This window comes from Erwinia sp. 1181_3, assembly GCF_052824965.1.
This window is the reverse complement of record NZ_VTDE01000013.1, coordinates 1-115,343: the sequence shown is the minus strand read 5'-3', so window position 1 is coordinate 115,343 and position 115,343 is coordinate 1. Positions and strand designations below refer to the sequence as shown.

The window sequence follows — 115,343 nt, the reverse complement described above, 5'->3', positions numbered from 1 at the left end:
CTGTTAATTGTTGCCGCTACCGTGGCGCTGGCACTGCTGTCGATTTACTTTTTGTCGCCGTGGCCGGTCTGGCTGGGTACGCTGGCGGCCTGGGTGACGACCGGCTCGTTCTGCCTGCAGGTGCTGCATATCGTGAAAAATAAGGATACCAGCGGCCTGTCACTGGGGATGTGGGCAGCGCTGTTCTTTGGCGTTTCCTGCTGGACGTGGTACGGCCACCGGATGAACGATGTGCCAGTGATGGTCGCCAACGGCATTACCTCCCTGCTGGCGCTGACGGTGATTCTGCTCAAACTGTGGCACGAGCGCCCGCTGCCTAACCCTAACCGCCGCAGGCTGGTACGCATGCCCGGAGTGATCCTTAATCCACGCATCCGCCGTCTTCGTCCGCTGAAAAACGCCCCGGAGCAGGGGAAAAAAGTCAGCTAACCAGGTGGCGTTTATCCAGCTTCTGCAAGCCGAGTGCCAGCAGCAGGCTGCCTGCCAGGGTAATGCCGAATATCAGCGGGATATCGATCAGCGGATGGTCGGTGTTATCCAGGTCGTGGGTGCGCATAAAGTGAATAAACAGCGCATGGAAGCCGTAAATCGGCAGTGAACAGCGGGAAATCAGGGCAAAGAACGGGTTAACGTGGTCGTTAAGGGTGTTTTTAAACAGCACCAACAGGCTGACGGTGGCGAAAAATACCGCAGGGCCGCAGTAAAGATACCAGGTATCGGCAAAAGCCCCATTGATCGCGAACTGCCGTTTGGTGCCAAAGGCAATCATCAGCACACAGGCCACAAACACCCCACCCGCCAGCCAGGAGACGCCGCGTTTTTGCGTTTCCATCATCCCAATCGCCCGGCCAAACAGGGCGTACAGCAGGTAATAAATTGTATCACCGTTGATATACAGATTGATCGGCAGCCAGTGGAAGCGCGCAATAGAGCTGTCGACGGTGTTGGGGTTAGCCAGCAGCGCTATCACCAACGTCACCACGGCCAGATAACCCGCCCGCACCGGCTTCACCTGGATCAACGGTGACAGCAGATAAATAACGATAATCGCGAAGAAGAACCACAGGTGATAGAACACCGGCTTTTGCAGCAGATGCTTCACAGACATCGCTTCATTTATCGGTGTCAGCAGCGTGATGTAGATCAACGCCACCGTGCTGTAGAACAGCAGGCACAGCACGATGCGCAGGAAATGCCGCCCCTGGGCGCTGCGTTCGCCAAAGAACAGATAACCAGAAATCATAAAGAAGATCGGCACGCAGACGCGTGAAGCCGAATTAAGCAGGTTGGAGAGATCCCAGCTGTGCTCACCCACCGACATCCCGGTGGTCACATACCAGGTGGTGGTGTGGATCATAATCACCATCAGGCAGGCAACTGCGCGTAAATTCTCTATCCATCCAATCTTTTGCGACATTTCATCCTCTGTTCCCGGCAAAATCTGCATTAATGCGAGAAAGAGGGTAGCCAGGTCGCTGCGCTTCAACAACCGGAGAGGGGAAAAATAGGACCAGGATGAAGGGATTATGTGGTGGAGGCGACAAAAATTCCTGAATCCCCCCTCACGGCATTTTGGTAATAGGTACGGTCAAAGGGTATACTGACGCCCACTTTTTATCACCACTCGTATCGCGTGCGAATCCAAATGCAAAAGTTTGATACCAAGACCTTTCAGGGGCTGATCCTGACCTTACAGGATTACTGGGCACGCCAGGGCTGCACCATCATCCAACCTCTGGATATGGAAGTGGGCGCTGGTACTTCTCACCCAATGACCTGCCTGCGTGCGCTGGGTCCGGAGCCGACGGCCGTTGCCTATGTGCAGCCTTCACGTCGCCCGACCGATGGCCGCTACGGTGAGAACCCGAACCGACTTCAGCACTATTACCAGTTCCAGGTGATCATCAAACCTTCACCCGACAATATTCAGGAGCTGTACCTCGGCTCCCTGAAAGAGCTGGGCATGGACCCAACCATCCACGACATCCGCTTTGTGGAAGATAACTGGGAAAACCCAACGCTGGGTGCCTGGGGTCTGGGCTGGGAAGTGTGGCTGAACGGTATGGAAGTGACGCAGTTCACCTACTTCCAGCAGGTTGGCGGCCTGGAATGTAAACCGGTTACCGGTGAGATCACCTACGGTCTTGAGCGCCTGGCGATGTACATCCAGGGCGTGGACAGCGTTTACGATCTGGTCTGGAGCGACGGTCCGTTGGGGAAAACCACCTACGGCGATGTGTTCCACCAGAACGAAGTGGAGCAGTCCACCTATAACTTCGAATACGCTGACGTCGACTTCCTGTTTACCTGCTTCGAGCAGTACGAGAAGGAAGCGCAGAGCCTGCTGGCGTTGGAAAAACCCCTGCCGCTGCCTGCCTACGAACGTATTCTGAAAGCCGCACACAGCTTTAACCTGCTGGATGCGCGTAAAGCGATCTCCGTCACCGAGCGTCAGCGCTATATTCTGCGCATCCGCACCCTGACGAAAGCCGTGGCTGAAGCTTACTATGCCTCCCGCGAGGCACTGGGCTTCCCGATGTGCAATAACAAGAAATAAGAGGCAGCCATGACTGAAAAAACCTTCCTGGTGGAGATCGGCACCGAAGAGCTGCCACCAAAAGCACTGCGCAGCCTGGCAGAATCCTTTGCCGCCAATTTTACCGCTGAACTGGATGCCGCTGGCCTGGCCCACGGCGAAGTCAGCTGGTTTGCCGCGCCGCGCCGTCTGGCACTGAAAGTGGCGAATCTGGCCGCTGCGCAGCCCGATCGCGAAGTGGAAAAACGTGGCCCGGCCATTCAGGCCGCTTTTGATGCCAATGGCGTCCCGAGCAAAGCCGCTGAAGGCTGGGCACGTGGCTGCGGCATCACCGTTGATCAGGCCGAGCGTCTGAGCACCGATAAAGGTGAATGGCTGCTGTATCGCGCTCAGGTCACTGGCGAAAGTGCCCAGGCCCTGCTGCCCGCGATGATCGCCACCTCCCTGGCGAAGCTGCCGATCCCGAAACTGATGCGCTGGGGCGCGTCCGAGGTGCAGTTCGTGCGCCCGGTGCATACCGTCACGCTGCTGTTGGGTGATGAGCTGATCCCGGCAAAAATTCTGGGTATCGACTCTGCACGTATCATTCGCGGTCACCGCTTTATGGGCGAGCCTGAGTTCACCATTGATAACGCTGACCAGTATCCGCAGATCCTGCTGGAGCGCGGCAAGGTGCAGGCGGATTACGCCGTGCGTAAAGCCACCATCAAAGCCGATGCTGAAGCCGCTGCGGCAAAAATTGGCGGCATTGCCGATCTGAGCGACAGTCTGCTGGAAGAAGTCACTTCCCTGGTCGAGTGGCCGGTGGTGTTGACGGCGAAGTTTGAAGAGAAGTTCCTCGCGGTACCGGCAGAAGCGCTGGTCTACACCATGAAGGGCGATCAGAAGTACTTCCCGGTGTACGACAACGCGGGCAAGCTGCTGCCGAACTTTATCTTCGTGACCAATATCGAATCGAAAGATCCGCAGCAGATTATCTCCGGTAACGAGAAAGTGGTGCGTCCACGTCTCGCTGACGCCGAGTTCTTCTTTAACAGCGACCGTAAACGTCGCCTGGAAGATAACCTGCCGCGTCTGGAAACCGTGCTGTTCCAGAAAGAGCTGGGATCGCTGCGTGATAAAACCGACCGCATTCAGGCGCTGGCAGGCTGGATTGCTGCGCAGATCGGTGCGGATGTTAATCACGCGACCCGTGCAGGCCTGCTGTCCAAGTGCGACCTGATGACCAATATGGTGTTTGAGTTCACCGACACCCAGGGTGTGATGGGGATGCACTACGCGCGTCATGATGGCGAAGCCGAAGACGTGGCCGTGGCGCTGAACGAGCAGTATCAGCCGCGCTTTGCCGGCGATCAGCTGCCGTCCAACCCGGTTGCCTGTGCGCTGGCTATCGCTGACAAGATGGATACCCTGGCGGGTATCTTCGGTATTGGTCAGCATCCGAAAGGCGATAAAGACCCGTTTGCTCTGCGTCGTGCTGCGCTGGGCGTGCTGCGTATCATCGTTGAGAAGAACCTGCCGCTCGATCTGCAAACCCTGACAGAAGAAGCCGTGCGCCTGTATGGCAGCAAGCTGTCTAACGCTAAAGCAGTGGATGAAGTGATCGACTTTATGCTGGGTCGCTTCCGTACCTGGTACCAGGAAGAAGGCCACAGCGTCGATACCATTCAGGCGGTACTGGCACGTCGTCCAACGCGTCCGGCCGACTTCGATGCGCGTATGAAGGCAGTATCTCACTTCCGTACGCTGGAGCAGGCAGCCAGCCTGGCAGGTGCCAACAAGCGCGTCTCCAACATTCTCGCTAAAGCGACTGAACCGCTGAACGACAGCGTGCAGGCGTCACTGCTGAAAGAGAATGAAGAGATCAAGCTGGCGACCTACGTGTCGGCGCTGAGCAGCAAACTGCAGCCGTTCTTCGCGGAAGGACGCTACCAGGATGCTCTGATTGAGCTGGCACAGCTGCGTGAAGCGGTGGACAACTTCTTTGACAAGGTGATGGTCAATGCCGAAGAGAAAGAAGTGCGTATCAACCGTCTGACGCTGCTGGCGAAACTGCGCGAGCTGTTCCTGCAGGTAGCGGATATCTCTCTGCTGCAGTAATGTGATGCTGTTAAGGGCGGACCGAAACAGGTGTCCGCCCCTACGGGATCCAGGTTGCTCCGAACCGTAGGGGCGACCATTTTTTCCGGTCGCCCCGTGCCGATAGTTTGCACCCGCCGTATTTTTCGCTCGTCGACATCCCGCTTTACAATTCCGCCTTGCCCTCCTCCCCCCATTTCCTTACCCTGTGCGGTTTTCGCCAACCAGGTTGAGACATCATGCAATCCTATGGATTCGCTGCCAAAGCAGCAAACACCCCGCTGGAACCCTTCGAATTTACCCGCCGAGAACTCCAGGCTAACGATATCCACATCGATATCCACTACTGTGGTGTCTGCCATTCCGACCTGCATATGGCGCGTAACGAATGGGGCGTCAGCCAGTTCCCGCTGGTGCCAGGCCACGAAATCGTTGGCCGCGTGGTCAGCACCGGCAGCGCGGTCAGCGCGTTTAAAGCCGGGGATCTGGTCGGCGTTGGCGTGATGGTCGACTCCTGCGGCCACTGCGCCCAGTGCCACGAGGGTGAAGAGCAGTACTGCGAAGAAGGCTTCACCGCGACCTACAACAGCGACGAGAAAGTGATCGGCGGCAAAACCTTTGGGGGTTACTCCGACAGCATCGTGGTCGACAGCAAGTTTGTGGTGGCCGTGCCGGAAAATCTGGAACTCAGCGCCGTGGCCCCCCTGCTGTGCGCGGGCGTCACCACCTGGTCACCGCTCAAGCACTGGAACATTCAGGCAGGCCAGCGCGTCGGCGTCATTGGCCTGGGTGGCCTCGGCCATATGGCGGTGAAACTGGCTGCTGCGCTGGGCGCGGAAGTGGTTCTGTTTACCACCTCCCCTGCCAAAGGGGCCGATGCACTGCGCCTCGGCGCCAGCCAGGTTGTGGTTTCGAAAGATGCGGAGCAAATGGCCGGGGTGAAAAACAGCCTGGATATGATCCTGGACTGCGTTGCCGCCCCGCACGATCTTGACCCGTACCTCAGCGCGCTGAAAACCAATGGTCATCTGGTGCTGGTCGGTATTCCTGACTCACCGCACACGTCGCCGGACGTTACGCCTATCGTTTTCAAACGCCTGAGCATTTCCGGGACCTCTATCGGCAGCATCAAAGAGACGCAGGAGATGCTGGATTTCTGTGGTCAGCACAATATCGTGTCCGATGTGGAAGTGATTCGTCTCGATGAGGTTGAGCAGGCATTTGAACGGATGCTGAAAGGGGATGTGAAGTACCGCTTTGTGATTGATATGAAAGCCGGAAAATAGTCATTACCCTAAAAACAAGAACCCGCCTGATGGCGGGTTTTTTCGGTCAGTCCAGCAGCTGTCTGCTGAGACATGGATTCGAGTGTATCAACTGCATTAATTTTTGCGCACTGCCTGAGGGTTTGGTTTTTTTGGCTTCCCAGTTTTTCACTGAAGAAACACTGACACCTAACGCCTGAGCAAATTCATCAATCTGCATGCCGGTAATTTCCCGAACTCGCTTTGGCTCGGGCTGCGCCACATCACTCTTCAGGGCCGGAATGACATGCATCATAGGGCGGGTCATAACAATCTGCTCCAGACTGGAAAGCAGTTCGGACATGGGATCTTTAGTCTCCATAAGCACTCCTCGAAAACTCACTAAACGTGAACAACCAGAGGGAAAGAACCTTAAATCCAGGTTCTCAATGCTGGCATACATCAGCCACTGGGACGCTTTTTGGGGCAGCACAGGGAAACGCCAGGATCATAAGTATGAGATCATTTTGCGAGATCGGGATCATATTTTTTGTTTATTTTTCGATCTTGCTTTGCAACCTGCCTCACAAATGCCACGCAAAAATAAGTTACACAGACATCGCTATCCATCAAAAGTGATTTCGACTATTCTTTACCCAACATTTGTAGTTTGAATAAAACCGATAAGTATTTGTTAACAGGAGTTAATTTCTTATGATGACAGGATCATCACGCATCTTGACGCGTCTGCTGGTGCCCGTTATGGCGCTGTTTATGGTGTTACAACTCACTGGCTGTGGCGATAACGAAGCCGATCAACGTAAAGCGTTTATCGATTTCCTGCAAAACACCGTTATGCGCAGCGGCGAACATCTGCCCAGCCTGAGTGAAGATCAGAAGCAGAAATTTGGTCCCTTCGTCAGCGATTACGCGATTCTTTATGGTTTTTCTCAGCAGGTAAATCGTGCCGTGGATTCCGGGCTGAAACCGGTGGTTGATGAGCTTTCAGCCATCCACACTCCGCAGGATTACCTGACACGCCGTGATGCCCTGCGCCAGGTGAGCGGTTCTCTTGGGGTACTGACCCAGCAGATTCAGTCCGCGAAAATGCAGGCCGACAGCAGCAAGGCGGCACTGAAACAGCCGGAAGATTTAAAAACCGTGTACGACAATGTGTTTAACAAAGTGGTCACTCAACCTGCTGCAACACTGGCACCGCTGCTGCCCGCGTTACAAACCCTGAGCCAGGATGCGGTACAGACCGGTGACTTCCTGCAACAGCAGGGCGCAAACGTCAGTTTTAACGGTTCTGCGATCCAGTTCCCGACCCAGCCTCAGGCCACGCAGTACAATACGCTGATGAGCAATCTGAGCACCAATGCCCAGGCGTTGACCCAGGCGCAAGCCGCGCTGAAGGGCAATTTCCAGTAAATTCTGCATCAGAGCTGACAATCGTCAGCTCTGATGTTCCTTCCCCTCTCACCTGTCACTTTCTTACATAAGACTCATCTCATGTTTCGACGGGCAGAAGAAGTGTGATCGCACGCATTCAGCCCTCAAATAATTTGTGATCAACATCACAAATCAAAAACAAACAAACAACATACATTTGTGATACACATCACATCACGCGGTTGTTATTGTTTAAATATTCGCCACCGTCCTTTTCATACACTCCTTAAATGTGATCGTTATCACTAAAACAACCCATGCACCCCACCTAACATAGTGATCTACATCACACTTATCCCGACAGCTACGCAGCGTCATATTCGCGTGATAGAGTCCGCCTGCATACAGTGATACTGACGGCTTCCCACTGTCGGGTCTAAAACAAAAATTCAACGCGCTCTCTTATTTGGCGGCGCGTACCAATAAGGGGTGTTTTTTATGTCCTCATCAGATATCAAGATCAAGGTTCAGAACTTTGGTCGCTTTCTGAGCAACATGGTAATGCCAAACATCGGGGCGTTTATCGCCTGGGGTATTATCACCGCACTGTTTATTCCTACCGGATGGCTGCCAAACGAAACACTGGCGAAACTGGTTGGCCCAATGATTACCTACCTGTTGCCACTGCTGATCGGCTTTACAGGGGGTCGTCTGGTCGGCGGCGATCGCGGCGGTGTGGTAGGTGCTATTACCACCATGGGCGTGATTGTGGGTGCGGACATGCCAATGTTCCTCGGTTCAATGATTGCAGGTCCTCTGGGCGGCTGGGCGATTAAAACCTTCGACCGCCAGGTTGACGGTAAAATCAAAAGCGGCTTTGAAATGCTGGTGAACAACTTCTCTGCCGGTATCATCGGCATGCTGTTGGCTATCCTCGCATTCCTGGCAATTGGTCCACTGGTAGAAGGTCTGTCCCATATTCTCGCCGCAGGCGTGAATCTGATGGTGCAGAACAACCTGCTGCCACTGACCTCGATCTTCGTGGAACCGGCAAAAATTCTGTTCCTGAATAACGCCATTAACCACGGTATCTTCTCGCCACTGGGTATCCAGCAGGCCAGCGAAGCCGGTAAGTCGATCTTCTTCCTGATCGAAGCGAACCCGGGCCCAGGTATGGGCGTACTGATGGCCTATATGTTCTTTGGCCGTGGTAATGCCAAGCAGTCTGCCGGTGGCGCTGCCATTATCCACTTCCTCGGTGGTATCCACGAAATCTACTTCCCGTATGTGCTGATGAACCCACGCCTGATTCTGGCGGTGATCCTCGGGGGTATGACCGGTGTATTCACCCTGACTCTGCTGAACGGCGGCCTGGTGTCTCCGGCTTCACCGGGTTCCATCCTGGCGGTGCTGGCAATGACGCCAAAAGGGGCTTACTTCGCGAACATCGCCGCGATCTTTGCCGCCTTTGCTGTCTCCTTCGTGGTTTCTGCCATTCTGCTGAAAACCAGCAAAGTGAAAGAAGATGACGACATCGAAGCCGCATCACGTCGCGTACAGGAAATGAAAGCCCAGTCTAAAGGCCAGTCAACTGCCCCTGCTGGCGGTGCTGATGGCCTGCATAGCGATCTGAGCCACGTCCGTAAAATCATCGTTGCATGCGATGCGGGTATGGGTTCCAGCGCCATGGGTGCCGGTGTGCTGCGTAAGAAAGTGAACGATGCAGGGCTGACCAACATCTCCGTGACCAACACCGCGATTAACAGTCTGCCGGGCGATGTCGACCTGGTGATTACTCACCGCGATCTGACCGAACGAGCGATGCGCCAGGCGCCTCATGCCCAGCACATCTCGCTGACCAACTTCCTCGACAGCGGCCTGTATAACGACCTGACAGCACGCCTGGTGGAAGCCGGGCGCAGCGCGGGTCACCGTGAGAAAGTGAGCACCACGCTGAGCGACAGCTTTGACGAAGGCCAGGATCACCTGTTCAAACTGAGCGCCAGCAATGTGTTCCTGGGTAACCATGCGGACAATAAAGAGCAGGCCATTCGCTTTGCCGGTGAGCAGTTGGTGAAAGGCGGCTACGTTGAGCCGGAATACGTTGCCGCAATGCTGGAACGTGAAAAGCTGACACCGACTTACCTCGGTGAATCCATCGCCGTGCCGCACGGCACCGTGGAAGCAAAAGACCGTGTGCTGAAAACTGGCGTGGTCTTCTGTCAGTACCCGGCAGGGGTTCACTTCGGCGAAGAGCCGGATGATATCGCGCGTCTGGTGATTGGTATCGCAGCACGTAATAACGAGCACATTCAGGTTATTACCAGCCTGACTAATGCGCTGGATGATGACAGCGTGATCGCCCGTCTGGCGACCACGACCAGTGTGCAGGAAGTTCTCGACCTCCTGTCCGGTAAAACCAGCGCGTAAGCGGGTTTCATCATCACACCTCTGTGTAGGGCTGGGCATGCCCGGCCCTTTTTTGGTTTGGGCATGTCCAACCTTTACATCTTTGATACGGGAATAATTATGAAAGCATTACATTTTGGCGCCGGAAATATCGGCCGTGGCTTTATCGGTAAACTGCTGGCTGATGCTGGCATTCAGCTCACTTTCGCAGACGTTAATCAGGTGGTGCTGGATGCCCTGAACGCGCGCGGCGAGTACCCGGTGCATGTGGTGGGTGAGCAGGCGCAGGTTGAGATTGTTAAAGGTGTGAACGCCGTTAACAGTACCAGCGATGATATTATTGCGCTGGTAGCAGAGGTTGATATCGTTACCACGGCGGTTGGTCCACAGATCCTTGAGCGCATTGCCGCCAGCATTGCCAAAGGGTTGGCCAAACGCAGTGATAGCGCTAATACCCGTCCGCTGAACATTATTGCCTGCGAGAATATGGTGCGCGGCACCACACAGTTGAAAGGCCACGTGCTGAAAGCACTGCCTGAGCAGTATCACGCCTGGGTCGAAGCACATGTAGGCTTCGTCGACTCTGCCGTTGACCGCATTGTGCCGCCTTCTGAAGCCGGCAGCAGCGATCCGCTGGAAGTGACGGTAGAAACCTTCAGCGAGTGGATCGTCGACCAGACGCAGTTCAAAGGCGACCTGCCTGCCATCCCCGGCATGGAGTTGACCGATAATCTGATGGCATTCGTCGAGCGCAAGCTGTTCACCCTCAATACCGGCCACGCCATTACCGCCTATCTTGGGCAGCTGGCAGGTCATCAAACCATTCGCGAAGCCATTCTCGATGAAAAAGTGCGTGCTGTCGTGCAGGGCGCAATGGAAGAGAGCGGCGCAGTGCTGATTAAACGTTATGATTTTGACGCGGTAAAACACGCGGCCTACATCCAGAAAATCCTTGGCCGTTTTGAAAACCCGTATCTGAAAGATGACGTTGAGCGTGTGGGCCGCCAGCCGCTGCGTAAATTGAGCGCAGGCGATCGCCTGATCAAACCAACACTGGGCACACTGGAGTACCAGCTACCGCATGACAACCTGGTCACCGGGATTGCCGCCGCACTGCATTACCGCAGCGAGCAAGATCCACAGGCGCAGGAACTGGCTGCCCTGCTGGCAAGCCAGGATGTCGCGACGACGCTGGCACAAATTTCCGGTCTGGATATCGACAGCGATGTGGTCAAGGCGGTAGTGAAGGCCTGGAACGCTATGGCATAATGTCGGCGCAAGCGCTCCTCACGGACGAACAATCAGGGCACAGCACTGCTGCTGTGCCCGCGCAGATGTTATTAGGCCATATGAATGATATGCAGGCACTCATGGAACAACCTCAGGCTTTTGAAAACCGGGTGCTCGAACGCCTTAATGCCGGACGATCGGTAAGAAGCTTTCTTATCGCCACTGTTGAACTGCTGGCAGAAGCGGTGAACATACTGGTGATACAGGTGTTCCGTAAGGATGATTATGCCGTCAAATACGCTGTGGAACCGCTGCTACTGGGCGATGGCCCGCTGGGTGAACTGTCGGTACGCCTGAAGCTGATCTACGGCCTTGGCATGATTAACCGTAGCGAGTACGAAGACTGCGAACTGCTTATGGCATTGCGCGAAGAGTTGAATTATGACGGTAGCGAATATCGTTTCACTGATGACGAAATTCTCGGGCCATTTGGCGAGCTTCACTGCGTTAGTGGCCTGCCGCCATGTCCTGATTTCGCCGGCGATGATGTGGATCTGCGTGCTATGCAGCAGCAACGCTATCAGCAGGTAGTGCGCTCCACGATGGTCCTGTCACTGACCACGCTGATTTCACAAATCAGTCTCAAGCAAGCTTTCAAAAAGTAATCCGCCCTTTTCCCTCTTTGCTCCGCTTTCGTGTATCCTTTGCAGCAATGAATCAATTTAATGGTCAATCGTTATGAAAGAACAAGTACAGTCAGAAATCAAAGATCTCAGCGACAAGCTGGATGCGCTCAATCATAAAGAACCCGTTCTGCTGGCGTCTGGCGACAGCGAGAAACTCGGTGAATTATTGAAAGAAAAAGACAAATTAGAAGCAGAAATCGAGCGTCTGCGCGGTGTGCGTGCCGAAAACCTGAGCAAAGAAGCCCAGGCGTTGCAAAAACTACCGTTTAGCCGCCCCATCACCAAGAAAGAGCAGGCGAATATGGGGGCGCTGAAGAAAAGCGTTCGTGGCATTGTTGTGGTACATCCGACGACCGCACTGGGCCGTGAAATGGGTCTGAAAGAGATGACGGGTTTCGCAAAAACTGCCTTTTAAAAGCCGTGCCATCGATAAAAAAACAGGGTCCTGGCACCCTGTTTTTTTACGCTCCGATATTATTCCAATGATTTTCCCATCCCCGAAAAAAATATCACCCCGATATTAAATGTCGAAAAAAACCCATTAAATTACTCTTGCGATTCATAGGCTCGAATTAAAACATATAACAGAATTAAATATCGCAATAGGAATTTTCAATGAAGTTTGATACCGCTCAGATAATTTATTCAATATAATATACCGCAAGCGTACTATTAAGAATGCACGGAGAGACGTTTGCAAGACGTTGATAAGACGTCTCCGGTTAGGGACAACTTCAGGTATTAATCATGCGAAAGAATCACATCACCATTGTCATCCGTGACCCAAATCGCTTTTATATTAGAGGGTTAACGAATTGTCTTGCTGAAAACTTTTCCCTCCGTAACATTCACACTGATTTTACCGATTGTGCTTTTAACAGCAGGGCGAAAATGATCTTCCTGGCGGAAGAATCACTTTCCATCGCCAATATCCATTATTTAAATCGCCGGATGTCGATACGACCGCTTTGTATATTCATTATCAAAAATAGCGATAGTGCTGACGAGCAGCCCGAGGGGATAGCGCACAACATTAGCCATTACACCCCCCTCTATCGCAACCAGTCCGTTGAGAGCATGTTATCGGTGATCAATGAACAACTGGAGCAGCTCAATAGCGTGCGTAGTGCCTTTGTTCAACCGTGTTCAGTGGTTAGCCGTACGGAGACGAATCTGACAAGACGTGAAACCGAGATTCTCCGCTATCTGGCACGCGGCATCAGTAATGGTGGCGTGGCACGCTTCCTCCATATCAGCGAGAAAACCGTCAGCGCACATAAACGGAATATTATGTGCAAACTCAATATGATTCGCCCTGCTGAACTGAACTACTGGTTAATTCAGGAAGGCTGGTGTGAATCCATTCGTACTGGCGACCAATTTCATTAATCCTGGCAGGATGTGATGCAGCGCAAAAATGCGATATCCCGATACCCTATCGTGATGAATCATCATCCGTAAAGTTATTCAATTAGAGTTATTTTTATGATGGCAATTCGTAATACTTCATTGAAATTTATTATCAATATGTTCGCCGTATTGTTTATTTTCTCTCTTTCTGGCTGCCAGACAACATCGCAGAAAATGCGTGCTGCATCAGCGCAATCCGCACACACTGCAAAATACATTAAACAAAATGAGAATCTGAAAAAGTGCCAGGCTCAGCTTCAGGCGCTGAAAGTCGTCAGCCCATCAGAATACATTAGAATGCAAAATGCATTCGACAACCTGATGAACAGCGCAGCTCAATACACTGGCCTGCGAAAAAGCGTTGATGAGAATACTCAGGAAACTGTGGACTCACTTTATCACTATCGCGCAAATCAGCTTTGTGCTCACATTGCACAAACACTGATGGATAGCCTAACCAGCAAAGGTGAAGCACGTCCATGATCGGTAAATATACTATTCCCTTTGCTTTGTCAGGTGCCGCTGCCCTGGTGGTGGCATGCCTGGGTATAAGTAAATTGTACGCAGCAGAACACGAAGCGCCGGCCGTTTTGAACTTTGCTACCTCCTATCTGCAGGAGCAACAGCAGCCACCGCCCAGAGTACCTGAGCCTCCATCTTTGGCCAGGGAACCAGGAAAAACGGTCAAACCTAAGCAAAAGCCGACTTCGACAGCACCTTCCGTAGATCGCGGCCAAATGGCCGCCTTACGACGAGATATTGAGGATAAAACCCGGCAAATCGCTCAAAAAAATGGAGCAATAAACGCGCTTGAAAAGCAGATTGTTGCCCTTAAAAAAACAGCACCCGCCCCTGATACAGCCAATGAACCCCCTCATTTAATCCCTGCCGATAAGGAAGCGATGCTGGATCTGGTGAAGGATTTACGCCAGGTTTTCAGCCTCCATCCAACGCAAAACTCGCTGGTGACAAAATTAGCGCAAGCAAAAGATCAGCTTAAAGAGGTTCAGCTTGCTGAAGCCGCCCTGCGCAGCCAGCTTAAAGCGATTAACGATGGTAAGGATCGCATCGTCAGCGCGCATGAAGAGGGATTAAAACAGCAAATTGAACAGTACAACGCCAAGATAACCGAGCTGGAAGCACACCTCTCTTCCAGCCGCCAGGATATTGAGAAGATCACCGCTGAGCGCGACGGCATCGCCGCTAAAGAGCAGCAATTAGCAGCTGAAAATACCGCGGATAAACAGGCGTTTGATAAAGAAAAACAGCAGCTTCTGGACCAGATCGCCCAGGGCAGCCCGGCCGAAGCCCAGCTTGCCGCCAGCATAAAAGAGCAGCAGGCACTGCAGCAGCAAATTGAACAGCACAACGCCAAGATAACCGAGCTGGAGGCGCACCTCTCTTCCAGCCGCCAGGATATTGAGAAGATCACCGCTGAGCGCGACGGCATCGCCGCCAAAGAGCAGCAATTAGCGGCTGAAAATACCGCGGATAAACAGGCGTTTGATAAAGAAAAACAGCAACTTCTGGACCAGATTGCCCAGGGCATCCCCGCCGAAGGCCAGCTTGCCGACAGCGTGAAGCAACAGCAGGCGTTGCAGCAGCAGCTTTCCGAGGCACAGCAATTGAAAACGGCGCTGCAAGGCGATAAAGATAAGCTACAAGCACAGTTAACCGAGAGCCAGCTCATAGCGAAATCACTACAATCGAAGATGGACCTGGTGCAGTTACAGCAACCAGATCCTGTTGTCGCCGCTACCGGTACGGCACCCGAAGGAACGTCGCCAAAAGAAGGTCATCAGGACAACGATAAGAAACTCCCGGAACTTCAGGCCAGGTTAGAGGCAGCATTGGCCGAACTGGCTTCAGTAAAAAGCCAGAAAGTAGAGGTGAAAACCACCAGTCAACTGCCGGGTATCACGCCAGAACAGCTGAAGAAAAAAAGTGCTCGTGAAGGCTACGCTATTGGCATGTCTCTTGGCGATGAGATTTTGCAAATGCAGCAAGACAATAATAACTGGGGTACGGCAACAGAGAAAAATCTTGTGCTGGCCGGAATCGTTGATGCCTTTAAGGGGCAGGCAAAATTGTCTACTGATGTACTACGAGATACTTTATTGGAAGTCAGCAACCGGGAGAAAAACGATCAGGAAAAGTTAGTCACTCATTTAGATGAAACCACTAAGAAGTATTTAAATAATTTCACTAAAATGAAAAAAACGAAAAAATCACCGTCCGGATTTTGGTATAACATCAGTTATGCAGGTGATGCACCAATACCAAAGAATGCCACTCTCGATGTCGTCGTGAAGGAAAGCCTGACAAATGGCGTTGTCGTCACCGATATGGATTCTAGCAATACTATGCTAACTCAGCCGATAGCTGACTTCCCACCGATTTTCCGTGAAGCATTACAGAAATTAAAAAATCATGGTTCAATTACCATCGTCGTACCGCCAGAACTGGCATATAAGGATAAAGGTTATCCACCTAAAATCCCGCCAAATGCCACGATAATTTATGACCTAAGAATTGCTGATATGTACCCATGACATGCAGGAGTTCAATCATACGTTGGCGGGGGAAGAAATTGACATCTTGCACGATAATGGGATTAAAAAAAAGTGCATCCACTGAGAGAGTGGATGCACCATAATAAAAAATCACACCTTGAAAGAATCTGTTTTATTCCAGTACAAGCTCTTGCTATTTTCTTTCCTGGTTGAGGTGATTACACCTTCTCTCTCGAGTTTTATTAAAATATGCCTGGCATTATAAATGCTCAATTCAGACCGATCAGCAACATCTCTTGTGCTGGCAAAGACAACGGACGAACTGGTAGAATCTTTCTCTTCAAAGAAATCATGCAGTGCAGTTATTACCTTATCAACTGATGCTCGTCTTTGAATGGTTTTAGCCATTGATTCACTCATGTTTTTGCTCCTTATGATATAACCGGCTCCTGCCGAGTAAATATGTGATAAAACTAGACCCTGTAAATTCACAACGAAGCCATGATAATACGCAACCACATTAAACAAAACTTAATATCAATTATTAAATATAGCCAAAATTAAAAACCACAAAAACGCAAATTTAAAGAATAAAAGACTAGTTTAACCTCTTTTTGGTAAAACCATTAAATCAATCACCTGTAACAATTAATCTTAATATTGTATTAATAATAAAAAGTAAATGTCGGCACTTAGCAGAACACCACCCTGTGCTTACGGGGTAAACATTGACATCCCTGCTTAGGATTAAGATAATCAAAGAGTAAATAATGGAATATACTTAAAAAGTAAAAAATGGACTATTTTATTAATCAGATCATCCATTTTGACTCAATAAATGGATTACTTAAACTTATCGATAATGATAATTCAACCATACAACTTTCCAGGCCTGGTTCAAGACTTTTGACTGAACTCATTACGCATTGTGGTAAAACAATGACACGTGAAGAGTTACTTCGTTTAGTATGGGAAGAACATGGCCTTAGACCTTCAGGGAGTAATTTAAGCAACCATATCAGCCTGCTGAGAAAGACATTTTCACAGCTTGGAATGACTGAAAACATCATTATTACTATACCCAAGAAAGGGTTTCGCCTGGATGCAGAGACGACATTCACCAGGTCTGATCATCATTCTGATAATGACTCCATTACAAAAATGACAAACCCGAATGAGATTTCACCTTCTATTGTGTCTGAGTCTAACAAGTGTGCGTTAAAATCTAAAATTAAGAAAATGCGTTTAGTTTCAGCGATCGTCATCAGTCTTATTTTTATTTCTCTTATCTTAATTCGTTACTCATTCAATTCAGGAAAAGCGGATTTTATCAAAATAGGAACATGTCAGATCCTGGATTTGGCAGGGGATAAAAACAAAAACAGAGTAGAAAAACTAAAGATATTAGAGTTATTGATCAATAAAAATAAGATCGACTGTAAAAAAAGCAAAAGCACCATCTACTTTAGGTTTAACAATTTCTTTCCAAAGAAAGAGTACGAACAGAGCGCTATTTTTCTTGCTCAGTGTCATCAGAACAGAAAAAACAGGCTCACATATTGTGAGAGTTACCTTTCAGCCACTATAAAAAAACCATGAGAAATATTATTTTAACCAGCGGAGCTATCATTGTTTTAATGGTCATTTACTTCATCAGTTTCTCCTGGAAAAAGGCTGATCTAGATAAACCCCAACTGAGTATTTCATGCAAAGGGAACGTGAATTTTGATCTTGTCAGACCCACTTCCACGGTCGCAATGAAGGGGAGTATCAGCCTGACCACGTTGGGTGAAAAGCGGCTGGCCTTGGAGTTTTCGGGCCATTTGCTCACTGAACAAGGCCACTTTACCCTCAGCAGAACGCTGATGATGGACTACCTCTATCATCCGGAAAACCACATTCTGGAGCTGAACTATGCGAGCAGTCATGTCAGAGATATTGATACCGCGCCGGAGGATGTTTTCTTTCATGCCATCCTGCAAAGCCACTTGTCCATTGTGAAACTGTCCCAGTTCAGTGATAACGCACTGCTGATCTCAGATACCAACACCCCGCTGTATGTCTGTATTGCACAGTAAGAAGGCATAAAAAAAGGCTTACCCACTCACGCAGATAAGCCGTTAATTTATTCAACTACGAAGAGAATTACTTCTTCGCGTATTTCGCTTCCAGGGTAGCGAACCACGGTGCAACGAAATCGGTTGATGTGCCCCAGCCTGGGATGATTTTATTCAGGTTAGCCACATTGACCGCTCCGGTCTGGGTAGCCAGCTGTTGCTGAGAGATCGCTGATGCCGTGAACTGATACGTTGCCGGCGTAGTTTCACCGCCAATCTTGTTCGCCACCAGGCGCATATTCGTTGCACCAATCAGCTTGCTGTCGACAGCCACTGTCTGTTTCCATGGGCTGTTCTTCTCATGCATCAGTTGCAGATCCTGGTTCGACACATCGATGCTGTACAGCTTGATCTCGGTACGGCCATTTTCCTGCAAGGCTTTATACGCGCCCTGGGCAAAGGCATCCCACGAGCCCCAAATCGCGTCAATCTTACCCTTAGGGTACTTCGCCAGGATGGCACCAATTTTGTTGGCCGTATCCCCCTGCACATCGGAAGACACCGCACCAATGGACTCCAGCTGATGAATGCCCGGGTTGGCTTTCAGCACTTTCTCATAAACAACCTGACGACGTTCCATTGCCGGGAAGCCTGCGACCCAAAGCTTGACGATGTTAGCTTTCCCGTTGGTATCTTTTACCAGCTGATCGAGGGAGAGCTGTGCCAGAGAAGCATCGTCCTGCGCCGTCACGGTTACGCCATCGATCGGCTGGTTAACTGGGGTATCAAACACAGAGACTTTGATTCCAGCATCGGTGATGCGTTTAACCAGCGCGGTAGAGTAAGGATCTTTGCCGTGAGACAGGATAATCCCGTCATATTTCTGGCTGATAGCCTGATTCACAAAGTCCTGGAAGCGCGCGTCGTCACCGTTGCTGAGGAAGGTGCTGACTTTAAAGCCCAGCTTACGGCCTTCCTGAATGGCACCGGCAACAAACTGGGTGGTGTTATCGTCAGATCCGAGGTTGCGGATCACCGCAATACGCACCGGCCCTTCGTGGTTGGCGATGGCCGCCGGAACGGGGATATCTGCAGCGATGGCAGGCAATGCAGTCAGCAGGCTCAGAGCCAGCAGCGATGTCGTGATTTTTTTCATTATTATTTTACCCTGTCTGAAAAGATTACGCCTGACGGCGCTGTACGTAGGTAATGGCCAGCGCAACCGCCAGCACCAGGCCTTTAATGATGTCCATCGCGTAATAAGGCACGGACAGCATCACCAGACCATTTTGTAATACACCGAGGATCACTGCGCCGAGCAGCGTACCCAGCGCGTTGGGTTTTCCAGCACCCGCCAGCGACAGACCAATCCAGGCCGCTGCCACCGCATCCATCAGATACCCGCCACCGGCGTTCACCTGCGAGGAACCAATACGCGAAGCCAGCAAAATACCGCCAAGCCCCGCCAGCAATGCCGAAATAACATAGGCCAGCACGCGATAGCGCGTGGTACGGATACCCGACAACCTGGCGGCTTCCGGGTTACCGCCAATGGCGTACATACGGCGACCATGTTTAGTCAACGACAGCAGCAGTTGTGCCACCACCGTCACCGCCAGCATCACAATCACAATAATCGGCACCTGGCCCAGCAATGAGAACACTGCCGGGATCGTGCCTTCGGCCATATCGCCGCTTGGCAGCACCATGTTCTCGGTAATCGAACCACCGAAACTGTAGGTCATCGCCACACCCTGCACCACAAACAGGCTGGCAAGCGTGGCCAGCATGTCAGGGATTTTCAGCACCACGATCATAAAAGCATTAAACAGACCGACCAGGGTACAGAGCAGTAGCGTCAGGGCAATCGCCTGCGTCGGGCCGAATCCGTACCAGACAAACAGGGAGATCACCAGCGAGTTCGCCAACGAAGCGGTCGACCCCACGGACAGATCGAAACCGCCGATAGTCAGCGAAATCGATACGCCAATGGCAATCACCGTAACAATAGCAATTGAACGCAGGATATTGATGATATTGGTCGGTTCCAGGAAGCTGTCTGAGGCCAGACCAAAGCCCGCGATCAGCGCCACTACTGTCAGCAACATTCCCCACTTATAGAGAAAATCAAATAGCTGGTGCCGGACGGACGGTGCCGCCTTCAGGGAAATTTCTTTGCTGCTCACGCAGGCGTTCCTCCGGTGGAATAAAGTAAAAGTGTTTCTTCATCGACGTCATTTGCCGCCATTTCCGCCACAATGCGCCCGTCCCACAGTACGCAGATGCGGTCGCACAGGCCAACCAGTTCCGAAAATTCGCCCGAGGCGTAAATCACCCCTTTTCCCTGGCGGGCCAGCCCGTCGATCAGCTCGAACAGGTCGGTTTTGGCCTTAATATCCACGCCTTTGGTCGGTTCATCAAAAATCAGTACATCAGCGTTATTACGCAGCCATTTGCCAATAGCCACCTTTTGCTGATTTCCCCCGGACAAGCGACGCAGCGTCTGCTTTGGCCCGGTGGTGCGGATGCCCAGTTTGCCGATGACGTCTTCTGCCCAGCGCCACGCCTGGCGGTGACCAAACAGGCTCCAGCGTGAAAAGCTATTATCCGCCGTCACACTGAGGTTCATCACTACCGATTCTTCAATAAAGATGCCCTCTTTGCGGCGTTCTTCCGGGATCAGCGCCATGCGGTTATCTACCGCTGCATGTGGGGACGAGGGTTTCCACGGCTTACCGTGCAGTTCGCCATGCTGAACCCGGCTTTTACTGGCACCAAACAGCGCCTTACAAAGCTCCGTTTTTCCTGCGCCAGCCAGCCCGGCGATACCGAGGATCTCGCCTTTTTTCAGCGTCAGGCTGATATCTTTTAACAGGTGTTCATCATGCAACCCGGTAATGTGCAGCAGGGTTTCCTCACTGAACGGCGGACGCGATGGCGGATAAATATCATTGAGCTGATGACCCAGCATCTTCTCAACAATTTGCTCACCACTTAATCCCTGCATCGGGCCGCTTTCAATCAGTTCACCGTCACGCAGAACCGTCAGTCGATCGCAGATGGCATTCAGTTCGTGAATACGGTGGGAGATAAACACTACGCCAATACCCTGGCTTTGCAGCTGGCGAACCACGGCGAACAGCTTTTCACTTTCGTTTTGGTCGAGAGGGGCGGTTGGCTCATCCAGCACCAGAAAACGGCAGTGATGTGACAGCGCACGTGCCAGCAGGATCTGCTGTTTTTCCGCCAGCGTGCACTGTTCCACCTGGCGCTTCACGTCAATCTGCACATCTAACCGCGCCAGCAGTGCCCGCGCCTGACGGCGCATCTCGCCCCAGCGATAAAGCTGGCCACCTTCAGCCAGACGGTCGAGCATGATGTTTTCCGCCACACTCAGGCCGGCGACCAATGCCACATCCACTTCCTGTTGGACCAGGTGGATACCCAGCTGTTTTGCATCACGTGGAGAACGGATAGAGACGGGCTGACCATCCAGCAAAATCTCACCACTGTAGTGATCGTATGCGCCCGAGAGCACCGCCATCAGCGTAGATTTTCCGGCACCGTTGGCTCCGGTCAGCGCATGAATGGAGTGCCCTTCCAGAGTGATGTCGACGGATTTAAGCGCCGAAAAACCGCCAAAAGCGATGGAGATCTGGCGCATTTCAAGGCGATTTATCGCGGTCATGGGCGTGTTTTCTCAAGCTCAATAAATTAAGGGGTGCGCCGCATTTTTTAATGGATTGTCACGGCAGGCAACGATTGAAAGGGCATAAGCTAACACAAAATGTTATTAGCCATCCAGATGTCCAGACACTACAGGGGTAAGCGCTGGCATGGCGCTGATAACCAGTGGAAAAACGGGGAATATTTACCAGATGCATTGTTGTTATGCTGCACCAAAGCGGACGCGGCCAGAAGTCAGAGATAAAAAAACCGGCGAACAGGTCGCCGGTTAGGATCATCGATAACTGAGGAGATTAAGCCGCTTTGAAGTTCTCTGCTGCTACGTCCCAGTTAACCACGTCCCAGAACGCCTTGATGTAGTCAGGACGTTTGTTCTGATATTTCAGGTAGTAGGCGTGTTCCCACACATCCAGACCGATGATCGGCGTACCGGATGCGCCAGAAATGGCTTCGCCCATCAGAGGACTGTCCTGGTTAGCCGTAGAAACGACGGCCAGCTTGTCGCCTTTTTTGACCAGCCACGCCCAGCCAGAACCGAAACGGGTGGTTGCCGCTTTTTCGAATTCTGCTTTGAACGCGTCAACGCTGCCGAAATCTTTCTCGATGGCTGCTTTCAGGTCGCCGCCCAGAGAGGTGCCGGTTTTCAGACCTTTCCAGAAGAAGCTGTGGTTAGCGTGGCCGCCAGCGTTGTTACGCAGTGGGCCTTTTTTGTCCGCAGGCAGTTGATCCAGTTTAGCAATCAGCTCTTCAACGGGCAGATTAGCAAACTCAGTCCCTTCCAGCGCGGCATTCGCGTTGTTCACATAAGCCTGGTGATGCTTAGTGTGGTGAATTTCCATGGTCTGCTTGTCAAAATGCGGTTCCAGTGCGTCATACGCATAAGGCAGGGATGGCAGTGAATAACTCATGTTCATCGTCTCCATTCAGATTATGGGCGGCGCTCGCTGTTCAGCACCGCGTAAGCAGTCGGATCATTATAGTTAAATAAATGATCGGGAAAAGGGATATCAATGCCCCGATGTTGATAAGGGTATAGATGACAGCAGGCGGGACAGCGTGGTTATATCTTTTACCTGTCGTGTTACAACCAAATGATCTAAGCGATTGTTTCGTCAGCCAGGGCGAGGCATGCCTCGCCCCTACGGGCAACATAGCGGGGTCCGGCGTGCCACAACCCTACGCCGATCCCGGTTACCCCGTAGAGCCCGACCCGTTCACCCGGCAACCCCCGCAGGAGTCAGGCAGACCCGACCCATTCACCCGGCAACCCCCGCAGGAGTCAGGCAGACCCGACCCGTTCACCCGTTCACCCGGCAACCCCCGTAGGGGTCGGGCATGCCCGACCCGGGGTTAACGCCCCAGTGCCGCCAGTGATTTATCCAGCGCACCTACCAGCCAGTCGATATCGCTTTCCTGGAACGCCAACGGCGGGCGTAATTTCAGAACGTTCCCATACGGTCCTGCCACTGAAGTGAGCACGTGGTTATCACGCAACATCTCGGTGACATCCAACGCCAACTGTTTATCCGGCGTTTTGCTGGCTTTGTCTTTCACCAGCTCAAAGCCGATAAACAGACCCGCACCGCGCACATCTCCCACGCACTCATACTTATCCTTCAACGTGGAGAGTTCCGCCAGCAGTTTCGCCCCCACCACGCGACTGTGCTCCTGCAATCCTTCTTCTTTGATCACTTTCAGCACTGCCTGCGCCGCGGCCATCGCCACCGGGTTGCCACCAAAGGTATTGAAATAAGGTATCTCATCGCTGAACGCGGCCAGCACATCGCTTTTCGCCAACAGGCCAGACACCGGGATCCCATTACCCATCGGCTTGCCGGTGGTGATCACATCGGGCACCACATCGTGACGGGCAAAGCCCCAGAATGCCTCACCGGTACGGGCAAAACCGGGCTGCACTTCATCAGCAATAAAGATGCCGCCGTTTTTGTGCACCACGTCTATCGCCTGCTTCAGGAAGCCTTTTGGCCCCGGCAGCACGCCGTCGGAAGAGAAGATGGAATCCGCGAGGAAACCGGCAAATTTAATGCCGTGCGCCGCCATATCATCGATCTGTTTTTGAATTTCGCCGGCAAACCAGGCACCGAGGTCCGGGGCATCCACACGGTAGCGATCCGGCGGCAGCACCAGACGGGTCGTTGCGGCCAGCGGCTGACCGCTGCCGAGCGCCGGAGAAACACCGGAAGTGAGGTCGCTGGTTCCATGATAAGACTCCTGAGTGACGATAATCCCGGTGCCGCCGCTGTAAGCACGCGCCACGCGAATCGCCAGGTCATTGGCCTCGGAGCCAGTGCACATATACATGGCGCGGTCGATTTCCACAGGTGCCGTCGCCAGCAGCTGCTCGGAGTAGTCCAGGATGGCTTCATGCAGATAACGAGTGTGGGTGTTCAGCTGGTTCATCTGCTGATACACCGCATCAATCACCGCCGGGTGACAATGGCCGATGCTGGCGACGTTGTTGTACACATCCAGGTATTTATCCCCGGCGGCATCCCACAGATACTGCCCTTTCCCGCGGACCAGATGCACCGGCTTACGGTAAAACAGGCGGTAAGACTCACCCAGCACCTTGCTGCGCTTGTCGGTCAGCTTACGCACATCCGCATCCAGGCCGTCGGCATGCTCGGCGCGGAAACTGTTGGTATCCATGATGGTTGAACGTGTGGCCATAATCACTCCCGTTGCAAAATTGAGGTTTGCCTGGTGACAGGCAGTCAGCAGTGTCTGACCTTTATCATGGCAACTTTTACGTCAAATGCAACAAAATACACAAATGCAATAAAATACACATGCAGAGCGCAGCATTGTCGGTTAGGCTATGTCGGTGAGTTATCGTCAGGAAATCAGACCTATGCTGCAGGAAACACGCTTACATCGCATCCGGGCGCTACTGAACACCCTCAACCAGGTGAGTACCGAACGGATCATTAAAGAGCTGGGGGTTTCGCGTGAAACTGCCCGCCGGGACATTATTGAACTGGAAGCGCAGGGGCTGGCGAAACGGGTCCACGGCGGCCTGGTGGCGCTGAATGCCACACCGGAACCACCGCTGACAGTACGCAGTTCCGTGATGGCGAAAGAGAAACGCGCTATCGCACGCGCGGCCGCACAGCTGTTGCAACCCGGTCAGACCGTGTTTCTGGATGCCGGAAGCACCACGACCATGCTGGCCGAAGAGTTGCGCTCAATGTCCGGGCTGACCATTATCACCAACAGCCTGAACGCAGCTCTCAAACTCTGTGCCGCAGAAGAACATGAAACGCTGAATAATCAGGTGATCCTGCTGGGTGGCAATATGCTGGCCGGGGCGCAGGAGACGCGCGGGGAACTGACCGTGGGTGAGATCTATCGCTTTCGCGCTGACGTCGCGGTGCTCTCCCCGGTCGGGCTGGACGCCAAACACGGCGCCAGTAGTTTTCAGCCACACGAAGCGGCCATTGCACGCGCCATGGCGCGGCAAGCCGGGCGGCTGATTTTGCTGGCCGATCACAGCAAACTTGGCCTGAACAGCCGCATGAATTATGCCAGCATTGAGCAGGTCAGCGCGCTGGTCACCGACAGCAGCGCGGCCACCCTGCCTGCGTTCTCCGCCTTACAGCAGGTGCTGCCGCAGGTGGTTCTGGCTTAAATTAGCCGCTGCGGATGCGTATAGACCGTTGCCCGCCCCGGTTTACTGAAGCCCACCAGCGTCAGATTACAGCGCTGCGCCACCTCCACCGCCAGCTGCGTCGCGGCTGAGACGGCAAACAGGATCTCCACGCCGCACATCGCGGATTTCTGCACCATTTCATAGCTGGCGCGGCTGGACACCAGCACCGCGCCCGCAGCCGGAGGCACTTTACTGCGCATCCCCAGCAGTTTATCCAGTGCCACATGACGGCCGACATCTTCACAGCCGAGGCTCAGTTCTCCCGTGGGTGTCACCCAGGCCGCAGCGTGGGTACAACCCGTCAGCTGGCCGACCGGTTGAAAATCCTTTAGCTGATGCAGTGCATGATCAAGGTATTGAAAATCAAAATCTTGCGTAAACGGCAGCGGCTGTACTGGCTTGCCGATCTCGGCCAGTTGCTCCACGCCGCAGACACCACAACCGGTGCGCCCGGCCATCGCCCGTCGCTGCTCTTTTAAGGCAGCAAAGCGGCGGCTGGACAGTTCAACCTGCACTTCAATCCCCTGACAAACCGGCACGACGTCAATACCAAAAATATCGGCCGGGGAGGCAATAATGCCCTCTGACAGGGAAAAACCAACGGCAAATGCCGCGAGATCTTTCGGCGTCGCCATCATCACCACATGCGAGATGCCGTTGTAGACCAGTGCAACGGGCACCTCTTCTGCCAGCCAGTCCGGCTGCGCCTGCTGTAGCGCATCGCGCTGCCAGACCGAAATCTGACGTATGCCTGAGTCTGGTGGCAAACATCCCTCTTTTTTGTGCTGTTCTTCGCTCACTGAAATCCACTCCGCTCATAAACCACAACAATATTGTGGTATTATTTCACACTGTACACGCTAAAAAACCACCTGCGCTTATTGTGAACCACTCACCCGGGTGCAGCAAAATTAATGACCAATGTCGAACCAGGAATGACGCCATGAAAGTCAGCAGAAGACGATTTTTTAAAATTTGTGCGGGAGGAATGGCAGGCACGACTGCCGCCGTCCTCGGCTTTACGCCGACCGCCGCGCTGGCAGAAAGCCGCCAGTACAAATTGTTGCGTTCCCGTGAAACCCGTAATACCTGTACCTACTGCTCGGTGGGCTGTGGCCTGCTGATGTACAGCATGGGTGACGGTGCGAAAAACGTGAAAGAGCGTATTTTCCATATAGAAGGTGACCCGGACCATCCGGTCAGTCGTGGTGCGTTGTGCCCGAAAGGTGCCGGATTACTCGACTTTATTCAGAGTGAAAGCCGCCTGCAATACCCGGAATATCGCGCTGCCGGTTCCGATAAATGGCAGCGCATCAGCTGGGATGATGCCTTTAGCCGTATCGCCAGGCTGATGAAAGATGACCGCGATGCCAATTTCATCACCCGCAATAAAGACGGCGTCACCGTCAACCGCTGGCTCAGTACTGGCATGCTGTGCGCTTCGGCCTCCAGCAATGAAACCGGTTATTTAACCCAGAAAATGACCCGTTCGCTCGGCATGCTTGCCGTCGACAACCAGGCGCGCGTGTGACACGGACCTACGGTAGCAAGTCTTGCTCCAACGTTCGGTCGCGGTGCGATGACCAATCACTGGGTCGACATCCGCAATGCGAATCTGATTATTGTTATGGGTGGCAATGCCGCTGAAGCGCATCCGGTAGGATTCCGCTGGGCGATGGAAGCCAAAATCCATAACAACGCCAAACTGATCGTTATCGATCCGCGCTTTACGCGTACGGCATCGGTGGCTGATTTCTATACGCCTATTCGTTCCGGCACCGACATTACCTTCCTGTCGGGGGTGCTGCACTATCTGATCGAACACGATACCATCCAACATCAATATGTTGCGGCGTACACCAACGCCAGCCTCATCGTGCGCGATGATTTCAGCTTCGACGACGGCCTGTTCAGCGGCTATGACCCGGAAACCCGCAGCTATGACAAAACCAGCTGGCACTATGCGCTGGATGAGCAGGGCTTTGCGCAGCGTGATACAACGCTGACCCATCCGCGCTGCGTCTGGAACCTGCTGAAAACCCACGTCAGCCGCTATACACCGAAAGTAGTGGAAAACATATGCGGTACTCCGCAGAAAGACTTCCTGCACATTTGTGAACTACTGGCCGCCACCAGCGCGGCGGACCGCACCGCCACGTTCCTGTATGCACTGGGCTGGACGCAGCACTCCGTCGGTGCACAAAACATCCGCACGATGGCGATGATCCAGCTGCTGCTGGGCAACATGGGAATGGCAGGCGGCGGCATTAACGCCCTACGCGGCCACTCCAATATTCAGGGACTGACCGATCTCGGCCTGCTTTCCCAGAGCCTGCCCGGCTATATGACGCTGCCTTCAGACAAACAGCCCGATCTGGATCATTACCTTGCCGCCAACACGCCAAAAGCGCTGCTGCCCGGCCAGGTCAACTACTGGAGCAACTATCCGAAGTTCTTTATCAGCATGATGAAAGCGTTCTACGGCGATAAGGCCCAGCAAGAAAATCAGTGGGGGTTTGACTGGCTGCCGAAGTGGGATAAGGGCTACGACGTGTTGCAGTATTTCGAGATGATGCATCGCGGCGAGGTTAACGGCTATATCTGTCAGGGCTTTAACCCGCTGGCGTCCTTCCCGCATAAACAGAAGGTGGCATCGTCACTGGCAAAACTGAAGTTCCTGGTGACCATCGATCCGCTCACCACCGAAACCGCCAGCTTCTGGGAAAATCACGGCGAGTTTAACCACACCGACCCCGCGGAGATTGGCACGGAAGTGTTCCGCCTGCCGTCCACCTGCTTTGCCGAAGAGAACGGGTCGATTGTGAACTCGGCGCGCTGGTTACAGTGGCACTGGAAAGGGGCAGACGGGCCGGGAGAAGCGCGCAACGACGGTGAGATCCTCGCGGGAATCTATCTACGCCTGCGCCAGCTTTACGCAGAAGAAGGGGGCGCGCTGCCTGAGGCCGTCCTCAACATGAGCTGGGACTATCAGACCCCTGATTCCCCGGCGTCGGAGGAAGTGGCGCAGGAAAGCAATGGCCGTGCACTGAACGACCTGCTGGACGACAAAGGCAATGTGCTGGTGAAAAAAGGTCAGCAGCTTAGTAGCTTTGCCCAGCTACGCAGCGACGGAAGTACCGCCAGCGGCTGTTGGATCTTCGCCGGAAGCTGGACGCCGGAAGGTAACCAGATGGCACGCCGCGATAACAGTGACCCTTCCGGGTTGGGCAATACCCCCGCCTGGAGCTGGGCATGGCCGCTTAATCGCCGCATCCTTTACAACCGTGCATCTGCCGATCCGCAGGGCAAACCCTGGGACCCGAAACGCCAGCTGCTGCACTGGGACGGCGCTAAATGGGTCGGGCAGGACATTGCCGATTACAGCACTGCACCACCGGGCAGCGATACCGGGCCATTTATCATGCAGCCGGAGGGAATGGGACGACTGTTTGCGCTGGATAAAATGGCGGAAGGACCGTTCCCCGAGCACTACGAGCCGTTTGAAACACCGATTGGCACCAACCCGCTGCATCCGGCGGTCGTCTCCAACCCGGCGGCCCGCGTGTTCCCGGGCGATCTCAACAATATGGGCAAGGCCATGCAGTTCCCGTATGTCGGCACCACCTACCGTCTCACCGAGCATTTCCATTACTGGACGAAACATGCGCGGCTTAACGCCATCGCGCAGCCGGAGCAATTTATCGAAATCGGCGAAACGCTGGCAGGCAAGCTGGGCATACGGCACGGTGATCGGGTCAAAGTCAGTTCGCAGCGCGGCTACCTCAAAGCCAAAGCGGTGGTCACCAAACGCCTGCGCACCCTGACCATTGACGGTAAACAGGTCGATACCATCGGTATTCCGATTCACTGGGGCTTTTTGGGCGTGGCAAAGAAAGGCTTCCTCGCCAATACCCTGACGCCGTTTGTCGGTGATGCCAATACGCAAACGCCAGAGTTCAAGGCGTTCCTGGTCAATGTGGAGAAGGTGTAAACGATGGCTTATCAATCACAGGATATCATTCGCCGTTCGGCAACGAACGACCTGACGCCTCCCCCGCAGGCGCGTGACCACCAGCAGGAGGTGGCCAAGCTGATTGACGTCACCACCTGCATTGGCTGCAAAGCCTGCCAGGTGGCCTGTTCCGAATGGAACGACCTGCGCGATGAGGTCGGCAGTAACGTCGGGGTGTATGACAACCCCGCCGATCTGAGCGCCCAATCCTGGACGGTGATGCGTTTTTCCGAAGTGGAGGAGAACGGTCGGCTGGAGTGGCTGATCCGTAAAGATGGATGCATGCACTGCGCGGACCCGGGCTGCCTGAAAGCCTGTCCGTCGGAAGGGGCAATCATTCAGTACGCTAACGGCATCGTCGACTTCAAGTCTGAGCAGTGCATCGGTTGCGGTTACTGCATTGCTGGCTGCCCGTTCAACGTGCCGCGCATCAACCCGCAGGATAATCGGGCGTATAAATGTACGCTGTGCGTCGACCGGGTCAACGTGGGCCAGGAACCGGCCTGCGTGAAAACCTGTCCCACTGGCGCCATTCACTTCGGCAGTAAAGAGGCGATGAAAACACTGGCGGCAGAACGCGTTAGCGAACTCAACACGCGCGGTTTTGCCAACGCCGGTCTGTACGATCCGGCGGGCGTCGGCGGCACCCATGTGATGTATGTGCTGCATCATGCGGATAGGCCCACGCTCTATCACGGGTTACCGCAGGCTCCGGCTATCAGCCCGGCGGTCACCTTCTGGAAAGGCGTGTGGAAACCGCTGGCCGCACTGGGCTTTGCCGCCACGTTTGCGGCAGCCGTGTTTCACTATGTCGGGGTGGGACCAAACCGGGCCGAAGAAGAGGATGAGGAGGAAAATCCATGAAACCACGTCAGCGTATTCAGCGCTACAGCGCACCAGAACGGCTTAATCACTGGTTGATGGCATTCTGTTTTCTTCTCGCGGCAGTGAGCGGATTAGGTTTTTTCTTTCCCTCCTTTAACTGGCTGATGAACATCTTCGGCACGCCGCAACTGGCGCGCATCCTGCATCCCTTTGTGGGCACCGTGATGTTTATCACCTTCCTGCGGATGTTTTTCCGTTACTGGCGGCACAACCTGTTCGACAGGCAGGACATGATTTGGATGAAAAACATCCATAAAATTGTGCAAAACAAGGAAGTGGGCGATACCGGGCGCTATAATTTCGGACAGAAGTGCGTATTCTGGGCTGCTATCGTCAGCTTAATACTGCTGCTTGCCAGCGGCATTGTTATCTGGCGGCCTTACTTTGCCCCTGCTTTCAGTATTCCGCTGATCCGTGCCGCACTGGTGGTGCATTCTGTTGCGGCGGTGGTGCTGATTGCGGTGATTATGGTGCATGTCTATGCCGCCCTGTGGGTAAAAGGCACGATAACCGCGATGGTCGAAGGCTGGGTCACCACCCGCTGGGCCAAAAAACACCACCCGCGCTGGTATCGTAGCGAGCAAGAGCAGCAACACCGGCAAAAACAACAGGAAAAAGGCCCCTGATGACCATTCGCATTATCCCGCAGGACTCGCTGGAGAAAAGCGATCTGATGACGGCGGAGACCATTCCGCCGCTCCTTTTCCCCCGGCTAAAGCAACTCTACAGCCGCCGAGCTGCGCGTTTGCGCCAGCTGGCGGAGAAAAATCCGCTAGGTGACTACCTGCGCTTTGCGGCGGTGATCGCCACCGCACAGGAGATCGTTCTGTATGACCATCCGCTACAGATGGATCTACGAGGGCGCCTGGAAGAGAGCGCACGTCTGGGTAAACCGCCGCTGGATATCAGCACCCTGCCGCGCGACGCGCACTGGCAACGACTGTTGCATTCGTTGATCGCCGAGCTGAAGCCGGAGATGACCGGCCAGGCACTCTCCGTGCTGGAAAACCTGGAGAAGGCCTCCGTCTCCGAACTGGAAGCCATGGCCAGTGCGCTGTTCGCCAACGAGTTCGCCCAGGTCAGCAGCGATAAATCCCCGTTTATCTGGGCTGCGCTGTCATTGTACTGGGCACAGATGGCGGCACTGATCCCAGGAAAAGCACGGGCAGAAGCGGGTGAACAACGTCAGTTTTGCCCGGTCTGCGCCAGCGTGCCGGTTTCCAGCGTGATTCATATGGGCAGCCCCCAGGACGGCCTGCGTTACCTGCACTGCAATCTGTGTGAAAGCGAGTGGTATGTCATGCGCGCCAAATGCAGTAACTGCGAACAAACGGGCGATCTGCATTACTGGTCGCTGGACAGTGAAACGTCAGCGATTAAAGCCGAAAGCTGCGGCGACTGCGGCACCTACCTGAAGATGCTGTATCAGGATAAAGACCCGGCGGTTGAGCCGGTCGCAGACGATCTGGCGTCGCTGATCCTCGATGCACGTATGGAGCAGGAGGGCTTTGCCCGCAGCAGTCTGAACCCCTTTTTATTCCCCGGAGAGTAGGCAATGAAGCTGATCGGCAATTACACCAGTCCGTATGTGCGCAAAATCTCCGTGATGCTGCTGGAAAAGGGCATCACCTTTGAGTTCGTCAATGAGTCTCCGTGGCACGAAGGCAGCCATGTCAAAGACTATACTCCGCTGGGGAAAGTCCCGGCGCTGGTCAGTGATGATGATGACGTGTGGTACAACTCGTCGATTATCGCCGCTTACCTGGAACTGCTGCATCTCGACCCGGCCTTTTTGCCCGTCGATCCGCGCGCCCAGCTTGCGGTCCGCCAGCTGGAAGCGCTCGCCGATGGCGTCTGTGATGCCGCGCTGTTGATCGTGCGCGAACAGCAGAAAGATCCGGACCAGCAATCCACCAGCGAAATGCTGCGCCAGCGCGATAAAATTCAGCGCGGGCTGGATGCGCTGGAAGCGGCCGCAGTGGAAGGTAAATGGCTGAACGGTTCACAGATCTCGCTGGCCGATATCGCTACCGCCTGTACGCTCGGTTATCTGAATTTCCGCCGCGTGGCACCGGGATGGAATGTGAACCGACCTTCGCTGGTCAAGCTTGCCACTACCCTGTTTCAGCGCGACAGCTTTGCCCGTACGGAGCCGCCAGCAACCTGAGCCTGCCGATGAAAATATTGTTCAGCCAGCTTCCCTCTATTGACAGCCTGTTACGTCAGGCTGAATTTCAGGTGCTCAGCGATCGCTGGGGACACCGCCAGCTGGTCACCCTGCTGCGTGAGTTACAGCAGCAGGCCCGCCAGCATATTCAGCAACACCAGCAGCTTCCTGACTGGTGCCACAACTGGGCACAACACGCCAGCCAGCGGCTGGAGCAAACAGGCAGCAGCGGGCTGCAATCGGTGCTGAATCTCAGCGGTACGCTGTTGCATACCAATCTCGGGCGAGCGTTGCTGTCCGAGCCGGCCGTTGACGCGGTGACCCGCGTAATGCGCTCGGCGGTAACGCTGGAGTACGCGCTGGATGATGCCGGACGCGGCCACCGCGATCGCGCGCTGGCCGACCTGCTCTGCCAGCTAACAGGGGCAGAAGACGCCTGCATTGTGAATAACAATGCCGCAGCCGTACTGCTGATGCTGGCAGCCCTGGCACCGGGTCAGGACGTGGTGGTATCACGCGGTGAACTGGTCGAAATTGGCGGCGCGTTCCGCATTCCCGATGTGATGACTCAGGCAGGTTGCCGGCTGCGCGAAGTCGGCACCACCAACCGCACCCATCTGAAGGATTATCGCGAAGCGGTGAACAGCGATACCGCGCTGCTGATGAAGGTGCATACCAGCAACTATCAGGTGCAGGGCTTTACCAAAGCGGTCAGTGAGGTCGAACTGGTGGCGCTGGGCAACGAATACAATCTGCCGGTCATCAGCGATCTCGGCAGTGGTTCGCTGATTGACCTGACACAGTATGGGCTGCCGCCGGAACCGATGCCGCAGCAGATGATTGCCGCAGGCGTCAGTCTGATCAGTTTCTCCGGCGATAAGCTGCTCGGCGGCCCACAGGCAGGCATTATCATCGGCAAAAAAGCGCTGATTGCCCGTCTGCAACAGCACCCGCTGAAGCGCGCACTGCGGGTAGACAAAATGACCCTGGCAGCGCTGGAAGCCACATTACAGCTCTATCTGCACACGGAGAAACTGGCACAGCAGCTGCCAACGCTGCGGCTGCTGACCCGCACACAGTCCGAGATCGCCCATCAGGCGCAGCGGCTTTTACCTGTACTTCAGACCGCACTGACGGGGCTGTTCCTCGTAGAAATAGCTGACTGCCTGTCACAAATTGGCAGCGGTTCGCTGCCGGTTGAACGGCTGCCGTCCGTGGCGCTGACGCTCACTCCGACGAACGGCAGCGGCAGCACACTGCAGGCACTGGCAGACAGGCTCCGCACCGGTGACGTCCCCATCATCGGGCGTATTCACAGCGGTCGTCTGTGGTTCGATCTTCGAACACTGGAAGATGACGCGCTCTTTATCAGGATGATGACGTCATGATTATTGCCACGGCTGGCCATGTTGATCATGGAAAAACATCACTGCTTCAAGCCATTACAGGTGTGAATGCCGATCGCCTGCCGGAAGAAAAATCCCGCGGCATGAGCATCGATCTAGGCTACGCATACTGGCCTCAGCCCGACGGGCAGACAATCGGCTTTATTGACGTTCCCGGCCATGAAAAATTCCTCAGTAATATGTTGAGTGGTATCGGCGGTATCGATCACGCTCTGCTGGTCGTCGCCGCCGATGATGGCATCATGCCGCAAACCCGTGAACATCTGGCGATCCTGCAACTGAGTGGCCAGCCTGCGCTGACCGTCGCCGTGACCAAAAGCGACAGCGTGGAACCCGCACAGCGTAAGGCCGTCGATCAGCAGATCCGCCAGCTAACCCGGCAACTTGGCTGGGAAAGCGTCGCCCTGTTTACCACCAGCACAGTCAACGGGGAGGGCATTGCTGAACTGAGCCACCATCTGCGCCAGCTGCCCGAACGCCCTCTGTGGCAGGATCAGGCCTTCCGTCTGGCGATTGACCGGGTGTTTAACGTTAAAGGGGCAGGCGTGGTGGTAACGGGCACTGCGTTGTCCGGTGACGTGCGCATCGGTGATTCCCTGTGGCTGACCGGCATGAATAAACGGGTGCGGGTGCGCAATCTGCATGCCCAGAATCAACCCGTGGAACAGGCCCACGCAGGGCAACGCATCGCGCTGAATCTCAGCGGTGGGGTGGAAAAAGCGGAAGTCAGTCGCGGCGACTGGCTGCTGACCACCGCTCCCGAACGGCCCTGCGGGCGGGCGATCGTCAGCCTTCAATCCCATCAACCGCTGCATCAGGGTCAGTCACTGCATATTCATCATGCAGCCAGCCATACCACTGGCCGCATCTCGCTTCTGGACGATCGTTTTGCCGAGTTGCTGTTTGACAACCCGCTGTGGCTGGCCGGTGATGACCGGTTAATCCTGCGGGATATCAGTGCGCGCCAGACGCTGGCCGGGGCGAGAATCGTGCTGCTGGCCCCGCCGAAGCGAGGAAAACGCCAGCCCGCGTTCCTCGACTGGCTGCACCAGTTGGAAAAAGCCGCCAGTCTTGAACAACGGCTGGAACGGCTGTTACAGCCCCATCCCTGGCGCATGGATGCACTCCACTGGTTTTTTCAGCGTAACGGAGAGGCCATCACTGCCTCACTCAATAGCGCGACGTTTATACAGGCCGCCGATTATCTGCTGCTGAGGCAAACCCAGCGAGAGTGGCAGTCAGAGCTGCTCAGCACGCTGGAAAATTATCATCAGCAACACGGCGACCGTCCGGGTATTGGCCGCGATCGCCTGCGACGTCTGGCATTCCCTGGTCAACCCGCGGAGCTGGTGCTTGCACTGACGGACCAGTTGATCGCTGCGAAGCAGATGATTAACAATCGTGGCTGGCTGCACCTGCCCGATTTCCGTATCCGTTTTGATGACCGGGAGGCTGCGATCTGGCAACAGGCAGAACCCCTGTTCGGCAGCGAGGCATGGTGGGTGCGCGACCTGGCGGCGCAGCTGGGCTGCGATGAGGAGCTGATGCGCCAGACGCTGCGTAAAGCGGCGCAGAGCGGTGCCATTACCGCTATCGTTAACGATCGGTACTACAGTCATACGCAGCTGACCCGCTTTGCTGGTCTTATCTTTCAGCGTGCTGAAACAGGCCTGGGCACCCGCGCCGGAGACTTCCGCGATCAGCTGGGCACAGGCCGGAAACTGGCGGTGCAGATCCTCGAGTTTTTCGACCACTGTGGCTTCACTCAGCGCAAAGGCAATGAACATTTATTGCGCGACAGCCAGATGTTCCGCTAGAATGCTGGATAAATAACCAGTAAAGGGAAGAGTACAATGCAACGTTGTGGCTGGGTTTCTGCAGATCCGTTATATATCGCCTATCACGATACGGAATGGGGCGTGCCTCACACCGAAACGCAGGCGTTATTTGAAATGATCTGCCTGGAAGGTCAGGTGGCGGGATTATCCTGGCTGACCGTACTGAAAAAACGCGAAAACTATCGTCGCCTGTTTCATCATTTTGATGTCCGGAAGGTGGCGGCGATGAACGATGACGATATTGAGCGGCTCATGCAGGACAGTGGCATTATCCGCCACCGGGGGAAGATCACGGCGATAATGGCTAACGCACGTGCGCTGTTGGCAATGGAAGCCGCCGGAGAAGACTTTAAAACGTTTATCTGGAGTTTCGTTGATCATCAAACTCAGGTCAGCCGTTTTACTGACTATCGCTCTGCCCCCACCACCAGCGCCATCTCGGACGCTATGTCAAAAGCACTGAAAAAGCGTGGCTTCAAATTTGTCGGTTCCACCACCTGTTACTCCTTTATGCAGGCCTGCGGGCTGACCAGTGAACACACCACGACCTGCTTTTGCCATCCCGATAACAATAAGTAGCTTTCACTTACAAATTTGGGAATAAGCCTACGTATTTCCCTCTCATTTCATCGGCATAATGATCGCGTTTACGGGCAATTTTGTCCACTTGCTGCGAATGAGAGGGATCCCCTGATGAAGAAGAAAAGCGTCATTACACTTGCCCTGGTGCTGTGCGGCACCCTGAGCGTGGCGGGCTGTACTACCAACCCTTACACTGGCGAACGTGAAGCGGGTAAATCCGGTATTGGCGCGGGCATCGGTGCCGCGTTGGGTGCAGGCGTTGGCATGCTCTCCTCGTCGAAGAAAGACCGGGGTAAAGGCGCCTTGATCGGTGCTGCTGCCGGAGCGGCTCTGGGCGGTGGTGCAGGTTATTACATGGATGTTCAGGAAGCCAAACTGCGCGATAAAATGAAAGGCACCGGCGTGAGTGTGACGCGTAATGGCGACAATATCGTGCTGAACATGCCAAACAACGTCACCTTTGACAGCAGCAGCAGCACGCTGAAACCCGCGGGTGCCAATACGCTGACCGGCGTAGCGATGGTGCTAAAAGAGTATCCAAAAACCGCAGTTAACGTCATCGGCTACACCGACAGCAGCGGCAGCCGTCAGCTGAACATGACGCTCTCCCAGCAGCGTGCTGATGGCGTAGGAAGTGCACTGATCACTCAGGGCGTTGCGGGCAACCGCGTGCGCACTCAGGGAATGGGGCCTGATAACCCTATCGCCTCGAACAGCACCGCAGAAGGTAAAGCGCAAAACCGTCGCGTTGAGATTACCCTCAGCCCGCTGTAAGCATCTCACTACCCGGCACGCCCTGCCGGGTAGTTATTCCTGTTTTTGAGAATAATTGCGCTATATCGTAGTGAGCTTTACCAATGTGTGCTACCCTGCGCAGAAATTGATCACCCACACGCCGCCGCACACATGTCACTCAAAGCCATCGCCAGCGCACTCGGCCTCTCCGTTACCACCGTCAGTCGGGCTCTTAATGGCTATGACGACGTGGCAGAAGAGACGCGTCAGCGAATTCAACAAGAAGCCAGACGGCGCGGATATCGCCCGAATGCTGTCGCACGCCGCCTGAAAACCGGACGCACCAATGCCGTAGGTCTGCTTTTTCCCGTCACTCCCCTGCCGTTTAACGATATTAGCTTCGTCGAAATGATGGGCGCCATCGCGCAATCGCTTGCGCAGTCCGATGTTGATCTGCTGATCATTGCCGACGATACCCATGACGACCATCGCGGTATGCAACGAATGCTGCGCACACACTGCGTGGATGCGCTGATTGTTGCACACACTGCGCGACACGACAGTCGCCTGATTAAACTGCAACAGCTGGGCTTCCCGTTCCTGGCGCTGGGCCGCAGCGAGCTGGCCTCCCCTTATGCCTGGTTTGATTTCGATAACTACGCTGGGCCAGCCCTGGCCGTTGCGCATTATGCCGATGCCGGACTGCAACGCTTCGCTTTGCTGGGCAGTCATCACGATCAAACCTTTGTTGACCAGCGCCGCCAGGGATTTCTTGATGCGCTGGCGCTACGCGGCCTGGCTCAGGATGCATGCTGGCGGATCGAGCCGACCCGCCGGGAAGGCTATCGCCTGACCCGTCAGTTGCTGGCACAGCCGCAGCGCCCTCAGGTGATCATCACCGACTGCAATATGCTGGGTGACGGCGCAGCCATTGCCCTGCGGGAAGCAGGTTTCCTCACGGGCCCGCAGCGCGTTGAGCTGGTGGTCTACGATGGTCTGCCCGCGGATTCAGTGATCGCCGATCCGGTCACCAGTATTGTTCAGGCCACGCGCCCCGATGTCGGTCAACAGGTGGCAGAGATGGTACTGAAGCTGATTGAGGGAGAAGACGTCAACACGTTACAAGTGTTGTGGCAACCGGCGCTGAAACTGCCCTGATGCTGCCGTCGGGCGGCAGTTGTGGTAGGCTCGCGCAATCATCACCATCAGGGAACATCATGAATCGTAAGGCCGCGAAAGCCACCATCAGCGATGTCGCTAAAGCCGCGAACACCGGGAAAACCAGCGTTTCGCGCTATCTTAACGGTGAACTCAGCGCACTCTCCATCGACCTCAAAACACGTATTGAACAGGCCATCGCCACGCTCAATTATCGCCCCAGCCAGATGGCTCGTGGCCTTAAACGCGGACGGACCCGGCTTATTGGCCTGATTATCGCGGATATTACCAATCCCTATTCGGTGAATGTGTTGAGCGGCATTGAAGCAGCATGCCGCGCCAACGGCTTTACCCTGCTGATGTGTAACACCAATAACGAAGTGGATCTCGAAAGACACTACCTCAACCTGCTTAACAGCTATCAGGTGGAAGGGATTGTGGTGAATGCGGTCGGCATGCACGAAGAGGCGCTAAATCAGCTCCAGCAATCGCTGCTGCCGATGGTGTTGATCGACCGTAAAATCCCGGATTTTGACTGCGATGTCGTCGGCCTGGATAACCGCACGGCGGCCCTGATGGCCACGGAACATCTGCTGGATAAGGGATACCAGGCCGTGCTGTTTATCAGCGAACCACTGGGCCTAGTGAACACCCGACTGGAGCGTGTGCACAGCTTCCGCGAGCGTATGGCACAGCATCCTGATCTCGTGGCTGAACAGGCTGAAGTTGCCCTCGGCGACGGTGAGCGTCTGGAAACGGTACTCCATGCGTTTTATCAGCGCCATCATGCGGCACCCTGTGCGGTTATGGTCGTCAATGGGGCGCTGACACTTCAGGTTGCCCGCGCACTGCGCCATCTGGAGCTCAACTGGGGCGAGCAGATCGGCCTGCTGGGCTTTGACGAACTGGAGTGGGCCGAACTGGCCGGTGTCGGCATCACGACCCTGAAACAGCCCACCTGGCAGATAGGGTATGCAGCCCTGGAACAGGTGCTGAAACGCGTTGGCGGTGACGATGCTCCCCGCCATGAACAGGTGTTCAGCGGCGAACTGATTGTACGTGGATCAACGCAAAGGCTGACGCGCTAAAACAACGATGATCCTGCCGCCTTGGCCACCCGGCAGGATCCCTCATCGACCCCACCTCGCCCTTTTTCTGCGCCCCCTCTGACGCCCTTTTTTAAGATTTTTCCCTACTCTCAAACGCTCACATCGTGAGCGCGATCATAAATTACTGCACTGATCCTTTCTTTTGGAACCGGTTCCATCTAACGTTTTTAGCAGAACAGGTGGATATTTCCCGGAGAACCCCATGAAAAGAGAAGTCATCGTTGTCACCGCCGCCTATGGACAAAAGCAGGTCGCCGCGCTGGGTGGTCAGCAGGCGCTGCTGCCGATTATTGCCGCCGCAGGCGCCGACGGCGTAGAGATCCGCCGCGAGCTTTTTAGCGAACAACAGCTGGCGACCTTGCCGCTGCTGGCAGACGCCATCCACGCAGCACGACTGGTGGCGTTCTATTCCGTGCCGGAAGCATTGTTTATGGCCGATGGTTCACTGAATCCACGACTCGACCAGCACTTTTCTGAAGCAGAGCAGCTTAATGCCCAGCTACTAAAATATGCGCTGGGCAACTATCAGCCCGATTTCGAATGTCATGAGCTGCGCAGCAAACTCGCCGGAAAAAAAGTGCATCTGGTGGTAGAAAACGATCAGACCGACTGCGGAAAACTGGCCGCCCTTGACCGCTTCTTCCACGCCTGCGGCGAAAGCCGTACCTGTAACGGCATGACCTTTGATATGGGCAACTGGCTGTGGGTGGGTGATAAGCCCCTGGAGGCCGCCAATCGCTTAAACCGCTACGTCAGCTACATTCATGTCAAAGCCGCTGTGCCTGAGGGCGAAAGCTGGCGCGCCGTTGCACTGGATGACGCTGATGATCTGTGGCGCAAAACACTGGCACTGTTGCCATCAGACGTGCCGCGCGCCATTGAGTTTCCGCTGGAAGGGCCGGACCTGGTGGCGGTCACTCGCCACTATGTTGACCTGCTGCGTGAGGAATAAATCATGAGTATTGATGCGAACCATCCGCTGGATGTGGTCACCCTTGGCGAAGCCATGGCAATGTTTGTGGCCGATGAGTGCGGCGATCTCGCCAGCGCCAGCCATTTCAGCAAACGTATTGCCGGGGCGGAACTCAATGTCGCGATCGGCCTCGCCCGTCTTGGCCTGAACGTGGGCTGGGTCAGCCGCATCGGCGACGATGCCTTTGGCCGCTTTACCTGTCAGCAGCTGGACCACGAAGGCGTCGATCGCCGTCTGGTGACCACCGATTCGCGTTATCCCACTGGTTTTCAGTTGAAATCCAAAGTCGACGATGGTTCAGACCCCCTGGTGGAGTACTTCCGCAAAGGCTCTGCCGCCAGCCACCTCTCCGTGGCTGACTTTACCCTTAACCCCGGCTACTTCACCTCAGCCCGTCATCTGCATCTCAGCGGCGTGGCCGCAGCCCTCTCTGACAGCTCGCTGGCGCTGTTACAGCAGGTGGCCCGTGAGATGAAAGCATCAGGTAAAACAATTTCTTTCGATCCTAATCTGCGCCCGGTGCTGTGGTCCAGTGAACAGGAGATGGTGAAACAGCTCAATGGTCTGGCGCAGTTTGCCGACTGGGTGCTGCCGGGTATTAAAGAGGGTCAGATCCTGACCGGCTACACGCAGCCGGAAGCCATTGCCGACTTCTACCTGGCGATGGGCGTGAAAGCGGTCGTGATCAAAACCGGCAGCGACGGAGCCTGGTACAAAACCGCCGACGGCGAGAGCGGCCAGATAGCAGCGATCAGAACGGATAACGTTGTCGATACCGTCGGTGCCGGCGATGGTTTCGCCGTTGGCGTGATCAGCGCCTTACTGGAAGGAAAATCGTTACCCGCAGCGATACGGCGCGGTAACAAAATTGGTTCGCTGGCCATTCAGGCCATCGGTGACAGTGAAGGATTACCGACGCGCGCCGCGCTGGGTGATTTCTAACGCCGTCACAACCCGGAAAAACAAACCGCATCGTCCCCTACAACAGAATGCGGCCACCGAGGAAGACTTATGAAAAATCAGACAATCGCGCCGAAACGCTGGTGGTACATCATGCCCATCGTGTTTATCACCTACAGCCTAGCGTACCTGGATCGTGCAAACTTTAGCTTTGCCTCCGCCGCAGGAATTAATGAAGACCTCGGCATCACCAAAGGCGTCTCCTCGCTGCTGGGCGCACTGTTCTTTCTGGGCTATTTCTTCTTCCAGATCCCCGGGGCGATCTATGCCGAACGACGCAGCGTAAAGAAACTGGTGTTCTGGTGCCTGATTCTATGGGGCATCTGCGCCACGCTGACCGGGCTGGTCAGCAACATTCCGATGCTGGCTGCGATCCGCTTTACGCTGGGCGTGGTGGAAGCGGCGGTGATGCCTGCGATGCTGATCTACATTAGTAACTGGTTTACCAAATCAGAGCGTTCACGCGCGAATACCTTCCTGATCCTCGGTAATCCGGTCACGGTGCTGTGGATGTCCGTGGTTTCGGGTTATCTGATTAACGCCTTCGGCTGGCGTGAGATGTTTATTATCGAAGGCTTCCCGGCGGTAATCTGGGCGGTGGCATGGTGGTTCCTGGTGCAGGATAAACCGGCACAGGCCAAATGGCTGAGTGATGCAGAGAAAGCCGCGTTGCAGGCGCAGTTGCAGAAAGAGCAGGAGGGCCTGAAAGCGGTTCGTAACTACGCTGAAGCCTTTAAGTCACGAAACGTCATTATCCTGTGCGCACAGTATTTTTGCTGGAGTATTGGCGTTTATGGTTTTGTTCTGTGGCTGCCTTCCATTCTGCGTAACGGCACGCAGATGGGCATGGTGGAAGCCGGCTGGCTGTCCTCAGTGCCTTACCTGGCCGCGACCATCGCCATGATTGTCGTCTCCTGGGCTTCGGATAAGTTACAAAACCGCAAATTGTTTGTCTGGCCGTTACTGCTGATTGGTGCAATGGCCTTTTTAGGCTCATATTTGGTGGGACCCGGTCATTTCTGGCTATCCTATGCTCTGCTGGTGATCGCCGGGGCCGCGATGTATGCCCCTTACGGACCATTCTTTGCCATTATCCCGGAAATGCTGCCGCGTAACGTGTCCGGCGGGGCAATGGCGTTGATCAATGCGATGGGTGCCCTGGGCTCCTTCCTTGGTTCCTGGGTGGTGGGCTACCTCAATGGTGCCACCGGCAGTCCGTCGGCCTCGTATATTTTTATGGGCAGCGCCTTACTGGTTTCCGTCTGGCTGACGTTGATCGTGAAACCCGCACAGAATAAACAGATGCCGCTGCCTCATGGTGCAAAACAGGCTTAATCTATCGACTACCTGAACAGAGAGAATCGAATGAAACCGAATGTAGTGCTTTATAAGTCGTTACCGGACGATCTGCGCGCACGGCTGGATGAACATTGCTGTGTGACTGAAGTGAACGACTTAAGCCCGGAAACCCTCGCTGCTCATGCCTCCGCGTTCAGTGAAGCAGAGGGTATTCTGGGATCGGGCGGTAAAGTGGATGCCGATTTTTTACAGCACATGCCGAAGCTGCGTGTGGCCTCAACGGTGTCCGTGGGTTATGACAACTTTGATGTGGCAGCGCTGAATGACAACGGCGTCCTGCTGATGCACACGCCGACCGTGCTCACCGAAACCGTTGCCGATACCATGATGGCGCTGGTCCTCAGTTCAGCACGTCGCGTGGTGGAAATGGCTGAGCGCGTCAAAGCGGGTGAATGGCAAAAAAGCATCGCCCCTGACTGGTACGGTGTAGATGTTCATCATAAGAAGCTGGGCATTCTCGGCATGGGCCGCATCGGCCTGGCGCTGGCGCAACGTGCACATCTTGGCTTCGGTATGCCCATCCTCTATAACGCACGTAAACAGCATCCCGAGGCTGAACAGCGTTTTGATGCGCAATATTGTGACCTTGATACGCTGCTGGCCGAGTCTGATTTCCTCTGCATCAGTCTGCCGCTGACGGCACAGACCCACCATCTGATTGGCCGTGAGCAGCTGGCGAAGATGAAGAAAAGTGCCGTGCTGATTAACGCCGGACGTGGCCCGGTGGTTGATGAGCAGGCGCTGATTGCGGCCCTGAAAGACGGGACGATTCATGGCGCAGGGCTGGATGTATTTGAGCAGGAACCGTTACCGGTTAGCTCTGAGCTGCTGCAACTGCGCAACGTGGTGGCGCTGCCGCACATTGGCTCTGCCACGCATGAAACGCGTTACGGTATGGCAAAAGACGCCGTGGATAATCTGATTGCCGCGTTAAGCGGTAAGGTCGAGAAGAACTGCGTGAACCCGCGTTAATCTCGGGTTGCGTAGGACCCGAGCATTTTTTTGATCGGCATGACAGCGGGCGGGGCACGCCTGACCCTGCGGTTACCGTTCCCCTGCCCACATTTGTACAGGGCAGGCATGCCCGCCCCTGCGGTTACCGTTCCCCTGCCCACATTTGTACGGGGCAGGCATGCCCGCCCCTGCGGTTACCGTTCCCCTGCCCACATTTGTACGGGGCAGGCATGCCCGCCCCTGCGGTTACCGTTCCCCTGCCCACATTTGTACGGGGCAGGCAGGCATGCCTGACCCTGCGGTTAGCGTTCCCCTGCACACATTTGTACGGGGCAGGCATGCCCGCCCCTGCGGTTAGCGTTGGAATTATTCTTTCGCGATAGGCGTTTCGCTGATGGCGACAGTTTCATCCCCCTGGATCTGCTTCACGCGCTGTTCCACCTTCTGCACTGCGCTGGCATCTTTCAGCAGCGTGTAGGTCAGGGTGAACGCGGTGCTCTGCCCCGGCTGTAGCTGTTTCACCCGTCCCTGCTCTTTCTCAATGGTGACCGGATAAGCATAGTTGGTGCCCGGCTCAATCCCGGTGACATAGCCCTGTTTCAGGGTATCGGTATTCTTCCACATGGTCAGCAGCGGAAGCTGATGGGTATCAAACTCAATCGAGGCACCTTTATCGCCTTTACTGTTGATCACCGCCGCCACGGTTTTCCCGTTGCTGTCGGCTTTCGGCGTCAGGTTGAATACCATCTCATCAAAGTCTTTGGTCGGTGCACCGTAAATATTCCAGCCATCCAGCCCTTTTTTGGCGTAGTCATTAAACGGCGACACGGATTTCAGTGGCGCAATAAACCGCGCATCTTTTTCAAGGATCGGCGTGCCGAAGTTGCTGTGATAGATAATCTGGTAGTCGTGCGGATAATCGGCCTGATTGGTCAGCACATCATGCACGGTAAAGGCATCTGACCCCGGTACATAACGCAGCTCCGTCCAGGTTTCGAGATTCGCTTTTTTGAAGGTCGTCTCTTTCAACAGACCACGAATGCGGATTTCATGCGGTGCTTTATCATCAACGATCACTTCAACCTTAGAGGCTGGTGTATTGCCTGCTTTACCGTGAAGGGTGTAGATCACGCCGTCTTTGGTCACCGGGTGGCCGGTCCACTCAAAGCCGCAGCGCACCATCATTTCGTTAAAGCCTTCAAGCCAGCCCAGCCCGTTTCGGCTTTCCAGATTGATGTTAGCCGGGTTAACCACTTCCTTCACCGGGGAATCCCAGCCCAGACGAACGCCGTGGCCCGTGACTTTTAACAGATCCATGCCGCGCGTCGGGCTGAGGCTGATGGTCAGGCCGTTTTTACTGGTGATAGTCAGCACTTTGGAGCCTTCCTGCTTGCCGCCATGCAGAACTTTTTGCTCAATGCTGAAGCTTTCACCCGCCAGCTTCAGCTGCTGACTATTAATCTGCCAGTTTCCCTTCTCCGTACTGCTTTCAGCATCTGTCAGCAACCAGCTTTGCGCTGCTGCCTGACCGCTGATCACCGCCATCACTACCCCTGCCAGAAGTGTTTTTTTCATGGTTCTTGTCCTTTAGCTGAATTGATTAAGCTTTATGGAACCACAGACTACAAATCAGCGTAGGATAAAAACGTGACAGGTATCACCGACTGATTTATTGGGTGTTTTAACTCGTCCAAACGTGCACCAGGTCACTAAAAAGTGCGCCAACTGATCGATATACATGAGTAACTGTGATGAACATCCTTCATGCGTACCAGGAAATTTAAACGATTCAGCTAAAACAGCCTCTGCCTGTCGCTCATCCCATTAAAGGCCTGCCCGCAGTGAACAAGTGCGATCGCCTGTCCCCGCAATATTGCATCCCACAGATGCTGGCGTTAAGGTGGTCACCCGTTGTAGATAACAAGTGATTAACAGGGTATGAGCTTTTCGGCATTTGGTGAAAAATTTACGCGCCATTCAGGTATTACGCGCCTGATGGAAGATATGGGTGAAGGTTTGCGGACCCCCGGCACGGTGATGCTGGGTGGCGGAAATCCTGCGCAAATCCCGGCGATGAACGACTACTTCCAGCAGTTACTGCAACAGATGCATGATGAAGGCAAGCTGGCAGAAGCCCTGTGTAATTATGACGGGCCACGCGGTAAAACCACGTTACTGGATTCGCTCTCAACCCTGCTACGCGAACAGCTCGGCTGGGATATTGCCCCGGAAAATATCGCCCTGACCAACGGCAGCCAGAGCGCTTTCTTCTATCTGTTTAACCTGTACGCTGGCCGCCGCGCTGACGGCAGAAAAAAACGCGTGCTGTTCCCGCTGGCTCCTGAATACCTCGGCTATGCCGATGCCGGGCTGGATGAAGATCTGTTTGTCTCAACGCGGCCGAATATTGAAATGCTGCCGGAAGGCCAGTTCAAATACCATGTGGACTTTGAACATCTGCATATCGGTGAAGATACCGGGCTGATCTGCGTATCGCGTCCGACGAATCCGACCGGAAACGTGATCACCGATGACGAATTACTTAAGCTGGATGCGCTGGCACAGCAGCATGACATTCCGCTGCTGATTGATAACGCCTATGGCGTGCCGTTCCCCGGCATTATCTTCAGCGAAGCCCGCCCGCTGTGGAACCCCAATATTATTCTGTGCATGAGCCTGTCCAAACTTGGCCTGCCTGGCGCACGTTGCGGCATTATTATTGCCGATGAAAAAGTGATCTCGGCGGTCAGTAATATGAATGGCATTATCAGCCTGGCACCCGGCAGCGTCGGACCGGCGATCGCCAATGAGATGATCCAGCGCGGCGATCTGCTGCGACTGTCGGAAGAGGTGATCAAGCCGTTCTACCAGGAACGTGTGATCCAGACTATTGCCGTTATTCGCCGCTATTTGTCACCTGAACGCTGCCTGATCCATAAACCCGAAGGGGCAATTTTCCTCTGGCTGTGGTTTAAAGATCTGCCGATCACCACGGAAGTGCTGTATGAGCGGTTGAAAAGGCGCGGTGTGTTGATGGTGCCGGGGCATCTCTTCTTCCCGGGGCTGGAGCAGGAGTGGCCACATACGCATCAGTGCATGCGCATGAACTATGTGCCGGATAGCGATAAAATTGAGCAAGGCATTACGATTCTGGCCGAGGAAGTCGAGCGGGCACATCGCGAAGGATAAAATAAAGGCCACCCGCTGACGCGAGTGGCCCGTTAACAACAGCGTATTATTTCAGAATTTCGATGCGGCGCGGTTTATGGGCTTCGGGTACCACGCGCTCCAGGTCGATATACAGCAGGCCGTTTTCCAGTTTGGCATTGCGCACATGTACGTGTTCGGCCAGCTGGAATTTGCGCTCAAAGTTGCGTTCGGCAATACCCTGATACAGGTAGGTGCGCTCCTGCTGCTCGTCCGGGTGCGATCCGCGTACGCTGAGAAGATTATCGTGGGAGGTAATCTCCAGTTCACTCTCAGCAAAGCCGGCGACGGCAATCGTAATACGGTAGTTGTTTTCGCCCACCAGCTCGACGTTGTATGGCGGGTAGCCACCATTGTTGGTGCCCTGGTTTTGGCTGGTTTCCAGCAGGTTGATCAAACGGTCAAAACCAATGGATGAGCGATAAAGTGGGGCAAGGTCAAAATTACGCATGTTACAGCTCCTGATATTCAGCGAGTAAGGGGTGTCGGCCCTCCATAATGGACGGGTCGTCGGTTCAGAAAACACTGCCCTGTCGGCACAGGTTTTACTGACCGTAAAAATAAAATGGTGATGAAATCGATGCTTTCAAGGGGAGAAATTACGATTTTTTTACCTGAAAGCAGCGAATGACATACACTCAGGGATGAGTTCGCCGGGCCATCGTGTCAGCCACCGCAGAGTGGTCAGGGTCAACCCACGCGCCGGTAATGAGTCTCAGCCAGGTTGCAAAGACTGAAGGGATAATCAAGATGAAAACATTGAAGAAGAGTCATATTGCCGGATTTGTCGCCTGTATGTCGCTGGTCAGTACCAGCGGTTGCTCAAGCGTGATGATGCACAGTGGTCCCAGTGATGGCTACTACCCTGGGACGCGGGCCAGTGCAGACGTACTGACCGACAAAGACAGTGGTTGGGTGATGAAGCCACTGGCGGCGCTCGATCTGCCTTTCTCTGCCGTGCTGGATACGTTACTCCTGCCGCTGGACTATTACCGCTCCGGTAATAGCGACTCGCCGCGTGAACGCGTACGCCGCAGCGAGGAGGCAAATCATACCAACGAAGTCATGTCGCAGACGATGGCGCCTTACGCCGCTAACACGTCTGTACCGTAAAGATCTGACGGTAATCACTGCCGTCACGCAGATATGCCACAGATCGCCCATCGGGGGAGAACACCACGGCATCCGCCACAGGCGCAATATCACTGCGTCGGGTAATGCGCCGCAGTGTTCCGCTGGCCACCTCACAAAGGGTGATGCTGTTATCGCAGACAAAGACCAGCTGTTGCCCGTCCGGGTGCCAGCTAAATGCTGACTGAATATCATGCTCACTGTGTGTCACCTGACGCGGTTCGCCGCCCAGCGGTGAGACCGTCCAGAGTTGTACTATCCCGGCATCATCTTTCATCAGAAACGCAATGGCACTGCCATCTGGTGAACTGCGTAGCCAGTGACGCGGCGCAGTAGCAAGACCCGGGAAGCGGCGACCGTGGGTAAATGTCAGACGACGCTGCTGTACCCCCTTCGGCGGGGCAGGCAGTTGGGTGGACGTCCCTTCCAGCGGCTCATCGCCCGCTATCGCGAACGCGGCATTGCTTTCCGGCAGATCGACGATAAAGACTTCCGGCACTTTTTCACCTGTCTCCGCAACGGTGTCACCAATAAATGCCAGCGCCCAGCGCTGACGAACGCCGTCGCCGCGCAGATAACCCTGATGGCCAATCCAGCCCTCTTCATAGGCGCGGGTGATCTCATCGCTGCCCGGCTGAGGTGTCACCGTGGTCCGGCTGACCAGCACGCAGTAGTGGCTGCCATCATATTCACGCGGGTGATCGATCGGTGGGCACACCGCATGCAGCGGTACCGCCACCCCCACGTTACGCAGATCCTGCGCCACATCCCACTCGTGCATCACATGGTCGTTATAGGTAAAGCTCAGGCGTGAACCGTCCGGGCTGAACACATGCACATGAGAACCACCACGCAGTGCACCGGCGGTAAAAGGCGGGGTGATATCGCAGGCATCAAGGTTTTCCGCCACGCCCTGCTGAATAATCACACCGCGACGATGGTGGAAATCATAGTGCCACTGGCTGTCCGGGTGTTCCGGTCCATGAATGCACACATAGCGCGCAGGCAGATCAGGGCTGGCCGTGACCACACCCACATGTGCACCATCACCGACCTGATAGAGCACTTCCGTTTCACCGCTGACAACGTTGACCCGTTCAATGGTCAGCCCGGTAAATGAAGCGCCAGAGGGGCGTACGTCATATACCAGCCACTGGCTGTCTGCCGTCCAGACGTTAATATTGGTCAACTGATGATGACGCGGGGAAAAGGTAAGCTGTGTTTCTTTCATGGAAGGAGGCCCTTAACACGGTTTTGCTAAGGGTAATGCATTCGGCGGACTTAGGGTATCCGCCGTCTTACAGCAGGCAATGAATTACAGCACAAACTTCTCAATGGCGACGGCAACGCCATCTTCAAGGTTGGATGTGGTGACAAACTGCGCGATGGCTTTGACGGCGTCGATCCCGTTGCCCATCGCGACGCCTGTTCCGGCAAACTCCAGCATCGCGAGGTCGTTTTCCTGATCGCCGAGCGCCATCACTTCTTCACGCTGTAAACCAAGACGGTCGGCCAGCGCTTTCACCCCGGCACCTTTATTAACCTGTTTATTCAGAATTTCCAGGAAGTAAGGTGAGCTTTTCAGGATGGTATTACGCGCTCTGGCTTCGGCAGGAAGGCGGGCAATCGCCGCATCCAGCAGTTCCGGCTCATCAATCATCATCACTTTTGGGAAGGTCATGGAGGTATCCATCTCCTCCACCGGGCGATAACGCAGCGGAATGCCAGTCAGGCTGGCTTCATGAATGGTGAAACGGCTGATATCTTTGTTCGCGGTGTACAGATGGGTCTGCGTCAGCGCCTGGAAATGTACACCCAGTTCGCGTGCCAGCTGTTCGTAATAAAGATAATCGTCAAAGCTGACCGCCACTTCTGCAACGCATTCACCGGTATCGGCCTTCTGCACCAGTGCGCCATTATTGCTGATGCAGTACTGCCCTTCCTGTTGCAGACCCAGCTCCGCCAGGTAGCGCTGGATACCGATAAACGGGCGACCCGTTGCCAGTACCACCGCCACGCCTTTATCGCGTGCCGCCTGAATCGCCTGCTTCACTCGCGGCGTCACTTCGTGCTGCGGGTTCAGCAGCGTGCCGTCCATATCAATCGCAATCAGTTTAATCGCCATACCATCCTCGTTAGCTAACAATTTGTCACCATGCTAGCGCGATTCAGCTCACGATGACCAGTCTGATCACGGAATGAACGGCACGTCGCCATCAGTGGCGCGTGGCCAGCGGTTTATTCACAAAGAAGCCATAGCTGATCGCACCCATCATCAGCAACCCGGCGCCCAGCAGGAACACATTGGTGAATTTACCCGTCATATCCAGAATCACCCCGGTAACAATCGGTGCCATTGCCGCTCCCAGGAAACCGCCGAAGTTCTGAATAGCCCCCAACGACGCGACCTGATCTTTCGGTGCAATATCCGTGGCCAGTGTCCAGATGGCGCCCTGGGGCATCTGAGAGCAGAAATAGCCCAGCGACAGCAAGGTAATCGCCAGCGGTGTGCTCTCCACAAACGGGATCGGCGCAACAAAGCAGGCTGCCAGCGCCGCACCCGCCACAATCGGGATCTTACGTGCATGGATCGCTTTCATTCCGCTGCGCACCAGTTTATCAGAGAGCATTCCCCCCACCAGCACACCCAGAATCCCGGCAAAGAAAGGTATCGAGGCAATCCAGCCAGTCTGTTTCAGGCTGAAACCCAGGGATTTCTCCAGATAGCTTGGCAGCCAGGTCAGGTAGACCCAGATGGTGAACATAATCGAGAAGTTACCGATCACCATAAACCAGGTAGTACGGTGCTTAAACAGTGCGCCCCAGCTGGTTTTTACCTGCTTCTCGCCCTCGGCAGTCACGCTACGGTGGCCGGCATGAATCAGTGCATCTTCACGTGCATCCGGGTCACGGTAGAATTTCCACCACGCCAGCATCAACGGAATACCCATCAAACCAATCGCCATAAACATGCCGCGCCAGCCGAAGCTCAATAACAGGACGGTGAGGATCGGCGGAGCAATGGCGTTGGCAATCTGCGAACCGGTGTTGATGATCGAGGTCGGCAGGCCACGTTCTTTATCGCCAAACCAGCGATGGGTGATTTTAATACCGGAGGTAAAGAACGGCGATTCAGAAATACCCAGCAGCATACGCAGGCCATAAAACACCGAATAACTGTTCACAAAAGCGGCGAGGAAGGTAAAGCCAGACCACAGACCCAGCGCCCAGGAGAACATGCGTTTCGGGCCAAACTTATCCACCAGCCATCCCGCAGGCAGGTTAGCCAGCGCGTAAGGCCAGAGGAAGGCGGACAGTAACAGCCCCATTTCCGTCTGCGAGAAGCCGAACTCGGCAGCGATCGTGGTATTGGCAATGCTGAGGTTGGCGCGGTCAAGGTAGTTCACCACGGCGGCCAGCAGCAGGATCAGAATGATGCCCCAGCGCAGGCGCGAGATCTGCGGCGGGTTGGTGGTCAATGGCTGCGTGCCAGTGGCAGTAACAGAGGCGTTTTTCATGAGGATCTCTCGTCAGTAAACAGGCTCAGGTGGATTTTGATCACCGCTTTGCGGAGGCGGGAAACACCGTGGGTCTGGCAACAGGGGCGATGAACATCATGGGGAAACAACACCACAAAGGTGTCGGCTTCCAGCGCAATCATCGATTCATTATGGGTCTGGTGATAAAACACAATATCGTGCTGCTCTGCGCGGTCTTCGACCACCTCGTGAGAGGGGTGCGCACGCGCCACGCCGATCGTCTCTTCACCGGAGAGCAGATACTGAATATCGACGTATTTGAAATGCGACTCGGCACGCATCTCGCTGGCCGGGACGGTGTCCATCGTCTGGTACAGACAAAACATTTTGTTCTCAGGAAGGATGTCGAACTTACCGGGTTCCAGCGCGGAAAAATCCGTTGCTGCAATCCATTCCAGAGCCTGGTTAATGACCGGATGCAGGGTATGACGTTCCCTCGCCCAGTCGTTGCGATCGCAAAAAATCATGGTTGTAGTCCCGTTTTCACTCGCATCGAACGAGTTTTTGTTATTTGTTTAGCGGGTTGTGGGGTACAGCGGGCAGCCCCTGACAGGGCCGCCCGGCGCGAAGGTTAGCCCGCGATTTTCTTTTGCCACAGCGCAGTGCCCTGCTGGATTTGATCCAGCAATACGCCGAGGCCCCAGAATTTTTCCAGCACGTTATCTTTATTCACCCGGCAGAACTCACTGTCGAACGTGCCGAGCTGCTGGTGATAAATTTTGGCGTTTTTCGGGTAGCCGAGGGTTTCGGTTACCGCAGACAGTGACAGGAATAACGACAGTTCCTGCGCTTTCTCCGGCTGCTCTGCGCCATGGTGGTAGAGCCAGTGATACAGCTCAGGATGGAAGTTAGTGAACACACCGCTGAACCCTTTGGAGCCGGACTGGATGGCGGGCCAGGCAATGGCGGCATTGGCATTGATGATATTGAACGGTGTGCCTTCAGCCAGTTTCACGCGGCGCTGTACGGTAGGCAGGTCGCAGCTCACATCCTTCAGCACCACAAAACGGCCGCTGTTGGCGCAGAAGCTGAACTCTTCATCGGTCAGCAGGCGGCGATACGGCGCCGGGCACTCATACAGACCCAGAGGCATGGTCACTGGCAGGGCTTCCAGCAGGGCGTTCAGCGTGGAGAAGAACACCTCACTGCCTTCATTTTTCGGGTCCAGATGGTTGGTGACCAGCACCAGCGCATCAATGCCGGTGTTGGCCATCGCGCTCAGTTCGGTAATCTGCGCATCCAGCGCATCGCTGATATGACCGGAGGCAATGACCGGTACGCGACCCTGGACTTTTTCCACCACAAATTTTGCCAGCGCTACGCGCTCGTCCAGGCTGAGGAACTGCATTTCGCTGGACTGGCAGACAGCAAACAGCGCATCCACGCCCTGTGTCAGATACCAGTTAATCAGCCGCTCAAGGCCAGGGTAGTCAATCTGGTTATCAGCGGTAAACGGCGTCAGCATGACGGGAACAATACCTTCAATCTTCTTCATTTGGTTCTCCTGAAGCAGCAGTGCTGCATGAAAGTCAGTCGGATTTAATGCTGCGCCAGACGCGCAACCACCTGAGGGTGATCGGGCATATTCGATGCCCCTTCGCGCTCTACCGCCAGTGAAGCAAACGCCGCGGCATAAGTGGCCGCCTGCGCAATAGTCTGTCCTTTTGCCAGCGCCGCGGCGAAGGCACCGTTAAACGCATCACCGGCACCGGTAGTGTCGACGCTGAGTGCCGGAAACGCGGCAATATGCTGAAACTGACCGTTCTCGAGGATCAGCGCCCCACGCGAACTCATGGTGATAATCACCCGCTTCGCTCCCTGACGCACAATCGCCAGGGCCGCTTCTTTCGCGCTGTCGAGGTCATTCACCTCCACGCCGGAGAGCAAAGAAGCCTCGGTTTCATTCGGCGTCAGTACATCCACATAGTGCAGGCACGCCAGCGCATCTGCTGAGAAAGGCGCCGGATTCATAATGACGCGCACGCCCAGGGTGGTGGCCAGCTTCATGGCGTTCAGCGTGGCGGAAAAATTGTTTTCCAGCTGCACCAACAGCACATCAGACCCCGCGAGTTCATGCGTCATTTCTGCTACTTCGGCGTCGGTCAACGTCTTGTTGGCCCCGGAATAAATGGCGATCATATTTTCGCCATCCTGCTGCGATACATAGATAATCGCGTTACCCGTTGGCTCTACGTCACTCTGATACAGCCTGAAAGAGTGAATATCTGACGCCGACAGATGGTCGAAAGCGAACTGGCTGAACTGATCGGTACCGACTTTGGAGACGAAGTGAACACGTGCTCCGGCACGGCTGGCCGCCATCGCCTGATTCGCCCCTTTGCCGCCCGGCCCCAGCGTACTGCCCAGCGCCAGCAGGGATTCCCCGCCTTTCGGAAAGCGCGCTACTTTTGCCACGATATCGACGTTAAACGAGCCGAGGATGCACACCCGGCCCTGTGTCTGGGTGCTATCGCGCGGTGCTGACCGCTGACGCTGGCTCTCCAGCCGCTGTAACAGCACCTCAAAGTTGCCGCCGGTTTCCGAAATCAGCTTGGCCTGTAAGTTGCGGCGGATCACCATCGCGCCACCATGACAGCGCTGGATCATTCCAAGGCCTGCCAGTGCTGCCAGATCGCTGCGAATGGTCTCTTTGGAGACGGCAAAGGCGGCAGCAAGCCAGGCGACACTCAGGCTTTCATGCTGGTCGAGATAATCGAGAATGCTGTTACGCCGTTGTTCCAGATACATAGTCACCTCTTGCTATTCAGTAGCCTAAGGGAGCACGTAAAGTTTAAAAGTGATAGCGGTCATAGCGCTCGGTGAAAAACGGAAGCAAACGGAAGTGAAACCAAAAGAGGGTGAGGTAAAAACGAAGGCAGACAGGTCGATGCGCCTAACATGAAAACAAGACGTGTCGAAATTTACTCACTTTTTCGACATGAGGATGACAGGCGAAAAAAAACAGACCCATGGGGGTCTGCTTATTGATACGGGGCGACCGGAACAACAGGTCGCCCCCTGCAACATCAGATATCAATGTTCGCGGCGCGCAGCGCATTCTCTTCGATAAAGGCACGGCGTGGCTCTACCGCATCGCCCATCAGGGTGGTGAACAGCTGATCGGCGGCAACCGCGTCTCGAATAGTCACGCGCAGCATACGACGGCTTTCCGGATCCATGGTGGTTTCCCACAGCTGATCAGGGTTCATTTCGCCCAGACCTTTGTATCGCTGAACCGTCAGACCACGACGTGACTCTTTGACAAGCCACTCCATTGCCTGCTCAAAGCTGGCAATTGGCTGACGGCGCTCGCCACGTTCGATAAACGCGTCTTCTTCAATCAGACCACGCAGCTTCTCGCCCAGGGAACAAAGCTTACGGTATTCACCGCCGAGCATGAAATCCGTATCCAGAGCATAATCGGTATCCACACCATGCGTCTTGATGCGCAGCACCGGTTCAAAGATGTGCAGTTCCAGGTTTTCACGAACCAGACCGCTGTAGCTGCTGCCGTGCTGATCGTTATCGTTCAGATACGTAACCAGCTCATCCATCCAGGCCCGTACCGGCGCTTCTACTGCCAGTTCGCTCAGCGTCGGGTTGTAAACCAGCGCGTTCAACAGCGCCACCGGATAACGGCGCTCCATACGTTTGATCATCTTACGCGTGCTGTTGAACTCTGATACCAGGTCCTCCAGTGGCTTGCCACCCAGGGCCGGAGCGCTGGCGTTAGCATGCAGCGAAGCACCGTCCAGTGCGATAGAGATCTGATACTGGTCCATCGCGTCATCATCTTTGATGTACTGTTCCTGCTTCCCTTTTTTCACCTTGTACAGCGGCGGCTGGGCGATATACACATGGCCACGTTCGATGATTTCAGGCATCTGACGGTAGAAGAAGGTCAGCAGCAGCGTACGGATGTGAGAACCATCCACGTCGGCATCGGTCATGATGATGATGCTGTGATAACGCAGTTTGTCCGGGTTATATTCGTCACGGCCAATGCCGCAGCCCAGCGCGGTGATCAGCGTTGCCACTTCCTGCGAAGCGAGCATCTTATCGAAGCGCGCTTTCTCCACGTTCAGGATTTTACCTTTCAGCGGCAGAATGGCCTGGTTTTTACGGTTACGTCCCTGCTTGGCAGAGCCGCCCGCAGAGTCCCCTTCCACAAGGTAGATTTCAGAAAGTGCCGGGTCGCGTTCCTGGCAGTCAGCCAGTTTGCCAGGCAGACCAGCCAGATCCAGCGCACCTTTACGGCGGGTCATTTCACGTGCGCGGCGAGCCGCTTCACGGGCGCGGGCTGCGTCGATGATTTTACCCACAACGATTTTTGCATCGCTCGGATTTTCCAGCAGGTATTCCGCCAGCAGTTCATTCATCTGCTGCTCAACCGCCGTTTTCACCTCGGAAGAGACCAGTTTATCTTTGGTCTGAGAGGAGAATTTAGGGTCTGGCACTTTGACTGAAACGACAGCAATCAGGCCTTCACGCGCATCATCACCCGTGGCACTGACCTTGGCTTTCTTGCTGTAGCCTTCTTTATCCATGTAGGCATTCAGCGTACGGGTCATGGCGGTACGGAAACCAACGAGGTGCGTCCCCCCATCGCGCTGTGGGATGTTGTTGGTAAAGCAGTAGATGTTTTCCTGGAAACCATCGTTCCACTGCAGCGCCACTTCCACACCAATGCCGTCTTTCTCAGTAGAGAAATAGAACACATTCGGGTGGATCGGGGTTTTGTTCTTGTTCAGATACTCAACAAACGCCTTAATACCACCTTCATAGTGGTAATGGTCGCTTTTACCATCACGCTTATCTTCCAGCTTGATAGAGACGCCAGAGTTCAGGAACGACAGCTCGCGCAGGCGTTTTGCCAGAATTTCGTATTCGAATTCAACGACGTTGGTAAAGGTCTGATGGCTTGGCCAGAAACGCACGCGTGTTCCGGTCAGATCGGTTTCACCGCTAACGCTTAACGGCGCCTGCGGCACACCATGGACGTAGATCTGCTGGTGAACTTTGCCTTCACGACGAATGGTCAGTTCCAGTTTTTCCGACAGGGCGTTAACCACGGAAACACCCACACCATGCAGGCCGCCGGACACTTTATAGGAGTTATCATCGAACTTTCCGCCTGCGTGCAGCACGGTCATGATCACTTCAGCGGCAGAAATACCTTCTTCTTCATGGATACCGGTAGGAATACCGCGGCCATCATCCTGCACAGACACAGAGTTATCTGCATGAATAGTGACAAGAATATCGGAGCAGTGACCGGCGAGTGCTTCGTCAATGGCGTTATCCACGACCTCAAATACCATGTGATGCAGACCGGTACCGTCATCCGTATCGCCGATATACATACCCGGGCGCTTGCGTACCGCATCCAGCCCCTTGAGAACTTTGATACTGGAGGAGTCATAAGAATTCGACATCAACTTTTCTCGCTCGTTTAATCTTCAGGTTGAACCACTATTTTACCTTGTTCTACAGTGAACATCTTGCCCTTTTCATCAGTCATGTCGAAGACATGCTCGGCCGCAATGGCACTGACAAAAACCTGGGCCTGAGTGGCTTTTAAACGCGCTGCCAGCAGGTGGCGACGGGTTTCATCCAGCTCAGAGGCAAAATCATCTATCAGATACAGGCAACGTCGCCCGTTCTGTCGGGTGAGAAACTCACCCTGCGCCAGCCTCAGGGCGCACATCAGCAGCTTTAACTGGCCGCGTGACAGCAAATCTTCCACCGGCGTTCCCTCTGCGCGAATACGAAAATCCGCTTTATGAGGACCACTGGCAGTGTAAGTCAGTGCCCGATCGCGCTCAAAACTGCGTTCGAGCAAGTCGGCATAATCACTCTCTTTATCCCAGCCGCGCTGATAAGAGAAGCTCAGCTGAAATTCCGGCAAAAACTGGGCACAGGTGGCGTTAATATCTGCCGCAATCGCTTCACTGTAGGCCGCACGCCACTGGCTTATCTGTTCAGCCAACGGTGCCAGCTCCTGATCCCAGGCGCGGATCTGCTGGTAGCGTGACACCTGACGCAGCGCTGCGTTACGCTGTTTCAGCAGGCGCTTGAGGTTACTCCAGGCGTTGAAAAAACCCGGTTCATTGTGAAAGCAGCCCCAGTCGATATAAGCACGACGATACTTCGGCCCCCCGTTCAGCAGGGTAAACCCCTCTGGCGTGATCAGTTGCATCGGCAGCATCTGCGCCAGTTCGGCCACTTTGTGGCCGTCGCTACCGTCAACCCGTACCCGGCTGTCACCGGCGCGGTTTTTAGTCAGCCCAACCGACACTTCCCTTTCCGCCCCGGCGATACGCCCGTGCAACACAAAGGCGTCCTGCTCATGGCGAATAACCCTGCCCGCCTGCAAACTGCGAAAGGCACGGCCATGACCGAGGGTATAAATCGCTTCCAGCACGCTGGTTTTACCGCTGCCGTTGGGCCCCACCAGGAAGTTAAATCCGGGGGCCAGCGCGAGGTCCGCGTTTTCGATATTACGAAAGTCTTTAATAAGCAGGCGGGTTAAAGCCATAGCAGGATCCAGAGCAGCGGAATGTCTGGGTCAGGCGTACCTGACCCCTACGGAGATGAAGATGAACTCAGCAATTACAAGCGCATTGGCATCACAACATAGGCCGCTGACTGACTGGCTGCATCTTCAATCTGGACGCTGGAAACGGAATCGGTCAGCAGCAGACGCACGTTCTCGCACTTCAGCGCGTTCAGGACATCCAGCACATAGCTGACGTTGAAGCCGATTTCGAGATCGGTGCCACCGTAGGTCACATCCAGCATCTCTTCCGCTTCTTCCTGCTCCGGGTTATTTGCCGTAATTTTTAGCTGATTTTCGCTGATATAGAGGCGAACACCGCGGAATTTCTCATTAGAGAGGATCGCTGCACGGGAAAACGCCTGCTTCAGCAGATCACAGCCTGCATCGAGGGTTTTGTCCGGGTTCTTCGGCAACACGCGGCGATAATCCGGGAAGCGGCCATCAACCAGCTTCGAGGTGAAAATAAAATCACCCACATGTGCACGGATATTATTGCTGCCAATCTGTACCTGTAACAGGGTATCGCCGCCATCCAGCAGACGCACCAGCTCAATAACCCCTTTACGCGGCACGATCACCGAATGGCTGGGGAGCTGCTGGCCCACCGGCATTGAACAGACCGCCAGGCGGTGACCATCGGTGGCCACAGTACGCAGCTCTTCACCTTCTGTCTCAAACAGCATTCCGTTCAGGTAATAACGCACGTCCTGATGGGCCATAGAGAACTGCGTGGCTTCAATCAGGCGTTTAAGGGTCGCCTGCGGCAGTGTGAATTCGACCTCGCTCTGCCAGTCATCCAGGTTAGGGAAATCACTGGCAGGCAGGGTAGACAGCGAGAAACGGCTGCGGCCGGAGCGCACCAGCATTCTTTCGCCTTCCAGAATCACCGTGATTTCAGCGCCTTCCGGCAAACCCCGGCAGATATCAAAGAATTTGCGTGCCGGTACCGTCGTGGCGCCAGGCTCATGGTCCTGCGTCAGCGCAACGCGCGCCACCATTTCCATTTCCAGATCGGTGCCCGTCAGCAACAGCGTGCCTTCATTAACCTGCAACAACAGGTTGCCAAGGATCGGCAGCGTCGGACGACCGCCTAATGGGCTGCTAACTTGCTGTAATGGCTTGAGTAAATGCTCACGTTCTACAATAAATTTCATAGTCAGGAAGATAATGTTCTGATTAGATTTGAGAAATCTTCTTTAATGTCATGACTCTCTTCACGCAGCTGCTCAATTTTACGGCAGGCATGTAGCACTGTGGTGTGGTCACGACCCCCGAAAGCATCACCGATTTCCGGCAGACTGTGGTTGGTCAGTTCCTTGGCCATCGCCATCGCCATCTGGCGCGGGCGTGCAACCGAACGGGAACGTCGCTTCGACAGCAGATCGGCGACTTTAATTTTATAATACTCAGCAACCGTCTTCTGAATATTATCGATAGTTACCAGCTTCTCCTGCAAGGCAAGCAGGTCACGTAAGGCTTCGCGCACAAAATCGATCGTGATGGCACGACCGGTAAAGTTGGCGTTGGCGATCACGCGGTTTAACGCACCTTCAAGCTCACGCACATTAGAACGCAGACGCTTGGCAATAAAGAACGCCACTTCACCCGGCAGGCGAATGTCATTCTCATCCGCTTTCTTCATCAGGATCGCTACGCGGGTTTCCAACTCAGGCGGCTCGATCGCCACCGTCAGGCCCCAGCCAAAGCGGGATTTGAGTCGATCTTCCACACCATTGATCTCTTTCGGATAACGATCCGAGGTCAAAATGATCTGCTGATTACCTTCCAGCAGGGCGTTAAAGGTGTGGAAAAACTCTTCCTGCGATCGCTCTTTATTGGCAAAAAACTGAATGTCATCGATCAGCAGCGCATCCACTGAGCGATAGTAACGCTTAAATTCTTCGATGGCGTTGTTCTGTAGCGCCTTGACCATGTCCTGCACAAAACGCTCCGAGTGCATATACACCACTTTCGCGTTTGGCTTACGTGCCATGATCCCGTTGCCGACCGCATGCAACAAGTGCGTCTTACCGAGACCGGTACCACCATAAAGGAATAACGGGTTATACGCGCCACCCGGGTTATCAGCCACCTGACGTGCCGCCGCACGTGCCAGCTGGTTTGATTTACCCTCAACGAAATTGTCGAAGTTGTGCTTGGTGTTCACATTTGAGCGGTAAGACAGCTCCGCCGGTGCAGGCATATTGTCCCAGCTGGGGCGCATCGGTGCAGGGCGGCTGATGATGCCTGGTGAACTGGCATGTGCCGTGGCCATCACCGGCTGGCTGATGGTTTGCGCGACGGGCTTACTGCCCACTTCAAAGCGCAGCAATGGCACATTTGCCCCGCAAAAATCATTTAGCAGAGCATTGATATTATTCAGGTATTTATCCCGAACCCAATCGAGTACAAAACGGTTTGGTGCATACAAGGCCAGCGTATTGTCATTCAATTCGGCCTGCAAGGGGCGTATCCACATGCTGAATTCTGTGGCAGGTAGCTCATCCTGCAGGCGGGCAAGACACTGTTGCCAAAGCGTAAGTGACACGGCGGACTCCACTCGAAAAAATTCGATAAGAAATAAAAGCGCTGAAGCGATAATTTCATCATTGTTGACGCATGCCGATGAAACACATGCGAACCGCTATCCACGGTTACTCCGCCCGTCCCCGGCATATCTAATGCTTAAGGGGTAGGATCGACCCGAAGGATCGTTAGCGGAAGGGCGGATCATAGCGTAAAGCGCAGCAGAGATCTTCACTTTCTACACAGTTTTGATCCAATTTATCCACAGGCATGTACAGCGGGGATAAGTTTACGCCACCCTGAGCAAAAGACATTCAGGATCGTCTGCATTCATTGAAATTTAATGGTGCCATCACGTTATTGCCGCAAACAGCATGCAACAGGATCGCCAGAAGATCCTGCGCGATCCTTGCGCTTTTTACTGGACGCCGTATAATTCTTGCCCCGGCGTGTGCGCCATGGCCGTTTTGGCTGTTTTTGCGGTCACTACGGGCAATCAGGATGCGCTTTTCACGCGAAGTAAATTGACTCTGGACTGTACAATTATTACAATCCCGCCTCTTTATTAAAGACACACTGAGGCGTCGGTCGTTTTTTCGGGCCAGATAACGCGTCACCAAGTGAAATTTTTCAAGTTTAGGTAGAAATCGCCATGAAACGCACTTTTCAACCGTCCGTACTGAAGCGTAACCGTTCACACGGTTTCCGTGCTCGTATGGCAAATAAAAATGGTCGTCAGGTTCTGGCACGTCGTCGTGCTAAAGGCCGTTCTCGTCTGACCGTTTCTAAGTAATAAAAGCTAACCGCTGAGTGGTTAAGCTCGCATTTCCCAGGGAGTTACGTTTGTTAACTCCCACTCATTTCACTTTCGTCTTCCAGCAGCCACAACGGGCTGGCACGCCGCAAATTACTATTCTCGGCCGCCTGAACGCGCTGGGGCATCCCCGCATCGGTCTTACCGTCGCCAAAAAACATGTTAAACGTGCTCACGAGCGTAACCGGATCAAGCGATTGACCCGCGAAAGCTTTCGTCTGCGTCAACATGAGCTTCCGGCGATGGATTTTGTCATCGTAGCGAAAAAGGGTGTTGCCGATCTGGATAATAAGGCACTGACGGAAGCGTTGGAGAAACTATGGCGTCGCCATTGTCGCCTGGCTCGCGGCTCCTGATCGGGCTGATACGCGTCTATCAACGCGTTATCAGCCCGCTGTTAGGACCCCACTGCCGTTTCCATCCCACCTGTTCGCAATACGGAATTGAGGCATTGCGCAGGTTTGGGGTGATAAAAGGGAGTTGGTTGACGATGAAACGCATATTAAAATGCCACCCCTTGAACCCGGGTGGCGACGATCCGGTGCCGCCACATAACCATTGATCCCAGAGAACATTAACGATGGATTCGCAACGCAATCTTTTCCTCATCGCTTTTCTGTTCGTGTCCTTCATGATCTGGCAAGCCTGGCAGACGGACCACGCTCCGCAGCCATTGCAGACCCAGACCACGCAAAACACGACCAGTGCAGCCGGTGATGCCGCCAATCAGGGCGTACCTGCCAGTGGCCAGGGCAAAACGATCACCGTTAAGACTGATGTCCTGTCTTTAAACATCAATACTCGCGGTGGCGATATTGACCAGGCGTTATTGCTGACTTACCCGGATTCACTGGGTTCAGACAAGCCTTTCCAACTGTTGGAAACCACGCCTGGATTCCTGTATCAGGCCCAGAGCGGTCTGACTGGTCGTAACGGCCCGGATAATCCGGCCAATGGCGCACGTCCTCTGTATACCGCAGGCCAGGATCACTTCGAGCTGGCTGATGGCCAGAGCGAGCTGCGTATTCCGTTGACCTTTACCGCGGAAAACGGCGCAACCTTCACCAAGACCTTCGTTCTGAAACGTGGTGAATACGCGATTAATGTCGATTATCAGATCAACAACGCCTCACAGCAGCCGCTGGAAGTGTCAATGTTCGGTCAGCTGAAGCAGTCTATTGACCTGCCGAAGCATCGCGATACCGGCAGCAGCAACTTTGCTCTGCACACTTTCCGTGGCGCGGCTTACTCCAGCAGTGAGACAAACTACGAAAAGTACAAATTCGATAAAATCAGCGATAACGAAAACCTGAGCACCACGACCACCAATGGCTGGGTGGCAATGATGCAGCAGTACTTCGCCACCGCATGGGTTCCACAGACGGCGGGTAACAACACGCTGTACACCAGCAATCTGGGTAACGGAATCGCGGCGATTGGCTACAAATCTGCACCGGTCACCGTCGCACCAGGTTCTCAGCAGCAGCTGGCAGCCACCCTGTGGGTGGGCCCGGAAATTCAGGACAAGATGGCAGCTGTGGCTCCCCACCTTGATCTGACCGTGGATTACGGCTGGTTGTGGTTTATCTCTCAGCCGCTGTTCAAACTGCTGAAATTCCTGCACACCTTTATCGGTAACTGGGGCTTCTCCATTATCGTAATCACCTTCATCGTGCGTGGCATCATGTACCCGCTGACCAAAGCGCAGTACACCTCGATGGCAAAAATGCGCATGTTGCAGCCTAAGATTCAGGCGATGCGTGAGCGTTTAGGTGATGACAAGCAGCGTATGAGCCAGGAAATGATGGCGTTGTACAAAGCGGAGAAAGTAAACCCGCTGGGCGGCTGTCTGCCTCTGGTTATCCAGATGCCTATCTTCCTGGCCCTTTACTACATGCTGATGGGCTCGGTAGAACTGCGTCATGCGCCGTTCGCCCTGTGGATCCATGACCTGGCAGCACAGGACCCGTACTATATTCTGCCGATCCTGATGGGTATCACGATGTTCTTCATTCAGAAGATGTCGCCAACCACCGTGACCGATCCGATGCAGCAGAAGATCATGACCTTTATGCCCGTGATCTTCACCGTGTTCTTCTTGTGGTTCCCGTCAGGTCTGGTGCTGTACTACATCGTCAGTAACCTGGTGACCATTCTCCAGCAGCAGCTGATTTATCGCGGCCTGGAAAAACGTGGCCTGCACAGCCGCGACAAGAAAAAAGCGTAATCTGTTAATGCTGCGGGCTGACCGAAAAAGAAGGTCAGTCCCTGCACGTAGGGGGCAACCATTTTTTCCGGTCGCCCCGTGCGAACAACACGCACAATGCTTACACTAAGGCGGTCATTATGACCGCCTTTTTATTTCCAAAAGAGAATTCAACATGAGCCATAGCGATACTATCGTCGCGCAGGCGACCGCGCCAGGACGCGGCGGCGTCGGCATTCTGCGTATTTCTGGCAGCAAGGCCGCAGACGTTGCGCAGTTACTGCTGGGTAAACTGCCTAAACCGCGTTACGCCGACTATCTGCCGTTCCGTGACGCCGACGGTAGCACTCTCGATCAGGGCATCGCGCTGTGGTTCCCCGGCCCGAACTCATTTACCGGTGAAGATGTACTGGAACTTCAGGGCCACGGCGGTCCGGTGATCCTTGATCTGTTGCTGAAGCGTATTGTGGCACTGCCCGGGCTGCGAATTGCCAATCCGGGAGAGTTCTCAGAACGCGCCTTCCTCAATGACAAACTGGATCTGGCACAGGCTGAAGCGATTGCCGACCTGATTGATGCCAGCTCCGAGCAAGCAGCACGTTCCGCCGTTAATTCATTACAGGGCGTATTTTCTGCCCGTGTAAACCATCTTGTGGAAGCACTTACTCACCTGCGAATCTATGTAGAAGCAGCCATCGACTTCCCGGATGAGGAGATCGACTTCCTCTCCGACGGTAAAATTGAAGCGCAGCTGCATCAGGTGATTGCCGACCTTGACGACGTACGTGCCGAAGCACGCCAGGGCAGCCTGCTGCGTGAAGGGATGAAAGTGGTTATCGCCGGGCGTCCAAACGCCGGTAAATCCAGCCTGCTGAATGCACTGGCCGGACGCGAAGCAGCGATTGTGACCGATATCGCGGGCACCACCCGCGATGTGCTGCGCGAGCATATCCATATTGATGGCATGCCGCTGCATATCATTGATACCGCAGGATTACGCGAAGCCAGCGATGAAGTTGAGCGCATTGGCATCGAACGCGCATGGAATGAGATCGAACAGGCCGATCGTGTGCTGTTTATGGTCGATGGCACCACAACGGGTGCGACCGGCCCGGCCGAAATATGGCCGGACTTTATCGCCCGGCTGCCACAAACGTTACCGATTACCGTGGTGCGCAATAAAGCTGATATGACAGGTGAAGTGCTGGGCATCGAAGAAGTAAATGGTCACTCACTTATTCGTCTGTCGGCACGCACTGGCGATGGCATTGATGTCCTGCGCGACCACCTGAAGCACAGCATGGGTTTCTCTGGCAATATGGAAGGTGGCTTCCTGGCACGCCGACGCCACCTGCTCGCACTCGAGTTAGCAGCCACTCACTTACAGCAGGGCAAAGACCAACTGCTGGGTGCCTGGGCCGGTGAATTACTGGCAGAAGAGCTTCGCCTTGCCCAGCAAGCGCTGAGTGAAATTACCGGAGAATTTAGCTCGGATGATCTGCTGGGGCGTATTTTCTCCAGTTTTTGCATCGGGAAGTAAACACCCGGTGTGATCGCTCTATTCCACCAGCAATCTGGCTATAAACAGTGACAATAGTCCGAAAATACCCCTGGGAATGGAATCCCAGGTGAAATTTGATAAGAAAATTCTTACAATGGCAGAGATGATTACCCGACCATTTTCACGGAGCGACAGATGGCAAGTCATTTTGCACGTTGGGCACTCGCCCAAACCAGACCCCAGGTTCACCGACTCCCGCAGCAGATGGTAGAGCAGGCCAGCAGATTTTCCGAGAAACGCCGGGCCCGTTATCTGGCCGCCCGAAGCCTGCTCGCTGAACTGATGCTGCGCGTGTATGGCATCCCCCTTTTGCCCGAATTGATCACCACCACCAGTGGACGCCCCTGCTTTGCAGACCCGGATCTCCCTGACTTTAGCCTGGCCTACGCCGGTAACATGGTCGGTGTGATGTTAGCTGAGGAACGGGGCCGCGCCGGACTCGATATGGAAATTGTCCGCGCACATAGCCGTCAGACGACGGAGCATCATTTTGAATGTCTGTCGTCGGGAGAGAAAGCGTGGATCAATGCACAGAATGATGCCATTGAGGCGTCTACGCAGCTGTGGACGCTACGCCAAAGCATTCTAAAACTCACTGGCGAAGCGGATGAAGGAAGTGATTCACTACGCTTGCACCCGGCATCAGGACGACTGCGCTGCGTCACCTGGCCAGATATTCAGGCGCTGTGTGATGTTGAGCCATTGCTGGTGTGGTCCTGTGCGTTATCGCCAGGCACTGACCGACTGCATTTGTGGGAATATAACGGGGAAGATGGCTGGGAATCACTGCGGGATTTTAACGTTTATGCACACAATCTTGGGCCACGCACGCTGCGTCTGACCAGTCTGCCGGCGGAAAAACCGCTCTATCACTCCTGAGAGTCAAACGGGTGGCGTTACCACCACCCGTTAGTCTGATTAATGCGCGTCGATAAACGCGATTTTCAGAACGAACAGTAACGCCACGACCACGACGCACGGGCTGATTTCACGCCAGCGCCCCGTGCCCAGCTTCATCACGCAGTAAGAGATAAAGCCCAGTGCGATACCTTCAGTGATCGAGAAACTGAATGGCATCATCGCCGCTGTCACAAACGCCGGAACCGCTTCGGTCAGGTCATCCCACTTCACGCGCGCCAGGCTTGAGGTCATCAGCACGCCCACGTAGATCAGCGCACCGGCTGCGGCATAAGCGGGGACCATACCCGCCAGCGGTGACAGGAACATCACCAGCAGGAACAGCACGCCCGTCACAACGGCCATCAGGCCGGTACGACCGCCCACGGACACGCCGGATGAGCTTTCGATATACGCAGTCACCGAAGAGGTACCGATAAATGAGCCGGCAACGGAACTGATGCTGTCCACATACAGCGCCTGCTTCATACGCGGGAACTTACCCGTCTCATCAGTCAGACCGGCTTTATCCGTCACACCAATCAACGTCCCGGAAGAGTCAAACAGGTTGACCAGCATAAAGGAGAAGATGATCCCGGCCATGCCAACGTTCAGTGAATCTTTCAGGTTAACCTGCCCCAGAACGGAGGTCACCGCAGGAGGCGCTGAGAAGATACCGGTATATTTCACATCACCAATCGCCAGACCAATCAGCGTGGTCACCACGATCGACACCAGCACCGCCGCATGGATATTGCGCGATGCAAGGATGGCGATAATAAAGAAGCCCAACGCACCCAGCAGTACGCTGTGCGAGGTCAGGTTACCGACTGTTACCAGTGTTGCTTCGTTGGCCACGATAATACCGGCATTTTTCAGCCCCATCATCGCAATAAACAGACCAATACCGGCAGTGATCCCGACGCGCAGACTCAGTGGAATATTGGCAATCATCCAGTAACGCACACGGAAGATCGTCAGCAACAGCAGGCCAACAGCCCCCCAGAAAATAGCGCCCATTCCGATCTGCCAGGATATCCCCATCGCACCCACGACCACGAAGGCGAAGAAGGCGTTCAGCCCCATCGCGGGGGCCAGTGCCACAGGCAGGTTCGCGACCAGCCCCATCAGAATACTGCCTCCGGCAGCTATCAGACAGGTGGTAACGAAGACCGCCTGCGTGTCCATGCCGGCCACGCCGAGGATCTGAGGGTTAACAAAAACGATATACACCATCGTCAAAAAGGTGGTGAAACCAGCAATCACCTCGGTACGAACGGTGGTGCCATGCTCCTGCAATTTAAAAATCCGTTGTAACAGACCGGGATTCGTCATTATGTGTTTCCAGAACGGAGAAAAGTTGTCGGCCGTTATCCTACCCCAAAATTCTGATTTTGGGATGCCGATCACCCGGTTTTTTCGCAACCGATTGCGCTGTTTTACCCGTCTTATCACAACCGTTAACAGTAATTGACATAATTCACCCCGCTTCGCGCTACTATCGGGTATCCACCCACTGGACAGAAGGAATCAGGATGACCGTGGAATGCATTTTTTTCGATTGTGATGGAACGCTGGTCGACAGCGAAATGCTCTGTACTCAGGCGTACGTCAACACTTTCGCGCAGTTTGGTGTCACGCTGTCGCTGCAGGAGATGTTCGAAAAGTACAAAGGAGTGAAACTGTACGACATCATCGCGGATGTCTGCCAGCAGCACCCGCTGACGACCCCGGTTGAAGTCCTGGAACAGGCTTATCGTCAGGAAGTGGCTCGCCTGTTTGACCTGGAGCTTAAACCGATTCACGGTGCAAAGGCGTTGCTGGAAAAAGTGAGTGTTCCGGCCTGTGTCGTCTCTAACGGGACCGTCCCCAAAATGCAGCATTCGCTCGGCCTGACCGGCATGCTCTCCTTCTTTGGGGACCGCTTATACAGCGGCTATGACATTGAGCACTGGAAACCCGACCCGGAATTGATGTACTACGCTGCCAAACAGATGGGCGTTGCGATTGAGCGCTGCATTCTGATCGATGATTCTGAGGCGGGGGCAAAAGCGGGCATCGCCGCCGGGATCCCGGTATTCTATTACTGCGTCGATGCGCATAATCCGGTAATCAACCATCCACTGGTGACGGTGTTTGATGATATGGCACAGCTGCCAGATTTATGGCAGGCGCGTGGCTGGCAGTTAACGCGCTAAATGGGGGCAGGCCGGAAACAACCCGGCCTGTTGCCAGCAAGCGGTATAGAAAAAATCAAATACCGTCCCCCTCATTGATATACCAGCGTAATGAATTTGACAGCAGTGAAGCATGTTTAATAACTTTGCCTTCATCGACCAGCTGTAAAAGAATATTTCGCATCATATAGATACTCTCACCGCAATTATCCGCTAACTCTCTGGTTTTAGGCCATAGCGTGGGATCGGATAAATGCGTACCCTCTTTGGGGCTGGAGGCGAGTTCCTGGCAGATTAAAGCCAGCGCACGGAATGCCTCTTGTTTCTTTAGCTGAACGGCTGTTTTATTTCTTCTCATATCTAATATATTAATGATAGCGTTAATCACCCGCTATACATTACTCCTTTTCGCTATATTAATTATACTCACGGTGAGGAGGGATCGTGTACCTGCATTGTTATTATCGCTGCCAGCACCGTTCCCCCTAAGTGACCAGTTGATATTTTCAGCGCGGAACACATCAAAATCGAAATGGAAAATAAAGAAGGGATATATCGCCTCAACACTGAGAAAAAAAACAAAAACCATTGACTAATTTCGAGACTATCGTTTTTCTTAAGCGCTGTAAACAATATAAAATCACAAAGAAAAATAATACCACTATATGCCAAACAGGTTACCAAGCCGATATATTCACACACCTATTAAAGTGTAAATTTAAATAAATAAGCACTTTAAGAAAATTTCTATAAAAATAATAAAGGGAAAAGGAAGAATAGAAGAAAACGGGGGGAGAAATCAGGTTCATATTATCCTGCGCTGAAGGGACCAGCGCAGGATGCCGCTCAGTTAGCCAATCGCGCCCAGTGCATCATCGTTACCCTGCTTTTTCGGCAGCAGGAATAACGTGGCGACAATATCCAGCAGATAGATCAGTGCCAGCATGGTGATAGCAGCAGTAAATGACCACTGGCTGACCAGCAGCCCAATCACCAGCGGACCAAATCCACCCACACCACGCCCCAGGTTAAACAAGACATTCTGCGCCGTAGCACGTACTTTCACCGGATAAGTGTCAGAAATCAGCGCGCCGTAACCGCCAATCATGCCATTCACAAACATCCCCATCAGTGCCCCGGTAAACAGCATGGTCGTCGGATCGCGCAACTGAGCGTAAACCACCACCATCACCACTGCGCCAAACTGATACAGCAGGAAAATTTTCCAGCGGGAGAAGCGATCGGCCAGCAGACCAAATAACCAGATACCGAAGGTCATCCCGACGACCGTGACCGCCGTCCACAACCCGGATTTCGTCAGCGAAAAACCAAAGTTAGATGAGAGATAACTCGGCATCCAGATCATCAGACCGTAATAACCAAAGTTCTGTACAGAACAGAGGATAAAGATGCCGATGCTGGCTTTGGTGGTAGCCGCATCCACGAACAACAGCTTAATGCGCGCCGTGAACGACAACCCCTGATTCACATCCACATGCTGGGTGAACGCTTCCGGCTCCCCCATGCCACGACGAATGGCAAACGAGGCCAGGGCGGGCAGCAGGCCAACGAGGAACATGCCGCGCCAGCCGATCACATTCAGCAGCAACGGCGTGATAAATGCCGCCAGCAGTACGCCGAGTTGCCACCCCATGCCCACCCACGCTGAAGCACGGTTACGCTTGTTGGCAGGCCAGGCTTCGGCGATCAACGCCATACCAATACCGAACTCACCGCCCAGGCCCATACCCGCAAGGGTGCGATACGCCAGTAAATCCCAATATCCCTGCGCCACTGCGCACAGCCCGGTAAAGACTGAAAACATCAGGATGGTAAAGGTCAGTACACGAATACGCCCGAGACGATCGCTGATATGGCCGAAAACAATGCCTCCCAGCACGGCACCAATCAGTGTCCAGGTGACCAGTGAACCAGCCTGCGAGGGGGATAATGCCAGCGACAGACTGATAGCAGGTAACATAAAACCGAGGATCAGCAGATCAAAGCCGTCCATTGCGTAACCGCTGACAGCAGCGACCATCGCTTTGCCCGGCGTGACGCTACGCTTGTCCGGGGGGGAAATTGACATGATTTTCTGGCCTTTTCATTGGAAATTTGCCGCAAGTATAAGTATGAGCGACGAAGGTATCCAGACGAAAAAGTGATGGGGAAGGAAGTCAGGCATGCCGGGGGGTTGGCACGCCTGAGCAGAGATTACGACGGGTTATTGCTACCGGTGTCATCGCCGGTCAGCAGTTTATCCAACTGGTCACCGCCCACGTGACGGAAATCCTGACCTTTCACGAAGTAGAAGATAATTTCACAAATGTTCTGGCAGCGGTCACCGATGCGCTCGATGGCACGCGCGCAGAACAAGGCCGTCAGCACACTCGGGATAGTGCGCGGATCTTCCATCATATAGGTCATCAGCTGGCGCACGATGCCCTCATACTCCTGGTCAACCTTCTTGTCTTCACGATAGATTTCAATGGCGGCAGTAAGATCCATCCGCGCAAAAGCATCCAGTACGTCATGCAGCATCTGAATGGTGTGATGGCCCAGTGACTCCAGGCTCACCAGCAGCGGCTGGTGCTGCTGGGTGAATTTTTCCAGCGCGGTACGGCAGATCTTCTCGGCAACATCACCAATACGTTCCAGCTCAGAGATGGTTTTGATGATCGCCATTACCAGACGCAGGTCGCTGGCAGTAGGTTGACGTTTGGCGATGATGCGTACGCAGGCTTCATCAATCTCCACCTCCATCATATTGACCTTGTGGTCACCTTCAATCACCTTGTTCGCCAGTTCACCATCCTGGTTGTGCATCGCCGTGATGGCATCGGTCAACTGCTGCTCGACCATGCCACCCATGGTCATCACCTGGGTGCGGATATGCTCCAGCTCGGCGTTGAACTGGCCGGAGATATGTTTGTTCAGATTTAAGCTATCCATTGTATTCTCCAGTCAAATCAACCGTAGCGGCCGGTGATGTAATCTTCAGTTTGCTTCTGATGCGGCTTGGTGAACAGTGTATCGGTATCACTGAACTCGATCAGTTCGCCCAGGTACATAAATGCCGTGTGGTCGGAGCAGCGTGCTGCCTGCTGCATATTGTGGGTGACGATCACCACGGTGTAATCCTGCTTCAGTTCCGTAATCAGCTCTTCGATGCGCCCGGTTGAGATCGGGTCCAGGGCCGAGCAAGGTTCATCCAGCAGTAACACTTCCGGGCGAATCGCAATACCACGCGCGATGCACAGACGCTGCTGCTGACCGCCGGAAAGACTGTAACCGCTCTGATGCAGCTTGTCTTTGGTTTCGGTCCACAGCGCCGCTTTCGTCAATGCCCACTGAACGCGTTCGTCCATATCGGCACGTGACAGCTTTTCAAACAGACGCACACCGAAAGCGATGTTGTCATAAATCGACATCGGGAACGGTGTAGGCTTCTGGAATACCATGCCAACACGGGCACGCAGCAGGGCGATATCCTGGCTGGCGGTCAGGATGTTTTCGCCATCCAGAAGGATTTCACCTTCAGCACGCTGCTCAGGATAGAGCGAAAACATCTTGTTAAACGTACGCAGCAGCGTGGATTTACCGCAGCCGGATGGGCCGATAAACGCCGTCACCTGGTTTTTAGCAATATCCAGATTGATGTTTTTCAGCGCATGGAATTTTCCGTAATAGAAGTTCAAATCACGAACCTGAATCATCTTAGCGGAAGTCGTATCAACCATTTTTATCTCACTTAGTCCGCGCCGCTAACGCCGCGCTGCTCAATTAATGTTTGCTCTTGGCGAAGATCACGCGTGCCAGGATGTTCAGTAACAGTACACACAGCGTAATAATCAGCACGCCCGCCCAGGCCAGACTCTGCCATTCGGCAAACGGACTCATCGCGAACTTAAAGATGGTCACCGGCAGGTTCGCCAGTGGCTGCATCATATCGGTGCTCCAGAACTGGTTCGACAGCGAGGTAAACAGCAGGGGTGCGGTTTCCCCGGCAATGCGGGCAATCGCCAGCAGAACCCCTGTCAGAATGCCGGAAACGGAGGCTTTCAAGGTAATCGCCGAAATCATCTTCCATTTTGGCGTCCCCAGCGCATACGCCGCTTCTCGCAGGCTGTCCGGTACCAGTCTAAGCATGTTTTCGGTGGTGCGGATCACGATCGGGATTTGCAACAGTGCCAGCGCCACCACCCCGGCCCAGCCGGAGAAGTGTTGCATCTGCGCCACCACGATGGTGTACACAAACAGACCGACCACAATCGACGGCGCCGAAAGCAGAATGTCGTTAATAAAGCGAATCACTTCGGCCAGCCAGGACTTACGGCCATACTCAGCCAGATAGATCCCCGCCATAATCCCCAGCGGCGTCCCCACAGCGGTTGACCAGAAGATCAACAGACCGCTGCCTGCCAGGGCATTTGCCAGGCCTCCTCCCGCCGTATTCGGCGGGGGCGTATTCTCAGTAAACAGCGACAGCGTCATGCCGTCGATACCGCGAGTCACGGTAGAAAACAGGATCCACACCAGCCAGAACAGACCGAATGCCATCGTCAGCAACGACAGGGCGAGGGCAATACGGTTTTTCATCCGGCGCCACGCCTGCATCTTACGGCGTGAAGCGAGCAGTTCGTCACGCGCCTGCAATTCCATCGTGGTCATGAGCGCGCTCCTTCACTTTTTGCCAGACGCAGGATCATCAGTTTTGAACAGGCCAGCACGATAAACGTGATGACAAACAGTATCAGCCCCAGCTCCATCAGCGCGGCGGTATGCACGCCCGATTCCGCTTCAGCAAATTCGTTCGCCAGCGCGGAGGTGATGCTGTTACCCGGCATAAACAGTGAAGCACTGTCGAGTTGGTAGGTGTTACCGATAATGAAGGTCACCGCCATGGTTTCACCCAGTGCGCGCCCCAGGCCCAGCATCACCCCACCAATCACCCCGTTTTTGGTGAAGGGCAACACAACACGCCACATCACTTCCCAGGTGGTACAGCCAATGCCGTACGCGGACTCTTTCATCATCACTGGCGTCTGCTCGAACACGTCGCGCATGACGGAAGCGATATAAGGGATAATCATAATCGCCAGGATAATTCCGGCGGCTAAAATCCCGATACCAAATGCCGGGCCGGAGAACAGGGATCCTACAATCGGTACGTTAGCCAGTACGTCCCCGACGGGCTGCTGGAAATAGGTGGCAAACAGTGGCGCGAAAATAAACAGCCCCCACATGCCATACACAATGCTGGGGATAGCCGCCAGCAGTTCAATCGCCACGCCCAGCGGGCGACGCAGCCAGTTAGGGGCCAGTTCGGTCAGGAACAAGGCAATGCCGAAACTTACCGGGACAGCGATAAGCAGGGCAATAATGGAGGTGACGACGGTACCGTAAATCGGCACCAGCGCACCAAACTGTTCGTTAGGCGCATCCCACTCTTTATTCCACAGGAACGAGAAACCAAACTTCTGGATACTCGGCCATGAAGAGATAATCAGGGAAACGATAATGCCACCGAGCAGCAACAGCACAATCAACGCAGCCAGTTTAACCAGCGCGCTGAAGATGATGTCACCCTGTTTTCCGGGAGCCTTGAATGCCGGCTTGGTTGCAGCCATAGAATTCTCGAGTCTGATACTGCTGATACGTATCGGGCCAGGCAAGCCTGGCCCATGGGGGCATAAGCACCACGCATCGTGGTGCTTACTGCAATCGCTTAGTACAGTGCTTTGCCGGAGCTGTCTTTCACGTTGGTTTTCCAGGCGCTACGAATCTGCTCAATCACAGAATCTGGCAGTGATGCGTAGTCCAGGCCAGCCGTGGTTTTGCTGCCGTTTTTATAAGCCCAGTCGAAGAACTTCAGTACGGCGGCGCCTTTCTCAGCATTAGCCTGCTCTTTGTGCACCAGGATAAAGGTGGTAGAGGTGATTGGCCACGCGTTGTCGCCTTTCTGGAAGGTCAGATCCTGAGCAAAAGATTTGGACCAGTCTGCGCCTTTCGCGGCATCGCTAAAGCTTTTCTCACCCGGTTCAATGGCTTTGCCATCCGCATCCACCAGCTTGGTGTAAGCCAGGCTGTTCTGTTTCGCGTAGGCGTACTCAACGTAGCCGATAGACCCTGGCAGACGCTGTACGAATGCAGCCACGCCGTCGTTACCCTTGCCGCCCAAACCGGTTGGCCAGTTAACGGTGCTACCTTTACCGACTTTGCTGCTCCAGTCGCTGTTCACTTTAGACAGGTAACTGGTGAACACGAATGAGGTACCCGAACCGTCAGCGCGGCGTACCACGTTGATGTTGGAATCAGGCAGTTTCACGCCCGGGTTCAGCTTGGTGATGGCCGGGTCGTTCCACTTTTTGATGGTACCGAGGTAGATATCACCCACGGTTTTGCCATCCAGCGTCAGCTGTCCAGATTTGATACCAGGAATATTAACCGCCAGTACCACCCCGCCAATAACTGTCGGAAACTGGAACAGGCCATTTTTTTCTAAATCTTCGTCTTTCATCGGCGCATCTGATGCACCGAAGTCTACGGTTTTAGCGATAATCTGCTTAACGCCGCCGGATGAACCGATACCCTGATAGTTAACCTGGCTGCCCGTCGCGGTGTTGTACTCTGCTGCCCACTTGTTATACACAGGTGCCGGGAATGTCCCGCCAGCACCGGTCAGGTTGGTCGCGGCCATTGCGGTAACGGCGCTCAGAGAAAGGGTTACTGCGACGAATTGAGCCAGGGTTTTGTGCATCAGTGTCATGTTCCCTCCACGGGATTAAAAAGTCAGGCCAGTTGCCGTGTTTGTCTAATTAATGATTGCTGCTGGAGGCAAAATAGGACAGTTTGGTGACAGTAAAATGTACGAAATATGACACTTTTGTGACAAGCCACTCTAATCATGAAGGCTGACGTCAGTCGGTTTTTTCCATTACCGCGCTCAGTCCCGGGTTACGTTTAACCGGGCGCGTGGCCCACAGCGATGCAGCAACAATCAGCAACCCGCCCAGCCATGCCGCTGGCGTCAGCGACTCCTGCAACCAGAGCACGGCAAACAGGGCACCAAAGAGCGGCTCAGACCCCATTAATAGTGAGGCACGCGTCGGTGAGGTACGTTTCACCGCGTAGTTCTGCGCGAAGAAAGCAAACAGCGTGCAGAACAACACCAGGTAAAGCGTCGGGCCCCAGAACAGCGTACTCTCAGGCAGGGCCGGTATCCCATGCTCTGTCGCCAGTAACACTACCAGCGAACCGCTGGCGACCACCCCGGTTTGTACCGCCGTCAGCGCCAGTGCGGGCACATTGCGATGCTGGGTCATTTTTTTCGTCAGACACACCATCAACGCGCGCAGCAGCGCAGCGCCCAACACCAGCAGATCGCCCCTGTTCATCGCAATCTGCGTACCGCCCACCAGCAGCATGGCACCGCAAAGAGAGACGGCGGCGGCGATAAACACGCTGATTTCGGGCCGCTGACGGAACATCAGCCATTCAACAAACGGCGTCAGCACCACGCATAGGCTGATCAGAAATGCCGCATTACTGGCAGAGGTCAACGCCACCCCATAAGTTTCACACAGGAAAATAGCCAACAACACCGAACCCAGTATCAACCCCGGGGGCAGCGCCTGGCGCCAGCAGAGCCTTAACGTGGGTAAGAGCAGAACGAAGGTCAGCAAAAAACGAATAAACAGAAAACCCACGACCGGATAGAAAAGAACGGCCTGTTTTGCCATGCCGTAGCTCGTTCCCCAGACCACGGCGACAGCCAGTAACATCCACTCTGCGTAACGCTGTTGTTTCTCCACCTGCATTCCCCTGACGTTGGCGATAAACCCAACTGCGATTATGATGTTTTTCTCCAGACGGAATAATCCGTACGGGTAAACAAGACTTGTGCGCTATGAGAACAAATCAATATATGGGTCTGCTGCCGTATATGGCAGTGTTCGTGAAAGTGGTGGAACTCGGCAGCTTCTCGGCGGCCGCAGAAAAGCTGGGCAGCACCGCGTCTTCGGTCAGCCGTCAGATCGCCAGCCTGGAAAATGCCCTGGGGGTGAAACTGCTGGAAAGGACGACACGCAGGCTGCGCCTGACAGAAGCCGGAACCGTCGCCTGGGAGCGCTGCTTTGAGATGATGCAGTCCGCAGAGTCGGTGTTTGAGCTGGCTGGGCGCATTAGTGACACCCCGCAGGGGCGGGTGAAAATCAGTGCACCGCGTGCCTACGGCAAGGATCTCATCTCCCCGCACGTGGCTGAGTTTTTACAGCGCTACCCTCAGGTGGATCTGCAACTGATGCTCACCGATCGTATGGTGGATTTAATCAATGACAATGTTGACCTGGCGATCCGCATTACCGATACCCCGCCTCCGGGGCTGGCGGCACGCCCGCTGTTTCCTGTCAGGCACGTGCTCTGTGCCAGCGCAGAGTATCTGCAACAGCACGGTATTCCGCAGCACCCGCAGGATTTAACGCAGCACAGCTGTATTTATCTGGGAGAAGTGCCCGGGGATAATCAGTGGAAGTTTCGTCATATCGCCAGCGGAGAGCAAATCAGCGTTGCGGTACACGGGCGCTTTGCCTCAAATCACAGCAAAGCGAGGCTGGAAGGCATCATTCATCATCTGGGCATCGGGTGCCTGCCGCGCTTTTCCGCGCAACAGGTCATGGATAACCGACAGATTATTCAGGTACTTCCCGAATGGGACTACATGACATCCTATTACGGGATGTCATGGATTTTGTATCATCCCAATCGCTATCTTCCCCCTAAATGCCGGGTGCTTATCGATTTTTTGCTGGAGAAGCTGAAGCACCAGACAGCGCATTCGCAATCGCATTAAACATCAAAGAGGCTTCGAGCGGCTGGGCATCTGATGCCGGTTCTGCCTGTGGCCAGGCGGACCACTGAACAATCACCAGTTTCTGCGCCTGGTCGATCGCAATCATCTGGCCAAAAATACCCTCAGCCGACAGGGTCTTATTACGCGTTAATCCTTCTGATGGTGCATCGTTTTTCGCACTCAAGGGCACACCGATGTTCCACCACTGGTAACCAAATTGTCCGTCAGGATAATCGGTCGTCACCGAGTTTTCGGCTTTATTCCAGGTACTGGCCTCTTTTACCCAACCCTCGGGCAGCGTTTTCGTGCCATCAGGCAGGATGCCATTGTTCATCACGAACAGACCAAACTTGCCCCAGTCTTCGAGCGTTGCGTTAAAGCCGTGTGCACCCACATCATGTTTGCCCGGCAGATAGCTGTGCCACACGCCATCATTCACCATTCCGTAAGGCTGCCAGATGTTGTCCTGCAGATAGCGGGCCAGTGTTTCTCCGGTCGCTTTCTCCAGCGTGTCACCCAGCACCCAGGCACCGCCGGAAGAGTAGGACCAGACCTGACCCGGTTTTGCATAGGCTTTACGCTGAGGGTCGAGTACCAGTTTGCTGACGCAGTCATAGGTGTCTTTTCCTGCTTCACACTGGGTCAGTTTGGCAAAATCAGATTGGGGGTTGGTGTAATCCTCATTCCAGGTCACACCGGAGGTGTGCTGCAGCAGACTGCGTAGAGGGACATGTTCCCAGGCAGTGCCCCGTACCTCTGGATTGTACTTCACAGTCTCATCATCCAGCGAGGCTATCTTCCCCTGCTTCAGTGCGATCCCGACTAACGTGGACACCACTGATTTACCGACAGATCGCGAGGTCCATAGCGTCGTTTTCGTGTTGCCATGGCCGTAATAGTCCCAGACCTTTTTACCGTCTTTAATCACCATCATGCCTGTCACGTTATTGCGTTTAAGGTAATCTGCCAATGAGTAGTGATGCTGCTGATACTCATAGGACACGGCAGAGAGATTGCGATGAGCAACAGGGAGCGGTACGCCTGCTTTGCTGGCGCGGAAAATATCGCCGGGATAGGATCGATAGTCGTTACGAAAACCCACCACGCGCTGCTGAGGCGTCCAGGTAAGCATATTTTTGACGTCTGGCAGGTTTTTATCCAGCGGAGCAGGACACGTTTTCAGTGGCACCGGGCAGGGTACCTTCGCTGATGAGGCATTCGCCTCGTATACGGTGCCAAAGCACAGCGCCATCAGACAAAACCCCGTTTGCATCTTTTTCATTCTATTCCCTTAAAAAGAACCTAAGAACGTTCATTGTAAGGAAAGGAGTAACGGGAATTTGTACAAAAAAAGTCCGGCCGACTGACGGAGCAGTCATACCGGACTTTTGAGCAGCACGCAGAGTTCACCTGCGTGCAGGGCGGGGCTTATTCAACCGTAACGGATTTTGCCAGGTTACGCGGTTGATCCACATCAGTGCCTTTGATCAGCGCCACGTGATAGGACAGCAGCTGTAGCGGCACAGTGTAGAAGATAGGCGCAATCACCTCTTCCACATGCGGCAACGGAATAATGCGCATGCCTTCGCTGTTGGCAAAACCGGCATCAATATCGGCGAAGACATACAGCAGACCACCACGGGCGCGCACCTCTTCGATATTTGACTTCAGTTTCTCCAGCAATTCATTATTCGGTGCCACCACAATAACCGGCATATCGGCATCGATCAGCGCTAACGGACCGTGTTTCAGTTCACCTGCAGCATAAGCTTCAGCATGAATGTAGGAGATCTCTTTCAGCTTCAGCGCACCTTCCATCGCGATCGGATACTGATCGCCACGGCCGAGGAACAGCGCATGATGCTTGTCCGAGAAGTCTTCCGCCAGTGACGCGATCAGCTCATCCTGTGACAGCATCTGTTCAATTCGGCTTGGCAGCGCCTGCAAAGAGTGCACGATATCGTGCTCAACCTGCGGATCAACGCCTTTCAGACGACCGATTTTCGCCACCAGCATCAGCAGCACCGTTAGCTGAGTGGTGAAGGCTTTGGTCGACGCTACGCCGATTTCGGTCCCGGCTTTGGTCATCAGCGCCAGGTCGGACTCACGCACCAGCGATGAACCGGCAACGTTACAAATCGCCAGAGAACCAAGGTAACCCAGCTCTTTCGACAGGCGCAGTGCTGCCAGGGTATCCGCCGTTTCACCCGATTGAGACAGGGTGATCAGCAGGCTGTTTTTGCGTACTGCCGATTTGCGATAGCGGAATTCAGACGCAATCTCAACGTCACACGGCACGTTGGCCAGCGACTCAAACCAGTAACGGGAAACCATACCGGAATTGTATGAGGTGCCGCAGGCAACGATCTGAATGTGCTCAACGTTGGCCAGCAGCGTATCAGCTTGCGGACCCAGCTCGGAGAGATCGACTTCACCGTGGCTGAAACGACCACTCAGGGTGTTTTTAATCGCGACAGGTTGCTCGTAAATCTCTTTCTGCATGTAGTGGCGGTAAACCCCTTTGTCGCCAGCATCATACTGTGCGTTCGATTCGATCTCAGCACGTTTTACCTGATGTCCCTGACGATCAAAAATGGTCACATCACGGCGGGTGATCTCCGCAATATCGCCCTCTTCCAGGTAGACAAAACGACGGGTCACGGGCAACAGCGCCAGCTGATCGGAAGCAATGAAGTTTTCACCCACGCCGCGGCCAATCACCAGCGGGCTACCGGAGCGGGCAGCCACAATAACCGACGGATCGCGGCTGTCCAGAATCACCATGCCATAGGCACCGCGTAGCTGTGGGATCACCCGCTGTACAACTTCACGCAGCGAGCCACCAGCCTGTTTCTGCTCCCAGTGCACCAGATGCGCCACCACTTCGGTATCGGTTTCTGAGGCAAAGGTATACCCCCGCGCAATCAGTTGTTCGCGCAGCGGTTCGTGATTCTCAATAATGCCGTTGTGAACAATGATGATATGTTCAGAGATATGCGGATGGGCATTCGCTTCCGAAGGTTCGCCATGCGTGGCCCAGCGCGTGTGCGCAATACCCGTTCCCCCCACCAGCGAGGTGGTTTCTGCTGCTTCAGCCAGGTTCTGCACCTTACCCAGACGGCGCAGTCGGGTGGCGTTACCCTGTTGATCAACAACGGCCAGACCCGCAGAGTCATAGCCCCGGTATTCCAGACGACGCAGCCCTTCAAGCAGGATTTCTGCAATATCACGCTGCGCTACAGCACCAACAATTCCACACATAATTATTTTCCTGACATGATGGCGGTAAGCCATCAGCGTTGTCTTCTGACCTGATTATTCCCGTATATTCGGGTTCCCCGAGCCTTGTAGAGAGTGGGGATTATTTTTGTATTGACTGCATTTACAACAAAAACAGAGGGTGAGGCATGCCTCACCCCTTCATAAAATGGGCTTACTTTTTCTTTTCCGGGCGCTGCCAGCTTGCCTTCAACTGCTGTTCTTTACGGTTATACACCAGGCCTGCTGCCGGAACGTTTTTCATAATGGTGGTTCCGGCTGCGATGGTGGCACCCGCAGCTACCGTTACCGGTGCGATCAGCTGGGTATCTGAACCGACAAACACATCATCACCGATGATCGTTTTCGATTTATTGACGCCATCGTAGTTGCAGGTAATGGTGCCTGCGCCAATATTCACATTAGCACCGATTTCCGCATCACCGAGATAACTCAGATGGCCCGCTTTAGAGCCTTTACCCAGGCGCGCTTTTTTCATCTCGACGAAGTTGCCCACATGCGCCCCTTCAGCCAGCTCAGTGCCCGGACGCAGACGCGCGAATGGCCCGACAGTACAGCCTGATTCCAGCTGCGCATCTTCAATCACGCTGTACGGGCTGATAACGCTGTCATCAGCAATCACGCTGTTTTTAATCACACAGCCGCTACCGATTTTCACCCGGTGACCCAACGTGACCTTGCCTTCGATGATCACATTGGTATCAATCACCACATCACGGCCGTGTATCAGTTCACCCCGCAGATCGAAACGCGCCGGGTCGAGCAACATCACCCCCGCCAGCAGCAGTTTTTCAGCCTGCTCAGCCTGATACACCCGCTCCAGCGTTGCCAGTTGCAGACGATTATTGACGCCCTCGGTTTCCGTGGTTCTTGCCGGATGCACCGCCGCGATCTGACGGCCTTCCTGATGGGCCAGGGCGATAATGTCGGTAATGTAGTATTCGCCCTGCGCGTTGTTATTGTCCAGCTTGCTCAGCCAGCGCTTAAGATCGGCGCCGTTAGCCAGCAAAATGCCGGTGTTGATTTCGTTAATCAGCAATTGTTCAGGCGCAGCATCTTTCTGTTCGATAATGCCGACCACCTGACCCGCTTCACGGATAATACGTCCGTAACCGGTTGGGTTATCCAGAATGACGGTCAGCAGGCCAATGCCGCCAGCGGGCTTTGCCACCTGAAGCTGGCGTAGCGTGTCCACGGAGATCAGTGGCACATCGCCATACAGCATCAAAATGTCTTCGTCATCGGCGAAGTGAGGGGAGGCCTGCTGCATAGCATGGCCCGTTCCCAGCTGTTCCGCCTGCAACACCCAGTTGAGCGAGCTGTCAGTCAGCGTTTGTTTAAGCAGCTCTCCGCCGTGACCGTAAACCAGATGCACATGCTGAGCGCCCAAATGATTCGCTGCATCAATAACATGTTTGACCATCGGTTTCCCGGCGAGGGTATGCAGAACCTTCGGGAGATCGGAGTACATTCGGGTTCCTTTACCAGCGGCAAGGATCACCACGCTCATAGCACTGTTTGACATACGCGTCCTGAATCTGTTTAGTGAGAGAAGTAAATCGATTTATCCTTGAAAATTCTACATATTTTGCAGTAAAAAACGTACCGTCCGAAAAGTCTCGATTCGCAGATGATTTCCACCCTTTATCGCATCATAAAGCGCGGCTGACAGGGTAAATCTATCGATTTATGCCCAGTTTAGCGTGCAAAAATTGCTATGCCACTGGTTTATCGCTTATTTCACCAAGCGAACGAAGAGCGCATCCCGCGACGACTCAGCCCGGGAGTGATTAAAAGGGCCCAGAGAAGGGACATCGTGCTCGTTTTCATGGAATCGACTCTGTATCTGGAAACGCTGTTTAGAATACTCTCAGGACTCAATGGGTATAAGTTCCCCCGAACTCAACGGAGTACAGTGATGAATTTTAAAGTAACAGGACTCCTGTTGTTACTCTCTTTCCCTGCTATTTCGCAAGGTAGTCAACGTGATGCAGGAAAATACAATCTAGAAAACTTTGCCTTAAGCCAATGTCTGGCGAATGGTTTTTCTGATAAAAGCGTAAAAGAAGATGCGCTGGCTGCGGTGGGGGCTTACGTTGAACTGGGATCCTATCCCGCTGAAGCTTACGAAGAAGCCACCGACCTTGTTCATCAATTTCTCAACAAGAAATATGTGAGTAAAGAGGGGCATTCAGAGCTTATTGTGATGAAGTGTATTGATTTATCCCGAAGCAATGAGCTGATGGTGATTAAACAAAAATATGCGCACTCCACCACTGATAACCTTAAGCCTTAGCCCAGGTTCTGTGGATAAATCTGAGTCAGACAATAAAAAAAGCCGGTCAGTTTCCTGACCGGCTTTTTGATGTTTAAACCTGAATTACATCGCTTTTTTGGTCAACTCGATCACGCGCAGTTTGGCGATCGCTTTAGCCAGTTCCGCAGACGCCATCGCGAAGTCAACATCACCGTGAGAGCTGTTCATATGCTCTTCAGCTTTGCGTTTCGCTTCCAGCGCGCGAGCTTCATCAAGATCGCTGCCGCGGATCGCTGTGTCAGCCAGTACGGTAACCGCACCCGGCTGCACTTCCAGTACGCCACCGGAAAGGTAAATAACCTCTTCGTCGCCGTGCTGTTTAACGATGCGAATCATACCAGGCTTAATGGCGGTCAGAAGCGGGGCGTGGTTTGGGCGAATACCCAACTCACCTTCGCTACCTGATACCTGGATGCTCTGTACAGTGCCTGTGAACATTTGCAGTTCTGCGCTGACAACGTCCAGGTGAAATGTCATAGCCATTGTTAATCTCCTGGGAAACTTTCCCCTTCATACTTCAGACAACGTGCCGAAATAGTCGGGGGAGACGATTACAGTTTCTTCGCTTTTTCCACGGCTTCTTCGATAGAACCGACCATGTAGAAAGCCTGCTCTGGCATATGGTCGAATTCACCTTCCATGATGCCTTTAAAGCCACGGATGGTATCTTTCAGAGACACGTATTTACCCGGGGAACCGGTGAATACTTCTGCCACGAAGAACGGCTGGGACAGGAAACGCTGCATCTTACGAGAGCGTGCTACCACCAGTTTGTCTTCTTCAGACAGTTCATCCATACCCAGGATGGCGATGATGTCTTTCAGTTCCTGATAACGCTGCAGCAGTGACTGAACGCCACGCGCAGTGTCATAGTGTTCCTGACCAACAACCAGTGGATCCAGCTGACGGCTGGTTGAATCCAGTGGGTCAACCGCCGGGTAGATACCCAGGGAAGCGATCTGACGGCTCAGTACCACGGTTGCATCTAAGTGAGCAAAGGTGGTGGCTGGAGACGGGTCAGTCAAGTCATCCGCAGGAACGTAAACGGCCTGTACAGACGTGATTGAACCGGTTTTGGTCGAGGTGATACGTTCCTGCAGAACGCCCATCTCTTCCGCCAGCGTTGGCTGATAACCTACCGCAGAAGGCATACGACCCAGCAGTGCTGATACTTCAGTACCGGCCAGGGTGTAACGGTAGATGTTATCGATGAACAGCAGAACGTCACGACCTTCGTCACGGAACTTTTCAGCCATAGTCAGGCCAGTCAGCGCGACGCGCAGACGGTTTCCTGGTGGCTCGTTCATCTGGCCATAGACCAGGGAAACTTTATCGATAACGTTAGAGTCGGTCATTTCGTGGTAGAAGTCGTTACCCTCACGAGTACGCTCACCCACGCCAGCAAATACCGAGAAACCTGAGTGTTCTGCCGCGATGTTACGGATCAGTTCCATCATGTTTACGGTTTTACCTACACCCGCACCACCGAACAGACCGACTTTACCGCCCTTAGCGAACGGACACATCAGGTCGATAACCTTGATGCCGGTTTCCAGCAGTTCCTGCGAGTTAGACTGATCTTCGTAAGAAGGTGCTGCGCGGTGAATTGCCCAACGCTCTTCTTCGCCGATGTCGCCTTTCATATCGATTGGCTCACCCAGCACGTTCATGATACGGCCGAGTGTTGCCACACCGACAGGGACTTCAATTGGGTGCTGAAGGTCAACCGCTTCCAGGCCACGTTTCAGGCCGTCGGAAGAACCCATTGCGATGGTACGAACCACACCGCCGCCCAACTGCTGCTGAACTTCCAGCACCAGACGAGCATCACCATTTTTAACCTCAAGGGCGCTGTACACTTGTGGTACTGCGTCCTGAGGGAATTCGACGTCAACTACGGCGCCGATTACCTGGACAATCTTTCCAGTAGCCATCTTGAATCCTCTACCTAAATTCTGCGTATACCTGGTTAAACCGCGGAGGCCCCACCGACAATTTCGGTAAGTTCCTGGGTGATGCTGGCCTGACGAGCTTTGTTGTATACCAACTGAAGCTCTTTGATCAGGTTTCCGCCGTTATCGGTCGCGGCTTTCATCGCCACCATTCGCGCGGCCTGCTCGCTGGCCAGGTTTTCAACAACACCCTGGTAAACCTGAGACTCGACGTAGCGACGCAGTAATGTATCCAGCAGCGCTTTCGGATCGGGTTCATACAGATAGTCCCAGGTACTCTTCTTCACAACGCCTTCCGCATCATCTGCTGGCGGTAACGGCAGCAGCTGTACGATCTGTGGAGACTGAGACATGGTGTTGATAAATTTGTTGCTGACAATAAACAGCTTGTCGAGACGGCCTTCATCGTATGCTTGCAGCATCACTTTGACCGGGCCAATCAGGTCGGACAGCGCAGGTTTATCACCCATTCCGCTTACCTGAGCAACCACGTTGCCGCCAACAGAACCGAAGAATGACTGACCTTTAGAACCGATAACCGCCAGATCGCTCTCGACGCCTTTATCAGACCAGGCCTTCATATCTGCCAGCACTTTTTTGAACAGGTTAATGTTCAAACCACCACAAAGCCCGCGGTCGGTAGATACGACCAGATAGCCAACGCGTTTAACGTCGCGCTCTTCCAGGTAAGGGTGCTTGTATTCCAGATTACCTAACGCAATGTGACCAATCACTTTGCGCATGGTCTCTGCATAAGGACGGCTGGCCGCCATGCGTTCTTGCGATTTACGCATTTTGGAGGCGGCGACCATTTCCATCGCTTTGGTGATCTTCTGCGTGTTTTGCACGCTGCCGATCTTACTACGTATCTCTTTTGCGCCGGCCATAAGCTTCTCCTCAAAGCCTTGCGGCCTGCCCCCTAAGGGACAAGCCGCCAGACATTACCAGGACTGGGTTGCTTTAAACGTTTCGAGGAGGCCTTTCAGCTTCTCTTCGATTTCGCCGTTATAGTTACCAGACTGGTTGATATCAGCCATCAGCTCTGCGTGATCGCGATCAGCAAATGCCAGCAGTGCTGCTTCGAAGCTACCGATTTTCGCCAGTTCGACGTCATTCAGGAAGCCGCGCTCGGCAGCAAACAGAACCAGACCCTGCTGCGCTACTGACATCGGCGCATACTGTTTCTGCTTCAGCAGCTCGGTCACTTTCTGACCGTGACTCAGCTGTTTGCGGGTTGCTTCATCCAGATCGGATGCGAACTGAGAGAACGCAGCCAGTTCACGATACTGTGCCAGAGCGGTACGAATACCACCGGACAGTTTCTTGATGATCTTGGTCTGAGCAGCACCACCAACACGAGAAACGGAGATACCCGGGTTAACTGCCGGACGAATACCGGAGTTAAACAGGTTAGTTTCCAGGAAGATCTGACCATCAGTAATCGAGATTACGTTGGTTGGAACGAACGCAGAAACGTCACCCGCCTGGGTTTCGATGATTGGCAGCGCGGTCAGTGAACCGGTTTTACCTTTCACTTCACCATTGGTGAAACGCTCAACATAGTCGGCGCTCACACGGGAAGCACGCTCCAGCAGACGGGAGTGGAGGTAGAACACGTCGCCAGGGAAGGCTTCACGACCTGGTGGACGGCGCAGCAACAGAGAAACCTGACGGTAAGCAACAGCCTGTTTAGACAGGTCATCGTATACGATCAGAGCGTCTTCGCCGCGGTCACGGAAGTATTCGCCCATGGCGCAACCGGCATACGGAGCCAGGTATTGCAGAGCAGCAGACTCAGAGGCAGTCGCAACAACAACGATGGTGTTAGCCAGCGCGTTGTGTTCTTCCAGTTTGCGTACCACGTTAGCGATGGTAGAGGCTTTCTGGCCGATAGCAACGTACACACATTTGATGCCTGAATCGCGCTGGTTGATGATCGCATCGATCGCCATCGCGGTTTTACCGGTCTGACGGTCACCGATGATCAGCTCACGCTGGCCACGGCCGATTGGAATCATTGCATCGACAGATTTGTAACCGGTCTGTACAGGCTGGTCAACGGACTGACGATCGATAACACCAGGTGCAATCACTTCGATCGGTGAGAAACCGTCGTTGTCGATAGCGCCTTTACCGTCAATAGGTGCACCCAGGGTGTTCACCACGCGGCCTAACAGACCACGGCCAACCGGCACTTCCAGGATACGGCCAGTACACTTCACCTTCATGCCTTCGGCGAGGTCAGCGTATGGGCCCATCACAACTGCACCAACAGAGTCACGCTCCAGGTTCAGTGCGATTGCGTAACGGTTACCCGGCAGGGCAATCATCTCACCCTGCATCACATCGGCCAGGCCGTTGACGCGGATGATACCGTCACTTACAGAAACAATAGTACCTTCGTTGTGAGCTTCGCTCACTACATTGAACTGAGCAATGCGCTGCTTGATCAGTTCGCTGATTTCGGTGGAATTCAGTTGCATATGCTCCAGTCCCCTTAAGACTGCAAGACGTCTGCGAGGCGTTCAAGACGACCGCGTACGCTTCCGTCAATGACCATATCACCCGCTCGGATGATTACGCCTGCCATTACAGACTTATCAATTTTGCAATTCAGCTTAACTTTGCGTGACAGACGTTTTTCCATCGCGCTGCTGATTTTGGTCAGCTGTTCATCGCTCAATGTTGTGGAAGAGATAACTTCAACCTCGGCGGTCGCATCATGTGCGGCACGCAGTTGGATGAACTGTTCCAGAACAGCGGCAAGCGCAGGCAAACGTTTGTTTTCAGCCATCACCTTAATCAGGTTTTGACCGGCTTCGTCGAGTTGGTCACCACAGATTGCGATGAACGCGCCAGACAACGCTTCCGGCGCCAGAGCGCCGGAAAGAAGTTCTGATACCTGTTCATTGCCAGCCACTTCGGCGGCAAACGCTAGCATCTGCTGCCAGCGATCGATACTTTGATGTTCAACCGCAAAGTCAAAAGCGGCTTTAGCGTAGGGGCGAGCTACGGTAGTAAATTCAGACATCAGCCCCTCCCTTACAGTTCAGCGACCAGTTTATCAACGATGTCGCTGTTAGCAGCTTCATCCACGGAACGTTCAATGATTTTCTCGGCGCCGGCAACAGCCAGCATCGCGACCTGCTTGCGCAGCTCTTCACGTGCACGTTTGCGTTCGGCATCAATTTCTGCCTGCGCCTGAGTGACGATCTTGCTACGTTCCTGTTCAGCCTCAGCTTTAGCTTCGTCCAGGATCTGAGCGCGGCGTTTGTTCGCCTGCTCGATGATTACCTGAGCGTCTTCTTTCGCTTTTTTCAACTGATCGGTCGCATTAGCCTGCGCGAGATCCAGATCTTTCTTGGCACGTTCAGCGGAAGCAAGGCCTTCAGCAACTTCTTTCTGGCGCTTTTCGATAGCGGCCATAAGCGGCGGCCATACGTACTTCATGCAGAACGCTACGAACAGGATGAACGCGATAGCCTGGCCGAGGATTGTTGCGTTAATGTTCACAGCACAATGCCTCTTGTTAAGTTAACGTTTTCTGCCGCTGTGATGACAGCGGCAGAATCCGTTCATCGCTATACGTGAGTACGGCGATGAACAAACGGTTTTACGCGACAGCAAACATCACGTACAGACCCAGACCAACAGCGATCATCGGGATTGCATCCACCAGACCCATTACAACAAAGAACTGCGTACGCAGCAGAGGAATCAGATCCGGTTGGCGTGCGGCGCCTTCCAGGAATTTGCCTCCGAGGATGCCGATACCGATCGCAGCACCGATTGCCGCCAGGCCCATCATCACAGCGGCAGCCATGTACAGCAGATCCATATTCAGGTTTTCCATGACAGTCTCCAGTTTGTTTCAGTTAAAACGCAGTAGTGTTGAGAAAAAAATCAATGTTCTTCAGATGCCATCGACAGATAGACAATCGTTAAGACCATGAAAATGAAAGCCTGCAACGAAATGATCAGTATGTGGAAAATGGCCCAAGGCACACTCAGAATCCACTGTGACCACCACGGCAACAGACCGGCAATCAGGATAAAAATCAATTCACCCGCATACATGTTTCCGAACAGTCGCAGACCCAGAGATACCGGTTTGGACAGCAGGCTCACACCTTCCAGAATCAGGTTGATCGGAATGAACACAGGGTGGTTGAAGGGTTGCAGAGTCAGCTCTTTAGTAAAGCCGCCAATGCCTTTCATCTTGATGCTGTAGAACAGAATCAAAATAAATACGCCAAGGGCCATCGACAACGTAACGTTCACGTCAGCAGAAGGCACCACACGCATCGCTGGTAGCCCCATCATCCCGGCGATATGCGGCAGCAAATCGATAGGTAACAGGTCCATAAAGTTCATCAGGAACACCCAGACGAAAACCGTCAGGGCCAGCGGAGCGATTAGTTTGCTTTTACCGTGGTACATGTCGCGCACGTTGTCGTCAACGAAACCAACAACTAACTCAACAGCGGCCTGTAATTTGCCTGGCACGCCGCTGGTCGCTGATTTCGCCACTTTGCGAAACAGCACCAGGAACACCAGTCCCAGCACCACAGAGAAAAACATGGAGTCGATATTTAATACCCAGAACGACGGTGCGTCGTGCGGATTCACTAGCTCGAAGGTACGCAGGTCCAACTGAAGGTTCTTCAGGTGGTGGCCTATGTATTCTTGCGGCGTAGAGATTTCTCCTGCAGCCATGATGCCTCTTACCCTTTGTTGTTAATTACAGCCGGTGCGACGATTTGCACAATCAGCACCGATAACCAGGCCAGTCCCAGCGGCGTAAACACCGCCTTAAACACTCCCAGCGCCACGATAATCACGAGGATCGTAACGAAAACTTTCAGCGCTTCGCCTAGCGCAAAAGTCCAGGCAAGCCGTCCCGTTACTTCATGCCCCGCCTGGTGGCGCCAGGCAAAAATCATAAACAACACGTTTGGCAGCCAGGCTGCCAGCCCGCCGGCAAGGGCGGACACGCCCCAGGTCAGATCTTTAAAGGAAAACAGCGCACCGATTACGACGAAGGTCGCCAACTGCCACAGCAGTATGGTTCGGGCAAATTTAACTCTGTAAAGGGACACTGACATGTCGCTGAAACTCTCCTGCCCCGAAAGGGGTATGTCGCGTGTCGTATAAAACTGCCTTTGCTCTTTTGAGTCAAGCAGCAAAAACCGTGCAAATTATACGGTGCGCACCTGTGATTTCAATCGATAAGTAGAGAAAAGGTGAACAATTATTTAAATTTCTTTCCAGCAGCCTATTTTCCAAAACCAATGACAACGGCTGCTTATCGACTTTTTTCTGCAATGCCCGCGAATCCATGCTTACAAAGCGTGCGGAAGATCACAAATTAGTAATGTAATGGCGGAGAATCAAACTGCCTTTTGAATGAACTTGAATAACATAACACCAATAAAATGATTAAAATCAGATAGATAATTATAATTTTTGTAAAAACACACTGTTATCTCGATTAAAAGCTTTTATTGACATCTGTAGCAAATATTTAACATCGACCCGGTCATCACTCACGCTAATTTATTAGCGCGATATATTTTCCTGCGTGACTATTTTATCCCTGTCGCACCACGAAAATATGACTCAAGTGATAACTAAATGTGAAAATAACGTTAAATGTAACAGAGGTTTTCAGATAATTTCCGCTGAGTGATTTAACCCGATGGTAACAGCTCCGTCCAGGCAAATTTTCGCAAAAAAAATCATGGGATGAGCATATTCTGAATACCCACATTTTAAATGTGCTATTGATATACCAAAAAGTCATATAATTTCAGGGGTTAACTATCACTGAAATACCGTTTTTTCTGGTTAAAAAGGCCAATAATTGCGAAAAAAAAACCCATCAACGCTAAAAAAACAGGCTGACAGGCCAGGTTCGCACAACGTCAAAATCAGGCAGAAGGGGCAATAATCACCAAATGGCGCTCACCTTCGAGCTGAGGAACGCTCAGTGGGAGAACGTTTTCCACCGTCAAACCGACAGGTAATACCGCGATTTCATCTTGAGGCAGCACACCTTTTAACGCGTAAAAACGACCCTGTGGACCCGGCAGATGATGGCACCAGGTGACCATATCCGTCAGCGAGGCAAAAGCTCTGCTGATCACGCCATCAAACGGCGGCTCGGCAGGAAAGTCTTCTACACGGCTTTGTACCGGTGAAATATTTTCCAGCTTCAGCTCATGCTGTACCTGTTTAAGGAAGCGTACGCGCTTGCCCAGGCTGTCCAGCAGCGTGAAATGAGACTGCGGCCTGACAATCGCCAGTGGAATGCCAGGTAATCCAGGCCCGGTACCCACATCAATAAACCGATCGCCTGACAGATGAGGCTCCACCACAATACTGTCAAGTATATGGCGTACCAGCATCTGCTCAGGGTCACGTACTGACGTCAGATTGTAGGCTTTATTCCATTTATGCAGCATTTCCACATAACCGACCAGCTGTTGTTTCTGCTGATCGGACAGGGAAATACCGGCGCTTTTTAGCAATACGGATAATTTATTAATCATGCGCTTTTACGTAAAAGCCCCTGTTTTTTAAGATAAATAAGTAAAATTGAGATGGCTGCAGGTGTAATCCCAGAAATACGTGACGCCTGGCCAATTGACCCTGGCTTATGATCGTTAAGTTTCGCGATCACTTCGTTAGAGAGGCCGCTGACCTGACGATAATCCAGATCAACAGGTAACAAGGTGTTCTCATTGCGTAACTGACGATCGATCTCTTCCTGCTGACGGACAATATAGCCTTCGTATTTGACCTGGATCTCAACCTGTTCAGCCGCCTGAGGATCGGTTAATGCCGGGCCAAAGTTGCTCAATGTCATCAGGTTCTGGTAAGTCATTTCCGGGCGGCGCAGCAGATCTTCACCACTCGCTTCTTTCGTCAGGCCTGCGCTCAGGAGTGTATTCACCTCAGCAACGCACTCTGATTTCGGATGTACCCAGATATCTCGCAGACGCTGGCGTTCCAGTTCAATGCTTTCCAGTTTCTCGTTGAAACGAGCCCAACGGGCATCGTCCACCAGACCCAGTTCACGACCCGCAGCCGTCAGTCGCAGATCGGCGTTATCTTCACGCAGCATCAGACGATATTCAGCACGTGAGGTAAACATGCGGTACGGCTCTTTTGTGCCGAGTGTGCAGAGATCGTCAACCAGTACGCCAAGGTAGGCCTGATCGCGACGCGGTGCCCAGGTGTCTTTGTCAGCAGACAGACGCCCGGCGTTCAGACCCGCCAGTAACCCCTGTGCAGCGGCTTCTTCATAACCTGTGGTGCCGTTGATCTGTCCTGCAAAGAACAGACCCTCAATATATTTGCTTTCCAGCGTCGGTTTCAGATCGCGTGGATCGAAGAAATCGTACTCAATGGCATAGCCAGGACGAACGATTTTGGCATTCTCCATTCCCTGCATAGAACGTACGATCTGCATCTGAACGTCAAACGGCAGACTGGTAGAAATGCCATTTGGATAAATTTCGTTGCTGGTCAGCCCTTCCGGCTCCAGGAAGATCTGGTGTGCATTGCGATCGGCAAAGCGCATCACTTTGTCTTCGATCGATGGGCAATAGCGTGGACCGATCCCTTCGATCACCCCGGCATACATTGGGCTGCGATCGAGATTATTGCGGATCACATCGTGGGTTTTTTCGTTGGTGTAGGTGATGTAGCACGGCACCTGTTGTGGATGCTGGCTGACATTACCCATAAACGAGAACACTGGCATCGGCGTATCACCATGCTGCGGAGCCAGAACGCTGAAATCAATGGTTCGGGCATCAATACGCGGAGGGGTTCCGGTTTTCAGACGTCCTACACGCAGAGGAAGTTCACGCAGACGCTGTGATAACGAGATGGAAGGCGGATCACCAGCACGTCCACCGCTGTAGTTGTCCATTCCGATGTGAATTTTACCATCAAGGAACGTTCCTACCGTCAGCACAACGGCCTTGGCACGGAACTTCAGACCCATCTGGGTGACGGCACCCACGACACGATCGTTTTCGACAATCAGATCTTCAACCGCCTGCTGGAAGATCATCAGGTTGGGCTGATTCTCCAGTGCTGTACGTACCGCCTGACGATACAGTACACGATCGGCCTGAGCACGGGTTGCTCTCACTGCCGGACCTTTGCTGGCGTTTAGTATCCTAAACTGGATACCCGCCTGGTCAATGGCATGAGCCATCAGCCCGCCCAGTGCGTCCACTTCTTTTACCAGATGTCCTTTTCCGATACCGCCGATCGCTGGGTTGCAGGACATCTGCCCCAGTGTGTCGATGTTATGGGTCAATAACAGGGTTTGTTGACCCATACGGGCAGCAGCCATCGCTGCTTCCGTTCCCGCATGACCACCACCGATTACGATGACGTCAAAAGGATCTGGATAAAACATGGTACTGCACCTCGCGGTTTGTGCGAATTAAGGGAGTGTTGCTGAGGGCGTGGATTCTACTCAACTTTAGACGATGGCGAAAGCACCGGGATCTTTGTGTATTAAAAAGAAGATCTTTTTTATTTAGAGATCTCTTTATTAGATCTTCTATTAGGATCGACGATCTCTGTGGATAAGCCTTTTTTGCTGATAAGGATCAAGTGATTAGACAGGATCATTAGCTGTTAATGATCGGTGATCCCACACCGTATAAGCTGGGATCTAAATGGCATGTTATCCACAGGCTCAGCCAGGTACTCATGTTGTCCTTGGGATAAACACCGGTTATTAGACGGTATTGAGCCTAGTTATCCACAGTTGAATGCGTTAAAACCAGGCAAAAAAGGGCAATATTTACAAAACTCAGGATCGAAAAAGGCCAGTTTTGCGGCTCGGGCAGAGGATCTCCGGCCGATCCGGGCAAGAGTTAGATCAGTTCTTTCCAGCTTTCTACCCAGACACCGGCAGGATCTTCGGGAATCTCATGTTGCAGCACATCTATATCCAGTCGATCGCCAATACGCTGTGCTCCCAGTGATGTCAGCAGCTCGTCAAACTGGATAATGGCACCGCAAAACAGATCATATTCACGATTACCAATGCCTACAGCCCCGTAACGCAGGTTACTCAGATCCGGTTGCTGTTCCTTTATGGCTTCAAACAGTGGCTGAATGTTATCGGGCAGTTCACCGGCACCGTGGGTAGAACTCACCACAATCCATATCCCTTCCATTTTCAGCTCTTCCAGCTCCGGCCCATGCAGTGTTTCTGTTGTATGTCCTGCTTCTTCAAGCTTCTCAGCAAGATGATCGGCCACATATTCTGCGCTGCCTAAGGTGCTGCCACTGATTAAGGTAATGTCGGCCATGATGAGATCCCTGAATGATAATGGCGGGCATTGTACTCTGTGATCACCATGGGATCTACCTGTGGATAATTAAGGGTATTACTGCCAGGCACCTGGCTTGTTGGCCAAGTTCCAATCCGGGCAGTGCTCGCGCTCCTCACGTACTTCAGTACGCTGCGGGTGCTGTGCGCTGCCCGGATCGAAACTGACGGCACCGTCGACGGTGCATGACGAGGAGGAGATCTGAGAAAACATTCTGGTGTGGATAACCTTATGCACCGATCACGGGATAATGGTGCGCATAATCGGGTTTTGCAGGGAGATCAGGGTTTCGGTGGACTGGATTTCATCGATGGTCTGGATCTTGTTGATCAATACCTGTTGCAGGGCATCGATCGATCGGCACATGACCTTAATAAAGATGCTGTAGTGCCCGGTGGTGTAATACGCTTCGACCACTTCATCCAGTGCTTCCAGTCGCGCCACTGCTGACGGATAGTCTTTGGCACTTTTCAGAATGATGCCGATAAAGCAGCAGACATCATAACCAAGCTGCTTCGGATCTATCTCAACGCGCGTTCCTTTAATGATCCCCGCCTGCTTCATCTTCTCCACGCGCACGTGGATGGTGCCGGGGCTGACGTTGAACTGCTTGGCCAGTTCGGCATAGGCGGTACGGGCATTCTCCATCAGTGCATTGAGAATGCCGCGGTCGAGATTATCTGGCTGCATATTTTCCGGCATAGTGACTCCGAGATTGAATGTTATTCAATGAACAGAGTATTAATGTGCGGGATCGTGAACAGAATGGCAATCAGAGTGCCGATATGACAGCGGGCACCGAAGGGTGCCCGCCGGAGAATAAAAGATTAACGTTTACGCCACAGTGTCACCTGAGCGACGGTGTGCTGGTACTTACGCGCCGTTTCGCGGATGACAAACGGCACATCCTGTGCGGGTTCGATCTCCTCAAAATCGGGTGCCAGCAGGCGCTGCAACGCCTGGTAAGTCGATAGCGCCTCACCGTTTTCACGAATGCCTCCCAGCCAGTTTTCCTTCGGCGTGAAGTCTTCCAGCCACGTATAAGGAGAAGAGAGCATCAGCACACCGCCGGGGCGGATCATGCGGGTGATGTCCTGCAGGAAGCGACGTGGCTGGCGCAGACGATCAATCAGGTTCGAAGCCAGCACCAGATCGAAGGGTTCAGCCTGCGGTTTCAGGTTACAGGCATCGCCCTGTACAAACTGAATACGGCTGGCCTGTTCAGTACCGAGGTCAATATCCTTCAACTGTACCTGTCGGTATTCCACCAGCTCGCCCTCTTCCTGGGTGACGTAGCGGAACTCTTCGCCGCTGGTGAGCTGTAATGCCACGTCGATAAAGCGTGCGGAATAGTCCATTCCCACCACCTGGCCGAAATGACGTGCCAGTTCAAAACTCGCACGTCCTGTGGCACAGCCAATATCCAGTGCCCGCTGACGCTGGTTTGTGACACCGCAGGCTATCTCAACCAGCACTTTCGCGTAGTTGGCCACGCCGAAGTATTCCGGCCCGTACTGGAAGTCGAGGTACTGTGACACCATGCTGTCGGTTTCATAGGGGTTACTGGCCCGGCTTTCCTGATGATCGGAGACCACATAGCGGAAACCCGCGTGCTGGAAGAAGTGGCGGCGAAAAGCGTAGCGTGCCGACTTTAGCGCTTCATTCCCCGTAGAGATCCAGCTGCCGCCTTTGATCAGCGAATGCTTACCATCAAACGTCGGCGTGGAGAAGTCATCATATAAAGGATGGACGCGGAAACCTTCAAAACCTGAAATGGGTGTGGTCGTCCATTGCCAGACGTTACCGATCAGATCGAAAAACTCACCCTGAGCAAAACGATCGACCGGGCAGGATGAGGCCCAGTGGGAGAGATTGATATTACCCGGTGCGTTATCCCAGTCAGGCTGATCGCCGGCCACCTTCTCACGCAGCAGCATCCATTCGCTTTCGGCGGGAAGCTGAACAGACTGGCCTGTCACTTCGGCTTTCCAGCGGCAGAATGCCGCAGCTTCAAGCTGATTGACTTCGGCTGGCCAGTCCCAGGGCATCGGGACTTCTTCCGCCATCAGGCGGAGCTTCAGCGTTTCCGGCTGGTCTGCATGACCAGTCCAGAAAGTGGGTTGGCTGGCTTTCGCGAATTCACGCCAGCCCCAGCCTTCGTCATCCCACCAGCGTGGTGTCTGATAGCCACCCGCCGTCACGAAGTCGAAGAACTCTGCGTTACTGACCAGCATTTTACTGGCCTCGAAAGCCTTCACGTCGGTGATGCGGCTGCCATACTCGTTATCCCAGCCGTAGGTGTCATCGGTTTTTCCCTGAGTGACACGTCCTGCGGCAACACTGATCAGGCTGTTATGCGGCACCGTCTGACGCTCATGGCGCGCATCCGGACACACCGGCCAGTGTGGCTGCGGTTTGACCCATGCCAGCGGCAACTGTCGAATCAGCACGCTGGAGGTTTCAAGATGGATACGCTCATGTTCGATGCCCATCAGGATAACCCAGGCCGGGCTATCCCAGGTGATCGGCAGCGTTAGCGGCATCTCACGGATCAGCTGTTCAACGCGGGCGCGCACTTTACCGCGATAATCGCGCAGTTCAGCGACCGATGGCCAGGCATAGTGACTGGTGTCGAGGTCATCCCAGCTCATCTCATCGACGCCGATGGCCATCATCGCTTCAATGCTATCGTCGGTACGGTTGTCGAGCAGGCGAGCTGCCATCAGCTTATTGATATAGAACGTGGCGGTGTGACCGTAGTAGAAGATCAGCGGATGCCGTAGTGATATCGCTTTGGTTGTCCACGCCCGTTCATCCGCCAGGCAGTCAAACAGGCTTTCATACAGCTCCCATGTCTGGCGGAAGTAATTGAGCAATTGCTGACGTTTTTGTTCCGGGTCATTGCCGGTTAACTGCAGCGTGCGGGTTGGGGCAGGTAATCCTGTCTGGTGTTGTTGCGAAGTCACGTGATGCTCCCATCTTGCCATGTGGCTAAAGCGTATACATCACTATAGCAAATAAGCTTTGTCAGATTAGGTCAAAGGCGGGGTTCATCGTTTCCAGCGACGGAGCAGGCGGCTTTTTAGCCCGGTGTCGAAACGCCAGATGTGGTCAAAGATGCGCATAATGCCGGGTTTTCCATGATCGGACATGGCAACGGCATGAAAACGCTGTTGCTGTTGGTTCTGGTGGTCGCGTACGCGTTTGACCAGTACATCAGGGAGACGTTGAGCGATAAAGTCAGAGAGAATCACGGCGTCAGCATCTTGCCACTGCGGGCCGGACAGCTTGAGTAAGACGGCATCGAGGCAGGCAGCCAGGTCGGTGCCGCCACGGAAACGCTGGCTGAGAAAACGGATCGCCTGGCTGATGCCATCTTCAGCGGTCAGTTCATAGCCCACCACTTCATGGGCAAACAGCATAATGTAGCAGCGGCGGTTATCTGCCAGCGCCACTTTCAGCAGGGCCAGGCAGAACGCTTTGGCACAGCGTTCATTAAAGCCGCCCATTGAACCGGATGTATCCACGCAGATGATAAACGGGCCGCGCGGCTGCTCATCATGATGGTGGTGAGTCACCGGGCGCAGCGTGACTTTGTCATGCCAGCTCTCTCCCTGGAGACGGTAGGTGAGCAGGCGTTTTTCCACCATCCGACGATAAAACTCCAGCTCCAGTTCGCTGATGCCCAGCGTGGCCAGCTCTGGTGGCAGCAGGCGCAGAATATCGTCACTCTGGTGCAGACCGCTGACTTCTTCCGGCACGCTTTCTGGTTCGCGCACCAGCTGGTGGAAGGCTTCCGGCGGAGCATCGTCCGAGAGTACCGCTTTGGCTTCACGGCTGCGGCCCAGCTGTTCCGCCAGTTTCAGCAGCTCCGGCTGGCTGGCCAGGAAATCGCCGTATTGCACCATGAGCTGGTAGTCGTCGCGTTGCAGTGAACTGCGGGTCAAATCCCATAAGCGCCCGGCAGCGGCTTCGTCGTCGGTGGCCAGCACGGGAGCCAGCTGACCACTCATGGCCAGCCGCTGTTGCAGGTCAGCCAGCAGTTTTTCACGCTCCTGATCGAGTAACTGTTGGTTAAGGGTCAGGGTTTGCAGCGTCAGGCTCAGTCGCCAGCGCTGTAAAAACAGCGTCTGCTGAGCGCCGCTGAGCTGCAAGGTATCGTGATGGCTGACCAGCGCTTGCGCTTTTTCAGCAAAGGGTGAGTGATTCTGCGCAAGCCATGTCAGTAATTCGGGCAGCTGACTGCTAAAGTCATGCTGGCTGAGAGTCTGGCACTGCTGGAAGCGGCTGAACTCTGCCGCCAAATCGTCCGGAACCGGGGTCGATTTTAACTGTTGCAGGATCTCTGACTTCCAGCGTGGAAGATCGCGCGTCAGGGCATTTTTCAGCCGGGGAAACTTTTCAAAAAAGGCGGCCAGCTGCGGTGAGGCCAGCAACGTGATCACCAGTTCTTCAATCAGCTCATTTTCACTGACTGCCAGAAACATACTCAATGTATCAAGTGAGATCACTGCCGCGCCTGCTTCAGCTGTTCCGCCACCTGTTGCAGGCTATCTTCAACACGTGCCAGCCAGTCATCGCTGATAAACAGGCAGCGATGATGCTGGCTGAACAGCGTGCGCTGTGCCCGAAGCTGGGTATCAAGCTCATCCAGCGCCAGCGAAATCTCTTCCGGCAGCCCTTGCTGCGGTTTACCCGGCAGCATCAGGCGTGAGGCTTGCAGGCTGACGTCGCGCAATGTCAGGCAGTCATGGCCGTCTACGTGCAAATCCAGCGTCTGGGCAAAGCCAATACCATTGAGCTTGCCACGCATTTCGCCACCTTTTTGCAGCCAGTGATGCAGAGCTTCGCGGGTCAGGGTGATATGCGTGACCTGCATATCATGCAGCGTGAGCGGTTTTTGCAGCATCAGCGTCAGCGCATCGGCTGACAGCGTTGCCGGCAGATCAAAGTGAGGTTTGCGGCTGAACATGCCGCCATGTTTCTCCAGGCGGATGGCCTGTTCCAAACTTTGTTGCTGCTGGAGCGCCAGACGGCGGGCATTAATTTGCTGCAATTTGAACAGCATCGGTTGCTGCTGCCACGCCTGCTGGGTGATCAGATTATCCAGTTCACGATCCAGCAGTTTCATCGATCCCACATCGTGCCACAGGCAGTCTTTCAGCAGGATCAAATCAATAGGCGCGATCACGCTACGGCCACTGTAAAAGGCACTGGCCTGCAACAAGTGAATGGCTTTTTTCCAGCGGCGATCGGAGATATACGGCGCTTCTGGTTGATTTTCTAACAGTTGACGCAGTTGGAAAATAAGCTCGAAAACATCGTCGGGCAGGCTGACTTTACTGATACCTTGTTGCCACTCCAGATACTCTTCATCGCTGATGCAGAGTGAATCGGATACCGGATTCTGATTCTCATCCTGCTGGTGGGTCAACAGACTGCGGAAGTTCTGCTTTTCATGCACGTTATCCAGCCACAGGCGGATCAGCATACGGTCGTACAGTGCTTCAAGCCCACTATCCGCTTCCGGCAGTTCGTTAGAGGCAGTGACCAGCAGGCGCATCGGGATTTTATCTTCGCTGTCACCGTTACGAAAACGGCGTTCATTAATCGCGGTCAGCAACGTATTCAGGATGGCGGGCCCGGCTTTCCAGATCTCGTCAAGAAACACGATTTCTGCGTCAGGAAGGTAGCCTTTAGTCAGGCGCTGGTAGCGCCCTTCGTCTTTTAGTGCCTGAATAGAAAGGGGGCCAAAGACTTCTTCCGGCGTGGAGAAGCGCGTCATCAGGTATTCAAACGCGCGGGCATGCTGGAAAGCATACTTGAGCCGGCGGGCAATCAGGCTTTTGGCAATGCCCGGTGGGCCGAGTAAAAAGACACTCTCACCGCACAGGGCGGCGAGCAGGCAAAGGCGAATCGCATGATGGCGTTCGTAAAGTCCTTTCTCTAATGCATTGCTGAGGCGGGCGATGCGTTCCGCCAATAATTGAGAGTGGGCCATAATCAAACATTCATCCTTTTTCTACGGTCAGGCCAGATTGCTGTCTGGCGAGCGCAAACACTACTGGCTATGATGCTTGAAAGAGTTGATTGCAGTCAGCTTTTTTATTATCAAAGGGTGACACTGACCATTGAAGTTGTCATTTAACAGGCAATTAAGGATAGGCATTCATGTTTAATCATGCATACTGTGCGCGTTTTGACGGGCAGTTGAGCCGTACGCAATCCCGCGTCAGTCCACCGCAACAAAAGACAAGTCTATGAGTTCTGAGAAGAAGCAATCCCTTGGTGCCGTTACCCTGGCAGCGATAGGTGTGGTGTATGGTGATATCGGCACCAGCCCGCTGTATACACTGCGTGAGTGTCTTTCCGGGCAGTTTGGTTTTGGTGTTGAGCGCGATGCCGTTTTCGGCTTCCTGTCGCTGATTTTTTGGCTGTTATTACTCACCGTTTCACTGAAATATATCAGTTACGTGATGCGTGCCGATAATGCCGGGGAAGGCGGGATATTGACACTGATGTCACTGGCGGGACGCAATACCGGTGCGCGGTCAACCGCCGTGCTGGTGATCATGGGCCTGATTGGTGGCAGTTTCTTCTACGGCGAGGTGGTGATCACCCCGGCGGTATCGGTGCTTTCGGCCATTGAAGGCCTGGAGATCGCCGCGCCCTCCCTTGACCGCTATATCGTGCCGCTGGCGATTGGCGTGCTGACATTGCTCTTCATGATCCAGAAACACGGTACCGGCCTGGTCGGTAAGCTGTTCGCACCTGTGATGCTGTTGTGGTTTCTGGTGCTGGCGGTACTGGGTGCGCGCGGCATCATCAGTAACCCCGAAGTGCTGCACGCCATGAATCCTTACTGGGCGATTCATTTCTTTGTTGAATACAAAATGGTGTCCTTCTTTGCGCTTGGGGCCGTTGTGTTGGCCATCACGGGCGTTGAGGCGCTGTACGCCGATATGGGCCATTTTGGTAAGTATCCGATCCGTCTTGCGTGGTTTATTGTGGTGCTGCCGTCGCTGGTGCTGAACTATTTCGGCCAGGGCGCGTTGCTGCTGAAAAATCCGGAAGCGATTAAAAACCCCTTCTTCCTGTTAGCCCCCGATTGGGCGTTGATCCCGATGCTGATTCTGGCCACGCTGGCGACAGTGATCGCCTCTCAGGCGGTGATTTCCGGTGTCTTCTCCCTGACGCGTCAGGCGGTACGTCTCGGCTATCTGCCGCCGATGCGTATTGTTTACACCTCGGAAGAGGAGTCGGGCCAGATTTACATTCCGGTAATCAACTGGCTGCTGTTTGTCTCGGTAGTGATTGTGATTGTGGGCTTTGAGCATTCGAGCAACCTGGCTGCGGCTTACGGTATTGCCGTAACCGGAACGATGGTTCTCACCGCAATCCTGTGCAGCGTGGTGGCGATTAAAAACTGGCACTGGAATCGTTATCTGGTGATGACGCTGCTGGTGGGCATGTTGTGCATTGACGTGTCACTGTTCTCCGCAAACCTGGTGAAAGTGTTTGCCGGAGGCTGGTTACCACTTTCGCTGGCGCTGGTGATGTTTGTGGTGATGACCACCTGGAAGAGCGAACGTTTCCGTCTGCTGCGTCGGATGCACGAACACGGTAATTCTCTGGAGGCAATGATCGCCTCGCTGGAGAAATCGCCACCGGTGCGCGTGCCGGGCACCGCGGTGTATATGTCCCGCGCCCTGAACGTGATCCCGTTCGCCATGCTGCATAACCTGAAACACAACAAGGTGCTGCATGAGCGCGTGGTGCTGCTTACGCTGCGTACCGAAGATGCGCCTTATGTCCATAACGTGAAGCGTGTGACCATCGAGCAACTGTCGCCGACCTTCTGGCGTGTGGTGGCCAGTTACGGCTGGCGTGAAACGCCAAACGTGGAGGAGATTTTCCACCGCTGCGGTCTGGAAGGGTTGAGCTGCCGGATGATGGAGACCTCGTTCTTTATGTCACATGAGTCGCTGATTATCGGTAAGCGTCCGTGGTACCTGCGCCTGCGCGGCAAGCTGTTCCTTGCGCTGCAACGTAATGCGCTGCGGGCACCCGATCAGTTTAAAATTCCGCCTAACCGGGTGATTGAGCTGGGTACTCAGGTCGAGATTTAGCACGGTTCGGGACGGGCATGCCCGTCCCCTACAAACCTGTCTGTCGCTGGGGCGAGGCACGCCCTCTCCTAAGCAGATCCATCGTAGGGGCGAGGCACGCCTCGCCCTGGTTATCCGTTAATATTTACCGTCACCGCAAATCCGCCTTCTGCCCGATTTTCCAGGGTCACCGTCATGCCGTGCAGGCGGGCAATATGATGAACAATCGACAAGCCTAAACCGCTGCCAGACTGTTGCTGGCCTGGCGGGCGATAAAATCGTTCACCAATACGTGCCAGCGCTTCCGGGCTGACGCCCGGTCCATTGTCCAGCACCTGCAACGTGCCGGCGGTCAGTTTCAGCCATACTTCACTGCCCGCCGCACTGTAGCGAATGGCATTATCCAGCAGATTACGAACCAACAGTGCCAGCAGCAGCGGTTGACCCTGACAGATAACGGGCGCATCAGGGGCATCCAGCGCCAGTTCCACGCCCGCAGCCTGTGCGGCTGCATACTGATCCACCACGGCTTTCTGCACGATCGCCTGCCACTGCACGCTTTGTGTTTCCAGATCTTCCCCGGCATCCAGACGCGACAGCGTCAGCAGTTGATCCACCAGCCGGGTAGCGCGGTCTATCCCCGCATCCAGGCTGGTCAGCGCATGGTGGCGTACTGCGGCATCGTCATGAGCCAGCTGGGCAACCTCCGTCTGCACTTTTAACGCGGCCAGCGGGCTGCGCAGTTCATGTGCGGCATCCGAGGTAAAACGGCGTTCGCGCAGCAGCATGTCACCGATGCGCCCAAACAGTTGATTCAGTTCAGTCAGCAACGGGCGGACTTCCTGCGGCACACGCTGTGCGGTGAGGGGCGTAATGTCATCCGGGGCGCGCTGCCGCAGCTGGTCTGCGATCTGTTTCAGCGGCGCCAGCTCCCGGGTGATCAGCCACAACATCAACATCAGCATTACCGGCAGTGCCACCAGCCACGGCGTCAGGTTGGTTTGCACCAGATCGCGGGTCATATCATCGCGATACTCCCACTCCTGACCGACCACCACCACATAGCGATCGTCCGGGGTACGCAGCCACACCATACGCCAGCGGTCATCGTCACCGCGCAGGCGGCCATCAACAAAACCATCACGCTGATAATCAAAGATGAAATTACGGCCATTATCACCATCATTAAGCAGCATCTGGCCATCGCGGCGAAACACGGCAAAGGCCAGCGCATCATCGTCCTGATCGCCCCGGTGATGGCGCAGGATTTTTTTTGTTTTCGGCAGCGTTATCGTTTTCTCATCCCCTGACTCAATATTCAGGGTGGTGAGCCGTTTTGCGAACAGCATTTGCTGTGTATCAAACAACGCATTGATATTGTGACGGGTCTGCCACCAGGCCCCCACAGCGGCCACTCCCCAGTACAGCAGGCTGAGCAACAAAAAACCGAGCATCAGACGCAGTCGCAGACTTTGGCGCATCAGGGTGCCGCTCCCAGCGTGTAACCCACGCCGTGAATGGTGCGAATAAACTCACTGCCCAGTTTTTTACGCAGGTGATGGATGTGCACTTCCACGGCATTGCTGGAAACGTCGTCATCCCAGCCGTAGAGTTTGTCTTCTAACTGTGGGCGGGTGAGCACGCGCCCGTTGTTGAGCAGAAACAGTTCCAGCAGCGCCAGTTCACGCGCTTTCAGTACCAGCGGTTCACCCTTCAGGATAACGGTATGGGAACCCGGTTCCATGATCAGGCTGCCATGTTGCAGTGTCGGCTGAAGCTGACTGTGGCGGCGGCGGATCAGTGCCTGTAAACGTGCGGCCACTTCGCTGAGGGCAAAGGGTTTACATAAATAGTCATCGGCTCCCTGCTGCAACCCGCTGACGCGTTGTTCCAGGGCATCGCGGGCCGTGAGGATCAACACCGGTTCATCACGTCCCTGCTGTCGCCACTGGCGGAGAATGGTGAGTCCGTCGATTTCTGGCAGGCTGAGATCCAGTACTACCGCATCATAGGGCGCGGCACTCAGCGCCCGAAGTCCCTCGTTGCCCTGGGTAAACCAGTCAACACTGAACCCCAGTTTGCTTAACCCGGCTTTGATGCCGTCGCCAATCAGGCGGTCATCTTCGATTAACAGAATTCGCATGGTGTTATCCTTCGCAGTTCACCGAGTTATACGGAATCATGATACGGCTTGTACAGCAACGATCGACGAAATTCGCGACTTTTCGTCAATTTAGAACAATAAACTCGTGATAAAAGAGTTCTTAAGATCCTGTTAAGAACCTTTTGCTGTAATACTGACTGAACCGACGTTACCGGGCAGAACTGACTGCTCTATTGCATAAGGAAAAGTGAAAATGATGAAGAAGACAGCTGCATTACTGGCGATCACCGCCCTGATGTCCATGCCCGTACTTGCCGTCCAGGGCGGCGGTTTTGTTGACCCGAGCGCCCCGGCAGCCCAGGTACAGAAGGGCGGGTTCAGCGGCCCGAACGGTACGGTGGCTACCGTCAAGCAGGCTCAGGATATGAGTGATGATGCCTGGGTAACAATGCGTGGTCATATTGAAAAGCGCATTGGTGATGAAGACTATCTGTTCCGTGATGCCACCGGCACCATGACCGTCGAAATTGACGATAAGCGCTGGGACGGACAGACCATTGGTCCGAAAGACAATGTTGAACTCCAGGGCAAGCTGGATAAAGACTTCAACTCGCTGGAGCTGGACGTCAAACAGGTGCGCAAAATCGGTGGCTAATCGCCGGCAAGCATCGTGACCAGGTGGTGGACGGCGGGGGAGCGATCCCAACGCCGCCAGGCCAGGGCGATATCACTGCCCAGCGCAGCATCCTCAATCTGATGGAAGCTGACGCCGGGCAGGCTGATGCAGCGCAGTGAATCAGGCACGATGGTGATGCCGAAGCCTGCGGCGACCATGCTCACGCCCGACGAAATTTGCGGTGACTGCTGCACGCCATCTGGCTGAAAACCGGCACGCAGACAGGCACTGATAATCACTTCGTACAGGCTGGGGGCAACCTCACGTGGAAACAAAATCAGTGATTCTTGACGTAACTGTGCCAGCGACAAAGAGGGTACGCTGCCAAGCGGATGACCCGTCGGTAGCACCACAGCCATTTTCTCAGAAGCAATCACCTTCAGATTAAACGTCTTACTGCTCTCACAGGGCAGACGTACAAAGGCGGCATCCAGTAATCCCTCCTCCAGATTATGCATCAGCGTCGCCATACTCTCTTCCTGGGGCAGTAAGGTGATGGCCGGAAAACGATCCTGAAAACAGTGCAGCAGCCGGAAAATCTGCGGATGAAACGCGGTGGAGCTGGCAAAACCAATCGACAGCTTTCCACTGATCCCGCGGGCAATCCCTTTGGCTTTCTCCAGCGCATGGCCGGTCAGTGCCAGGATCTGGCAGGCATCATGATAAAACGCTTCCCCGGCATCCGTCAGTTCCACGCCACGCGTCAGCCTTTTCAGCAGCGGTGTACCAATCTCTTCTTCCAGTTTTTTGATTTGCTGACTCAGCGGGGGCTGGGAAATACCCAGCCTTTCCGCCGCCCGGGTGAAGTGCTTCGTCTCAGCGACCGCAACGAAGTAACGCAGATACCGCAGTTCCATATCGAAAACGTCTCAAAGTGGGGGGTGTTCTATATTGGAATCCCGAACTGAATCGAGTCAACATTGATTCAATACTTCTTAACAGTTTATCGGGGGAAATGGCAATGACACATTCTGTAACTGATTGTTCATGTTCGGAACAACTGACCGAAACGGTCAGGGGGATGCAGAAGGAAAGGCCAGAAAGTGTAATCTATCAGACCTCTCTGATGAGCGCGTTACTGAGCGGCGTCTATGACGGTACCACCACGGTAGCTGACCTGCTGAAGAAAGGCGATTTTGGCCTCGGGACGTTTAATCAGCTGGATGGCGAGCTTATCGCTTTTAACCGTGAAGTGTACCAGTTGCGTTCAGATGGCAGTGCCCGTGCTGCCAGTCCCGATCAGCAATCGCCGTTTGCAGTGATGACCTTCTTCCACCCTCAGTATCAGCATCGCTTTACCGGCCCGGTTGATCGGGCCGGGGTACATCAGGTCATCGACCAGCAGGTCAGTTCCGATAATCAGTTCTGCGCATTGCGTCTCGACGGTTTGTTCAGCCGCGCAGAAACCCGCACGGTTCCCTGTCAGCACCGCCCGTATAAATCGATGCCAGAGGTGCTCGGCAAGCAGCCCACCTTTCATTTTGAGCAGCGCAAAGGCGTGTTGATCGGTTTTCGCACGCCGCAGTATATGCAGGGCATCAACGTCGCGGGCTATCACGAACATTTCATTACTGACGATCGCCAGGGTGGCGGTCATCTTCTGGACTATCAGCTTGATCACGGCACGCTGACCTTTGGTGAGATCAGCAAGCTGGTGATTGACCTGCCTGGCGACAGCGACTTCCTGCGGGCGGATCTCAGCCCGGAAAACCTGGATTCCGCCATTCGTTCTGTTGAAAGCTGAAAAAGAGAGAGAACAAAAGATGAAAAACGTCACTGAGGTTCAACAGTGGGCACACGGTGCCGATCTGGTCGTGGCTCAACTGGAAGCACAGGGGGTGAAGCAGGTCTTCGGCATTCCCGGTGCCAAAATCGATAAAGTCTTTGATTCGCTGCTGGACACCTCCATCCAGACGATTGCCGTACGTCATGAAGCCAACGCCGCATTTATGGCAGCGGCCGTGGGTCGGCTGACCGGCAAAGCCGGCGTTGCATTGGTCACCTCCGGGCCTGGCTGTTCCAATTTGATCACCGGTATGGCAACGGCGACCACCGAGGGCGATCCGGTAGTGGCACTGGGGGGGGCGGTAAAACGCGCGGATAGCGCCAAACAGGTGCATCAAAGCATGGATACCGTCGCGATGTTCCGCCCTGTGAGTAAATATGCGGTAGAAGTCGGTTCCTCAGATGCCATTGCCGAAGTGTTATCGAATGCGTTTCGCAGTGCGGAGCAGGGGCGCCCCGGCGGCGCTTTTGTCAGCCTGCCGCAGGACATTATTAATGAGCCCGCACGCGGACATCTGCTGAATACCAGCGGCCAGCTGCTGCTGGGAGCAGCACCGGATGTGGCGATTGACGCCGTTGCCCGCCAAATCGCACAGGCGAAAAACCCGGTGCTGCTGCTGGGCCTGATGGCCAGCCAGCCCGCCAACAGCGATGCGCTGCATCAGCTGCTGGAGCGTAGCCATATTCCGGTCACCAGTACCTACCAGGCGGCAGGTGCAGTGCGGCAGGAGCATTTTTCCCGCTTTGCCGGGCGTGTCGGGCTCTTTAATAATCAGGCGGGCGATCGGTTACTGCGAGAAGCCGACCTGATTATCACCATTGGCTACAGCCCGGTAGAGTATGAACCTGCGATGTGGAACAGTGGCAAAGCCACCCTGGTGCATATCGATGTGTTGCCCGCCGATACCGACAACTGTTATCAGCCTGATGCCGAGCTGGTCGGTGATATTGCTGCCACGCTGGATAAACTGACGGCACGTATCCACGGCCCGTTAACGCTTAGCCCACAGGCGGCGGCGATCCTCAGCGACCGCCAGCAACAGCGTGAACTGCTGGCGCTGCGCGGCCATCAGCTGAATCAGTTTGCCCTGCATCCTTTGCGCATCGTGCGTGCTATGCAGGACATCATCAACAGTGACGTCACCCTGACGGTGGATATGGGCAGCTTTCATATCTGGATCGCGCGTTATCTTTACAGCTTCCGCGCCCGTCAGATCATGATCTCCAACGGTCAGCAAACCATGGGCGTTGCCCTGCCCTGGGCGATTGGTGCCTGGCTGGTGGACCCGTCGCGCAAAGTGGTGTCGGTCTCCGGGGATGGCGGGTTCCTGCAATCGAGTATGGAGCTGGAAACGGCAGTACGGCTGGGCGCTAATTTGCTGCATATCATCTGGGTGGATGAGTGCTACAACATGGTGGCGATGCAGGAAGAGAAGAAATATCAGCGGGTTTCCGGGGTGAAATTCGGTCCGATCGATTTTAAAGCTTACGCCGAGTCGTTTGGTGCCGCGGGGTTTGCTGTGGAAAGTGCAGAAATGCTGGAACCGACGTTGCGTAAAGCGATGGATGTGCAGGGCCCGGCGGTAGTGGCTATTCCGGTGGACTACGCAGACAACCCTCTGCTGATGGGACAGCTTCATCTCAGCCAGATTTTGTGAGCTGCTATACCTTCCAGATATTCATTACATTCAGTCATGGCCCTTTACCGGTAACATAAAAGGGCTATTTTTTTCCTTAAAACAAATCCTCTCTCTGCGTCAGCGAAACGTTTCGATGGCGATCACATTTTCAACATTTGATGATTGTTTTCCCCTGACCATTTCTTACACTGCCCTCAGCGAAACGTTTCGCTCTGGAGTGAATAATGAAAAAAGGCACCTTACTGAATTCTGATATCTCGTCCGTGATTTCACGTCTCGGTCATACTGACAGCATCGTGATTGGCGATGCCGGCCTGCCGGTCCCACAAGGTCCGCAGCGTATTGATCTGGCGTTGACGCATGGAATTCCGACATTTTTACAGGTTACCCAGGCGGTCACCAGCGAGATGCAGGTCGAGAGTGCCATCATTGCGGAAGAAATTAAGCAGCATAATCCGCAGCTTCATAGTGAATTGATCGCCCTGCTCGACTTACTGCAACAACACCAGGGTAATTCAATCAGTATCAGTTATGTCAGTCACGAACAGTTCAAACACCAAACTCAGCGTAGTCAGGCTGTCATTCGCAGCGGAGAGTGTTCTCCGTATGCGAATGTCATCCTGATCGCTGGCGTGACCTTTTAGAGGCTGTTATGCAACCTTTACTGCAATTAAAAGGCATTGATAAAGCCTTCCCGGGCGTCAAGGCGCTGTCGGGAGCCGCCCTCTCTGTTTATCCTGGCCGCGTGATGGCGCTGGTGGGCGAGAACGGTGCGGGTAAGTCGACCATGATGAAGGTGCTTACCGGGATCTACGCCCGTGATGCGGGCACGTTTGAATGGCTCGGTCAGGAAACCACCTTTAACGGGCCGAAAGAGTCGCAGGAAGCCGGGATCGGTATTATTCATCAGGAACTGAACCTGATCCCCCAGTTGAGCATTGCGGAAAACATCTTTTTGGGTCGCGAATTTGTTAACCGTTTTGGCCGCATCCAGTGGAAAAAGATGTATGCCGAGGCGGATGCCTTACTGAAGCGCCTGAATCTGCGCTTCAGCAGCCATAAGCTGGTGGGTGATCTGTCGATCGGTGACCAGCAGATGGTGGAAATTGCCAAGGTCCTGAGCTTCGAGTCAAAAGTGATCGTCATGGACGAACCGACGGACGCGCTGACGGATACCGAGACCGCTTCGCTGTTCCGGGTGATCAACGAGCTGAAAGCGCAGGGCTGCGGCATTGTTTATATCTCCCACCGAATGAAAGAAATTTTTGAGATCTGCGACGATGTCACCATCTTCCGTGACGGGCAGTTTATTGCAGAACGTGAAGTGGCTCAGCTGACGGAAGAGTCGCTGATTGAAATGATGGTCGGCCGCAAGCTGGAAGAGCAGTATCCACGCCTGGATAAAGCACCGGGTGAGGTTCGCCTGAAGGTGGAGAATCTGAGTGGTTCCGGCGTTGAGGATGTCAGCTTTACGCTGCGTAAAGGCGAAATTTTGGGTGTGTCCGGGCTGATGGGCGCGGGGCGTACCGAACTGATGAAAGTGCTGTATGGCGCCTTGTCACGCAGCAGTGGTAGCGTAACGCTGGACGGAAAAACCGTCTTCGCGCGTTCCCCGGAAGAGGGGCTGGCCAACGGTATCGTCTATATTTCTGAAGATCGTAAGCGTGATGGTCTGGTGCTGGGTATGTCGGTGAAAGAGAACATGTCACTGACCGCCCTCAACTATTTTAGCTATGGCGCGGGCCGCCTGAAACATGCGGAAGAGCAGCAGGCGGTCGGTGATTTTATCAAGCTGTTTAACGTTAAAACGCCATCAATGAATCAGCCGATTGGTTTGCTCTCAGGGGGTAACCAGCAAAAGGTGGCCATTGCGCGCGGGCTGATGACGCGGCCAAAAGTGCTGATCCTGGATGAGCCAACGCGTGGCGTCGATGTTGGCGCGAAAAAAGAGATTTATCAGCTGATTAATCAGTTTAAACAGGAAGGGTTGAGCATCATTCTCGTCTCCTCCGAAATGCCGGAAGTCCTGGGCATGAGTGACCGCGTGCTGGTGATGCACGAAGGTCGCCTGAGCGGTGACTTCCCGATTGAACAAGCCTCGCAGGAAATTTTGATGGCGGCGGCAGTTGGTAAACATTACAGCGCGGAGCTGGCATAACTATGAGTACGCAAACAATTCCTTCACGCCGCCTGATCAGTAAGGCATGGCTGCTTGAGCAGAAATCGCTGATTGCGCTGGTGGTGCTGATTGCCATCGTTTCCAGTCTGAGCCCGAATTTCTTCACCGTGGCTAACCTGTTTAACATTCTGCAACAGACGTCGGTCAACGCCATTATGGCGGTGGGTATGACGCTGGTGATCCTCACCTCCGGTATCGATCTCTCCGTGGGGTCATTGCTGGCGCTGACCGGGGCAGTCGCTGCCTCGATTGTCGGGCTGGAAGTGAATGCTCTGGTGGCGGTGGCGGCATCGCTGGCACTGGGTGCCTTTATTGGTGCGATTACCGGCTCGATTGTCGCGAAAGGTAAAGTGCAGGCGTTTATTGCCACACTGGTCATGATGCTGCTGCTGCGTGGTGTGACGATGGTGTACACCAACGGCAGCCCGGTGAATACCGGCTTTAACGACAATGCAGACCTGTTTGGCTGGTTTGGTATCGGTCGTCCTCTGGGTATCCCGACACCGGTCTGGTTAATGGGTGTGGTGTTCCTCGCCGCCTGGTACATGCTGCATCACACGCGCCTTGGCCGTTACATTTATGCGCTGGGCGGTAACGAAGCGGCAACGCGTCTGTCCGGCATCAGTGTTAACCGCGTCAAAATTATCGTTTATGCACTGTGCGGCATGTTGGCTGCACTGGCGGGCACCATTGAAGTGGCACGCCTCTCTTCGGCGCAGCCGACGGCCGGTACGGGCTATGAGCTGGATGCGATTGCAGCTGTGGTGCTGGGTGGAACCAGCCTCGCAGGCGGTAAAGGCCGGATTATGGGCACGCTGATAGGTGCGCTGATCTTAGGCTTCCTGAATAACGGGCTGAACTTGCTCGGTGTTTCTTCTTACTACCAAATGATCGTCAAAGCTGTGGTGATTTTGCTGGCGGTGCTGGTAGACAACAAAAGCAGTAAATAACACTCTTTACCTTTACAGGATATGAAAATGAAGATGAATAAACTGACTGCACTGGCTGTACTGTTAGGCGCCACGCTGAGCGCTAACGCGCTGGCAAAGGACACCATTGCGCTGGTGGTTTCTACCCTGAATAACCCGTTCTTCGTATCGCTGAAAGATGGCGCGCAGAAAGAAGCGGATAAACTGGGTTATAACCTGGTGGTGCTGGATTCTCAGAACAACCCGGCGAAAGAACTGGCTAACGTGCAGGATCTGACCGTTCGTGGCACCAAGCTGGTGCTGATTAACCCGACCGATTCTGATGCGGTGGGTAACGCCGTGAAAATGGCAAACCAGGCGAACATTCCGGTGATCACCCTGGACCGTGTAGCCTCTCAGGGTACCGTGGTCAGCCACGTGGCGTCTGATAACCGTTTCGGCGGCAAAATGGCCGGTAACTTCATCGCCAAAAAAGTCGGCGACAATGCAAAAATCATTGAGCTGCAGGGCATTGCCGGAACGTCTGCTGCGCGTGAGCGTGGTGAAGGCTTCAAGCAGGCTGCCGATGCACACAAATTCAATATTCTCGCCAGCCAGCCGGCTGACTTCGACCGTACCAAAGGCCTGAACGTGATGCAGAACCTGCTGACCGCTCACCCGGACGTGCAGGCGGTGTTTGCTCAGAACGACGAAATGGCACTGGGTGCCCTGCGTGCATTGCAAACGGCAGGCAAATCTGATGTCGTAGTGGTGGGCTTCGACGGCACCCCAGATGGTATCAAAGCGGTTGAAGGTGGCAAACTGGCTGCGACCGTGGCTCAGTTACCGGAGCAAATCGGCGTTATCGGCGTTCAGACGGCTGATAAAGTGCTGAAAGGCCAGAAAGTACAGGCTATCAATCCGGTTGACCTGAAGCTGGTTACCCAATAAATCAAAGAAAAGCATGGCACGCGCCACCTTCGGGTGGCGCACTTATCTGGACAATCCCCTTATGATGAAAACTGGCAAACTGGCTGTCCTCGGCAGCATTAATGCAGATCACATTCTGAATCTGGCGCATTTCCCGCGTCCGGGTGAAACGGTGATCGGGAAGCAGTATCAGGTCGCATTCGGTGGGAAAGGTGCAAACCAGGCCGTTGCCGCCGGGCGCAGTGGCGCAGACATTGCCTTTATCGCCTGCGTGGGTGAAGACGACATTGGCGAACGTATCCGCCAGCAACTGGTTGATGACCGTATTGATGTCAGCCCGGTGGAAGCCGTTGCCGGCGACTCGACGGGTGTGGCACTGATATTTGTTAACGGTGAAGGTGAGAATACGATCGGCATTCACGCCGGCGCCAACGCTGCCCTGACGCCCGAGCGCGTTGAGCAGCACCAGCAGGTGATTGCGGATGCCGCAGCACTGTTGATGCAGCTGGAGTCACCGCTGGAAAGCGTGCTGGCGGCTGCGAAGATCGCGCATCAGCATCAGACGCAGGTGATTTTGAATCCGGCCCCGGCGACAGAACTCTCTGACGAGCTATTGTCGCTGGTGGATATGATTACCCCGAATGAAACCGAAGCGCAGATCCTCACGGGTGTGGCGGTCAACAGCGATGAAGACGCTGCACGAGCAGCGGCAGTGCTGCATCAAAAAGGTATCCGTACAGTATTGATTACCCTCGGCAGCCGGGGCGTGTGGTTAAGTGAGCAGGGGAATGGTCAGCGTATTCCTGGTTTCCGTGTGGAAGCGGTGGATACTATTGCCGCGGGCGACACCTTTAATGGTGCGCTGATCACGGCACTGATTGAGCAGCGTCCGATGGCTGAAGCCGTACGCTTTGCCCATGCAGCCGCAGCGATTGCCGTGACCCGCCGTGGTGCACAACCTTCCGTTCCCTGGCGTGATGAGATTGACAGCTTCTTGCAACAGCAGGGGTAGATGTGGCGACCATGAAAGATGTCGCCCGCCTGGCGGGCGTCTCAACCTCCACCGTGTCTCACGTTATCAATAACAACCGCTTCGTGAGCGAAGCGGTTCGTGAAAAAGTGACCTCGGCGGTAAGCCAGCTGAATTACGCACCCTCTGCGCTGGCGCGTAGTCTGAAGCTCAATCAGACCCGTACTATTGGCATGTTACTGACGGCCAGCAGTAACCCGTTCTATTCCGAGGTGGTACGGGGTGTTGAGCGTAGCTGCTATGAGCGTGGTTATAGCCTGGTATTGTGCAATACCGAAGGCGATGAAGACCGTATGAATCGAAGCCTTGAAACACTGCTGCAAAAGCGTGTTGATGGCTTACTGATTATGTGTACCGAAAGTCACCTGCCTTCCGCTGAATTACTTCATCGTTATCCCACGATCCCTTCAGTCATGATGGATTGGGCGCCGTTTGAAGGCGGCAGCGACATTATCCAGGATAACTCCCTGCTGGGTGGGGAGATGGCGACGCGACATCTCATTTCGCGTGGTTATACACGGATTGCCTGTATTGCCGGGCCACAGGACAAAACACCTGCGCGTCTGCGTCTTGAAGGATATAAGCAGGCAATGGATAGCGCCGGGTTAGCGATACCGCCTGACTACATTGTCAGTAGCGATTTTGAATTCCAGGGCGGATTCAATGCCATGAATACGCTTTTGGCCCTCGATCCTCCACCTCAGGCTGTCTTTACCTGTAATGATGCGATGGCTGTTGGCGTGTATCACGCGCTCTATCTGGCGGAAATGCGTATCCCGCAGGATATGGCCGTGGTGGGTTACGATGATATCGAACTGGCGCGCTATATGACGCCGCCCCTCAGCACCGTTCACCAGCCTAAAGACGAACTGGGGGAGCTGGCGATCGATGCTCTGCTACATCGCCTGACAGATCCAACGGCCAGCCCCCAGTTGCTGGTGCTGACGCCGGAACTGATGGAACGTGCCTCCGTGGGCGATATCCGCAAGGAATAAGAGCCTAGGTTTTCTTCTTATCACGGTCGCTAATCAGGTTGCGACCGTCCCCTGGTTTCAGTAGCAGGAAGACCAGCGCTGACAGCACGGTAATGACCCCCATCGTCAGGAAGGTGGCATGGAAGTGCTGGAGTGTGGTGCCATCAAAGTTTTCATAAAAGCGTAACACCGCTGCACTCACTGCGACACCAAACCCAATCGCTAACTGTTGTGTGACGGCCAGCATGCTGTTACCGCTGCTGGCATTGGCATCCGTCAGGTCTGCAAGGGTGATGGTGTTCATCGCGGTAAATTGTGTGGATATCGCCATACCCAGAATAAAGAGTGGGATGAGCAGCGCCAGCATGCTCCAGCCAGGAACCTGCAAAGCAAAGGTGGCGATCAGTACGCCGATAATCATGCTGATCCCGACCAGGGTTTTGCGATAACCAAACCAGCGCAGTACCTGGGTGACCGTCGACTTCGCCAGAATGGAACCGAGGGCGGTGGGCGCGACCATGCAGCCCGCCAGCAGGGCGGTGTAGCCAAATCCGACCTGTAACATTAATGGCATCAGGAAGGGAATACAGCCTGTACCCAGTCTTGAAGCGATATTGCCCACGATGCCGACGGAGAAGGTGCGCGTCTTAAACATGGGTAATGGCAGCAACGGGGCAGGGTGGCGCCGCGCATGCACTATATATAGAAGTAATAATGCGATACCCGCCAGCAACACACCCAGAGCAATCACGCTTGATACAACCTGTTCACCGAATAATTCGATGCCGCTGGAGATGCCCACCAGACCCAAACCAAACAGCAGGAAGCCGATCAGGTCAAAGCGGCGTTTCGGAGTGGTAAAGTCCGGCATATATTTGCGTGCATAGAAAATGCCGAGAATACCGATTGGGATATTAATGAGGAAAATCCAGTGCCAGGTGGCCCAGGTGACCAATACGCCCCCCAGTAAAGGGCCTAACACCGGGCCAACCAGTCCCGGCATCGTGACAAAATTGAGTACCGGTAGCAGCTCGCTGCGCGGATAGGCCCGGAGCAGGGCAAGACGAGCCACCGGCATCATCATTGCCCCACCCACACCTTGCACCACACGGGATGTGACCAGCATCGACAACGAACCCGAAAGTGCGCAGGCCAGAGAACCCAGGGAAAACAGAAATACCGCGGCGATAAAGACTTTACGGGTACCAAAGCGATCGGCAAGCCAGCCACTGACCGGGATCAGCATCGCGACAGTTAAGGTATAGCTGATAACGGCGGACTGCATCGCCAGCGGAGAACGCCCCAGGCTGTGGGCGATGGCCGGAAGGGCCGTGTTCAGAATGGTGGCATCCAGCGCCTGCATAAAGAAAGCCATAGCGGCAATCCATGGAAGTCCGGCCATACTGCGCGCGGATTTAATCATTGGTATCCCTTTCTTTTGTGAGTGCGGCAGAAAAATCCCCTGTGAAGCAGAAAGAATAGCATCTCATTTTTGCTTTCCTCCTCGGTCTTTCGCAGTTTTCTGTCAGTAAATGCTGATTTATTGCCCTGAAAGCGTATGCTTTTAACGCTTCTGA

The 115,343-nt window shown here is 54.1% G+C and carries 103 protein-coding genes and 1 pseudogene (1 of these 104 running past the window's edge); 51 read left to right on the top strand and 53 right to left on the bottom strand.

All coding sequences use genetic code 11. The annotated features are described in order from the left end of the window. A protein-coding gene (locus FY046_RS21385) for a SemiSWEET family sugar transporter (RefSeq protein ID WP_133844711.1) crosses the window boundary here: on the top strand, nucleotides 1-429 show its 3' portion. It extends 9 nt beyond the left edge of the window; only the last 429 of its 438 coding nucleotides appear in the window; its start codon lies off the left edge, out of view; it ends in the stop codon at nucleotides 427-429. Here FY046_RS21385 and FY046_RS21380 read toward each other — a convergent pair. After that, entirely contained in the window at nucleotides 422-1,417 is a 996-nt protein-coding gene (locus tag FY046_RS21380) for an acyltransferase (RefSeq protein ID WP_446186464.1), read from the bottom strand. The two genes, FY046_RS21385 and FY046_RS21380, sit on opposite strands and share 8 nt — an antisense overlap. A gap of 228 nt (nucleotides 1,418-1,645) precedes the next feature. On the opposite strand from FY046_RS21380, the gene glyQ reads away from it, so the two are divergent. The 3 genes from glyQ (at nucleotide 1,646) to FY046_RS21365 (ending at nucleotide 5,901) form a co-directional block, all read left to right on the top strand. Beyond that, nucleotides 1,646-2,557: a glycine--tRNA ligase subunit alpha gene (gene glyQ / locus FY046_RS21375; protein WP_012443081.1), complete on the top strand. Its 912-nt coding sequence runs from the start codon at nucleotides 1,646-1,648 to the stop codon at nucleotides 2,555-2,557. 9 nt (nucleotides 2,558-2,566) lie between these two features. Beyond that, nucleotides 2,567-4,636, top strand: a complete 2,070-nt coding sequence (gene glyS, locus FY046_RS21370) for a glycine--tRNA ligase subunit beta (RefSeq protein ID WP_133844715.1) — start codon at nucleotides 2,567-2,569, stop codon at nucleotides 4,634-4,636. A gap of 218 nt (nucleotides 4,637-4,854) precedes the next feature. Further along, a complete protein-coding gene (locus tag FY046_RS21365) occupies nucleotides 4,855-5,901 on the top strand; it encodes an NAD(P)-dependent alcohol dehydrogenase (protein WP_159338257.1) in 1,047 nt (348 codons plus the stop codon). Between the two features lie 46 nt (nucleotides 5,902-5,947). Here FY046_RS21365 and FY046_RS21360 read toward each other — a convergent pair whose 3' ends face one another. Then, nucleotides 5,948-6,241 carry an HTH-type transcriptional regulator gene (locus FY046_RS21360; protein WP_167863220.1) on the bottom strand — a complete coding sequence of 98 codons (294 nt, stop codon included), beginning with the start codon at nucleotides 6,239-6,241 and terminating at the stop codon, nucleotides 5,948-5,950. A 332-nt stretch (nucleotides 6,242-6,573) separates the two neighbouring features. Here FY046_RS21360 and FY046_RS21355 point away from each other — a divergent pair, with 332 nt between their 5' ends. The 8 genes from FY046_RS21355 to FY046_RS21320 all read left to right on the top strand — a co-directional run bounded on the left by FY046_RS21355 (nucleotide 6,574) and on the right by FY046_RS21320 (nucleotide 15,538). Then, nucleotides 6,574-7,290, top strand: a complete 717-nt coding sequence (locus FY046_RS21355) for a DUF3053 domain-containing protein (RefSeq protein WP_133844721.1) — start codon at nucleotides 6,574-6,576, stop codon at nucleotides 7,288-7,290. 459 nt (nucleotides 7,291-7,749) lie between these two features. Continuing rightward, nucleotides 7,750-9,681: a PTS mannitol transporter subunit IICBA gene (locus FY046_RS21350; protein WP_159338258.1), complete on the top strand. Its 1,932-nt coding sequence runs from the start codon at nucleotides 7,750-7,752 to the stop codon at nucleotides 9,679-9,681. A gap of 99 nt (nucleotides 9,682-9,780) precedes the next feature. Continuing rightward, on the top strand, nucleotides 9,781-10,929 hold the full coding sequence (gene mtlD, locus FY046_RS21345; RefSeq protein ID WP_171149531.1) for a mannitol-1-phosphate 5-dehydrogenase: 1,149 nt from the start codon (nucleotides 9,781-9,783) through the stop codon (nucleotides 10,927-10,929). A 65-nt stretch (nucleotides 10,930-10,994) separates the two neighbouring features. After that, on the top strand, nucleotides 10,995-11,555 hold the full coding sequence (gene mtlR / locus FY046_RS21340; RefSeq protein ID WP_133844934.1) for a mannitol operon repressor MtlR: 561 nt from the start codon (nucleotides 10,995-10,997) through the stop codon (nucleotides 11,553-11,555). Nucleotides 11,556-11,628: 73 nt separating this feature from the next. After that, the gene (locus tag FY046_RS21335; RefSeq protein ID WP_133844727.1) at nucleotides 11,629-11,991 is read left to right on the top strand and encodes a YibL family ribosome-associated protein; all 363 of its coding nucleotides are present in this window, start codon (nucleotides 11,629-11,631) and stop codon (nucleotides 11,989-11,991) included. Nucleotides 11,992-12,323: 332 nt separating this feature from the next. Beyond that, entirely contained in the window at nucleotides 12,324-12,965 is a 642-nt protein-coding gene (locus FY046_RS21330) for a helix-turn-helix transcriptional regulator (RefSeq protein WP_133844728.1), read from the top strand. Between the two features lie 96 nt (nucleotides 12,966-13,061). Then, on the top strand, nucleotides 13,062-13,469 hold the full coding sequence (locus FY046_RS21325) for a hypothetical protein (protein ID WP_133844730.1): 408 nt from the start codon (nucleotides 13,062-13,064) through the stop codon (nucleotides 13,467-13,469). Further along, a complete protein-coding gene (locus tag FY046_RS21320; protein ID WP_446186463.1) occupies nucleotides 13,466-15,538 on the top strand; it encodes an FKBP-type peptidyl-prolyl cis-trans isomerase N-terminal domain-containing protein in 2,073 nt (690 codons plus the stop codon). Before FY046_RS21325 ends, FY046_RS21320 begins: the two co-directional genes overlap by 4 nt. Before the next feature lie 111 nt (nucleotides 15,539-15,649). Here the strand turns inward: FY046_RS21320 and FY046_RS21315 are convergent, their stop codons facing one another. Next, the gene (locus FY046_RS21315) at nucleotides 15,650-15,919 is read right to left on the bottom strand and encodes a FaeA/PapI family transcriptional regulator (protein ID WP_133844734.1); all 270 of its coding nucleotides are present in this window, start codon (nucleotides 15,917-15,919) and stop codon (nucleotides 15,650-15,652) included. A 375-nt stretch (nucleotides 15,920-16,294) separates the two neighbouring features. Between FY046_RS21315 and FY046_RS21310 the strand changes: the two genes are divergently transcribed. Beyond that, nucleotides 16,295-17,098, top strand: a complete 804-nt coding sequence (locus tag FY046_RS21310; RefSeq protein WP_446186462.1) for a winged helix-turn-helix domain-containing protein — start codon at nucleotides 16,295-16,297, stop codon at nucleotides 17,096-17,098. Next, nucleotides 17,095-17,577 (top strand): hypothetical protein, encoded by a 483-nt coding sequence (locus FY046_RS21305; RefSeq protein ID WP_133844738.1) that lies wholly within the window; start codon nucleotides 17,095-17,097, stop codon nucleotides 17,575-17,577. Before FY046_RS21310 ends, FY046_RS21305 begins: the two co-directional genes overlap by 4 nt. 67 nt (nucleotides 17,578-17,644) lie before the next feature. Here the strand turns inward: FY046_RS21305 and FY046_RS21300 are convergent, their stop codons facing one another. The 5 genes from FY046_RS21300 to FY046_RS21280 all read right to left on the bottom strand — a co-directional run bounded on the left by FY046_RS21300 (nucleotide 17,645) and on the right by FY046_RS21280 (nucleotide 23,934). After that, complete coding sequence (locus tag FY046_RS21300; protein ID WP_133844740.1) at nucleotides 17,645-18,712, bottom strand: sugar ABC transporter substrate-binding protein; 1,068 nt, start codon at nucleotides 18,710-18,712, stop codon at nucleotides 17,645-17,647. 25 nt (nucleotides 18,713-18,737) lie between these two features. After that, complete coding sequence (locus FY046_RS21295) at nucleotides 18,738-19,742, bottom strand: ABC transporter permease (RefSeq protein ID WP_133844742.1); 1,005 nt, start codon at nucleotides 19,740-19,742, stop codon at nucleotides 18,738-18,740. After that, nucleotides 19,739-21,244: a sugar ABC transporter ATP-binding protein gene (locus FY046_RS21290; protein ID WP_446186461.1), complete on the bottom strand. Its 1,506-nt coding sequence runs from the start codon at nucleotides 21,242-21,244 to the stop codon at nucleotides 19,739-19,741. The genes FY046_RS21295 and FY046_RS21290 overlap by 4 nt, the downstream gene beginning before the upstream one ends. 292 nt (nucleotides 21,245-21,536) lie before the next feature. Beyond that, nucleotides 21,537-22,151 carry a superoxide dismutase [Mn] gene (gene sodA / locus FY046_RS21285; protein ID WP_133844746.1) on the bottom strand — a complete coding sequence of 205 codons (615 nt, stop codon included), beginning with the start codon at nucleotides 22,149-22,151 and terminating at the stop codon, nucleotides 21,537-21,539. Nucleotides 22,152-22,593: 442 nt separating this feature from the next. Further along, on the bottom strand, nucleotides 22,594-23,934 hold the full coding sequence (locus FY046_RS21280) for an aspartate aminotransferase family protein (RefSeq protein WP_446186460.1): 1,341 nt from the start codon (nucleotides 23,932-23,934) through the stop codon (nucleotides 22,594-22,596). A gap of 181 nt (nucleotides 23,935-24,115) precedes the next feature. Between FY046_RS21280 and FY046_RS21275 the strand changes: the two genes are divergently transcribed. Next, nucleotides 24,116-24,892, top strand: a complete 777-nt coding sequence (locus FY046_RS21275; RefSeq protein WP_259152120.1) for a DeoR/GlpR family DNA-binding transcription regulator — start codon at nucleotides 24,116-24,118, stop codon at nucleotides 24,890-24,892. On the opposite strand, the gene fdhD is transcribed toward FY046_RS21275, so the two are convergent. Then, nucleotides 24,889-25,713 (bottom strand): formate dehydrogenase accessory sulfurtransferase FdhD, encoded by an 825-nt coding sequence (gene fdhD, locus FY046_RS21270; RefSeq protein WP_446186459.1) that lies wholly within the window; start codon nucleotides 25,711-25,713, stop codon nucleotides 24,889-24,891. The genes FY046_RS21275 and fdhD overlap by 4 nt on opposite strands. 143 nt (nucleotides 25,714-25,856) lie before the next feature. Between fdhD and fdnG the strand changes: the two genes are divergently transcribed. From fdnG to ghrB, 15 genes are all read left to right on the top strand, one after another. Continuing rightward, entirely contained in the window at nucleotides 25,857-28,904 is a 3,048-nt protein-coding gene (fdnG, locus tag FY046_RS21265) for a formate dehydrogenase-N subunit alpha (RefSeq protein ID WP_166653737.1), read from the top strand. Between the two features lie 3 nt (nucleotides 28,905-28,907). After that, nucleotides 28,908-29,789 carry a formate dehydrogenase subunit beta gene (fdxH, locus tag FY046_RS21260; protein WP_446186458.1) on the top strand — a complete coding sequence of 294 codons (882 nt, stop codon included), beginning with the start codon at nucleotides 28,908-28,910 and terminating at the stop codon, nucleotides 29,787-29,789. Continuing rightward, nucleotides 29,786-30,436, top strand: coding sequence for a formate dehydrogenase cytochrome b556 subunit (gene fdoI, locus FY046_RS21255; RefSeq protein ID WP_159338265.1), 651 nt, complete (start codon nucleotides 29,786-29,788; stop codon nucleotides 30,434-30,436). Before fdxH ends, fdoI begins: the two co-directional genes overlap by 4 nt. Beyond that, entirely contained in the window at nucleotides 30,436-31,362 is a 927-nt protein-coding gene (gene fdhE / locus FY046_RS21250) for a formate dehydrogenase accessory protein FdhE (protein WP_159338266.1), read from the top strand. The genes fdoI and fdhE overlap by 1 nt, the downstream gene beginning before the upstream one ends. Before the next feature lie 3 nt (nucleotides 31,363-31,365). Further along, a complete protein-coding gene (locus FY046_RS21245; RefSeq protein ID WP_133844765.1) occupies nucleotides 31,366-31,977 on the top strand; it encodes a glutathione S-transferase in 612 nt (203 codons plus the stop codon). Continuing rightward, complete coding sequence (selA, locus tag FY046_RS21240; protein WP_167863243.1) at nucleotides 31,974-33,365, top strand: L-seryl-tRNA(Sec) selenium transferase; 1,392 nt, start codon at nucleotides 31,974-31,976, stop codon at nucleotides 33,363-33,365. The genes FY046_RS21245 and selA overlap by 4 nt, the downstream gene beginning before the upstream one ends. Next, on the top strand, nucleotides 33,362-35,200 hold the full coding sequence (gene selB / locus FY046_RS21235; protein WP_171149538.1) for a selenocysteine-specific translation elongation factor: 1,839 nt from the start codon (nucleotides 33,362-33,364) through the stop codon (nucleotides 35,198-35,200). The genes selA and selB overlap by 4 nt, the downstream gene beginning before the upstream one ends. A gap of 36 nt (nucleotides 35,201-35,236) precedes the next feature. Continuing rightward, on the top strand, nucleotides 35,237-35,800 hold the full coding sequence (locus FY046_RS21230; protein WP_133844769.1) for a DNA-3-methyladenine glycosylase I: 564 nt from the start codon (nucleotides 35,237-35,239) through the stop codon (nucleotides 35,798-35,800). A 114-nt stretch (nucleotides 35,801-35,914) separates the two neighbouring features. After that, nucleotides 35,915-36,577: an OmpA family lipoprotein gene (locus tag FY046_RS21225; RefSeq protein WP_133844771.1), complete on the top strand. Its 663-nt coding sequence runs from the start codon at nucleotides 35,915-35,917 to the stop codon at nucleotides 36,575-36,577. Nucleotides 36,578-36,709: 132 nt separating this feature from the next. Then, the gene (locus tag FY046_RS21220) at nucleotides 36,710-37,696 is read left to right on the top strand and encodes a LacI family DNA-binding transcriptional regulator (protein ID WP_159338268.1); all 987 of its coding nucleotides are present in this window, start codon (nucleotides 36,710-36,712) and stop codon (nucleotides 37,694-37,696) included. Nucleotides 37,697-37,755: 59 nt separating this feature from the next. Further along, the gene (locus FY046_RS21215) at nucleotides 37,756-38,784 is read left to right on the top strand and encodes a LacI family DNA-binding transcriptional regulator (RefSeq protein WP_159338269.1); all 1,029 of its coding nucleotides are present in this window, start codon (nucleotides 37,756-37,758) and stop codon (nucleotides 38,782-38,784) included. A 223-nt stretch (nucleotides 38,785-39,007) separates the two neighbouring features. Next, nucleotides 39,008-39,757 (top strand): sugar phosphate isomerase/epimerase family protein, encoded by a 750-nt coding sequence (locus FY046_RS21210; RefSeq protein WP_159338270.1) that lies wholly within the window; start codon nucleotides 39,008-39,010, stop codon nucleotides 39,755-39,757. Nucleotides 39,758-39,760: 3 nt separating this feature from the next. After that, nucleotides 39,761-40,720, top strand: coding sequence for a sugar kinase (locus FY046_RS21205; protein WP_431022302.1), 960 nt, complete (start codon nucleotides 39,761-39,763; stop codon nucleotides 40,718-40,720). A 69-nt stretch (nucleotides 40,721-40,789) separates the two neighbouring features. Beyond that, complete coding sequence (locus FY046_RS21200) at nucleotides 40,790-42,073, top strand: MFS transporter (RefSeq protein WP_159338272.1); 1,284 nt, start codon at nucleotides 40,790-40,792, stop codon at nucleotides 42,071-42,073. Nucleotides 42,074-42,103: 30 nt separating this feature from the next. Beyond that, the gene (gene ghrB, locus FY046_RS21195) at nucleotides 42,104-43,069 is read left to right on the top strand and encodes a glyoxylate/hydroxypyruvate reductase GhrB (RefSeq protein WP_446186457.1); all 966 of its coding nucleotides are present in this window, start codon (nucleotides 42,104-42,106) and stop codon (nucleotides 43,067-43,069) included. Between the two features lie 348 nt (nucleotides 43,070-43,417). Here the strand turns inward: ghrB and FY046_RS21190 are convergent, their stop codons facing one another. Next, the gene (locus tag FY046_RS21190; RefSeq protein ID WP_200642202.1) at nucleotides 43,418-44,626 is read right to left on the bottom strand and encodes an aldose 1-epimerase family protein; all 1,209 of its coding nucleotides are present in this window, start codon (nucleotides 44,624-44,626) and stop codon (nucleotides 43,418-43,420) included. Nucleotides 44,627-44,989: 363 nt separating this feature from the next. On the opposite strand from FY046_RS21190, the gene FY046_RS21185 reads away from it, so the two are divergent. Continuing rightward, nucleotides 44,990-46,240 carry a valine--pyruvate transaminase gene (locus tag FY046_RS21185; protein ID WP_167863233.1) on the top strand — a complete coding sequence of 417 codons (1,251 nt, stop codon included), beginning with the start codon at nucleotides 44,990-44,992 and terminating at the stop codon, nucleotides 46,238-46,240. Between the two features lie 46 nt (nucleotides 46,241-46,286). Here the strand turns inward: FY046_RS21185 and ibpA are convergent, their stop codons facing one another. Beyond that, nucleotides 46,287-46,709, bottom strand: coding sequence for a small heat shock chaperone IbpA (gene ibpA / locus FY046_RS21180; protein WP_133844789.1), 423 nt, complete (start codon nucleotides 46,707-46,709; stop codon nucleotides 46,287-46,289). A 299-nt stretch (nucleotides 46,710-47,008) separates the two neighbouring features. Here ibpA and FY046_RS21175 point away from each other — a divergent pair, with 299 nt between their 5' ends. Further along, a complete protein-coding gene (locus FY046_RS21175; RefSeq protein WP_133844792.1) occupies nucleotides 47,009-47,371 on the top strand; it encodes a YceK/YidQ family lipoprotein in 363 nt (120 codons plus the stop codon). Here the strand turns inward: FY046_RS21175 and FY046_RS21170 are convergent. The 10 genes from FY046_RS21170 to dnaA all read right to left on the bottom strand — a co-directional run bounded on the left by FY046_RS21170 (nucleotide 47,352) and on the right by dnaA (nucleotide 60,035). Beyond that, entirely contained in the window at nucleotides 47,352-48,620 is a 1,269-nt protein-coding gene (locus tag FY046_RS21170) for a DUF3748 domain-containing protein (RefSeq protein ID WP_133844794.1), read from the bottom strand. The two genes, FY046_RS21175 and FY046_RS21170, sit on opposite strands and share 20 nt — an antisense overlap. A gap of 84 nt (nucleotides 48,621-48,704) precedes the next feature. Continuing rightward, nucleotides 48,705-49,514 (bottom strand): sugar-phosphatase, encoded by an 810-nt coding sequence (yidA, locus tag FY046_RS21165; protein WP_133844796.1) that lies wholly within the window; start codon nucleotides 49,512-49,514, stop codon nucleotides 48,705-48,707. A gap of 91 nt (nucleotides 49,515-49,605) precedes the next feature. After that, complete coding sequence (locus tag FY046_RS21160; RefSeq protein WP_159338275.1) at nucleotides 49,606-50,907, bottom strand: MFS transporter; 1,302 nt, start codon at nucleotides 50,905-50,907, stop codon at nucleotides 49,606-49,608. Continuing rightward, nucleotides 50,904-51,395 (bottom strand): YhcH/YjgK/YiaL family protein, encoded by a 492-nt coding sequence (locus tag FY046_RS21155; protein ID WP_159338276.1) that lies wholly within the window; start codon nucleotides 51,393-51,395, stop codon nucleotides 50,904-50,906. The genes FY046_RS21160 and FY046_RS21155 overlap by 4 nt, the downstream gene beginning before the upstream one ends. Before the next feature lie 104 nt (nucleotides 51,396-51,499). After that, the gene (locus FY046_RS21150; RefSeq protein ID WP_133844802.1) at nucleotides 51,500-52,423 is read right to left on the bottom strand and encodes a dihydrodipicolinate synthase family protein; all 924 of its coding nucleotides are present in this window, start codon (nucleotides 52,421-52,423) and stop codon (nucleotides 51,500-51,502) included. A gap of 44 nt (nucleotides 52,424-52,467) precedes the next feature. After that, nucleotides 52,468-53,676, bottom strand: a complete 1,209-nt coding sequence (gene rbsK / locus FY046_RS21145; RefSeq protein ID WP_133844804.1) for a ribokinase — start codon at nucleotides 53,674-53,676, stop codon at nucleotides 52,468-52,470. A gap of 278 nt (nucleotides 53,677-53,954) precedes the next feature. Continuing rightward, the gene (gene gyrB / locus FY046_RS21140) at nucleotides 53,955-56,363 is read right to left on the bottom strand and encodes a DNA topoisomerase (ATP-hydrolyzing) subunit B (protein ID WP_133844806.1); all 2,409 of its coding nucleotides are present in this window, start codon (nucleotides 56,361-56,363) and stop codon (nucleotides 53,955-53,957) included. A gap of 17 nt (nucleotides 56,364-56,380) precedes the next feature. Beyond that, the gene (gene recF / locus FY046_RS21135; protein WP_133844808.1) at nucleotides 56,381-57,466 is read right to left on the bottom strand and encodes a DNA replication/repair protein RecF; all 1,086 of its coding nucleotides are present in this window, start codon (nucleotides 57,464-57,466) and stop codon (nucleotides 56,381-56,383) included. Between the two features lie 74 nt (nucleotides 57,467-57,540). Beyond that, nucleotides 57,541-58,641 (bottom strand): DNA polymerase III subunit beta, encoded by a 1,101-nt coding sequence (gene dnaN, locus FY046_RS21130; protein WP_133844810.1) that lies wholly within the window; start codon nucleotides 58,639-58,641, stop codon nucleotides 57,541-57,543. A 2-nt stretch (nucleotides 58,642-58,643) separates the two neighbouring features. Continuing rightward, entirely contained in the window at nucleotides 58,644-60,035 is a 1,392-nt protein-coding gene (gene dnaA, locus FY046_RS21125; protein WP_133844812.1) for a chromosomal replication initiator protein DnaA, read from the bottom strand. 630 nt (nucleotides 60,036-60,665) lie between these two features. Here dnaA and rpmH point away from each other — a divergent pair. The 6 genes and pseudogenes from rpmH (at nucleotide 60,666) to FY046_RS21095 (ending at nucleotide 65,473) form a co-directional block, all read left to right on the top strand. Continuing rightward, nucleotides 60,666-60,806 carry a 50S ribosomal protein L34 gene (rpmH, locus tag FY046_RS21120; protein WP_003023858.1) on the top strand — a complete coding sequence of 47 codons (141 nt, stop codon included), beginning with the start codon at nucleotides 60,666-60,668 and terminating at the stop codon, nucleotides 60,804-60,806. Between the two features lie 17 nt (nucleotides 60,807-60,823). Continuing rightward, entirely contained in the window at nucleotides 60,824-61,183 is a 360-nt protein-coding gene (rnpA, locus tag FY046_RS21115) for a ribonuclease P protein component (protein WP_062744083.1), read from the top strand. Then, nucleotides 61,147-61,405 (top strand): annotated as a pseudogene (gene yidD, locus FY046_RS21110) (membrane protein insertion efficiency factor YidD). The gene rnpA and the pseudogene yidD overlap by 37 nt, the downstream one beginning before the upstream one ends. A 2-nt stretch (nucleotides 61,406-61,407) precedes the next feature. Continuing rightward, nucleotides 61,408-63,054, top strand: a complete 1,647-nt coding sequence (yidC, locus tag FY046_RS21105) for a membrane protein insertase YidC (protein WP_159338279.1) — start codon at nucleotides 61,408-61,410, stop codon at nucleotides 63,052-63,054. A 154-nt stretch (nucleotides 63,055-63,208) separates the two neighbouring features. Beyond that, nucleotides 63,209-64,573, top strand: a complete 1,365-nt coding sequence (mnmE, locus tag FY046_RS21100) for a tRNA uridine-5-carboxymethylaminomethyl(34) synthesis GTPase MnmE (protein WP_133844820.1) — start codon at nucleotides 63,209-63,211, stop codon at nucleotides 64,571-64,573. Nucleotides 64,574-64,729: 156 nt separating this feature from the next. Further along, the gene (locus tag FY046_RS21095; protein WP_133844822.1) at nucleotides 64,730-65,473 is read left to right on the top strand and encodes a 4'-phosphopantetheinyl transferase family protein; all 744 of its coding nucleotides are present in this window, start codon (nucleotides 64,730-64,732) and stop codon (nucleotides 65,471-65,473) included. A gap of 39 nt (nucleotides 65,474-65,512) precedes the next feature. Here the strand turns inward: FY046_RS21095 and FY046_RS21090 are convergent, their stop codons facing one another. Then, a complete protein-coding gene (locus tag FY046_RS21090) occupies nucleotides 65,513-66,826 on the bottom strand; it encodes an NCS2 family permease (protein ID WP_133844824.1) in 1,314 nt (437 codons plus the stop codon). A 200-nt stretch (nucleotides 66,827-67,026) separates the two neighbouring features. Here FY046_RS21090 and yieH point away from each other — a divergent pair, with 200 nt between their 5' ends. Next, nucleotides 67,027-67,689 carry a 6-phosphogluconate phosphatase gene (yieH, locus tag FY046_RS21085; RefSeq protein WP_446186456.1) on the top strand — a complete coding sequence of 221 codons (663 nt, stop codon included), beginning with the start codon at nucleotides 67,027-67,029 and terminating at the stop codon, nucleotides 67,687-67,689. A 55-nt stretch (nucleotides 67,690-67,744) separates the two neighbouring features. On the opposite strand, the gene FY046_RS21080 is transcribed toward yieH, so the two are convergent. The 8 genes from FY046_RS21080 to FY046_RS21045 all read right to left on the bottom strand — a co-directional run bounded on the left by FY046_RS21080 (nucleotide 67,745) and on the right by FY046_RS21045 (nucleotide 75,482). Continuing rightward, nucleotides 67,745-68,056, bottom strand: coding sequence for a hypothetical protein (locus FY046_RS21080; protein ID WP_238337116.1), 312 nt, complete (start codon nucleotides 68,054-68,056; stop codon nucleotides 67,745-67,747). Nucleotides 68,057-68,518: 462 nt separating this feature from the next. After that, nucleotides 68,519-69,757 (bottom strand): MFS transporter, encoded by a 1,239-nt coding sequence (locus FY046_RS21075; protein WP_133844828.1) that lies wholly within the window; start codon nucleotides 69,755-69,757, stop codon nucleotides 68,519-68,521. Between the two features lie 125 nt (nucleotides 69,758-69,882). Further along, nucleotides 69,883-70,620 carry a phosphate signaling complex protein PhoU gene (phoU, locus tag FY046_RS21070; protein ID WP_133844830.1) on the bottom strand — a complete coding sequence of 246 codons (738 nt, stop codon included), beginning with the start codon at nucleotides 70,618-70,620 and terminating at the stop codon, nucleotides 69,883-69,885. A 17-nt stretch (nucleotides 70,621-70,637) separates the two neighbouring features. Then, entirely contained in the window at nucleotides 70,638-71,408 is a 771-nt protein-coding gene (gene pstB, locus FY046_RS21065; protein WP_133844833.1) for a phosphate ABC transporter ATP-binding protein PstB, read from the bottom strand. Between the two features lie 43 nt (nucleotides 71,409-71,451). Next, nucleotides 71,452-72,339 (bottom strand): phosphate ABC transporter permease PstA, encoded by an 888-nt coding sequence (pstA, locus tag FY046_RS21060; protein WP_133844834.1) that lies wholly within the window; start codon nucleotides 72,337-72,339, stop codon nucleotides 71,452-71,454. Further along, entirely contained in the window at nucleotides 72,336-73,298 is a 963-nt protein-coding gene (gene pstC, locus FY046_RS21055; RefSeq protein WP_133844835.1) for a phosphate ABC transporter permease PstC, read from the bottom strand. The genes pstA and pstC overlap by 4 nt, the downstream gene beginning before the upstream one ends. Before the next feature lie 98 nt (nucleotides 73,299-73,396). Next, a complete protein-coding gene (gene pstS / locus FY046_RS21050; protein WP_133844836.1) occupies nucleotides 73,397-74,437 on the bottom strand; it encodes a phosphate ABC transporter substrate-binding protein PstS in 1,041 nt (346 codons plus the stop codon). 151 nt (nucleotides 74,438-74,588) lie between these two features. Then, complete coding sequence (locus tag FY046_RS21045) at nucleotides 74,589-75,482, bottom strand: DMT family transporter (RefSeq protein WP_197931243.1); 894 nt, start codon at nucleotides 75,480-75,482, stop codon at nucleotides 74,589-74,591. Nucleotides 75,483-75,577: 95 nt separating this feature from the next. Here FY046_RS21045 and FY046_RS21040 point away from each other — a divergent pair, with 95 nt between their 5' ends. Then, nucleotides 75,578-76,519 carry a LysR family transcriptional regulator gene (locus tag FY046_RS21040; protein ID WP_205945580.1) on the top strand — a complete coding sequence of 314 codons (942 nt, stop codon included), beginning with the start codon at nucleotides 75,578-75,580 and terminating at the stop codon, nucleotides 76,517-76,519. On the opposite strand, the gene FY046_RS21035 is transcribed toward FY046_RS21040, so the two are convergent. From FY046_RS21035 to glmU, 3 genes are all read right to left on the bottom strand, one after another. Then, a complete protein-coding gene (locus tag FY046_RS21035) occupies nucleotides 76,461-77,801 on the bottom strand; it encodes a serine hydrolase domain-containing protein (RefSeq protein ID WP_133844837.1) in 1,341 nt (446 codons plus the stop codon). The genes FY046_RS21040 and FY046_RS21035 overlap by 59 nt on opposite strands. 146 nt (nucleotides 77,802-77,947) lie before the next feature. Then, complete coding sequence (gene glmS, locus FY046_RS21030; RefSeq protein ID WP_133844839.1) at nucleotides 77,948-79,780, bottom strand: glutamine--fructose-6-phosphate transaminase (isomerizing); 1,833 nt, start codon at nucleotides 79,778-79,780, stop codon at nucleotides 77,948-77,950. Between the two features lie 172 nt (nucleotides 79,781-79,952). Then, nucleotides 79,953-81,323: a bifunctional UDP-N-acetylglucosamine diphosphorylase/glucosamine-1-phosphate N-acetyltransferase GlmU gene (glmU, locus tag FY046_RS21025; protein ID WP_133844841.1), complete on the bottom strand. Its 1,371-nt coding sequence runs from the start codon at nucleotides 81,321-81,323 to the stop codon at nucleotides 79,953-79,955. A 393-nt stretch (nucleotides 81,324-81,716) separates the two neighbouring features. Between glmU and FY046_RS21020 the strand changes: the two genes are divergently transcribed. Further along, a complete protein-coding gene (locus FY046_RS21020; protein WP_133844843.1) occupies nucleotides 81,717-82,094 on the top strand; it encodes a T6SS amidase immunity protein Tai4 family protein in 378 nt (125 codons plus the stop codon). Between the two features lie 84 nt (nucleotides 82,095-82,178). On the opposite strand, the gene FY046_RS21015 is transcribed toward FY046_RS21020, so the two are convergent. From FY046_RS21015 to ravA, 16 genes are all read right to left on the bottom strand, one after another. After that, the gene (locus tag FY046_RS21015; protein WP_133844845.1) at nucleotides 82,179-82,598 is read right to left on the bottom strand and encodes a F0F1 ATP synthase subunit epsilon; all 420 of its coding nucleotides are present in this window, start codon (nucleotides 82,596-82,598) and stop codon (nucleotides 82,179-82,181) included. Nucleotides 82,599-82,666: 68 nt separating this feature from the next. Further along, nucleotides 82,667-84,049 carry a F0F1 ATP synthase subunit beta gene (atpD, locus tag FY046_RS21010; RefSeq protein ID WP_133844847.1) on the bottom strand — a complete coding sequence of 461 codons (1,383 nt, stop codon included), beginning with the start codon at nucleotides 84,047-84,049 and terminating at the stop codon, nucleotides 82,667-82,669. A gap of 35 nt (nucleotides 84,050-84,084) precedes the next feature. Further along, entirely contained in the window at nucleotides 84,085-84,954 is an 870-nt protein-coding gene (atpG, locus tag FY046_RS21005; protein ID WP_133844849.1) for a F0F1 ATP synthase subunit gamma, read from the bottom strand. Nucleotides 84,955-85,008: 54 nt separating this feature from the next. After that, nucleotides 85,009-86,550: a F0F1 ATP synthase subunit alpha gene (gene atpA / locus FY046_RS21000; protein ID WP_133844851.1), complete on the bottom strand. Its 1,542-nt coding sequence runs from the start codon at nucleotides 86,548-86,550 to the stop codon at nucleotides 85,009-85,011. A 14-nt stretch (nucleotides 86,551-86,564) separates the two neighbouring features. Continuing rightward, the gene (atpH, locus tag FY046_RS20995; RefSeq protein WP_133844854.1) at nucleotides 86,565-87,098 is read right to left on the bottom strand and encodes a F0F1 ATP synthase subunit delta; all 534 of its coding nucleotides are present in this window, start codon (nucleotides 87,096-87,098) and stop codon (nucleotides 86,565-86,567) included. 11 nt (nucleotides 87,099-87,109) lie between these two features. Continuing rightward, nucleotides 87,110-87,580 carry a F0F1 ATP synthase subunit B gene (gene atpF, locus FY046_RS20990; RefSeq protein ID WP_062744106.1) on the bottom strand — a complete coding sequence of 157 codons (471 nt, stop codon included), beginning with the start codon at nucleotides 87,578-87,580 and terminating at the stop codon, nucleotides 87,110-87,112. Between the two features lie 100 nt (nucleotides 87,581-87,680). Next, nucleotides 87,681-87,920: a F0F1 ATP synthase subunit C gene (gene atpE / locus FY046_RS20985; RefSeq protein WP_003849523.1), complete on the bottom strand. Its 240-nt coding sequence runs from the start codon at nucleotides 87,918-87,920 to the stop codon at nucleotides 87,681-87,683. A 50-nt stretch (nucleotides 87,921-87,970) separates the two neighbouring features. Beyond that, entirely contained in the window at nucleotides 87,971-88,783 is an 813-nt protein-coding gene (atpB, locus tag FY046_RS20980) for a F0F1 ATP synthase subunit A (RefSeq protein ID WP_133844856.1), read from the bottom strand. An 8-nt stretch (nucleotides 88,784-88,791) separates the two neighbouring features. Further along, nucleotides 88,792-89,172 carry a F0F1 ATP synthase subunit I gene (atpI, locus tag FY046_RS20975; protein ID WP_133844857.1) on the bottom strand — a complete coding sequence of 127 codons (381 nt, stop codon included), beginning with the start codon at nucleotides 89,170-89,172 and terminating at the stop codon, nucleotides 88,792-88,794. An 825-nt stretch (nucleotides 89,173-89,997) separates the two neighbouring features. Further along, on the bottom strand, nucleotides 89,998-90,618 hold the full coding sequence (gene rsmG, locus FY046_RS20970) for a 16S rRNA (guanine(527)-N(7))-methyltransferase RsmG (protein WP_167863235.1): 621 nt from the start codon (nucleotides 90,616-90,618) through the stop codon (nucleotides 89,998-90,000). Continuing rightward, nucleotides 90,615-92,504 (bottom strand): tRNA uridine-5-carboxymethylaminomethyl(34) synthesis enzyme MnmG, encoded by a 1,890-nt coding sequence (gene mnmG / locus FY046_RS20965; RefSeq protein ID WP_133844861.1) that lies wholly within the window; start codon nucleotides 92,502-92,504, stop codon nucleotides 90,615-90,617. The genes rsmG and mnmG overlap by 4 nt, the downstream gene beginning before the upstream one ends. Nucleotides 92,505-92,970: 466 nt before the next feature. Then, a complete protein-coding gene (gene mioC / locus FY046_RS20960; RefSeq protein ID WP_133844863.1) occupies nucleotides 92,971-93,411 on the bottom strand; it encodes an FMN-binding protein MioC in 441 nt (146 codons plus the stop codon). Between the two features lie 261 nt (nucleotides 93,412-93,672). Next, nucleotides 93,673-94,134 carry a transcriptional regulator AsnC gene (gene asnC, locus FY046_RS20955; RefSeq protein ID WP_133844867.1) on the bottom strand — a complete coding sequence of 154 codons (462 nt, stop codon included), beginning with the start codon at nucleotides 94,132-94,134 and terminating at the stop codon, nucleotides 93,673-93,675. Between the two features lie 125 nt (nucleotides 94,135-94,259). Continuing rightward, entirely contained in the window at nucleotides 94,260-96,419 is a 2,160-nt protein-coding gene (ovoA, locus tag FY046_RS20950) for a 5-histidylcysteine sulfoxide synthase (protein ID WP_212815743.1), read from the bottom strand. 63 nt (nucleotides 96,420-96,482) lie between these two features. Further along, nucleotides 96,483-97,943, bottom strand: a complete 1,461-nt coding sequence (gene viaA / locus FY046_RS20945; protein ID WP_159338285.1) for an ATPase RavA stimulator ViaA — start codon at nucleotides 97,941-97,943, stop codon at nucleotides 96,483-96,485. Next, nucleotides 97,940-99,433, bottom strand: a complete 1,494-nt coding sequence (gene ravA / locus FY046_RS20940) for an ATPase RavA (protein WP_446186455.1) — start codon at nucleotides 99,431-99,433, stop codon at nucleotides 97,940-97,942. The genes viaA and ravA overlap by 4 nt, the downstream gene beginning before the upstream one ends. A gap of 259 nt (nucleotides 99,434-99,692) precedes the next feature. Between ravA and kup the strand changes: the two genes are divergently transcribed. Next, nucleotides 99,693-101,561: a low affinity potassium transporter Kup gene (gene kup / locus FY046_RS20935; RefSeq protein WP_133844876.1), complete on the top strand. Its 1,869-nt coding sequence runs from the start codon at nucleotides 99,693-99,695 to the stop codon at nucleotides 101,559-101,561. 110 nt (nucleotides 101,562-101,671) lie between these two features. Here kup and qseC read toward each other — a convergent pair whose 3' ends face one another. Next, nucleotides 101,672-103,021, bottom strand: coding sequence for a quorum sensing histidine kinase QseC (qseC, locus tag FY046_RS20930; protein ID WP_446186454.1), 1,350 nt, complete (start codon nucleotides 103,019-103,021; stop codon nucleotides 101,672-101,674). Then, nucleotides 103,021-103,683: a quorum sensing response regulator transcription factor QseB gene (gene qseB, locus FY046_RS20925; RefSeq protein ID WP_446186453.1), complete on the bottom strand. Its 663-nt coding sequence runs from the start codon at nucleotides 103,681-103,683 to the stop codon at nucleotides 103,021-103,023. The genes qseC and qseB overlap by 1 nt, the downstream gene beginning before the upstream one ends. 217 nt (nucleotides 103,684-103,900) lie before the next feature. Between qseB and FY046_RS20920 the strand changes: the two genes are divergently transcribed. After that, nucleotides 103,901-104,299 (top strand): YgiW/YdeI family stress tolerance OB fold protein, encoded by a 399-nt coding sequence (locus tag FY046_RS20920; RefSeq protein WP_166653740.1) that lies wholly within the window; start codon nucleotides 103,901-103,903, stop codon nucleotides 104,297-104,299. On the opposite strand, the gene FY046_RS20915 is transcribed toward FY046_RS20920, so the two are convergent. Next, a complete protein-coding gene (locus FY046_RS20915; RefSeq protein WP_133844885.1) occupies nucleotides 104,296-105,177 on the bottom strand; it encodes a LysR family transcriptional regulator in 882 nt (293 codons plus the stop codon). The genes FY046_RS20920 and FY046_RS20915 overlap by 4 nt on opposite strands. Before the next feature lie 104 nt (nucleotides 105,178-105,281). On the opposite strand from FY046_RS20915, the gene budA reads away from it, so the two are divergent. The 8 genes from budA to rbsR all read left to right on the top strand — a co-directional run bounded on the left by budA (nucleotide 105,282) and on the right by rbsR (nucleotide 113,787). Then, nucleotides 105,282-106,064 carry an acetolactate decarboxylase gene (gene budA, locus FY046_RS20910; RefSeq protein WP_446186452.1) on the top strand — a complete coding sequence of 261 codons (783 nt, stop codon included), beginning with the start codon at nucleotides 105,282-105,284 and terminating at the stop codon, nucleotides 106,062-106,064. A gap of 19 nt (nucleotides 106,065-106,083) precedes the next feature. Continuing rightward, on the top strand, nucleotides 106,084-107,763 hold the full coding sequence (alsS, locus tag FY046_RS20905; protein WP_133844889.1) for an acetolactate synthase AlsS: 1,680 nt from the start codon (nucleotides 106,084-106,086) through the stop codon (nucleotides 107,761-107,763). Nucleotides 107,764-107,969: 206 nt separating this feature from the next. Then, on the top strand, nucleotides 107,970-108,389 hold the full coding sequence (gene rbsD, locus FY046_RS20900) for a D-ribose pyranase (RefSeq protein WP_133844891.1): 420 nt from the start codon (nucleotides 107,970-107,972) through the stop codon (nucleotides 108,387-108,389). Nucleotides 108,390-108,397: 8 nt separating this feature from the next. After that, nucleotides 108,398-109,903 (top strand): ribose ABC transporter ATP-binding protein RbsA, encoded by a 1,506-nt coding sequence (gene rbsA, locus FY046_RS20895; protein ID WP_159338287.1) that lies wholly within the window; start codon nucleotides 108,398-108,400, stop codon nucleotides 109,901-109,903. 2 nt (nucleotides 109,904-109,905) lie between these two features. Further along, entirely contained in the window at nucleotides 109,906-110,874 is a 969-nt protein-coding gene (gene rbsC, locus FY046_RS20890; protein WP_133844901.1) for a ribose ABC transporter permease, read from the top strand. A gap of 27 nt (nucleotides 110,875-110,901) precedes the next feature. After that, nucleotides 110,902-111,783: a ribose ABC transporter substrate-binding protein RbsB gene (gene rbsB, locus FY046_RS20885; protein WP_374760145.1), complete on the top strand. Its 882-nt coding sequence runs from the start codon at nucleotides 110,902-110,904 to the stop codon at nucleotides 111,781-111,783. Nucleotides 111,784-111,844: 61 nt separating this feature from the next. Next, the gene (rbsK, locus tag FY046_RS20880; RefSeq protein ID WP_133844902.1) at nucleotides 111,845-112,774 is read left to right on the top strand and encodes a ribokinase; all 930 of its coding nucleotides are present in this window, start codon (nucleotides 111,845-111,847) and stop codon (nucleotides 112,772-112,774) included. Nucleotides 112,775-112,776: 2 nt separating this feature from the next. Further along, nucleotides 112,777-113,787, top strand: a complete 1,011-nt coding sequence (rbsR, locus tag FY046_RS20875) for a ribose operon transcriptional repressor RbsR (RefSeq protein ID WP_171149546.1) — start codon at nucleotides 112,777-112,779, stop codon at nucleotides 113,785-113,787. 4 nt (nucleotides 113,788-113,791) lie between these two features. Here rbsR and mdtD read toward each other — a convergent pair whose 3' ends face one another. Further along, the gene (gene mdtD / locus FY046_RS20870; RefSeq protein ID WP_446186451.1) at nucleotides 113,792-115,189 is read right to left on the bottom strand and encodes a multidrug transporter subunit MdtD; all 1,398 of its coding nucleotides are present in this window, start codon (nucleotides 115,187-115,189) and stop codon (nucleotides 113,792-113,794) included. Nucleotides 115,190-115,343 lie beyond the last annotated feature (154 nt).

What these genes read in the sequence shown, in the direction of transcription:
- FY046_RS21380 (WP_446186464.1), bottom strand. Translation starts at nt 1,417, where the DNA reads ATGTCGCAAAAGATTGGATGGATAGAGAATTTACGCGCAGTTGCCTGC.
- glyQ (WP_012443081.1), top strand. Translation starts at nt 1,646, where the DNA reads ATGCAAAAGTTTGATACCAAGACCTTTCAGGGGCTGATCCTGACCTTA.
- glyS (WP_133844715.1), top strand. Translation starts at nt 2,567, where the DNA reads ATGACTGAAAAAACCTTCCTGGTGGAGATCGGCACCGAAGAGCTGCCA.
- FY046_RS21365 (WP_159338257.1), top strand. Translation starts at nt 4,855, where the DNA reads ATGCAATCCTATGGATTCGCTGCCAAAGCAGCAAACACCCCGCTGGAA.
- FY046_RS21360 (WP_167863220.1), bottom strand. Translation starts at nt 6,241, where the DNA reads ATGGAGACTAAAGATCCCATGTCCGAACTGCTTTCCAGTCTGGAGCAG.
- FY046_RS21355 (WP_133844721.1), top strand. Translation starts at nt 6,574, where the DNA reads ATGATGACAGGATCATCACGCATCTTGACGCGTCTGCTGGTGCCCGTT.
- FY046_RS21350 (WP_159338258.1), top strand. Translation starts at nt 7,750, where the DNA reads ATGTCCTCATCAGATATCAAGATCAAGGTTCAGAACTTTGGTCGCTTT.
- mtlD (WP_171149531.1), top strand. Translation starts at nt 9,781, where the DNA reads ATGAAAGCATTACATTTTGGCGCCGGAAATATCGGCCGTGGCTTTATC.
- mtlR (WP_133844934.1), top strand. Translation starts at nt 10,995, where the DNA reads ATGTTATTAGGCCATATGAATGATATGCAGGCACTCATGGAACAACCT.
- FY046_RS21335 (WP_133844727.1), top strand. Translation starts at nt 11,629, where the DNA reads ATGAAAGAACAAGTACAGTCAGAAATCAAAGATCTCAGCGACAAGCTG.
- FY046_RS21330 (WP_133844728.1), top strand. Translation starts at nt 12,324, where the DNA reads ATGCGAAAGAATCACATCACCATTGTCATCCGTGACCCAAATCGCTTT.
- FY046_RS21325 (WP_133844730.1), top strand. Translation starts at nt 13,062, where the DNA reads ATGATGGCAATTCGTAATACTTCATTGAAATTTATTATCAATATGTTC.
- FY046_RS21320 (WP_446186463.1), top strand. Translation starts at nt 13,466, where the DNA reads ATGATCGGTAAATATACTATTCCCTTTGCTTTGTCAGGTGCCGCTGCC.
- FY046_RS21315 (WP_133844734.1), bottom strand. Translation starts at nt 15,919, where the DNA reads ATGAGTGAATCAATGGCTAAAACCATTCAAAGACGAGCATCAGTTGAT.
- FY046_RS21310 (WP_446186462.1), top strand. Translation starts at nt 16,295, where the DNA reads ATGGACTATTTTATTAATCAGATCATCCATTTTGACTCAATAAATGGA.
- FY046_RS21305 (WP_133844738.1), top strand. Translation starts at nt 17,095, where the DNA reads ATGAGAAATATTATTTTAACCAGCGGAGCTATCATTGTTTTAATGGTC.
- FY046_RS21300 (WP_133844740.1), bottom strand. Translation starts at nt 18,712, where the DNA reads ATGAAAAAAATCACGACATCGCTGCTGGCTCTGAGCCTGCTGACTGCA.
- FY046_RS21290 (WP_446186461.1), bottom strand. Translation starts at nt 21,244, where the DNA reads ATGACCGCGATAAATCGCCTTGAAATGCGCCAGATCTCCATCGCTTTT.
- sodA (WP_133844746.1), bottom strand. Translation starts at nt 22,151, where the DNA reads ATGAGTTATTCACTGCCATCCCTGCCTTATGCGTATGACGCACTGGAA.
- FY046_RS21280 (WP_446186460.1), bottom strand. Translation starts at nt 23,934, where the DNA reads ATGGCCACACGTTCAACCATCATGGATACCAACAGTTTCCGCGCCGAG.
- FY046_RS21275 (WP_259152120.1), top strand. Translation starts at nt 24,116, where the DNA reads ATGCTGCAGGAAACACGCTTACATCGCATCCGGGCGCTACTGAACACC.
- fdxH (WP_446186458.1), top strand. Translation starts at nt 28,908, where the DNA reads ATGGCTTATCAATCACAGGATATCATTCGCCGTTCGGCAACGAACGAC.
- fdoI (WP_159338265.1), top strand. Translation starts at nt 29,786, where the DNA reads ATGAAACCACGTCAGCGTATTCAGCGCTACAGCGCACCAGAACGGCTT.
- fdhE (WP_159338266.1), top strand. Translation starts at nt 30,436, where the DNA reads ATGACCATTCGCATTATCCCGCAGGACTCGCTGGAGAAAAGCGATCTG.
- FY046_RS21245 (WP_133844765.1), top strand. Translation starts at nt 31,366, where the DNA reads ATGAAGCTGATCGGCAATTACACCAGTCCGTATGTGCGCAAAATCTCC.
- selB (WP_171149538.1), top strand. Translation starts at nt 33,362, where the DNA reads ATGATTATTGCCACGGCTGGCCATGTTGATCATGGAAAAACATCACTG.
- FY046_RS21230 (WP_133844769.1), top strand. Translation starts at nt 35,237, where the DNA reads ATGCAACGTTGTGGCTGGGTTTCTGCAGATCCGTTATATATCGCCTAT.
- FY046_RS21225 (WP_133844771.1), top strand. Translation starts at nt 35,915, where the DNA reads ATGAAGAAGAAAAGCGTCATTACACTTGCCCTGGTGCTGTGCGGCACC.
- FY046_RS21220 (WP_159338268.1), top strand. Translation starts at nt 36,710, where the DNA reads ATGTCACTCAAAGCCATCGCCAGCGCACTCGGCCTCTCCGTTACCACC.
- FY046_RS21215 (WP_159338269.1), top strand. Translation starts at nt 37,756, where the DNA reads ATGAATCGTAAGGCCGCGAAAGCCACCATCAGCGATGTCGCTAAAGCC.
- FY046_RS21210 (WP_159338270.1), top strand. Translation starts at nt 39,008, where the DNA reads ATGAAAAGAGAAGTCATCGTTGTCACCGCCGCCTATGGACAAAAGCAG.
- FY046_RS21205 (WP_431022302.1), top strand. Translation starts at nt 39,761, where the DNA reads ATGAGTATTGATGCGAACCATCCGCTGGATGTGGTCACCCTTGGCGAA.
- FY046_RS21200 (WP_159338272.1), top strand. Translation starts at nt 40,790, where the DNA reads ATGAAAAATCAGACAATCGCGCCGAAACGCTGGTGGTACATCATGCCC.
- ghrB (WP_446186457.1), top strand. Translation starts at nt 42,104, where the DNA reads ATGAAACCGAATGTAGTGCTTTATAAGTCGTTACCGGACGATCTGCGC.
- FY046_RS21190 (WP_200642202.1), bottom strand. Translation starts at nt 44,626, where the DNA reads ATGAAAAAAACACTTCTGGCAGGGGTAGTGATGGCGGTGATCAGCGGT.
- FY046_RS21185 (WP_167863233.1), top strand. Translation starts at nt 44,990, where the DNA reads ATGAGCTTTTCGGCATTTGGTGAAAAATTTACGCGCCATTCAGGTATT.
- ibpA (WP_133844789.1), bottom strand. Translation starts at nt 46,709, where the DNA reads ATGCGTAATTTTGACCTTGCCCCACTTTATCGCTCATCCATTGGTTTT.
- FY046_RS21175 (WP_133844792.1), top strand. Translation starts at nt 47,009, where the DNA reads ATGAAAACATTGAAGAAGAGTCATATTGCCGGATTTGTCGCCTGTATG.
- FY046_RS21170 (WP_133844794.1), bottom strand. Translation starts at nt 48,620, where the DNA reads ATGAAAGAAACACAGCTTACCTTTTCCCCGCGTCATCATCAGTTGACC.
- yidA (WP_133844796.1), bottom strand. Translation starts at nt 49,514, where the DNA reads ATGGCGATTAAACTGATTGCGATTGATATGGACGGCACGCTGCTGAAC.
- FY046_RS21160 (WP_159338275.1), bottom strand. Translation starts at nt 50,907, where the DNA reads ATGAAAAACGCCTCTGTTACTGCCACTGGCACGCAGCCATTGACCACC.
- FY046_RS21155 (WP_159338276.1), bottom strand. Translation starts at nt 51,395, where the DNA reads ATGATTTTTTGCGATCGCAACGACTGGGCGAGGGAACGTCATACCCTG.
- FY046_RS21150 (WP_133844802.1), bottom strand. Translation starts at nt 52,423, where the DNA reads ATGAAGAAGATTGAAGGTATTGTTCCCGTCATGCTGACGCCGTTTACC.
- rbsK (WP_133844804.1), bottom strand. Translation starts at nt 53,676, where the DNA reads ATGTATCTGGAACAACGGCGTAACAGCATTCTCGATTATCTCGACCAG.
- gyrB (WP_133844806.1), bottom strand. Translation starts at nt 56,363, where the DNA reads ATGTCGAATTCTTATGACTCCTCCAGTATCAAAGTTCTCAAGGGGCTG.
- recF (WP_133844808.1), bottom strand. Translation starts at nt 57,466, where the DNA reads ATGGCTTTAACCCGCCTGCTTATTAAAGACTTTCGTAATATCGAAAAC.
- dnaN (WP_133844810.1), bottom strand. Translation starts at nt 58,641, where the DNA reads ATGAAATTTATTGTAGAACGTGAGCATTTACTCAAGCCATTACAGCAA.
- rpmH (WP_003023858.1), top strand. Translation starts at nt 60,666, where the DNA reads ATGAAACGCACTTTTCAACCGTCCGTACTGAAGCGTAACCGTTCACAC.
- yidC (WP_159338279.1), top strand. Translation starts at nt 61,408, where the DNA reads ATGGATTCGCAACGCAATCTTTTCCTCATCGCTTTTCTGTTCGTGTCC.
- mnmE (WP_133844820.1), top strand. Translation starts at nt 63,209, where the DNA reads ATGAGCCATAGCGATACTATCGTCGCGCAGGCGACCGCGCCAGGACGC.
- FY046_RS21095 (WP_133844822.1), top strand. Translation starts at nt 64,730, where the DNA reads ATGGCAAGTCATTTTGCACGTTGGGCACTCGCCCAAACCAGACCCCAG.
- FY046_RS21090 (WP_133844824.1), bottom strand. Translation starts at nt 66,826, where the DNA reads ATGACGAATCCCGGTCTGTTACAACGGATTTTTAAATTGCAGGAGCAT.
- yieH (WP_446186456.1), top strand. Translation starts at nt 67,027, where the DNA reads ATGACCGTGGAATGCATTTTTTTCGATTGTGATGGAACGCTGGTCGAC.
- FY046_RS21075 (WP_133844828.1), bottom strand. Translation starts at nt 69,757, where the DNA reads ATGTCAATTTCCCCCCCGGACAAGCGTAGCGTCACGCCGGGCAAAGCG.
- phoU (WP_133844830.1), bottom strand. Translation starts at nt 70,620, where the DNA reads ATGGATAGCTTAAATCTGAACAAACATATCTCCGGCCAGTTCAACGCC.
- pstB (WP_133844833.1), bottom strand. Translation starts at nt 71,408, where the DNA reads ATGGTTGATACGACTTCCGCTAAGATGATTCAGGTTCGTGATTTGAAC.
- pstA (WP_133844834.1), bottom strand. Translation starts at nt 72,339, where the DNA reads ATGACCACGATGGAATTGCAGGCGCGTGACGAACTGCTCGCTTCACGC.
- pstC (WP_133844835.1), bottom strand. Translation starts at nt 73,298, where the DNA reads ATGGCTGCAACCAAGCCGGCATTCAAGGCTCCCGGAAAACAGGGTGAC.
- pstS (WP_133844836.1), bottom strand. Translation starts at nt 74,437, where the DNA reads ATGACACTGATGCACAAAACCCTGGCTCAATTCGTCGCAGTAACCCTT.
- FY046_RS21040 (WP_205945580.1), top strand. Translation starts at nt 75,578, where the DNA reads ATGAGAACAAATCAATATATGGGTCTGCTGCCGTATATGGCAGTGTTC.
- FY046_RS21035 (WP_133844837.1), bottom strand. Translation starts at nt 77,801, where the DNA reads ATGAAAAAGATGCAAACGGGGTTTTGTCTGATGGCGCTGTGCTTTGGC.
- glmS (WP_133844839.1), bottom strand. Translation starts at nt 79,780, where the DNA reads ATGTGTGGAATTGTTGGTGCTGTAGCGCAGCGTGATATTGCAGAAATC.
- glmU (WP_133844841.1), bottom strand. Translation starts at nt 81,323, where the DNA reads ATGTCAAACAGTGCTATGAGCGTGGTGATCCTTGCCGCTGGTAAAGGA.
- FY046_RS21020 (WP_133844843.1), top strand. Translation starts at nt 81,717, where the DNA reads ATGAATTTTAAAGTAACAGGACTCCTGTTGTTACTCTCTTTCCCTGCT.
- FY046_RS21015 (WP_133844845.1), bottom strand. Translation starts at nt 82,598, where the DNA reads ATGGCTATGACATTTCACCTGGACGTTGTCAGCGCAGAACTGCAAATG.
- atpD (WP_133844847.1), bottom strand. Translation starts at nt 84,049, where the DNA reads ATGGCTACTGGAAAGATTGTCCAGGTAATCGGCGCCGTAGTTGACGTC.
- atpG (WP_133844849.1), bottom strand. Translation starts at nt 84,954, where the DNA reads ATGGCCGGCGCAAAAGAGATACGTAGTAAGATCGGCAGCGTGCAAAAC.
- atpA (WP_133844851.1), bottom strand. Translation starts at nt 86,550, where the DNA reads ATGCAACTGAATTCCACCGAAATCAGCGAACTGATCAAGCAGCGCATT.
- atpH (WP_133844854.1), bottom strand. Translation starts at nt 87,098, where the DNA reads ATGTCTGAATTTACTACCGTAGCTCGCCCCTACGCTAAAGCCGCTTTT.
- atpE (WP_003849523.1), bottom strand. Translation starts at nt 87,920, where the DNA reads ATGGAAAACCTGAATATGGATCTGCTGTACATGGCTGCCGCTGTGATG.
- atpB (WP_133844856.1), bottom strand. Translation starts at nt 88,783, where the DNA reads ATGGCTGCAGGAGAAATCTCTACGCCGCAAGAATACATAGGCCACCAC.
- atpI (WP_133844857.1), bottom strand. Translation starts at nt 89,172, where the DNA reads ATGTCAGTGTCCCTTTACAGAGTTAAATTTGCCCGAACCATACTGCTG.
- rsmG (WP_167863235.1), bottom strand. Translation starts at nt 90,618, where the DNA reads ATGATTAATAAATTATCCGTATTGCTAAAAAGCGCCGGTATTTCCCTG.
- mnmG (WP_133844861.1), bottom strand. Translation starts at nt 92,504, where the DNA reads ATGTTTTATCCAGATCCTTTTGACGTCATCGTAATCGGTGGTGGTCAT.
- mioC (WP_133844863.1), bottom strand. Translation starts at nt 93,411, where the DNA reads ATGGCCGACATTACCTTAATCAGTGGCAGCACCTTAGGCAGCGCAGAA.
- asnC (WP_133844867.1), bottom strand. Translation starts at nt 94,134, where the DNA reads ATGCCGGAAAATATGCAGCCAGATAATCTCGACCGCGGCATTCTCAAT.
- ovoA (WP_212815743.1), bottom strand. Translation starts at nt 96,419, where the DNA reads ATGGCAAGATGGGAGCATCACGTGACTTCGCAACAACACCAGACAGGA.
- ravA (WP_446186455.1), bottom strand. Translation starts at nt 99,433, where the DNA reads ATGGCCCACTCTCAATTATTGGCGGAACGCATCGCCCGCCTCAGCAAT.
- kup (WP_133844876.1), top strand. Translation starts at nt 99,693, where the DNA reads ATGAGTTCTGAGAAGAAGCAATCCCTTGGTGCCGTTACCCTGGCAGCG.
- qseC (WP_446186454.1), bottom strand. Translation starts at nt 103,021, where the DNA reads ATGCGCCAAAGTCTGCGACTGCGTCTGATGCTCGGTTTTTTGTTGCTC.
- qseB (WP_446186453.1), bottom strand. Translation starts at nt 103,683, where the DNA reads ATGCGAATTCTGTTAATCGAAGATGACCGCCTGATTGGCGACGGCATC.
- FY046_RS20920 (WP_166653740.1), top strand. Translation starts at nt 103,901, where the DNA reads ATGAAGAAGACAGCTGCATTACTGGCGATCACCGCCCTGATGTCCATG.
- FY046_RS20915 (WP_133844885.1), bottom strand. Translation starts at nt 105,177, where the DNA reads ATGGAACTGCGGTATCTGCGTTACTTCGTTGCGGTCGCTGAGACGAAG.
- budA (WP_446186452.1), top strand. Translation starts at nt 105,282, where the DNA reads ATGACACATTCTGTAACTGATTGTTCATGTTCGGAACAACTGACCGAA.
- alsS (WP_133844889.1), top strand. Translation starts at nt 106,084, where the DNA reads ATGAAAAACGTCACTGAGGTTCAACAGTGGGCACACGGTGCCGATCTG.
- rbsD (WP_133844891.1), top strand. Translation starts at nt 107,970, where the DNA reads ATGAAAAAAGGCACCTTACTGAATTCTGATATCTCGTCCGTGATTTCA.
- rbsA (WP_159338287.1), top strand. Translation starts at nt 108,398, where the DNA reads ATGCAACCTTTACTGCAATTAAAAGGCATTGATAAAGCCTTCCCGGGC.
- rbsC (WP_133844901.1), top strand. Translation starts at nt 109,906, where the DNA reads ATGAGTACGCAAACAATTCCTTCACGCCGCCTGATCAGTAAGGCATGG.
- rbsB (WP_374760145.1), top strand. Translation starts at nt 110,902, where the DNA reads ATGAAGATGAATAAACTGACTGCACTGGCTGTACTGTTAGGCGCCACG.
- rbsK (WP_133844902.1), top strand. Translation starts at nt 111,845, where the DNA reads ATGATGAAAACTGGCAAACTGGCTGTCCTCGGCAGCATTAATGCAGAT.
- mdtD (WP_446186451.1), bottom strand. Translation starts at nt 115,189, where the DNA reads ATGATTAAATCCGCGCGCAGTATGGCCGGACTTCCATGGATTGCCGCT.